Origin of the sequence: Paenalcaligenes hominis (assembly GCF_041359055.1) — a bacterium.
GTDB classification, from domain to species: Bacteria; Pseudomonadota; Gammaproteobacteria; order Burkholderiales; family Burkholderiaceae_B; genus Paenalcaligenes; species Paenalcaligenes hominis_A.
Genome location: NZ_JBGJKZ010000001.1, coordinates 286,856 through 402,198, shown reverse-complemented (window position 1 = coordinate 402,198; position 115,343 = coordinate 286,856). Strand labels below are relative to the sequence as shown.

104 protein-coding genes (2 of these 104 running past the window's edge) are annotated in these 115,343 nt (G+C 48.0%); 64 read left to right on the top strand and 40 right to left on the bottom strand.

The genetic code is table 11. From position 1 onward, the window contains the following. The 12 genes from putP to xsc form a co-directional block, all read right to left on the bottom strand. Nucleotides 1-204, bottom strand: partial view of a sodium/proline symporter PutP gene (gene putP / locus ACBP46_RS01830; protein WP_209279760.1) — the 5' end (the start) only. The gene continues 1,284 nt to the left of window position 1, outside the view; only the first 204 of its 1,488 coding nucleotides appear in the window; the start codon lies at nucleotides 202-204; its stop codon lies beyond the left edge, outside the window. 85 nt (nucleotides 205-289) lie between these two features. Continuing rightward, nucleotides 290-4,234, bottom strand: coding sequence for a trifunctional transcriptional regulator/proline dehydrogenase/L-glutamate gamma-semialdehyde dehydrogenase (gene putA / locus ACBP46_RS01825; protein ID WP_371015031.1), 3,945 nt, complete (start codon nucleotides 4,232-4,234; stop codon nucleotides 290-292). A 113-nt stretch (nucleotides 4,235-4,347) separates the two neighbouring features. Further along, nucleotides 4,348-5,217: an EamA family transporter gene (locus tag ACBP46_RS01820; protein ID WP_371015030.1), complete on the bottom strand. Its 870-nt coding sequence runs from the start codon at nucleotides 5,215-5,217 to the stop codon at nucleotides 4,348-4,350. Nucleotides 5,218-5,295: 78 nt separating this feature from the next. Then, a complete protein-coding gene (locus ACBP46_RS01815; protein ID WP_371015029.1) occupies nucleotides 5,296-6,192 on the bottom strand; it encodes a cache domain-containing protein in 897 nt (298 codons plus the stop codon). A 10-nt stretch (nucleotides 6,193-6,202) separates the two neighbouring features. Continuing rightward, entirely contained in the window at nucleotides 6,203-7,543 is a 1,341-nt protein-coding gene (locus ACBP46_RS01810) for a TRAP transporter large permease (protein ID WP_371015028.1), read from the bottom strand. Continuing rightward, nucleotides 7,543-8,127, bottom strand: coding sequence for a TRAP transporter small permease (locus ACBP46_RS01805; protein WP_371015027.1), 585 nt, complete (start codon nucleotides 8,125-8,127; stop codon nucleotides 7,543-7,545). Before ACBP46_RS01805 ends, ACBP46_RS01810 begins: the two co-directional genes overlap by 1 nt. A gap of 82 nt (nucleotides 8,128-8,209) precedes the next feature. After that, on the bottom strand, nucleotides 8,210-9,208 hold the full coding sequence (locus ACBP46_RS01800) for a TRAP transporter substrate-binding protein (RefSeq protein ID WP_371015026.1): 999 nt from the start codon (nucleotides 9,206-9,208) through the stop codon (nucleotides 8,210-8,212). A gap of 84 nt (nucleotides 9,209-9,292) precedes the next feature. After that, nucleotides 9,293-10,726: an NAD(P)/FAD-dependent oxidoreductase gene (locus tag ACBP46_RS01795; RefSeq protein ID WP_371015025.1), complete on the bottom strand. Its 1,434-nt coding sequence runs from the start codon at nucleotides 10,724-10,726 to the stop codon at nucleotides 9,293-9,295. Between the two features lie 5 nt (nucleotides 10,727-10,731). Then, nucleotides 10,732-11,118 (bottom strand): nuclear transport factor 2 family protein, encoded by a 387-nt coding sequence (locus tag ACBP46_RS01790; RefSeq protein WP_371015024.1) that lies wholly within the window; start codon nucleotides 11,116-11,118, stop codon nucleotides 10,732-10,734. 100 nt (nucleotides 11,119-11,218) lie between these two features. Beyond that, on the bottom strand, nucleotides 11,219-12,748 hold the full coding sequence (locus ACBP46_RS01785; protein ID WP_371015023.1) for an aminotransferase-like domain-containing protein: 1,530 nt from the start codon (nucleotides 12,746-12,748) through the stop codon (nucleotides 11,219-11,221). Between the two features lie 239 nt (nucleotides 12,749-12,987). Continuing rightward, on the bottom strand, nucleotides 12,988-13,797 hold the full coding sequence (locus tag ACBP46_RS01780; protein WP_371015022.1) for a thiazole synthase: 810 nt from the start codon (nucleotides 13,795-13,797) through the stop codon (nucleotides 12,988-12,990). An 84-nt stretch (nucleotides 13,798-13,881) separates the two neighbouring features. Further along, nucleotides 13,882-15,696, bottom strand: a complete 1,815-nt coding sequence (xsc, locus tag ACBP46_RS01775; RefSeq protein WP_371015021.1) for a sulfoacetaldehyde acetyltransferase — start codon at nucleotides 15,694-15,696, stop codon at nucleotides 13,882-13,884. A gap of 225 nt (nucleotides 15,697-15,921) precedes the next feature. Between xsc and ACBP46_RS01770 the strand changes: the two genes are divergently transcribed. Next, nucleotides 15,922-16,872, top strand: coding sequence for an AAA family ATPase (locus ACBP46_RS01770; RefSeq protein ID WP_371015020.1), 951 nt, complete (start codon nucleotides 15,922-15,924; stop codon nucleotides 16,870-16,872). Between the two features lie 28 nt (nucleotides 16,873-16,900). Continuing rightward, entirely contained in the window at nucleotides 16,901-18,616 is a 1,716-nt protein-coding gene (locus ACBP46_RS01765; protein WP_371015019.1) for a cobaltochelatase CobT-related protein, read from the top strand. A gap of 1 nt (nucleotide 18,617) precedes the next feature. On the opposite strand, the gene ACBP46_RS01760 is transcribed toward ACBP46_RS01765, so the two are convergent. After that, nucleotides 18,618-19,427, bottom strand: coding sequence for an IclR family transcriptional regulator (locus ACBP46_RS01760; RefSeq protein ID WP_371015018.1), 810 nt, complete (start codon nucleotides 19,425-19,427; stop codon nucleotides 18,618-18,620). 140 nt (nucleotides 19,428-19,567) lie between these two features. Between ACBP46_RS01760 and pta the strand changes: the two genes are divergently transcribed. From pta to ACBP46_RS01745, 3 genes are read left to right on the top strand one after another with little or no spacing between them, the layout of a single operon-like run. Continuing rightward, nucleotides 19,568-20,578, top strand: a complete 1,011-nt coding sequence (gene pta / locus ACBP46_RS01755; protein WP_371015017.1) for a phosphate acetyltransferase — start codon at nucleotides 19,568-19,570, stop codon at nucleotides 20,576-20,578. Then, nucleotides 20,575-21,342, top strand: coding sequence for a sulfite exporter TauE/SafE family protein (locus ACBP46_RS01750; RefSeq protein WP_371015016.1), 768 nt, complete (start codon nucleotides 20,575-20,577; stop codon nucleotides 21,340-21,342). Before pta ends, ACBP46_RS01750 begins: the two co-directional genes overlap by 4 nt. 41 nt (nucleotides 21,343-21,383) lie before the next feature. Next, the gene (locus ACBP46_RS01745) at nucleotides 21,384-21,833 is read left to right on the top strand and encodes a GlcG/HbpS family heme-binding protein (protein WP_371015015.1); all 450 of its coding nucleotides are present in this window, start codon (nucleotides 21,384-21,386) and stop codon (nucleotides 21,831-21,833) included. Nucleotides 21,834-21,897: 64 nt separating this feature from the next. Here ACBP46_RS01745 and ACBP46_RS01740 read toward each other — a convergent pair whose 3' ends face one another. The 5 genes from ACBP46_RS01740 to ACBP46_RS01720 form a co-directional block, all read right to left on the bottom strand. Next, nucleotides 21,898-22,968, bottom strand: coding sequence for a YeiH family protein (locus ACBP46_RS01740; RefSeq protein WP_371015014.1), 1,071 nt, complete (start codon nucleotides 22,966-22,968; stop codon nucleotides 21,898-21,900). 171 nt (nucleotides 22,969-23,139) lie between these two features. After that, nucleotides 23,140-23,739 carry a nucleotidyltransferase family protein gene (locus ACBP46_RS01735; RefSeq protein ID WP_371015013.1) on the bottom strand — a complete coding sequence of 200 codons (600 nt, stop codon included), beginning with the start codon at nucleotides 23,737-23,739 and terminating at the stop codon, nucleotides 23,140-23,142. Further along, nucleotides 23,724-24,752 (bottom strand): XdhC family protein, encoded by a 1,029-nt coding sequence (locus ACBP46_RS01730; protein ID WP_371015012.1) that lies wholly within the window; start codon nucleotides 24,750-24,752, stop codon nucleotides 23,724-23,726. Before ACBP46_RS01730 ends, ACBP46_RS01735 begins: the two co-directional genes overlap by 16 nt. A 13-nt stretch (nucleotides 24,753-24,765) precedes the next feature. Then, entirely contained in the window at nucleotides 24,766-27,573 is a 2,808-nt protein-coding gene (locus ACBP46_RS01725) for a c-type cytochrome (protein ID WP_371015011.1), read from the bottom strand. 9 nt (nucleotides 27,574-27,582) lie between these two features. Then, the gene (locus ACBP46_RS01720; RefSeq protein ID WP_371015010.1) at nucleotides 27,583-28,053 is read right to left on the bottom strand and encodes a (2Fe-2S)-binding protein; all 471 of its coding nucleotides are present in this window, start codon (nucleotides 28,051-28,053) and stop codon (nucleotides 27,583-27,585) included. 224 nt (nucleotides 28,054-28,277) lie between these two features. Between ACBP46_RS01720 and ACBP46_RS01715 the strand changes: the two genes are divergently transcribed. From ACBP46_RS01715 to ACBP46_RS01700, 4 genes are read left to right on the top strand one after another with little or no spacing between them, the layout of a single operon-like run. Further along, on the top strand, nucleotides 28,278-30,545 hold the full coding sequence (locus tag ACBP46_RS01715; protein ID WP_371015009.1) for a xanthine dehydrogenase family protein molybdopterin-binding subunit: 2,268 nt from the start codon (nucleotides 28,278-28,280) through the stop codon (nucleotides 30,543-30,545). After that, on the top strand, nucleotides 30,542-31,372 hold the full coding sequence (locus ACBP46_RS01710) for an alpha/beta fold hydrolase (protein ID WP_371015008.1): 831 nt from the start codon (nucleotides 30,542-30,544) through the stop codon (nucleotides 31,370-31,372). The genes ACBP46_RS01715 and ACBP46_RS01710 overlap by 4 nt, the downstream gene beginning before the upstream one ends. Nucleotides 31,373-31,392: 20 nt before the next feature. Continuing rightward, a complete protein-coding gene (locus ACBP46_RS01705) occupies nucleotides 31,393-32,439 on the top strand; it encodes a 2,5-dihydroxypyridine 5,6-dioxygenase (protein WP_371015007.1) in 1,047 nt (348 codons plus the stop codon). Further along, nucleotides 32,432-33,046 carry an N-carbamoylsarcosine amidohydrolase gene (locus tag ACBP46_RS01700; RefSeq protein ID WP_371015006.1) on the top strand — a complete coding sequence of 205 codons (615 nt, stop codon included), beginning with the start codon at nucleotides 32,432-32,434 and terminating at the stop codon, nucleotides 33,044-33,046. The genes ACBP46_RS01705 and ACBP46_RS01700 overlap by 8 nt, the downstream gene beginning before the upstream one ends. A gap of 93 nt (nucleotides 33,047-33,139) precedes the next feature. Here the strand turns inward: ACBP46_RS01700 and ACBP46_RS01695 are convergent, their stop codons facing one another. Both ACBP46_RS01695 and ACBP46_RS01690 read right to left on the bottom strand, forming a co-directional pair. Beyond that, nucleotides 33,140-34,453 carry an MFS transporter gene (locus ACBP46_RS01695; protein WP_371015405.1) on the bottom strand — a complete coding sequence of 438 codons (1,314 nt, stop codon included), beginning with the start codon at nucleotides 34,451-34,453 and terminating at the stop codon, nucleotides 33,140-33,142. An 82-nt stretch (nucleotides 34,454-34,535) separates the two neighbouring features. After that, nucleotides 34,536-35,678 (bottom strand): FAD-dependent monooxygenase, encoded by a 1,143-nt coding sequence (locus ACBP46_RS01690; RefSeq protein ID WP_371015005.1) that lies wholly within the window; start codon nucleotides 35,676-35,678, stop codon nucleotides 34,536-34,538. A gap of 215 nt (nucleotides 35,679-35,893) precedes the next feature. Here ACBP46_RS01690 and ACBP46_RS01685 point away from each other — a divergent pair, with 215 nt between their 5' ends. After that, nucleotides 35,894-36,361, top strand: a complete 468-nt coding sequence (locus ACBP46_RS01685; protein WP_371015004.1) for a MarR family winged helix-turn-helix transcriptional regulator — start codon at nucleotides 35,894-35,896, stop codon at nucleotides 36,359-36,361. A gap of 59 nt (nucleotides 36,362-36,420) precedes the next feature. Here the strand turns inward: ACBP46_RS01685 and ACBP46_RS01680 are convergent, their stop codons facing one another. Then, nucleotides 36,421-37,212 (bottom strand): aspartate dehydrogenase, encoded by a 792-nt coding sequence (locus ACBP46_RS01680; protein ID WP_371015003.1) that lies wholly within the window; start codon nucleotides 37,210-37,212, stop codon nucleotides 36,421-36,423. A gap of 428 nt (nucleotides 37,213-37,640) precedes the next feature. Between ACBP46_RS01680 and ACBP46_RS01675 the strand changes: the two genes are divergently transcribed. Then, nucleotides 37,641-39,722 carry a BCCT family transporter gene (locus ACBP46_RS01675; RefSeq protein WP_371015002.1) on the top strand — a complete coding sequence of 694 codons (2,082 nt, stop codon included), beginning with the start codon at nucleotides 37,641-37,643 and terminating at the stop codon, nucleotides 39,720-39,722. A 28-nt stretch (nucleotides 39,723-39,750) separates the two neighbouring features. Here ACBP46_RS01675 and ACBP46_RS01670 read toward each other — a convergent pair whose 3' ends face one another. Continuing rightward, entirely contained in the window at nucleotides 39,751-40,704 is a 954-nt protein-coding gene (locus ACBP46_RS01670) for an AraC family transcriptional regulator (protein ID WP_371015001.1), read from the bottom strand. A gap of 191 nt (nucleotides 40,705-40,895) precedes the next feature. Here ACBP46_RS01670 and ACBP46_RS01665 point away from each other — a divergent pair, with 191 nt between their 5' ends. After that, nucleotides 40,896-41,426, top strand: coding sequence for a 2,4'-dihydroxyacetophenone dioxygenase family protein (locus ACBP46_RS01665; RefSeq protein ID WP_371015000.1), 531 nt, complete (start codon nucleotides 40,896-40,898; stop codon nucleotides 41,424-41,426). 10 nt (nucleotides 41,427-41,436) lie between these two features. Here ACBP46_RS01665 and ACBP46_RS01660 read toward each other — a convergent pair whose 3' ends face one another. After that, nucleotides 41,437-42,072: a TetR/AcrR family transcriptional regulator gene (locus ACBP46_RS01660; protein WP_371014999.1), complete on the bottom strand. Its 636-nt coding sequence runs from the start codon at nucleotides 42,070-42,072 to the stop codon at nucleotides 41,437-41,439. 447 nt (nucleotides 42,073-42,519) lie between these two features. Here ACBP46_RS01660 and ACBP46_RS01655 point away from each other — a divergent pair, with 447 nt between their 5' ends. After that, entirely contained in the window at nucleotides 42,520-43,221 is a 702-nt protein-coding gene (locus tag ACBP46_RS01655; protein WP_371014998.1) for a TerC family protein, read from the top strand. A 62-nt stretch (nucleotides 43,222-43,283) separates the two neighbouring features. Further along, nucleotides 43,284-44,054: a transporter substrate-binding domain-containing protein gene (locus ACBP46_RS01650; RefSeq protein ID WP_371014997.1), complete on the top strand. Its 771-nt coding sequence runs from the start codon at nucleotides 43,284-43,286 to the stop codon at nucleotides 44,052-44,054. Here ACBP46_RS01650 and ACBP46_RS01645 read toward each other — a convergent pair whose 3' ends face one another. Both ACBP46_RS01645 and ACBP46_RS01640 read right to left on the bottom strand, forming a co-directional pair. After that, complete coding sequence (locus ACBP46_RS01645; RefSeq protein ID WP_371014996.1) at nucleotides 44,055-46,205, bottom strand: 3'-5' exonuclease; 2,151 nt, start codon at nucleotides 46,203-46,205, stop codon at nucleotides 44,055-44,057. Nucleotides 46,206-46,207: 2 nt separating this feature from the next. After that, nucleotides 46,208-46,927, bottom strand: coding sequence for a SapC family protein (locus ACBP46_RS01640; RefSeq protein ID WP_371014995.1), 720 nt, complete (start codon nucleotides 46,925-46,927; stop codon nucleotides 46,208-46,210). A gap of 93 nt (nucleotides 46,928-47,020) precedes the next feature. Between ACBP46_RS01640 and ACBP46_RS01635 the strand changes: the two genes are divergently transcribed. The 13 genes from ACBP46_RS01635 to dhbA are packed head-to-tail and all read left to right on the top strand — an operon-like array spanning nucleotide 47,021 to nucleotide 62,554. After that, the gene (locus ACBP46_RS01635) at nucleotides 47,021-48,064 is read left to right on the top strand and encodes a FecCD family ABC transporter permease (RefSeq protein ID WP_371014994.1); all 1,044 of its coding nucleotides are present in this window, start codon (nucleotides 47,021-47,023) and stop codon (nucleotides 48,062-48,064) included. Between the two features lie 12 nt (nucleotides 48,065-48,076). Next, nucleotides 48,077-48,871, top strand: a complete 795-nt coding sequence (locus tag ACBP46_RS01630; RefSeq protein WP_371014993.1) for an ABC transporter ATP-binding protein — start codon at nucleotides 48,077-48,079, stop codon at nucleotides 48,869-48,871. Further along, on the top strand, nucleotides 48,868-50,001 hold the full coding sequence (locus ACBP46_RS01625) for an ABC transporter substrate-binding protein (protein ID WP_371014992.1): 1,134 nt from the start codon (nucleotides 48,868-48,870) through the stop codon (nucleotides 49,999-50,001). Before ACBP46_RS01630 ends, ACBP46_RS01625 begins: the two co-directional genes overlap by 4 nt. After that, nucleotides 50,001-50,783: an alpha/beta hydrolase gene (locus tag ACBP46_RS01620; protein ID WP_371014991.1), complete on the top strand. Its 783-nt coding sequence runs from the start codon at nucleotides 50,001-50,003 to the stop codon at nucleotides 50,781-50,783. The genes ACBP46_RS01625 and ACBP46_RS01620 overlap by 1 nt, the downstream gene beginning before the upstream one ends. Nucleotides 50,784-50,785: 2 nt before the next feature. Continuing rightward, the gene (locus tag ACBP46_RS01615) at nucleotides 50,786-51,418 is read left to right on the top strand and encodes a 4'-phosphopantetheinyl transferase family protein (protein ID WP_371014990.1); all 633 of its coding nucleotides are present in this window, start codon (nucleotides 50,786-50,788) and stop codon (nucleotides 51,416-51,418) included. Nucleotides 51,419-51,461: 43 nt separating this feature from the next. Continuing rightward, nucleotides 51,462-53,108, top strand: coding sequence for a (2,3-dihydroxybenzoyl)adenylate synthase (locus ACBP46_RS01610; RefSeq protein ID WP_371014989.1), 1,647 nt, complete (start codon nucleotides 51,462-51,464; stop codon nucleotides 53,106-53,108). Next, complete coding sequence (locus ACBP46_RS01605) at nucleotides 53,098-53,349, top strand: phosphopantetheine-binding protein (RefSeq protein WP_371014988.1); 252 nt, start codon at nucleotides 53,098-53,100, stop codon at nucleotides 53,347-53,349. Before ACBP46_RS01610 ends, ACBP46_RS01605 begins: the two co-directional genes overlap by 11 nt. Nucleotides 53,350-53,371: 22 nt before the next feature. Then, a complete protein-coding gene (locus ACBP46_RS01600) occupies nucleotides 53,372-57,277 on the top strand; it encodes an amino acid adenylation domain-containing protein (protein ID WP_371014987.1) in 3,906 nt (1,301 codons plus the stop codon). Further along, nucleotides 57,274-58,506: an enterobactin transporter EntS gene (entS, locus tag ACBP46_RS01595; protein WP_371014986.1), complete on the top strand. Its 1,233-nt coding sequence runs from the start codon at nucleotides 57,274-57,276 to the stop codon at nucleotides 58,504-58,506. The genes ACBP46_RS01600 and entS overlap by 4 nt, the downstream gene beginning before the upstream one ends. 52 nt (nucleotides 58,507-58,558) lie before the next feature. Continuing rightward, the gene (locus ACBP46_RS01590; protein ID WP_371014985.1) at nucleotides 58,559-59,941 is read left to right on the top strand and encodes a YncE family protein; all 1,383 of its coding nucleotides are present in this window, start codon (nucleotides 58,559-58,561) and stop codon (nucleotides 59,939-59,941) included. A gap of 44 nt (nucleotides 59,942-59,985) precedes the next feature. Then, entirely contained in the window at nucleotides 59,986-61,143 is a 1,158-nt protein-coding gene (locus ACBP46_RS01585) for an isochorismate synthase (protein ID WP_371014984.1), read from the top strand. Next, entirely contained in the window at nucleotides 61,140-61,799 is a 660-nt protein-coding gene (locus tag ACBP46_RS01580; protein ID WP_371014983.1) for an isochorismatase family protein, read from the top strand. Before ACBP46_RS01585 ends, ACBP46_RS01580 begins: the two co-directional genes overlap by 4 nt. Then, nucleotides 61,799-62,554 (top strand): 2,3-dihydro-2,3-dihydroxybenzoate dehydrogenase, encoded by a 756-nt coding sequence (dhbA, locus tag ACBP46_RS01575; protein ID WP_371014982.1) that lies wholly within the window; start codon nucleotides 61,799-61,801, stop codon nucleotides 62,552-62,554. The genes ACBP46_RS01580 and dhbA overlap by 1 nt, the downstream gene beginning before the upstream one ends. A 5-nt stretch (nucleotides 62,555-62,559) precedes the next feature. Here dhbA and ACBP46_RS01570 read toward each other — a convergent pair whose 3' ends face one another. From ACBP46_RS01570 to apaG, 5 genes are all read right to left on the bottom strand, one after another. Beyond that, complete coding sequence (locus tag ACBP46_RS01570) at nucleotides 62,560-64,128, bottom strand: EAL domain-containing protein (protein WP_371014981.1); 1,569 nt, start codon at nucleotides 64,126-64,128, stop codon at nucleotides 62,560-62,562. A 114-nt stretch (nucleotides 64,129-64,242) separates the two neighbouring features. Continuing rightward, nucleotides 64,243-64,983 carry a DsbC family protein gene (locus ACBP46_RS01565; RefSeq protein ID WP_371014980.1) on the bottom strand — a complete coding sequence of 247 codons (741 nt, stop codon included), beginning with the start codon at nucleotides 64,981-64,983 and terminating at the stop codon, nucleotides 64,243-64,245. Nucleotides 64,984-65,051: 68 nt separating this feature from the next. After that, a complete protein-coding gene (locus tag ACBP46_RS01560) occupies nucleotides 65,052-66,227 on the bottom strand; it encodes an FAD-dependent monooxygenase (RefSeq protein ID WP_371014979.1) in 1,176 nt (391 codons plus the stop codon). Further along, entirely contained in the window at nucleotides 66,224-67,528 is a 1,305-nt protein-coding gene (mltA, locus tag ACBP46_RS01555; protein WP_371014978.1) for a murein transglycosylase A, read from the bottom strand. The genes ACBP46_RS01560 and mltA overlap by 4 nt, the downstream gene beginning before the upstream one ends. A gap of 13 nt (nucleotides 67,529-67,541) precedes the next feature. Beyond that, nucleotides 67,542-67,916, bottom strand: a complete 375-nt coding sequence (apaG, locus tag ACBP46_RS01550; RefSeq protein WP_371014977.1) for a Co2+/Mg2+ efflux protein ApaG — start codon at nucleotides 67,914-67,916, stop codon at nucleotides 67,542-67,544. A 119-nt stretch (nucleotides 67,917-68,035) separates the two neighbouring features. Between apaG and rpe the strand changes: the two genes are divergently transcribed. Beyond that, on the top strand, nucleotides 68,036-68,737 hold the full coding sequence (gene rpe, locus ACBP46_RS01545; protein ID WP_371014976.1) for a ribulose-phosphate 3-epimerase: 702 nt from the start codon (nucleotides 68,036-68,038) through the stop codon (nucleotides 68,735-68,737). On the opposite strand, the gene ACBP46_RS01540 is transcribed toward rpe, so the two are convergent. Then, on the bottom strand, nucleotides 68,734-69,480 hold the full coding sequence (locus ACBP46_RS01540; protein ID WP_371014975.1) for an EAL domain-containing protein: 747 nt from the start codon (nucleotides 69,478-69,480) through the stop codon (nucleotides 68,734-68,736). The two genes, rpe and ACBP46_RS01540, sit on opposite strands and share 4 nt — an antisense overlap. 174 nt (nucleotides 69,481-69,654) lie before the next feature. Here ACBP46_RS01540 and ACBP46_RS01535 point away from each other — a divergent pair, with 174 nt between their 5' ends. The 6 genes from ACBP46_RS01535 to ACBP46_RS01510 all read left to right on the top strand — a co-directional run bounded on the left by ACBP46_RS01535 (nucleotide 69,655) and on the right by ACBP46_RS01510 (nucleotide 75,336). Beyond that, nucleotides 69,655-70,341 (top strand): phosphoglycolate phosphatase, encoded by a 687-nt coding sequence (locus tag ACBP46_RS01535; protein ID WP_371014974.1) that lies wholly within the window; start codon nucleotides 69,655-69,657, stop codon nucleotides 70,339-70,341. Between the two features lie 235 nt (nucleotides 70,342-70,576). Beyond that, nucleotides 70,577-72,094, top strand: coding sequence for an anthranilate synthase component I (trpE, locus tag ACBP46_RS01530; protein WP_371014973.1), 1,518 nt, complete (start codon nucleotides 70,577-70,579; stop codon nucleotides 72,092-72,094). 51 nt (nucleotides 72,095-72,145) lie between these two features. After that, on the top strand, nucleotides 72,146-72,709 hold the full coding sequence (locus ACBP46_RS01525; RefSeq protein WP_371014972.1) for an anthranilate synthase component II: 564 nt from the start codon (nucleotides 72,146-72,148) through the stop codon (nucleotides 72,707-72,709). Nucleotides 72,710-72,733: 24 nt separating this feature from the next. Continuing rightward, entirely contained in the window at nucleotides 72,734-73,765 is a 1,032-nt protein-coding gene (gene trpD / locus ACBP46_RS01520; RefSeq protein WP_371015404.1) for an anthranilate phosphoribosyltransferase, read from the top strand. Then, nucleotides 73,762-74,553, top strand: coding sequence for an indole-3-glycerol phosphate synthase TrpC (trpC, locus tag ACBP46_RS01515; protein ID WP_371014971.1), 792 nt, complete (start codon nucleotides 73,762-73,764; stop codon nucleotides 74,551-74,553). The genes trpD and trpC overlap by 4 nt, the downstream gene beginning before the upstream one ends. A gap of 15 nt (nucleotides 74,554-74,568) precedes the next feature. Then, nucleotides 74,569-75,336: a uracil-DNA glycosylase gene (locus ACBP46_RS01510; RefSeq protein WP_371014970.1), complete on the top strand. Its 768-nt coding sequence runs from the start codon at nucleotides 74,569-74,571 to the stop codon at nucleotides 75,334-75,336. Between the two features lie 61 nt (nucleotides 75,337-75,397). Here the strand turns inward: ACBP46_RS01510 and lipA are convergent, their stop codons facing one another. The 6 genes from lipA to ACBP46_RS01480 all read right to left on the bottom strand — a co-directional run bounded on the left by lipA (nucleotide 75,398) and on the right by ACBP46_RS01480 (nucleotide 80,230). After that, nucleotides 75,398-76,372 (bottom strand): lipoyl synthase, encoded by a 975-nt coding sequence (gene lipA / locus ACBP46_RS01505; protein ID WP_371014969.1) that lies wholly within the window; start codon nucleotides 76,370-76,372, stop codon nucleotides 75,398-75,400. A 1-nt stretch (nucleotide 76,373) separates the two neighbouring features. Beyond that, entirely contained in the window at nucleotides 76,374-77,045 is a 672-nt protein-coding gene (gene lipB, locus ACBP46_RS01500; RefSeq protein WP_371014968.1) for a lipoyl(octanoyl) transferase LipB, read from the bottom strand. Nucleotides 77,046-77,061: 16 nt separating this feature from the next. Beyond that, on the bottom strand, nucleotides 77,062-77,334 hold the full coding sequence (locus ACBP46_RS01495; protein WP_371014967.1) for a DUF493 family protein: 273 nt from the start codon (nucleotides 77,332-77,334) through the stop codon (nucleotides 77,062-77,064). A gap of 1 nt (nucleotide 77,335) precedes the next feature. Next, a complete protein-coding gene (locus ACBP46_RS01490; RefSeq protein ID WP_371014966.1) occupies nucleotides 77,336-78,208 on the bottom strand; it encodes a D-amino acid aminotransferase in 873 nt (290 codons plus the stop codon). A gap of 47 nt (nucleotides 78,209-78,255) precedes the next feature. Continuing rightward, a complete protein-coding gene (locus tag ACBP46_RS01485; RefSeq protein WP_371014965.1) occupies nucleotides 78,256-79,449 on the bottom strand; it encodes a D-alanyl-D-alanine carboxypeptidase family protein in 1,194 nt (397 codons plus the stop codon). Nucleotides 79,450-79,561: 112 nt separating this feature from the next. Continuing rightward, complete coding sequence (locus ACBP46_RS01480) at nucleotides 79,562-80,230, bottom strand: alpha/beta hydrolase (RefSeq protein WP_371014964.1); 669 nt, start codon at nucleotides 80,228-80,230, stop codon at nucleotides 79,562-79,564. 61 nt (nucleotides 80,231-80,291) lie between these two features. On the opposite strand from ACBP46_RS01480, the gene ACBP46_RS01475 reads away from it, so the two are divergent. Genes ACBP46_RS01475 through galU form a run of 4 tightly spaced genes read left to right on the top strand, consistent with a single transcriptional unit; the run spans nucleotide 80,292 to nucleotide 83,016 of the window. Beyond that, nucleotides 80,292-81,194, top strand: coding sequence for a biotin--[acetyl-CoA-carboxylase] ligase (locus ACBP46_RS01475; RefSeq protein WP_371014963.1), 903 nt, complete (start codon nucleotides 80,292-80,294; stop codon nucleotides 81,192-81,194). After that, nucleotides 81,191-81,994 (top strand): type III pantothenate kinase, encoded by an 804-nt coding sequence (locus ACBP46_RS01470; protein WP_371014962.1) that lies wholly within the window; start codon nucleotides 81,191-81,193, stop codon nucleotides 81,992-81,994. The genes ACBP46_RS01475 and ACBP46_RS01470 overlap by 4 nt, the downstream gene beginning before the upstream one ends. 12 nt (nucleotides 81,995-82,006) lie before the next feature. After that, the gene (locus tag ACBP46_RS01465) at nucleotides 82,007-82,165 is read left to right on the top strand and encodes a hypothetical protein (RefSeq protein WP_371014961.1); all 159 of its coding nucleotides are present in this window, start codon (nucleotides 82,007-82,009) and stop codon (nucleotides 82,163-82,165) included. Nucleotides 82,166-82,179: 14 nt separating this feature from the next. Next, nucleotides 82,180-83,016, top strand: coding sequence for a UTP--glucose-1-phosphate uridylyltransferase GalU (gene galU, locus ACBP46_RS01460; protein ID WP_371014960.1), 837 nt, complete (start codon nucleotides 82,180-82,182; stop codon nucleotides 83,014-83,016). On the opposite strand, the gene ACBP46_RS01455 is transcribed toward galU, so the two are convergent. Further along, nucleotides 83,017-83,460, bottom strand: a complete 444-nt coding sequence (locus ACBP46_RS01455) for a MarR family winged helix-turn-helix transcriptional regulator (RefSeq protein WP_371014959.1) — start codon at nucleotides 83,458-83,460, stop codon at nucleotides 83,017-83,019. Between the two features lie 198 nt (nucleotides 83,461-83,658). Here ACBP46_RS01455 and ACBP46_RS01450 point away from each other — a divergent pair, with 198 nt between their 5' ends. From ACBP46_RS01450 to ACBP46_RS01335, 24 genes are all read left to right on the top strand, one after another. Continuing rightward, nucleotides 83,659-85,875, top strand: coding sequence for a thiamine pyrophosphate-dependent enzyme (locus ACBP46_RS01450; protein ID WP_371014958.1), 2,217 nt, complete (start codon nucleotides 83,659-83,661; stop codon nucleotides 85,873-85,875). Nucleotides 85,876-85,893: 18 nt separating this feature from the next. Continuing rightward, nucleotides 85,894-87,402, top strand: coding sequence for an indolepyruvate oxidoreductase subunit beta family protein (locus tag ACBP46_RS01445; protein WP_371014957.1), 1,509 nt, complete (start codon nucleotides 85,894-85,896; stop codon nucleotides 87,400-87,402). Between the two features lie 177 nt (nucleotides 87,403-87,579). Beyond that, complete coding sequence (locus ACBP46_RS01440; RefSeq protein WP_371014956.1) at nucleotides 87,580-88,098, top strand: MarR family winged helix-turn-helix transcriptional regulator; 519 nt, start codon at nucleotides 87,580-87,582, stop codon at nucleotides 88,096-88,098. A 115-nt stretch (nucleotides 88,099-88,213) separates the two neighbouring features. Then, entirely contained in the window at nucleotides 88,214-88,669 is a 456-nt protein-coding gene (locus ACBP46_RS01435) for an acyl-CoA thioesterase (protein ID WP_371014955.1), read from the top strand. A gap of 125 nt (nucleotides 88,670-88,794) precedes the next feature. Continuing rightward, on the top strand, nucleotides 88,795-91,110 hold the full coding sequence (locus ACBP46_RS01430) for a bifunctional salicylyl-CoA 5-hydroxylase/oxidoreductase (protein ID WP_371014954.1): 2,316 nt from the start codon (nucleotides 88,795-88,797) through the stop codon (nucleotides 91,108-91,110). Nucleotides 91,111-91,121: 11 nt separating this feature from the next. Next, nucleotides 91,122-92,249 (top strand): cupin domain-containing protein, encoded by a 1,128-nt coding sequence (locus ACBP46_RS01425; RefSeq protein ID WP_371014953.1) that lies wholly within the window; start codon nucleotides 91,122-91,124, stop codon nucleotides 92,247-92,249. Nucleotides 92,250-92,304: 55 nt separating this feature from the next. Continuing rightward, the gene (locus tag ACBP46_RS01420) at nucleotides 92,305-93,228 is read left to right on the top strand and encodes a fumarylacetoacetate hydrolase family protein (RefSeq protein ID WP_371014952.1); all 924 of its coding nucleotides are present in this window, start codon (nucleotides 92,305-92,307) and stop codon (nucleotides 93,226-93,228) included. 10 nt (nucleotides 93,229-93,238) lie between these two features. After that, complete coding sequence (locus ACBP46_RS01415) at nucleotides 93,239-94,270, top strand: carbon-nitrogen hydrolase family protein (RefSeq protein WP_371014951.1); 1,032 nt, start codon at nucleotides 93,239-93,241, stop codon at nucleotides 94,268-94,270. 70 nt (nucleotides 94,271-94,340) lie between these two features. Then, nucleotides 94,341-95,126: a cyclase family protein gene (locus ACBP46_RS01410; RefSeq protein WP_371014950.1), complete on the top strand. Its 786-nt coding sequence runs from the start codon at nucleotides 94,341-94,343 to the stop codon at nucleotides 95,124-95,126. A gap of 345 nt (nucleotides 95,127-95,471) precedes the next feature. Next, nucleotides 95,472-96,443 (top strand): PDR/VanB family oxidoreductase, encoded by a 972-nt coding sequence (locus ACBP46_RS01405; protein WP_371014949.1) that lies wholly within the window; start codon nucleotides 95,472-95,474, stop codon nucleotides 96,441-96,443. A 14-nt stretch (nucleotides 96,444-96,457) separates the two neighbouring features. Continuing rightward, a complete protein-coding gene (locus ACBP46_RS01400; protein ID WP_371014948.1) occupies nucleotides 96,458-97,771 on the top strand; it encodes an aromatic ring-hydroxylating dioxygenase subunit alpha in 1,314 nt (437 codons plus the stop codon). Between the two features lie 27 nt (nucleotides 97,772-97,798). After that, nucleotides 97,799-98,281, top strand: a complete 483-nt coding sequence (locus ACBP46_RS01395; RefSeq protein ID WP_371014947.1) for an aromatic-ring-hydroxylating dioxygenase subunit beta — start codon at nucleotides 97,799-97,801, stop codon at nucleotides 98,279-98,281. Nucleotides 98,282-98,290: 9 nt separating this feature from the next. After that, complete coding sequence (locus ACBP46_RS01390; protein WP_371014946.1) at nucleotides 98,291-99,922, top strand: AMP-binding protein; 1,632 nt, start codon at nucleotides 98,291-98,293, stop codon at nucleotides 99,920-99,922. After that, on the top strand, nucleotides 99,919-101,088 hold the full coding sequence (locus ACBP46_RS01385) for a thiolase family protein (protein WP_371014945.1): 1,170 nt from the start codon (nucleotides 99,919-99,921) through the stop codon (nucleotides 101,086-101,088). Before ACBP46_RS01390 ends, ACBP46_RS01385 begins: the two co-directional genes overlap by 4 nt. Continuing rightward, entirely contained in the window at nucleotides 101,085-101,492 is a 408-nt protein-coding gene (locus tag ACBP46_RS01380) for a Zn-ribbon domain-containing OB-fold protein (RefSeq protein WP_371014944.1), read from the top strand. Before ACBP46_RS01385 ends, ACBP46_RS01380 begins: the two co-directional genes overlap by 4 nt. A gap of 2 nt (nucleotides 101,493-101,494) precedes the next feature. After that, complete coding sequence (locus ACBP46_RS01375; RefSeq protein ID WP_371014943.1) at nucleotides 101,495-102,223, top strand: SDR family NAD(P)-dependent oxidoreductase; 729 nt, start codon at nucleotides 101,495-101,497, stop codon at nucleotides 102,221-102,223. Between the two features lie 140 nt (nucleotides 102,224-102,363). Continuing rightward, a complete protein-coding gene (locus ACBP46_RS01370; RefSeq protein WP_371014942.1) occupies nucleotides 102,364-102,876 on the top strand; it encodes a TRAP transporter small permease in 513 nt (170 codons plus the stop codon). Nucleotides 102,877-102,896: 20 nt separating this feature from the next. After that, nucleotides 102,897-104,186: a TRAP transporter large permease gene (locus ACBP46_RS01365; protein WP_371014941.1), complete on the top strand. Its 1,290-nt coding sequence runs from the start codon at nucleotides 102,897-102,899 to the stop codon at nucleotides 104,184-104,186. A gap of 79 nt (nucleotides 104,187-104,265) precedes the next feature. Then, nucleotides 104,266-105,297 carry a TRAP transporter substrate-binding protein gene (locus tag ACBP46_RS01360; RefSeq protein ID WP_371014940.1) on the top strand — a complete coding sequence of 344 codons (1,032 nt, stop codon included), beginning with the start codon at nucleotides 104,266-104,268 and terminating at the stop codon, nucleotides 105,295-105,297. A 382-nt stretch (nucleotides 105,298-105,679) separates the two neighbouring features. Then, nucleotides 105,680-106,468 (top strand): SDR family oxidoreductase, encoded by a 789-nt coding sequence (locus ACBP46_RS01355; RefSeq protein WP_371014939.1) that lies wholly within the window; start codon nucleotides 105,680-105,682, stop codon nucleotides 106,466-106,468. A gap of 30 nt (nucleotides 106,469-106,498) precedes the next feature. Continuing rightward, a complete protein-coding gene (locus ACBP46_RS01350) occupies nucleotides 106,499-107,743 on the top strand; it encodes a styrene monooxygenase/indole monooxygenase family protein (RefSeq protein WP_371014938.1) in 1,245 nt (414 codons plus the stop codon). 24 nt (nucleotides 107,744-107,767) lie between these two features. Further along, nucleotides 107,768-108,289 carry a flavin reductase family protein gene (locus tag ACBP46_RS01345; RefSeq protein ID WP_371014937.1) on the top strand — a complete coding sequence of 174 codons (522 nt, stop codon included), beginning with the start codon at nucleotides 107,768-107,770 and terminating at the stop codon, nucleotides 108,287-108,289. A 17-nt stretch (nucleotides 108,290-108,306) separates the two neighbouring features. Continuing rightward, on the top strand, nucleotides 108,307-109,893 hold the full coding sequence (locus ACBP46_RS01340) for a phytoene desaturase family protein (protein ID WP_371014936.1): 1,587 nt from the start codon (nucleotides 108,307-108,309) through the stop codon (nucleotides 109,891-109,893). Between the two features lie 131 nt (nucleotides 109,894-110,024). Beyond that, nucleotides 110,025-111,863 (top strand): SLC13 family permease, encoded by a 1,839-nt coding sequence (locus ACBP46_RS01335; RefSeq protein WP_371014935.1) that lies wholly within the window; start codon nucleotides 110,025-110,027, stop codon nucleotides 111,861-111,863. Here the strand turns inward: ACBP46_RS01335 and ACBP46_RS01330 are convergent. Beyond that, nucleotides 111,858-112,826: an AraC family transcriptional regulator gene (locus ACBP46_RS01330; protein WP_371014934.1), complete on the bottom strand. Its 969-nt coding sequence runs from the start codon at nucleotides 112,824-112,826 to the stop codon at nucleotides 111,858-111,860. The two genes, ACBP46_RS01335 and ACBP46_RS01330, sit on opposite strands and share 6 nt — an antisense overlap. A gap of 139 nt (nucleotides 112,827-112,965) precedes the next feature. On the opposite strand from ACBP46_RS01330, the gene ACBP46_RS01325 reads away from it, so the two are divergent. Next, nucleotides 112,966-113,580, top strand: coding sequence for a flavin reductase family protein (locus ACBP46_RS01325; RefSeq protein WP_371014933.1), 615 nt, complete (start codon nucleotides 112,966-112,968; stop codon nucleotides 113,578-113,580). A 35-nt stretch (nucleotides 113,581-113,615) separates the two neighbouring features. On the opposite strand, the gene ACBP46_RS01320 is transcribed toward ACBP46_RS01325, so the two are convergent. Beyond that, nucleotides 113,616-114,704 (bottom strand): tartrate dehydrogenase, encoded by a 1,089-nt coding sequence (locus tag ACBP46_RS01320; protein ID WP_371014932.1) that lies wholly within the window; start codon nucleotides 114,702-114,704, stop codon nucleotides 113,616-113,618. Between the two features lie 204 nt (nucleotides 114,705-114,908). On the opposite strand from ACBP46_RS01320, the gene pgi reads away from it, so the two are divergent. Next, on the top strand, nucleotides 114,909-115,343 hold the 5' end (the start) of the coding sequence (pgi, locus tag ACBP46_RS01315; protein WP_371014931.1) for a glucose-6-phosphate isomerase. 1,122 nt of this gene lie beyond the right edge of the window; the window shows 435 of its 1,557 coding nt (coding positions 1-435); its start codon is at nucleotides 114,909-114,911; its stop codon lies beyond the right edge, outside the window.

The following is a 115,343-nucleotide window of genomic DNA, read 5'->3' as shown; positions in this document are numbered from 1 at the left end:
CTCCCCAGGTAGGCCCATCAGTAACCAGCCGCTCATGTCTGAAGCACCCGCAGCTAAAGCCACTACAAATGGGCCTAACTTTCGGCCCCCTAAGATGTAGTCGGATAAGTCTTCGGTGGATCGATAACCTAGCCAGCCAATAAGCAGCATGGCCGCGATATAAATCACGAACATGACAATGACTGGAGTACTAATTACGTCCATTTTTTCACCCCTTTGTTTTATACGTAATAGTGCATTACGTTTGATGGACTAGGCGTAAGCCGCCTGCATAAAAATGTAATAACGCTTAAATCATAGCCATTAGCGTTGCGTTTCCTCCGGCAGCTGCCGTATTCACACTTAACGATCGCTCGACCAATAGCCGCTCTAATCGGTAGCTTTTCCCCTCCTCGAGTTCTGCCACGGTGCGTCCTTGTGGTTGAATAATAACTGCAGAATGTTCAGCTAATTGCTGGGCGACCACCAATAACTCGTCGCCGTCCCCTTCAAATAACGCCGCCCCTGGCGTCTGCTGTTTTACGGCCTGCTCTACGCTAGAGGCTTGAATTACAAAGGCTGCCACATCCTTAGGTAGCTGCTGCAACCAATGGCTCAGTCTTTGTTTATTATGGTCAAGTACAACAATGGGTTGGTTAGCTGTAGCCAAGCAACAAGCTAATTGAATTGTCGCCCCCCACTCGGTTTGCGGCATGCACAGCACTTGACCCCGTTGCTGCAAATGGTAGCTATTGTTTTCTCCGGTAGGCCCAGACAGCGCCATCTGTAGGCCATATAAGCTCAAATCAATAATTTTTTGAATTTGAGCAGACTGGTCTGCGCTGTAGTGTGTTTTCACCCAATTAACAAATGTGTGTTGTAAAGCTTGTATAGGACCCTCGGAGGGGGTAGCCCCCATCACTAGCTGCTCTGGGCTTGAGGCCAATAAGCGCGGCACATATAAAGGCCCACCTGCTTTAGGGCCGGTGCCTGATAAACCCTGACCACCAAACGGTTGAACGCCTACAATCGCCCCAACAATGTTGCGGTTCACGTATATATTGCCAGCGCGCACTTGCTGTACAAGCTTGTCAATACTTTCATCAATGCGGGAATGCACGCCAAACGTTAAGCCATACCCACTGGTATTAATCTGCTCAATCAATTTGCTGACTTCTGAGCGTTTGTAACGTAGTACATGCAGTACTGGACCAAACACTTCGCGCTCCACATCGGCAATTTCATTGACCTCAATAATAGTAGGGGCAACAAAGGTGCCCTGAGCACAACTTTGGGCTAACTCAAGCTGCTCAACCACAAAACCTTTTTGTCGCATGTGCGCAATATGACGCTGGATATTTTGCTGAGCTTCTGCATCAATAACAGGCCCCACATCTGTAGATAAACGATCTGGATTCGCTACCTGTAACTCTTGCATGGCACCGCGTAACATCGTCAACATAGTGTCTGCGACCTCATCCTGTAAACACAAGATGCGCAATGCTGAACAACGCTGCCCCGCTGAATCAAATGCAGAAGTAATCACATCTGCAATCACCTGCTCTGCCAAGGCAGAGGAATCCACCACCATGGCATTTAACCCACCGGTCTCCGCCACTAAAGGTATAGGTTGACCTGCTTTATTTAGACGTGTGGACAATTGCTTAGCAATCAGCTGCGCAACCTCGGTAGAGCCCGTGAACATAACACCCTGCACGCGTGCGTCCTGCACTAATGCAGCACCCACATCGCCAGCCCCAGGAATTAACTGCAACACGTCTTGGGGTACACCGGCCTCGTGTAAATAACGCACCCCTTGCTGGGCAATTAAATTGGTTTGCTCTGCAGGTTTGGCTAAGACCACATTCCCTGCGGCCAGAGCGGCTGAAACTTGGCCCAAGAAAATAGCCAGAGGAAAGTTCCATGGACTAATACAAACCACTGGCCCTAATGGACGGTGGGTATCCGCCTCGAACTGCTGTGCTATCTGGCGACCGTAGTAGCGCAAGAAATCCACAGCCTCACGAATTTCAGCTACAGCATTGCTATAGCTTTTACCTGCCTCGCGTACCGCCAAAGCAATAAGCTCGGGAGTATGGGATTCCAATAAGTCCGCAGCACGCAATAAACACTGCGCGCGTTCTAGTGCGGGTGTAGCTGCCCATATGGGTGCAGCGCTCTCTGCTCGCTCTAAAGCCCGCTGTACCTCTGCTGGCTCGCTGAATACCACCTGCCCGACCACATCACGGTGATCCGCAGGGTTCAGTACATCTCTGTAGCGACTAGCGACCTCTTCGGTCTCATCAAGGGTGGCAGGCACCGCTAACCAGTCTCGAGCCGTACTTGCTAATAAACCCGCAGACAAAGAAGCCAAACGGTGTTCATTTGATAAATCTAACCCTTGTGAGTTTTGACGCTCTTCGCCCTGATGACGGTATAAATCCACAGGCAGAGGAATAAGCGGATGCGGTGCCCCGACGGGGTGCACAGCTAAACTTTGCTCTACTGGGTCTGCTATTAACTCGTCAACAGGAACACTTTCATCGGCGATACGATTTACAAAAGAAGAGTTCGCCCCATTTTCTAATAAACGGCGCACCAAATAGGCTAATAAAGTTTCATGCGAGCCCACTGGCGCATAAATACGGCATGGACGTGCTAGCTTGCCAGCGCTTACTGCGCCCACCACTTCTTCATATAACGGTTCGCCCATGCCATGCAAGCACTGAAACTCGTACTGACCGGCATAATAATTTGTTCCGGCCATGTGGTAAATGGCAGCCACTGTATGTGCATTATGCGTAGCAAACTGCGGGAAAATCGCATCCGGTGCGGCAAGCAGTTTGCGTGCACATGCCAAATACGACACATCTGTATGAATTTTTCGGGTGAACACAGGGTAGCCTTCTAGACCATCAACCTGAGCGCGTTTAATTTCTGTATCCCAATAGGCCCCTTTTACCAAGCGCACCATCAAACGGTGATTGGTACGACGGCCTAAATCAATGAGGTAGTCCAACACATACGGAGCACGCTTTTGATACGCTTGCACTACAAAGCCAATCCCATTCCAGCCTGCCAACTGTGGCTCTAAGCAAAGTTTCTCTAGTAGCTCTAATGAGATTTCTAGACGATCGGCTTCCTCGGCATCAATATTAATACCTATATCGTACCCACGTGCCAACACCGTTAGCTGTAATAAACGAGGATACAGCTCGTGCATCACTCGTTCGTGTTGGGCACGGGAATAGCGCGCATGCAAGGCTGACAGCTTAATGGAAATGCCTGGGCCTTGATAAATACCTAAACCGGCAGAGTTTTTGCCAATGGCGTGGATAGCCTGCTCATACGCGGCATAATACGCCAACGCATCGGCATCCGTCATAGCAGCCTCGCCCAGCATATCGTAGGAATACGTAAACCCCTTGTTCACCCAGCTACGACTATTTGCCAAGGCTCCAGCAATGGTTTCCCCACACACAAAATGCTCGCCCATTAAGCGCATGGCTCGGTCTACACCCTTTCGAATCAGCGGCTCGCCCCCTTTACTAATCATACGTGTTAGTGCTGAAGACATGCCACGTTCGCTATTGGTGGACACCAGCTTGCCCGTAATCATTAGCCCCCATGTCGCGGCGTTTACAAATAACGAGCCAGAGCTCATGTGAGATTGCCAATCACCTTTGCTGATTTTGTCGCGAATTAGGGCATCACGAGTGGCTTTATCTGGAATACGCAGCAAGGCTTCCGCCAAACACATTAAGGCAATGCCTTCTTGGCTAGATAAAGAGTATTCGTGAATTAAGCCATCGACGCCGCTGCCTAGACGCTTGCTGCGTAAAGCTTCGACTAATTTGCGCGCTAAGGCTTCAACCTGTGTTTTTTGTGGGCCTTGATCGGCCAAAGCAATAAGTAACGGCATGCATTCGGACTCTGCACGACGATAAGCACTGGTAATAGCGGACTGCAATACCGACTGAGGCGCTACTGATTGGGCAAAATCCAAAAACGGTTGGACTTTTTCAGTTGTAGCCAAACTAAGTCCGGCCTCTTCGAGGCTTTTAATATCACCCTGATCGGCTTCGACTAAATGCGCTAATGATGGCGGCAATCGTCCTGCCTCGATATCCTCAAGAAAGGAATAAATCGCTTGCTTAATAAACCAATGCTGAGTGCGTCCAATGCGCTCTGCTGCTGCTCGAATACGCGCCCGCAGGGCGGCATCCACTTTGACACCTAAGGTAGTAGAACTCATAACACTCATCCTTTTAGCTTTGGTTGCACTAAAAATAATAAAAGGTGCAACCCACATAAACCACGGGTTGAATTTTAGTACCCGAACGGGTTGCACCCCATCAGTACATACCCTTAATGGCTCAGCCCAAGTAAGACGACCCCACCAATCAAAATCACACAGCCCAAAAGGCGTCCCCAGCTAGCCCGCTCTTTGAGCCAAATAAAGCCAAGCAAGGTACCAATCATCATAGATAGCTCGCGTGCTGGAGCCACTACACTTAACGGTGCGCCTAAACCCAATGCATACAGTATTAAAATATAGGAAAGCGGTGATAGCACACCAACCAATACAGCCAAGCCCCAGTACCCCTGCATTTTTTTTAAGGTGTTAGCCTTTAACGCGTAGGGTGTGAGTAACACCGTGCGCAGCAAATTGCTGCCAAAATCCAAGACGAGCGGACTAATTAATAATACCTTGATACTGTAAGCATCAAAAACAGTATATATAGCAATGCACAAGCCGGTTTGAAACCCCCACCGTAAGCCTGAACGCGCTTTAGGGTGCAGCAAATACGCCAAGCGCCCATTAGAGGCAATCAACAAAATACCACTTACCACTAAAACCAACCCCACTACGCCTACCACTGATATGGGCTCGTGAAGAAAAACCACTGCACCTAGGGTCGCAAGCAAAGGGCCAGTACCTCTGGCAATAGGATAAACCACTGACAAGTCCGCTTGTTGGTAGCCTCGCTGCAGGCTCAAGCTGTAGGCCAAATGAATCAACGCACTTAGGCAAATAGCGCCTAGCATCCATCCCGTCCAGTGCGCTGCATTTGACCACAGCACCCAGATGGCAAGCGGAGCATACACCAACGTTGCTGCCAAGGCATAAGCAAACACAAAGATTGCACCAACTGCTGCCGCTTTTTTAGCGAGTAAATTCCAGAGTGCATGCAATAACGCCGCAGCAACAATAAGAATCAAATTGGAAAAAGTCACCCTTTTGTACCTTTAACGCAAATAAAAAAACCCTCTGTGCTCAAACAAACACAGAGGGCTAAAGAGAAAAAAACGCAGTTATAGTTCTGTGTTTTCTTTGATCTCTGCTTGCACACCAATTACATGAGAGCCAATGCGTTTGAAAAAAATACGCTGTACTGCCACACGCTTGGTTTTCAAGTTTAAGATAAGCGCATCTAACTGCTGGGTAAACTCGGTTTGAGCTAAATCTGCCATTTCTAATAAAAATGGCCGCCCTGTCACATCCACCACATCAGCCAAACTCACGCCTTTCAGGTAACGTTCAGCAGCATCAAACTGCACATTCTGCTGCTCTAGATCTAATACGAGCACACGTAAACCTCTGAACTGAAACTCGCCAGTACGGTTTGCAAATTTACGCAATGCGCCCTCTGGATCGACCTCAAAACTATGCACCGCCTCGTCTAGCACGTTTTGTACCTGTTCTAAGGTGGGCGCTACTGGGAAATACCCCACTGCCACAACAATACCATCAACCAACTCAAACGAAGTTAGCTTGGCGTCCATGCCGCCATCTGCAGGGTTATACCACTGATACTGCACCGTCCCCTGCTTTTGGCTTTTAACGCTTTCGATTATTTCTTTAAAAAATGGTCGTTGGTTTGTATCGGTTTGATCTAGTACGTTTTCACCTATCAGCGTGGCTGACCAACCCCCACTAGAAAGCAAAATGCCCTCTGTATTGAGGCTAAACACATAGAGGTCTCTGTCCACAAAACGCGCGTCGCGGTTGAAGTCATTGACCCCCACCACTCCTTTGTTTTTTATATGCTGCACAGCACGCTGCAATAGCTGATGGACACGTTGCTCTACCGTCGGTTTAGTCTGCATGGTCGCTTCGGCCAATAAGAGCTCTTGAGCAGCGGCTGGCGGGGTAACTGAGCCTAACGCCGCCGCAACCATAGCGCCAGTGACTTGCTTGATATAAGACATTTTTTTCACATTAATACCCCATTAATCTGGGTAACCAGAGAGAAAGCGAGGGCACAAAAGCAATAATGAAAATAGCAACCACATAAGCCCCAACAAAGGGCAATGCGCGCGCCACAATTTTTTCTACTGTAGCCCCGCCAATACCGGAAGCCACAAAGAGGTTTTCACCTAAAGGTGGAGTCACAAAGCCCACTGACAAGGCGCAAATCACCACAATACCTACATGAGTCGGATCTATGCCAAACATATAGGTAACGGGCAAGAGCACAGGCACCAAAATCATGATGGCTGCTAGAGTTTCCATAAACATGCCGACAAACAGCAGAAAAGCGATGAGTAGAGTCCAAATCACATACATGTTGTCGGTCCAGCTTAATAACGACTCTGCAATCACTGCAGGAATACGTTGCTCTACCAATAAGCGCCCAAATACCGTGGCGGCAAACAAAATCAGCAATACACGCCCGGTAATCCATGTGGTGGTGCGTAACGCATGAAACGTTTTACTCAAATTGAGCTCACGGTGAATAAAAATCCCTACGAACACGGTATAAAATACCGCGACTACAGCAGATTCTGTCGGCGTAAAAAAGCCGGCATAAATACCACCTAAAATAATTAAGGGGGCTAATACAGACCAAACACCACGACGTAAAGCCCGCAGAACCTCTATAGCAGACCAGCCTTCTTTGGTGCCGGCATAGCCTTCTTTACGAGAGATAATATAATTTAAAATCAGCAAGCTGCAGCTCATTACTAGCCCTGGTACTACACCAGCAATAAACAGCTTTGAGATGGATACCGAGCTAAATTGACCATATTGCGCAACGGCTTCGGGCGGTGGCTGTAAACCCAAGGCCGAAATACCAAAAATCACCATGGGGATAGAAGGTGGAATAATAATACCCAAGCCCCCTGAGGAAGCGGTTAAAGCAGAGGCATAGTCCAACGAATAATTGCGTTTGGTCATGGCGGGGATCATCAACATGCCCACCGCAGCGGTGGTGGCAGGCCCCGAACCGGAAATAGCGCCAAAAAACAAACAAGCTAAAACGGTGGCTACCCCTAACCCCCCTGTAATGGGCCCAGCTAAGGTTTCCGCAATATCAACCAAACGCCGCGAAATGCCTGCGGCCTCCATCAGGGCTCCTGCCAGCACAAACGCTGGCAAAGCCATCAGCGGAAAGCTACCCACCGAGGTAAACGCAATTTGTACAAACGAAATGGGGTTTTTACCTAACGTTAAAAACGCCACAAGGGCCGCACCAGCTAACGATACCGTTATGGGGGCCCCGATTAATAGCAGCACCACAAAGCTGCCAAACAACAACGCCACAATATACTGTTCCATTATGCGACTCCCTTTAACTGCGAAGGAGCACTAGTGGGGTTTTGAGCTGCTTGGGCAGTTTCTGTGATCTCTTGAAGCTCTTGAGTCTCTGGATCCACAATTTCCACAGATTTAAAAAACAATAAGTAGTTATTCCAAAGAATTCGAATGGACATCAGTAAAAAAGCGGCTGGTAGCACCATAAAGAAATACTTCATTGGGATGCCCATGGTTTGCGACTTCCAAAACAAATTCATGCGATTAAAGACAAAGTCATAGCTTAGCCAAGTGAAGTACAAGTTAAATGCAACCCAAATAAGGTCGGCAATGCCCTCACTGATTTTTTTTACAATGGGCGGAAACCAACGAAACTGAAACGTAACTCGGTTATGGGCCGACATTTTGGCAGCCACCACGGCCCCCAAGTACGCAAACCACACAAACATATAAGTAGCGAGCTCTTCTCCCCAAGGAATGGAGTAGCCCCAAAACTGCCTTAATATAATCTGTACAAATAATAAGGTGACAAATACGGCGAGCAATAAGCCACACACATATTCCTCAACATGATCCAGCACATGCAGTAATTTCGCTTTTACCGACATGACTACCTCCAGTTGCAGCGAATCAATAGAACCAATAAACACCAAAGCGTGAGCTACTAGGGGTAGCTCACGCTAAGTACAGTTAGGAACGATTTAGACTATTAATGACTTCATCTAGGCGTTCTTTGCCGCCGACCACATCATAAAACTTAGGCCAAACCTGACTGGTTGCTGCATCGATCCACTCTTTTTCGTCATTGGCAGGATCAACAATTTCCATACCAGCGGCAGTCAACTGCTCTTTAATTTCTTTTTCGGTTTCGTTTAAGTAAGTAAAGCTGTGCTCAGTGGCTTCTAGACCAGCCTCTAGGATAATTTTCTGCATCTCAGGTGTTTGTGATTGGAACACCTGTTCGCTGACGACAAGCGGCTCTAGCGAGAACAAGTAACGAATATTGGTAATGTATTTTTGTACCTCATCAAACTTCATTGCCGCTACTGTAATGTAGGGGTTGTCTTGCCCATCAACAACGCGCTGTTGTAATGCCGTAAAGGTTTCTGTCCAAGCCAATGGGTTAGGGTTTAAACCCCAAGCATTGTAAGTAGAGACCATGATTTCATTTTTAGGGACGCGGATCACAAGACCTTTCAGGTCCTCTAGTGTTTTCACTGGACGCTTGGAGTTCGTCAATACTCTAAAGCCCGAGTATGACCAACCAATAATCCGTACCCCGGCATCACGAATCGTATTTTCTGTGAGCTCTTGACCCACTGGCCCTAAGGTGAGCTCTTTGGCTTCGTCTGCACTTTGAATTAAGTACGGCAACGTCAAAATAGCGACTGAGGGAGAAAAAGGTGTGACGTTATTGATAGCAAGCACCGAAAAATCCAATAACCCCATCGCGGCATCGTTTACGGTGTCTTGTTCATCACCAAGCTGACTATTTGGGAATAAATCGGCTTTGGCTTTGCCGTCAGTTTTTTCGTTCAGCTTTTCTGCAAAAGCCTTGGCTAGTTCATACTGTGTGCCGCCTTGGGCATCACCAATAGCTACCTTGAAGGTTTGAGCCGAGACCATGCTCGACATTAACAAGCCCATGCTTAGAGCAAATGGCATTAACAGTTTTTTCTTCAGTTTCATGTTTGTCTCCTTCCTCTTTGTGTATTTTTTAAGAGGTATTGGTATGTAGGGGGCTACTGTAGTAACCCTTTGTGAAACTACGACTTACAACACTTCATCTTTTAAGTGGTACCAGCGATACAAGAAGCGTTGTCCTATGCGTCTAAATGGCGCAAAGGCTTCGGACACCACCATTTCACGCACATTAGGAAATGGCAATCGATCTTGGAAAATGGGTAAATCCAGCTCAGCACCATGCCCCGCAATACGTTGTGCCATGCGACGTCCTGCTTGGGATGAGTACATCACCCCATTACCGCCATACCCCATCGCATAAAAAATACGTTCTTTGGCATCTGGCTGTACGATGCGAGGCATCATGTCATGGCTGACATCTACCCAACCCCACCAAGAATAATCCAACTCAATACCGGCTAAAGCTGGAAACTTACGGGCAATGGCATCGCGTAGATTCTTTTCGTACTTGTCCTCGGGGGCTTGACGACCAGAGATCGCGCTACGACTGCCTATTTGCAAGCGATTGTCGGGCAATAAGCGATAATAATTACGTAAAACACGCGTATCAGTAAGCACTTGATGCGTATGGAAATGACATGCTTCTATTTCTTGAGGTGTCAAAGGACGTGTGACCACCGAGTTGGACAACACTGGCATCAAGCGGTTTTTAAATTCTTTGTGTAGGTGATTAGAGGTATACCCACCCGTCGCTACCGCTACGGTTTTGGCACGGACTACACCCCCAGGGGTACGCAAATAATGATAACCATTACGCGTTTCCCACCCTGCTACAGGGCTAGCCGGATGCACTTTTACGCCTAAGGCGCGTGCTTTTTTTATGTAGCCAAAAGCTAATTTAGCGGCATGCACACCAATGCCCTCAGGCTCGTGCATAGCGCCCTGGGCTTCTTGGTCGCCCACCCATTGCTCTTTAACTGTTTGCGCATCAAGGATTTGAGCGTTATAGCCAAAGGTTTCACGCAATAATTTGGCTTCAGCCTCTAGAGTGGGCATCACTTTGGCGCGGTGCGCAATGTACAAATGACCACCAGGCTGAGGATCACAATCGATATCCTTGATCAGCTCTTTGAAGTTTTCCATGCCCTCTACACACTCACGGTGCATTTTCAGTGCGGTGTCCAAACCCCAACGCTTAATCCACTGCGAGCGCTTCAGACGGCCAGAAGCGCATTGTGCTTGACCACCATTGCGGGTGCTGCAACCCCAGGCGGTACGGTTTGCCTCGAGAACAATGGACTGAATACCGTACTCTTGGGCCAGAAAAATAGACGTGGTTAAACCAGTAAAACCAGCTCCAATGATGGCGACCTCAACCTCGGTATCGTGTTGAATAGGGCCATCATCAGCGGGCGGTTCGCCTGCGGTGCCGATCCAGTAGGTTGGCGCATAATCTACTCCTGCCCCTGGTGTGGCATCGAGCATTGGGTCATAACCTGGCTCATAGGCAGATCGGGCCGAAGTGGCCTGATTACGCAATAGCTCCATGTTTGATGCGTTCATGGCCCTTACTCACTTTTAAATGCAGGACGATTTTTTCTGTAAGCGTCTTTGATTGCAATTTTTCCGTCGCGGAATGTAATCAAATCCACCATGCGAGCTTCAGTGCGCATCCCATCTGCCGTTGTGCCAGAATAAGTGGTGCTATAGAAACCAAAATCATCCACAACTTGGGCAATAAAATCTGTCCACTGTGCATCTGGGCAAGTTAACCAAGCCTGCTCAAAGGCTTTAGCCACAGCAGCTTGACCGGTGTGAGTAGTTCCGCGTAGCCCATCTCCGGCCACCGTGTGAAACACACAGTCCTCGGTCATCATGCTCATTAGTGCATCAAGGTCATGACGGTTCCAAGCGGCGGCGAATTCTTTCAAAAGGGCTAAGTTTTTTTCTGACATGATTGTCTCCGTGTGTAGCTCAAATTTTATGCTTCTATCCAACATACTGAATGTGCTGCAGAGCTCGTAGAACCAACTGGAGACAATCGATTGGTCCAGATTAAATGGCCTTGGCATGCCGTCTTTCACCAAACCCATAAAGCATGCGGATTACAGACGCTAACTGCCGAATTCCAGGCTCAATTTTGTGGTGAGGTATAGAGGCAAACCCTAAGCGGAAAAAGTGCTGATTTTCCGTACTTTTAGTAAAAAAAACATCCCCTACCTCGATCAGTACTCCTTGCTGTTCAGCTGCTTGAGCTAATTCATGAGAATTCATGACCGGAGGGCACTCAACCCAACACGCAGCTCCGCCACTAATGTATTGATAATGCAGAAAAGGTAAGTGCTCATCGAGAGCACGCATTAACACCTCGGCTTTATCGCTGAGCAGAGCAGCACGCTTGCGTAACACCGCGTCGTAATGGCCTAGCGATAAAAACTGCGCAAAAACGCGTTGCATATAAGCCGTAGGATGCCGAATATTTAAACGACGAATAGCGCGTAAACGCTGACTTAAAATTGGATCAGCTGCCACATAACCCATTCGGATGCCCGGAGCTAGTACTTTGGATACACTGCTGATGTAAATAACGCGTCCGGTTTGATCTAAGCTTTTTAAACTAGGGGACGCTTCATTCGTTAAGCAGTTTTCACTCTCGTAGTCGTCTTCAATAACAATGAAGTCGTGCTTTTGTGCCAACCGTAAAAGCTCCTGTTTACGCTCCAGGCTCATGCGCACAGTAGTCGGGCTTTGATGGCTAGGAGTAACATACACATAGTCACAGCGGGCTAACGCATCCTCATTAATAATTAGCCCCTCTGCATCAATGGGCAAAGGCTGAACCTGTTGAGTGCGACTTAAAAAAATATTGCGTGCATCGGGATAACCAGGGTCCTCGATACCAACAACTTTGTCTGGCCCAACCAGTAAATCGGCTAGCAAATACAGGGCATGCTGCGCCCCCACAGTGATAACAAGCTCATTATCATTCACCCAGACCCCACGGCGCGGCAAGACGCGCAGACGTAGCTGTTTAATTAGACCCTCGTCGTCACGCATGAACATGTCTTGGGCCCACTCTGAGACCTCAAGCGCACTGAGAGTCGCCATACAACATGCACGCCACGCGGCACTTGGGAAAGTTTCACTATCGAACTGACCGTAGATAAATGGATAAGGGTATTGACGCCAATTGGCTTTTTTTGTGATGTTGCGCTGGGCCTCAGGATCAAATCGAAAACGATGACTCCAGTTAGGACGTTGCTCGGGGTCAATGTCCTTAGCTTGACGCGGTGCATGTTTGATTTGTTGCATGAGTGCCGGGTTGGCAAAATAACCGCGACGTTCGTAAGCAATTAAATAGCCCTCGTCCACCAAGTTTTGATAGGCAATGACTACGGTATTACGCGCTAGACCGAGTATTTCAGCCATTTCCCGACTTGAGGGAATAGCCATGGTTGTGGGCCACTGACCCTCGAGCACCACACCCACTACCATCTGGCGCACCTGAGCTTGTAGGCTGAGACCAAGGTTCGCATGACGTAAAAACTGCTGCCGCCACATCACGCCACTTGACTCTTTATTCATCGTCCCTCTCCATTTATATGAGCCAAATTGAAAAGTAACCGATCGCCAACCTTTTTTCTATTCGGTTTTTCCTTAACTTGTCAATTTTTTAGTGCGCTGACTTTTGGCTTTAGTGCTATTCATCTCCGCCCTGAACGGCGGGGTTTTCCGCGCGATTTAATAAAAAAAGACCACAAGCCCTTTCAGAGCCTGTGGTCTAGACCGTGTTCTATGTCGTAAAGACGTATTCGGGTAGGACTTTATTGAGCCACAGGTTGTGACTGAGTATGAATTAACCCTGTTGTAGGTGAAGAAGGCTCAGCCAAATAATGCTTTTTAGGCATCCGGCCCGCCAAATACGCATCACGCCCTGCTTGTACTGCGCGACGCATCGCACGAGCCATGCGTATAGGGTCTTGGGCATAGGCCAAAGCCGAATTCATCAACACCGCATCACAGCCTAACTCCATCCCTATAGTGGCATCTGATGCCGTTCCCACCCCTGCATCTAACAACACAGGCACGGATATTTGTTCACGTATGAGTTGTACATTCCACGGGTTCAGAATCCCCATGCCAGAACCAATAATCGACGCTAAGGGCATAACCGCCACACAACCTAAATCTTCTAACATCTTGGCTTGTACAGGATCGTCTGAGCAGTACACCATGACATTAAAACCATCACGCACTAGCTCTTTGGTAGCCGCTAGGGTTTCAGGCATATTAGGGTAAAGGTTGGACGGGCTGCCAAAAATTTCTAGCTTAACCAAATTATGCCCATCTAAAAGCTCACGAGCTAAGCGGCAGGTGCGAATGGCGTCTTGGGCACTATAACACCCTGCCGTATTGGGTAAATACGTGAATTCGCTTGGCGACACATAATCAAGCAAACTCGGCTCATTGGCGGTTTGACCTATATTGGTGCGGCGTATAGCAACAGTCACAATTTCGGCACCGCTTTCTAGGATGGCAGCACGCGTTTCCTCAAAATCCTTGTACTTACCTGTACCAACAAGTAAGCGGGATTGATACGATTTTCCGGCTAAAACAAAAGGGTCTGTGGCCATGAAATTTACTACCTCTACATCTATTCAAAAAACGCTGTAGAAGCTAAAGCCTCTACAGCGTAACCAGTGGTCGTCTATGCAGACTTAGACATAATCTTTGTATTTGTCTAGCATACGTACAGGCTTACGTAGGGCATCACGACGGAACGGATCGCCTAGCTCACGTGTACACATGATTTCAATAACGCAGGTTTTGCCTTCGTTCATTTGCATGTCAATAGCACGTTTTAGTGCTGGACCGACATCCTCAAGACGATCCACCACAATGCCTTCGGCACCCATGGACTCGGCAATGCCTGCAAACGATGGGCTTTCAAGTTCACCCGCTACAAAGCGACGGTCATAGAACTCAACTTGGTTTTTCTTCTCTGCACCCCACTGACGGTTGTGGAATACTATCGCAGTCACTGGAATGTCATGACGTACAGCTGTCAGAATTTCCATCATGCTCATAGCCCATGCCCCGTCACCTGCGTAAGCAATAGCAGGACGATCAGGCGCGGCTGCTTTGGCACCAATAATAGTAGGCAAAGCATAACCACAATTACCAAAACTCATTGGTGCAAAGAAACTACGTGGCTTTTCAAAGCGCAAATAGCTGTGAGCAACGGAGTTGATATTACCAATATCGGTAGAGACCATTACGTTCTCTGGCATGGCTTTTTCTAGCTCACGCAATACTTGACGTGGGTGCAAGTAGTCACCGCCATTAAAGGTTTTCTCTTTGGCGTTTTCTGCAATCATGTCCAAGCTGTACGGGTCTTTTTCATGAGTCCAACCGTCTAACTCGGCTTCCCACTCGGCTTTTTCAGCCGCTATTTTCTGAGCGCGCTCTTCTTTGGTTGCGTCACACGCTAATGTTTCATTGGCTAAACGCTTAGTCAATTCGGTAGCTACGGCTTTGGCATCACCACAAATACCTACGGAAATTTTCTTCACTAAGCCCAATACTTTGTGATCAGCATCAATTTGGATGATTTTGGCATCTTTAGGCCAGTAATCCATACCATACTGAGGCAAGGTACCAAATGGTCCTAAGCGTGAACCTAAAGCAATAACCACGTCAGCTTGAGAGATCAACTTCATGCCTGCTTTGGAACCTTGGTAACCCAATGGTCCGCACCATTGTGGATGGCTGGCAGGGAATGAGTCGTTATGCTGATAGCTATTCACTACAGGAGCACCCAAGCGCTCGGCTAAAGCAATACATTCTTCAACTGCATCACCCATAACCACGCCACCGCCGGAAATAAGGACGGGGAATTTTGCATTGCGCAATAGCTCAATCGCCTCATTTAACGACTGTTCGCCGCCATGACCACGATCTACTACCTGAGGCTGAGGAATTTCACATGTGATTTCGCCGTAGAAGTAATCACGTGGAATATTGAGCTGAGTAGGACCCATCTCGCTTTTAGCGCGGTCAAAACAACGCGCTGTGTACTCAGCCATTCGTGCAGGGTTGGTCACATGGCCTTGGTACTTAGTAAACTCTTGGAACATAGGGAGTTGGTTACACTCTTGGAAACCACCTAGACCCATAGTATTGGTACCTGCCTCGGGGGTAATAATAACCACAGGGCTGTGTGACCAGTAAGCGGCCGCAATACCGGTAACGCAGTTACTAATACCAGGACCGTTTTGTCCAATCACTACACCATGACGACCAGATACACGCGCATAACCATCAGCCATATGCGCAGCGCCTTGTTCGTGTACAACAGGAATTAAACGAATACCAGCGGGAGCAAAAATATCCATTGCGTCCATGAACGCAGAACCCATAATTCCGAAAATATCGGTGGTGCCATTGGCAACCAAAGTCTCCACAAAGGCTTCGGAGGGGGTCATCTTGGTAACGCCGCTGACCACTTTACGGTTATCAACTACTTGGCTCATGTTATGAAGTCTCCAATTTTGACGAGTTAAGCGTACCCGCCACACAAATTACAAATTCCAAGACCAAAAATACTTTTATTCGAGATTTTCAGCCATTTAGGGTTAAGCTAACACAAAAATACAAATAAATGAAATGATTTGTGTCGTTTTTTCTAATAATATATGATTAACCCTAGGTACAAGCCCTAAAAATCACTGCCTATATGGGCTTTTTTGGAGACAAAAATGCAAACCTTGCTTGAACAACCTACGCGTCAAGTTGCCGTAAAAGATCTATTTAATTTTGACAGCACCATGAAGGTAATGGCTTTTGAAGAGCCCACTGAATATGTGCCCAAGATTGATGAAGCATATTTATTTGATCCTGAAGTCACTTTGTCGCTTTTAGCAGGTTTTAACAATAACCGACGCGTGCTTGTGCAAGGACGCCACGGCACAGGTAAATCTACCCACATAGAACAAGTCGCCGCCCGCTTAAACTGGCCCTGCATACGGGTTAATCTCGATGGGCATATCAGCCGTTTAGATTTAGTGGGTAAAGACACCATTCGCATTGAAGACGGATTACAAGTCACCTCTTTCCAAGAGGGAGTTATCCCCTGGGCCTTACAACGACCTGTTGCTTTGATTTTTGATGAGTACGATGCGGGACGCCCTGATGTGATGTTTGTGATTCAGCAAATTCTTGAACAAGAAGGCCGTTTCACCATGCTCGACCAAAATAAGGTCTTAACGCCGCATCCGTATTTTCGCATTTTTGCTACAGCTAACACCGTAGGACTTGGCGATAGCACTGGTCTCTACCACGGTACACATCAACTAAATCACGCTCAAATGGATCGTTGGAATATTGTGGCAAACCTGAATTACATGGACCCCGAGCAAGAGGTGGCTATTGTTTTAGGACGCGTCCCCATTAAAAACACTACTCAAGGTGCACAAGATATCCAAGCCATGGTGACTTTAGCAAACTTAACGCGTCAAGCTTTTGCTGCCGGCGACTTATCCACCTTGATGTCTCCTCGTACTGTGATTACGTGGGCGGAAAACTGTACCATTTTTAAAGATAAGCAGCGTGCGTTTGCCGTGTCGTATCTTAATAAATGTGATGAAGCAGAAAAAGCCATGGTGGCCGAGCTCTATCAGCGTTGCTTTAATGAAGAGCTAGTGTGGTAATGCTCTTGATCTCTGGAGGCTACTTATTATGACCGCATCCACTGACGCCTTGAGGCACCAACGCCGGGTCCGCGAGCTAAGTGCAGCCGTGACTCGCGCTTTAGCTGCTGATCCAAGCATCCATTTACGGCAACAACATTTTTTCAAAGGAAACCAAAGTCTGGCCTCTTACGCGCCGCACCTGCGCTTACAACCCGAGGAGCAGCTAGAGTTTTTACGTGGGGTCGCAGACAGTTTAGCTATACGATTGCAATACAGTGATCAGACTTTGCACCAATCTCATTTACCCGACGAGCCATTGGCTCGTATGGTTTTTGACTGGTTAGAAAGCTTGCGCACTGAGTCCTTAACCCCCGACACCTTGCCCGGAGTTAAAGCCAATTTAGAAAAACGGTTTTATTACTGGTCCGCTGGCTTTCATCATGCTGGTCATACCCAAACGGCCTTAGGTATTTTGCTATATACCGTAGCGCAAATGTGCTGGAGCCGCTTAATGGGCCGACCGGTCTACGAAGAAACTGAAGATCTTATTGAGGCTACCCGTGCTTCAATTAATGCTGAGCTCGGAACAGCTTTAGCTGGTTTGCGGCGCGCCCGACACAATCAAGCCGACTATATTCCTCATGCCTTAGCCATTGCCCATTTAGTAGCACGTAGTGTGGAGCAGGCCTTAGCTCATCAGAAAAAGCAAAACCCAGAAGACGAAGAGGACGATTCAAGCCAAGACGCGTTTGCCTTATTACTAGACCTAGATGCAGGCCAAGAAGGAGCTATCCATACGGCAGAGTCCGCACAAAGTGACGTGTTCACAGCATTAAAAGAACGCTATGTCATTTTTGACGCGCAATTTGATCGGGTCACCCACCCTGCAGAAAGCGTGCGAACCGAGCTATTAGAGGAATACCGCGAACGCATCAACCAACGCATTGCAGCCCAACACATCCCTTTTCCTTTGCTGGTACAACGTATACGGCGTGCCTTAGAGCGCCCTTTAGGTGAGCGTTGGGAATGGGACCAAGAAGAGGGACTCATTGATGGACGCCGCCTCACTCAGTTAATTAGTTCGCCCATGGAGCGTCGTTTATTTAAACGCCCCCAACCGCTTATCCAGCACCAAACCAGCGTCAGCTTTTTAATTGACTGTTCGGGCTCAATGAAAATGCATGCAGAAACTCTGACCATGATGGTGGACTTACTCTGCAAAGCCCTAGAACGAGCGGGGGCTCAAACTGAAGTGCTTGGGTTTTCCACTCAAGCCTGGAATGGCGGTCGCCCCTATAGACGCTGGCGCGCTACAGGCCGTAAGCCACACCCAGGCCGACTTAATGAGGTAGAGCACCGCATTTTCAAAGAGGCTGAGACCTCATGGCAACACGCGAACCGCGCCATTATGGCTTTGTTGAAATTGGACTTGTACAGAGAGGGCATAGACGGGGAAGCCGTGCAATGGGCTTGCGATCGGCTTTTAGCCCAGTCCACCACCAGAAAAATACTGTACGTTTTGTCCGATGGCTCGCCCATGGATAGTGCTACTAATTTGGCTAATGACGATTTTTATATTGATAACCATCTCCAACAAGTGCTTGCTCAGTATCAAGCACTTGGTGTGGAGGTGTGTGGTATTGGTATAGGCCTAGATTTAGGTCAACTCTATCAAAACTATCTTATTGCTGACTTGCATAAAGGATTAGACAACCATTTTATTGATGACTTTGTTCAAAGCTTACGTGGATTCCGACGTTAGATTAAGACTCACCCAGTTGCGCTTCTATTTGGGTCAATGCCTGTGCTGCACGTTGCAGTGCAGGTAGAGTTTCTAAAGCTTTGTCAGGTGTCATGCGCATGATGGGGGCTTGGGTAGCAACGGCCATGTTAGAACGACTTCCATCAGGACGTGGTACTAGCACTGCCACACAGAACAAACCAGGCAAAAACTCCTCATTATCAAACGCATAGCCTTGTTGCTTCACTTTCTCTAGCTCGGCCTCGAACTCCTCTAAGCTCTGGAGCGTGTTTTTTGTGTACACATCAAAAGGCGCATTAGCTAATAAACGACGGCGTTGTGCGGGTGGCATCTGAGCGAGCAAGACCTTGCCACTGGCCGAGCAATGCACAGGTACACGCGAACCAGGCCGTAAATAAAACCGCAAAGGCGCTTCAGTTTCCACACGATCTAAATACAAGACTTCATTGCCTGCTAATGCCGTCAAGTTACAGCTTTCCCCCAGCTCATTACCCAATGACTTCAAGACCGCATGACGCGCTCCGTATCGAGTGTCATTAAACAACAAGTCTTCGGCTAAGCGACGTAACCGTCCGCCCACACAATAATGACGTCCATCAGTATCACGCATCAACATGTCTGCATTTTCTAACTGTTGCAGCATTCTGTGTACTGTAGGTTTTGGTAAATCCGTGTTATCGACTAAATCCTGCAAAGCAAACTGACGCTCTTGGGCAGCAATCAGCTCTAGCAAACTAAACAAGCGCATAGCAGGTGTATCCCCTGCAATTTTCACGGACTCCAGATCCGCTGGGTTCACTTTATTGTTCATTCTGAGCACCTAAATTCTATTATTCAATACAAAATATACCAAAAAAAGCACAAAATCTTGACCTTAGCCTAATTTCTCGCTAAATTCTATAAAACAATAAACGATACCTACTGTACCAAAAAACGAGACCGAGGCGATACATGCAATTATTAAACCACCTTATCCACGCTGCTAAAAAGAACCCCGCACGAATTGTGGTGTGTGAAGCCGAGGACCCTCGAATCTTAACTGCTGCATGCCGAGCACACCAACATGGGCTGGCTTATATGACACTAGTAGGCAACAGCGAGGCTATTAAGCAACGAGCTGCTGAGCATTATCTTGATATTCAAGACCTTATTATTGAGGACCCTAGCACCTCAAAAAAACGGCCTGAGCTGGAACAAGCCTTGGTTGCACGTCGAGGCCATAAAGGGATGACTGCGGAAAAAGCGCACCAAGCTTTGAACGACCCATTGTGTTTTGGCACCATGCTTGCTCACTGTGATTATGCGGATGGTGCAGTCGCTGGCGCTATTTATAGTACCGCAGATGTGGTGCGCAGTGCTTTACAACTTATTGGCAAAGCCCCAGAAGCCAGTCTAGTTTCTAGCTTTTTTCTTATGTTTTTGGATAAAGACCATCACCCTACCCGCAACGGTGTGATTTTTACTGATTGTGGTTTAGTGATTGAGCCCAACGAAGAAGAACTCGCGGCTATAGCTATTGCTGCAGCTGAAAACGCACGCTATTTATTACAAGTTGAGCCCCGTATTGCTATGTTAAGCTTTTCCTCTGCGGGTAGCGCCCAACACCCTGCCGTAACCAAAGTGATTAACGCAGCTCAACGCGTTAAAGCCGCTCTACCCGGTGTTGCAATTGATGAAGACGTGCAATTTGATGCTGCTATTATTCCAGAAATCGCAGCAAAAAAACTTAAAAACTCTCAAGTCAAAGGGCAAGCTAATGTTTTTGTGTTCCCTAACCTAGAGGCCGGCAACATTGGCTATAAAATTGCAGAGCGCTTAGGGGGTGCCACCGCTATCGGACCGTTACTTCAAGGTCTTGCTAAACCCATCAATGACCTCTCACGTGGCTGCAGTACAGAAGATGTGTACTGTGTTATTGCCATCACATCTCTTCAAGCCCATATGAGAAAAAATACAACATGAGCTTTTTAACCTTATCTGTGCTGCTTTTAGTCATCGCTATTGGTACTTACTTTCAAACGGTGACGGGCTTTGGCCTTGCCATGATTGTAATTGGTCTGAGCAGCGGTCTAGAGCTAACTAGTGTGCCTTTTATTGCGACGGTGGTTAGTTTAATTAGCTTGGTAAACAGTGCCATTGCCTTGCCCAGACACCTTCACCATATCGATTGGCGCATTGCAAATACCACCTTGTTAGGAATCGTGCCCTCTAGTGTGATTGGGGTGGTGTTACTCAATTTCCTGAATGCCCAAGCTGCAAGCATTCTAGAGTTTTTATTGGGTGTAATTATTGTCTATAGCGGCATCAGCTTTGCCTTACGTCCTAAACAACGCACCAAAGAATCTAGCCTAAAGTCTTTTTTTGGTATTGGGTTTATTTCTGGCTTGTGTGGCGGCCTGTTCGGCATGCCGGGTCCTCCCGTTATTTTTCATATGTATCGCCAACCCATGGAAATGGCAGTCATCCGCAACATGCTGTTGCTAATGTTTGCCTGTACCGCATTTACGCGAACATTTTATGAGGTGATTACAGAGGGCTTACCTACCGAGACCTTAGTAACTTCGGCCATCGCAATTCCCTGTGTGGCTATTTTTACTTTATTGGCTCAGCGCTTCCCCCCACCCGTCAGCCCCACTACGATGCGTCGCATTACGTTTATCAGCTTAGTCATCATTGGCTTAGGGCTCATGTACGGCAGCATTAACTCCATGAAATTTATGTTTTAACTGTTATTTTCTTTATATCTTTTTAAGCGATAAGTCTGTGCATGGCTTATCGCTTTTTTATACGTGAAAAAATACTTATGCCTTTACTTACCGACTCCCTCTCTCAATCGCTTGGGCACTGGCTGGTTCAGCAAGCCCAAGCAGATGGCTTAGCCCCTGTGTGTATTGCGTTAAGCAATCCAGACGGGGCACTGCAGTATTTTCTACGCATGGACGCCGCCCCAGTACGTACTATTTCTATTGCGCAGGCCAAAGCATACAGTGCAGCACGATTTGGTAGTAGCACTTTAGCTTTGCAGGAGCGTTTGCAACGTGAGTCCTTATCACTTAGTGATTTTATGGACCCAGCCTTGTGCGCTTTACCTGGCGGCGTACCTCTAGAAATAAACGCCACTCAGATCGGGGCTGTAGGAATAAGCGGACGCAGTTTGGCCGATGATCACGCATTAGCCATGCTAGCCAATGAGTTCTTACAGCAATACGCTAGATAAAAAAAAGCTCTTCCCTAGGGAAGAGCCAATGAGAACCACCTAGTTATTATTTTTGGAGAGCGTTTTACCAAGCACCACTATAAAGCTGTACTGCTAAACTAGTTACCGCTACAGCCACCCAAACCCCAAGACCCAATACCACTGGACGCCAACCAGTACGCGCCATTAAGCGCATATTGCTGGATAAACCAATGGCTGCTAGTGCAAGCACCATTAAAAACTGGGCTATAGTTTGCAGCACGCTTAATACTTCGGCAGGCAATACGCCGGTAGAGCGCACCATAGAAGCCACTACAAACCACACAATAAACCAAGGAATAAGACGCTGAATACTAAAGCCCCCACCTTGTTGTTGCTGACGCCGTACTTCTAAAAACACATAAAACAAACAGATAGGAATAATAAACGTAGCACGTGTCAGTTTTACTACGGTGGCATAGTCACCCGCCTCGGTACTGTAACTATACGCCGCGGCTACCACCGACGAGGTATCGTTGATCGCTGTGCCAGCCCATAAGCCAAAGCCAATGTCTGTCATATTTAAGGCATGCCCAAAAAAAGGAAACACCAGCACTGCCACTACGTTAAAAAGAAAAATAGTGGAAATCGCAAAAGCGGTTTCATGTTCTTCGGGTTTAATAATAGGAGCAACAGCTGCGATGGCAGAGCCGCCACAGATGGCGGTACCAGCCCCAATTAGAGTGCGTAATTTATCTGGTATACCTAGCGCTCGCCCCAATACAGCTGCCACAATAAAAGCGGCTGCCATGGTGATTAAAGTCACCCACAGCGACTCAAAACCGGTTTGTACTACTTGAGTAAAACTCAAACCAAATCCCAATGCAATAATCGACCACTGCAGTACCTTTTTCGAGGCAAAGGCTAGACCGGGTTGAAAAACAGGCAACATACCTAAACTGTTGCGAATGACTAAACCCAACACAATGGCAAACACTGGTCCACCTACAGTGGGTAGCCATTTACCTAATGCCGTAGCAACGATGGCTAGGCCTGCTGCTAAAGCAATGCCCTGCCAAATAGATGGCTTACGTGGTGTATCAGTCTGTTTTACTTGAGGTCGAGCCGACTTTTGCTGTGGCTCTGCCGTAGAAACGTGTGCAGTGGTTGCTCCCATAACTCATCCTAATAATTAATCGGCATAGGCTTATTCTACGCTCAAAATAACAATAATCAAAATAAAATGTCTCAATTAATGAGAAATAGGCAGAAAGCACCACAAATAAAAAAAACCATCATATCTCGGAGCAACGAGCTGTGATGGTAAAAGGACTTTAACCGCTAAAAACTAGTACGGGCAGCGATAACGATGGCGAGGATAATCAATGTCAGCGCAAACGCCTGCGTCGCTAACAGCTAGGACTCGGCTCTGATCCGCGTATTTTTTAAAAATATGTTTAGGACCATCAGCATACCGTACCTGTGCTAACTCGTCGGCTAAAGAGGCAGAAAACACAACAGGATGCCCAATCTGTTGCTGATAGCTAGGACGCACAATGCCACCATAGGTAGCGTGATTAGCCAATAAGATAGAATAAGTAGTGCTCTGCACAAAGGGTAAATCACCCAAACTAACTACCCAAGCTTGTTGAGGGTGTGTGTGTTGAATACCGCAAGCCAAGCTATACCCTAAACCTTGATCCGCTTGTTCACAATACACATAGCGTAGCTGCAATGTCCTAAGCTCAGCCTCAATACGAGGACACGGTTCTCGTAACACCACCACTAGCTCATCAACATGAGACATCAAAGCCAAACAACTACTACGTAATACGCTATTACCATGCACTAAAGTGATTAATAATTTGTTATGTTGACCTGACGGATCAAATCGTGTGCCTCTACCTGCTGCCAACACGATCCCGGTGCGTACTATGTCTGTTCCCACTCGTACACTCTATCAGCGTGATCTTTTGCTAGCTGCACATTTAACTGACTTGGCAACACTACTTTATTTTTATAAGCAATCACTTCAGCCATAATACTGACAGCAATTTCTGCAGGGGTTTTACTACCTATATAAATACCAATGGGGCCTTTTAATTTAGCAAGACTCTGTTCCGTTTGCTCTAAGTGCTCAATCATACGGGCACGACGCAACGCGTGATTTTTTCTAGAACCGATAGCGCCCACATAGAAGGCTGGCGAAGCTAAAGCCTCGAGCAAGGCCAGATCATCCAATTTTGGGTCGTGAGTTAAAGCAATAATGCACGAACGTGGGTCAGGCCCAAAGGTGACCACCTCATCGTCAGGCATACCCGTTACCAGTTGAACCTTGTCCACCGCCCACCCTTGATGGTATTGGTGTCGAGGATCACAGACCGTAACCTCAAAGCCATTAAAAAGTGCCATCGTAGCAAGATACTCGCTTAATTGTCCCGCACCAATTAACAACATACGGAACCGCGGCCCAAAACCCACATGTAACCACTCGTCGTCAAAGTAAAGTGCCTCTGACTGTATGCTTTGCTGCAAGCGCACTGTACCTGTTGTCAGATGCAAAGAGCGGGTCATTAACATACCTTGATCTAGCTGATCTAATAGCTGCCTTAGTTGAGAGGCTTTTGGGTTGTACTCTAATAAGAGTTCAATGGTGCCACCACAGGGCAAACCAAAGCGGTGCGCCTCCTCGGCACTAACACCATACTGACGCCGTTGTGGTAGTTGCAAAGCCTGAGCCGCTAATGCACCGGTCTGACTAAACTGACGGATTAAATCATCCTCTATACAGCCCCCAGACACAGAACCCACTACACGCCCGTCTTCACGAATAGCCATCATGGCACCCACTGGGCGTGGGGACGACCCCCACGTCTGTAACACCGTCACTAATACCGCATGCTGAGATGCTTGACGCCAAGCGTTTAACTGTCTGAGCACTAAGAGATCGATGCTTTCCATGATGTGAATGCTATTAGAGATGACCGGGTTGTTGACGAATTTGTTGAACTTTCTCTAAGAGATTAGCCCACGCTGGGGCTTCAGGTGCATACTGTTTGCGCAAATACTTTAACAAATCAACCAGTTGTGAATCATTAAGGCTATGTTTAAAAGCAGGCATATTGCCTAAACCTGAGGCTGAAGGCCGCGTAATGCCGTGCATAATGACCTGAATTAAATTATCGGGTTTGTCACTATGCACATTGGTATTTAATGCCAAAGACGGTCTATAGCCAAATAACGCTGGACCCGACTGGCTATCATGACACACGGCACAAGCCCCCTCGTAAATCGTTTTACCAGGCATTAACCATACATCAACGTCACCTGTTTGTGCTGTTTGCTCAACTTGCGCCACACTGGCACTGCCCGAGGCTACCGTCGCGGGCACTGCTGCTTTTTGCCCATCTATGTTCATTAAATAATGCGACATGGCACGTACATCGTACTCAGGCAGCTCTGCTAATCCAGCAATAATAGGTCCCATAGGACCTGCTGCTACACCATGCTGCGTCGACTGCCCGGTGCGCAAATACTGATAAAGCTCATTTTCGGTCCATGCTACGGGCGCTTTAGATAATGCATTCAAAGCAGGTGCCTCCCAGCCATCGGCCTCACCCCCCGCTAAGAAATATTGCCCGCGTTTTTCACCGCCAAGCGCATTACGTGGCGAATGACACGCAGCACAGTGACCACTACTATTTACAAGGTACGCCCCACGATTCCATAGCTGTGATTGATCGTCTTGGTATTGATAGGCTTGGCGCTCTTTATGAAACAAGGTGTTCCATCCTGCTAAGGCAGGCCTAAAGCTAAACGGAAAAGGCAGCTCGTTTGTTTTGTTGGGTGCGTATACAGGCTCTTGCACCATTAAATACGCATACAAAGACTGCAGATCCTCATCACTCAGCTGTGCATAAGAAGTATAAGGAAAAGCAGGATATAAATGGGACCCATCACGGTGGATGCCATCGCGCATAGCGCGTTCAAAGGCTTTATACGACCACGCACCAATGCCGGTTTCTTTATCAGGCGTGATATTCGTGGTGTAAATGGTACCAAAGGGCGTGTCTAAGCCTAAGCCACCTGCATTGGTTTTACCGTCTTCCGTAGTGTGACACACCATACAGTCGCCTGCGAGCGCCACCAAACGCCCACGCTCAATGGCTTGGTTCGAAAAAATACTGGTGTCTACTTGATTCACAGGTGGAATGGCTGGACGCCAAGGTGCCGCTACTAATAATGCTCCAGTCAGGGCACTCATCATGCCACCGGCCCAAGCCCACCGTTTTTTTGCTTTGTTTAAACGGGCTTGGCGACCTGTTAAGCGCTGCGTTGCTAGTGTTAAATCCAGAGGCGCATGATAGAGCCGAACCTGCGTTGCGTCCTTGACCGCATTGGCAATAGCCGCTGCTGCCGGTAGCTCAACGGTTTTGCTCCACGCTAACGACTGCCCCACCACTGGGCTTTGATTAAATACCTGAATATGGGCTAGATCCGTTGCTGCACTCGTCGGCTCGGTGGACGAGGTTTCTGTAGAAACGGGTTTGGTACCCGCCAAACCCAACAACTGCTGGGTCCATTGTGAAATTCGGTGCTTGATCTGTGTTTGGGCCGAATCAATCGGCGCACTGTGCTGATCCGTATCAAAAGCAACCGTCACTTTATTCAAATTTAACTGCTGTTCGGTTGCATCGTATTTGAGCTCAACGGCCCATGCCGACCACACTTCTTGGGCGGGCTGCTGTTCGTAATCAAAGGCTTTAACATAGGCAAAACCATAGCCATGGTCTGGCTTTTGTGGGGTATAGACTTCACCGGTTGCATTGACCCAGCCGGCTTGAGTAGCCGCGCGCTGAATCAGATTTTTACCACGCTCATCATGCATTTGCGTTAAGCGTGCCTGCAAAGGGTCTTGTCCTTGGGCCCGTTGGAGCTCATCAAACTCGGACTCTGCCGCAAAGCTTAGAGCAGCGGCATAATCGGCCTGTTGTCCGGTTGGGGCTACCCACTCTATGTGATTAGCAACCGTTGTTTTCACGTAATCAGTACGAACTTCAACGCCAGCAGGCTGAGGCGCATTCCAACCTAGCAAACGCGCAGCCACCGAGGTACCTAAACCTGGGTGCACATTGGCTTGCCAAGTAGTATCAGCAGTGTCACTTAGCGCCAGTCGAATCACCTGTAACTGCGATTGCGCCTGTCTATATATAGGCTGGTCTACTTCTAAAGCAATCAACGCCGCCTCTACGGCAACGTCATAGGATTCGGTTAAAGGTGTTGTACTTTGATAGAGAAGAATCTGATCTGGACTTAACCCAGTTACTACCGCTAGCTCAGACTGCAATTGACGCGGATAAGCTGTGCTTAACCACAAATGAAGTTGTTGATCAACAAAATGGGCCACAGCCCAGGCTGCGGTATTATCTACACTACTGTCCCAGCTATAGGCGTCGTTATGAGACCAAGAAGCTGTGTTCGATGCACGCCCCCAATCGACCTCTACTCTGTCTCGCGCTTGATACGCAGCATGCTGTTGAGCAGCCACAATAGCCAAAAAATGATGGTGTTGTATGCATTTCACCACCCCCGGCACCTGTTGTGCCGCTGTCCAATCAACCGATGGACTTTGATCTGGATCTGTTTCGGTTAAAGCAGCCAATACATCGGCCGCTGGGTAAATCACAGCACCATATAAAAAATAGGCCGTCGCCGGTAACTGGGGGGCTGCGGTTAGTTGTTGGTTATTAAAACGAAGCGTAGCCAAGGAACGTGGACTCATTGCTCTCTCCTAAGCCGGGTAGGCTGCAGCGTGCGCCGCGGCGAGAATTTCTATGTGAGTCCCACATCGACATAGATTATGGCGTAATTCGTTACGAATCTCCTCTTGGGAAGGGTGCGGATTGCGTAACAATAAGGCTTGTACCGTCATAATCATGCCATTTAAACAATAACCACATTGCGCGGCCTGATGGTCGATAAAGGCTTGTTGAACGGGATTAGGTTGCCCGTCTACAGCCAGTCCTTCTAGGGTGGTAATACTGTAGTCTTGAACAGCGCCACAGGTGGTAACACAGGAACGAGCTGCTACACCGTCGACCAATACCGTACAGGCACCGCACTCTCCAAGACCACACCCAAATTTTGCACTCGTTAAACCGAGGTCATTGCGCAACACATATAACAATGGCGTATCAGGGCTTACCGTTACGGTTTTCTCCTGACCATTTACACTCAGTTTCATGGAAATAAGACTAGACATCAACCCACCAATTAAAAGCCTACACACTCTATTAAATCAGAACCTACAATGGTTCTCTTTAAATATAAACAATCTAAAAAGAAAAAAATATCACTATCCACTAGGGGTTTATACTTAAAAAATGGCTGACTTATATCAATAAAAAAATATTTCATATAACCTATATACAGCGCACACACTATTTAAAGCATTTTAAAAAGCGCTCAGCTCGTTAAGGAATTACCATGTTTGATCGCGCGCCACGCTCAACACAAAAACGTCTTTTGTCTCACCCTCACAGCCTGCTTATTGTGCGCGAGCCTAGCTTGCCGCCCACACCCGCTCCTGGTCAGCCTGGAGTCAACTCCACGTACCTTCAAGCCCACGACGATATTTTTGTTGCCATTACCGACGAAGGCATCTTTGCATTTAATGGTCATGTGGATTTGGGTACAGGAATTCAGACGGCATTGGGGCAAATTGTGGCCGACGAGCTCGATATACGCCCAGATCAACTACAGATGGTACTGGGCCACACAGACGCTTCGCCCAATCAAGGGCCTACTATTGCTAGCGCTTCTATACAAATCTCAGCCGTGCCGCTGCGCAAAGCCGCTGCGCAAGCCAAGCAAATTTTACTGCAACACCAAAGCCAAACGTGGCAAGTGAATGTAAAAGATCTGCATACCGCCCAAGGCATTATCTATGGTCCTAATGGATTAACTATTCGTTATGAGGACGCCGTACACGCTGTTCAACTACGTGCCTACTTAGACCTGAACATCATTACAAAAACCAAAGAGCAGCTTAATCTTGTGGGTAAATCCTCGCCTCGCGTCGATATACCTAAAAAAGCCGTGGGCGCTTTTACTTATGTGCACGATGTACAGGTGCCCGGTATGTGGCATGCGCGCGTAGTGCGCCCACCCTATTTAGGTCGTGATAGTGGCGACTTTATTGGCAAAAGCTTAATTTCAGTGGATGCCAATTCAGTCCAGCACATTAGTCCCGACATAGAGGTCGTACAACAAGGCGATTTTGTTGCAGTGGTGGCGCAACGCGAAGAGCATGCCGCTCAAGCCGCACGCGAGCTAATCGTAACGTGGCACACGCCACCAGAGCTAGTAGACTTGTCGTGTCTACGTGATGCGGTAGACAACCATTTCTCTACACCTCGCCTTTTGAAAGACACATCTGCAGAAAGCGCTGCACCTGACAACTGCATAGAGTTGGCAAATGAATACGTTTGGCCCTTTCAGTTGCACGCTTCAATTGGCCCTTCCTGTGCTGTAGCTATTTATGATAGTAGTTTGGTGCAAGTTTGGTCGGGTAGCCAAAACCCGCATATGCTGCGCACCCAACTGAGTGAGCTTTTTGACATAGACGAAGGCACTATAGAAATTATTCGCCACGAAGCATCAGGCTGTTATGGTCGCAATTGTGCCGATGATGTGTGTGCGGATGCATTACTGATTTCCAAGCTCACACAACGACCTATACGCCTTCAATTAACGCGAGAGCAAGAGCACGCATGGGAGCCTAAAGGCGCCGCGCAGCTTATGAAAAACAAAGCCAGCGTGACTCCCGATGGCGAACTTGTGCGCTATGAATTTCAAACGCATTATCCGTCTAATGATGCGCCGCTATTGGCCGCTCTGTTAACTGGGCACACCTCGGCCCAACCACGCACCTTACAAATGGGTGACCGTACCGCGGTACCTCCCTATACCTACCCCAGTCAACATATTGTGTGTAATGACATGGCACCTATTGTGCGTGCTTCATGGTTACGGGGGGTTTCCGCTTTACCGAACTCATTTGCCCATGAGTGCATGATTGATGAGTTAGCCCATGCTATTGGCTATGACCAAGTGGCTTTTCGCGTCAAACACCTTCATGAAGATCCCCGCGCTCAAGACTTGATTTTGGCCGTTGCTGAGCGGGCGCAATGGAAGCCGCACCATGAAGGCTCACGCGGGGTCAGTGACGCCAATGGCTGGATGTACGGCCGCGGTATTGGTTATGCCCGTTATATACACAGCAAATTCCCCGGTTTTGGATCAGCTTGGTCGGCGTGGATTGTTGACTTAAAAGTACATGAGCAGACAGGCCAAGTGGTGATTGAACACATCACGGTAGGCCAAGACACGGGCCAGATGATCAACCCCGCTGGTGTACGCCATCAAATTCATGGCAATGTGATTCAGTCACTTAGCCGCACTTTATATGAAACGGTGCGCTTTGATAAGCAAGGTGTTACCAGCTTGGAATGGGGTGCTTATCCCATTCTTAAATTTACAGACTTACCCCCTATTGATGTGGTGCTGATAGAACGCCCTGGTGATGACCCGCTCGGGTCAGGCGAATCGGCCTCGTTACCTTGCGCTCCTGCTGTAGCCAATGCCTTGTTTGATGCAACGGCACGACGGTTTTATGAAGCGCCTTTTAGCCCCACTCATATTCAACACATTTTAACTACTCACCCCCCCGTTACTAGGAGACAAAGAGAATGAGTACCTTCTTATATGGCGGCAACGTAAATGCCAATGGTATCCGTCAACATTACTTACGTTACGGCAAGCCTAACGATACGGCTCAACAGCAGCGTGATGCCATTATTCTGGTACCTGGTATTACCAGCCCCGCTGTAACATGGGGGTTCGTGGCAGAACGTTTAGGTCAGTACTTTGATACCTATGTGCTTGATGTACGTGGACGCGGTCTTAGCTCTGCCGAAGATGGCCTCGATTACGGCCTGACCGCTCAAGCGCATGACGTCATTGAGTTTGCTAAAGCATTAGGTTTAACGCGCTATGCTGTGGTGGGCCATTCTATGGGTGGTCGTATTGGCGCACGAGCTGCCGCCATGCACCCCGAGGGTTTAACCCGTCTTGTGATGGTGGATCCTCCGGTTTCTGGGCCAGACCGCCGTCCCTACCCGGCCCAACTGCCGTGGTATGTAGATTCCATGGCAATGGCACGTGAAGGCTGCACCGCAGAGCAAATGCGTGCTTTTTGCCCAACGTGGACTGAAGAGCAGTTGCAACTGCGTGCTCAGTGGCTACACACCTGCAATGAGTCCGCTATTGTCCAAAGTTTCAACGATTTCCAAAACGACGATGTGCACCAAGACTTCGCCAAGATCACGGTGCCTACCTTACTTATGATTGCCGAACGGGGCGATGTGATCCGTCCCGAAGAAGCCGAAGAAATTCAATCCCTTATTCCCAAGCTCAGCATTTCCCATGTTGCCGATGCCGGTCACATGATCCCATGGGACAACGAAGAAGGCTTTTACCAAGCCTTTGGCGAGTTCCTCGGCGCTGCGTTAAATCCTTAAAGTTAAATCGGAGTTGTTTTATGGCCGTCAGTGACTACCAATTAATCAATGCTTGGCTCGAGGTGCTTACTCTTTCCAAGCTAGAAAAAAATCAAACCGTTACGATTCTGACCGGAGCTTCCACGCATCCTCAAACCTTACGTTGCGCTTTAACTGCTGTGCAAATGAAAGGGGCTATAGTGAATCGTTTGGATTTACCCCCTGTGAATGCAGAAAAATCGTTAAGCCGTGACTCGTTATCGTATTTAGGCACTACGCCTATTACCAATAACCCAGCAGCCATAGCGGCCTTAAAAGCCAGCGATCTGGTGTTGGACTTAATGACACTACTGTTCTCACCTGAGCAAGGTGAAATTTTGGCTAGCGGCACTAAAATTTTATTGGCAGTTGAGCCACCCGAGATCCTTGTACGCGCACTTCCTAGCCAGGCCGACCGCACTCGGGTATTAAATGCCGCTAAAAAAATTGAAAACGCCTCTGCAATGCGTGTCACCTCTGCCGCTGGTACCAATCTGTACTGCCCCATTGGTGACTTCCCTGCGATCAGCGAATACGGCTTTGTGGACGAACCCGGCCGTTGGGATCACTGGCCAAGCGGCTTTGTGCTGACCTGGCCTAATGAGGGTGGCGCGACAGGAACCATTGTGATCGACAAAGGCGATATTTTATTGCCTCAGAAAAAATACGTCTCTGAGCCTATTACCCTGACCGTAGAAAATGGCTACGCCACCAAAATCGAAGGTGGGATTGATGCCGAGCTTTTAGACGAGTACATGCAAACCTTTAATGACCCTGAAGGCTATGCGATTTCCCATATTGGTTGGGGCCTACAGCCACGCACGCACTGGTCTACCTTAGACCATTACGATAAAGAGCAAACCATTGGCATGGATGCCCGTGCTTTTGAAGGCAATTTTCTCTTTTCCTTAGGGCCAAATAACGAAGCAGGGGGCGATCGTACCACTGCCTGCCATATTGATATCCCTTTACGCCGTTGCGACGTGTTTTTAGATGATCTCTGCGTTGTTAAAGCAGGACGTGTTTTAGATGGAGCAAACAATGAGTGAAACCGCGGTTTATGCTAAACAAGGTTTTGGTGCACAGTTGGAGCCTAAAGCCCCCTATGGTCTATTAATTATTGACTTGGTTAACGGCTTTGCTGACCCAGACGTATTTGGCGGCGGAAATATTCCCCAAGCCATTGCCAATACCCAAGAGCTGCTTGCTCTGGCCCGTGAAAAAAATTGGCCTGTGGCCCACACGCGCATTGTGTTTGCCGATGATCAGTCCGACAACAACATCTTTAGTATTAAAGTCCCAAGCATGTTGACCTTGCTCGAAGACAGTCATAACAGTCAAATCGTGCCCGAGTTAGCACCCGCCGACGGAGAGCTCGTCGTGCGCAAAACCGTGCCTTCTGCCTTTTTTGGTACCTCTTTAGCGGCTTGGTTAACACAACGTGGCGTGCAAACACTGGTTGTGGCCGGTGCTGTTACTAGCGGTTGTATACGGGCTTCTGTGGTCGATGCTATGCAGCTAGGTTTCCGCCCTCTAGTGGTATCCGACTGCGTGGGCGACCGTGCTATTGCTCCACACGATGCAAATTTATTCGATATGGAGCAAAAATACGCTTACGTCGCTACACTAGAACAAACCAAAGCTCTATTAGACTAAGTGCACAAAGCCTCTCTTGCCCCTAGTTCTTTAGGGGCAAAAAAAGCCTGAGCAAAAATGCTCAGGCTTTTTTGTGTAAGTACGCGAGAGGAATTAACGGTTTACTAATTTAGCAGGGAACGCTAACGCTAAGAATCCATTAAAAACCAAACACGCTGCAAAGAACCACAAGGCGGCATGACTGGTACCTGTTAAGTCAGTAGCAATCCCCATCAACGAATTACTGACCAAGCCTGCAATATTTGCCAGTGAACATGCCAAGGCAAAACCTGTTGCTGCTGCAGTTCCTTTTAAGAACGTGGCTGGCACACTAAAGAACACAGGTACTGCACCAAGTAAGGCACACGACGCCACGGTAAAACACACCACTGTCATGATCAAGTTATCGCCAAAGAATGTACTCGCCGTTAATGCCGCTGCGCCGATAAGCAAAGGAATGCACAGGTGCCAACGACGCTCTCGATGTCGATCCGAACTCGCCCCTAGAAACAACATACCAAATACCCCAGCAATGCTTGGAATAGCAGTTAACAATCCAATATGGAAAGTGTCCATAACGCCTGCATTACGGATGAATGTTGGCATCCAGAACCCAATCGCATATGCTCCAAGCAAAATAGAGAAGTCGATACTACCAAGCATCCAAACTTTTAAGTTAAAGAAGCCATCTTTAAAACTGCTCTTGCTGTGTTTGCCCTCTTTATCGTCGGCATCCAAGTCTTGTTTTAATAAGGCTTTTTCTTCTGCGGTTAACCATTTGGCATTTTCATAGCGGTCAGGCAAGGCCCAGAAAGTCAAAACACCCAACAAAATACTAGGAATAGCCTCAAGGAAAAATAACCATTGCCACCCCTGCCAACCATTCAAACCATGGAAGTGCCCCATGATCCAACCAGAAATAGGACCACCAATAACGCTAGATAAGGGTAGACCTAGCATAAATAAGGCAATAATCTTGCCGCGGCGGTAAGTGGGAAACCAAGTCGTTAGGTAGTACAGCACGCCAGGTAAGAAACCCGCCTCGGCTGCCCCCAATAAAAAACGTACTATGTAAAACTGTGTGGGCGTAGTCACGAGCATGGTCAACCCAGACAAAATACCCCACGAAATCATAATACGGGCAATCCAAATTCGTGCCCCTACTTTTTCTAGCGCCAAATTACTGGGCACTTCAAATAAAATATAACCCACAAAAAACAACCCAGCACCTAGACCATATACGGTCTCGCTGAACTGCAAGTGCTGAAGCATTTGTAACTTGGCAAAGCCTACATTAATACGATCTAAATACGCTGCCAAATAACAAAAGCATAAAAATGGAATTAACTTCCATATGATTTTCTTGTAAAGCTCTTGATTGTGCTCAGAAGAATGTGGCACGGTTCCTAGAGCTGCCTGTGTTTGCATCATTGTCTCCTACTACCATAAACGCGTTAACGCATTTATAAAAATGCGTTAACGATAAACCAACTATGTATGTATCTATGTTTTAATTCGCGGCAGCAAGAGGTTCGGCGTACACATCATACCCATACACCCAAGCTGGATCTTCTTGTTTTAACAAGAAGGTGTTGCCATTAGAAACGTCTTGAACCTTGGTCGCGCGCGCTTTACGCGTGCCTTCATAAAGAGAGAAAGCCGTTTCGTAATCTTGAGCTCCGGTTTCTTCTAAACAACGTGCTAAAACGGCCGCGTCTTCGATTGCCATGCATGCGCCTTGAGCCATATGTGGTCTCATGGGGTGACATGCATCACCTAACATCACCAAACGTCCGCGGCTCCATAAAGGTAATGGGTTACGGTTTAACAACGGCCATTTAGTAATGTTTTCAGTAGAACGAATTAAGTTTTCTACAGTGGAGTGATAACCATCAAATGCCTCAAGCATTTCTTCTTGGCTGCTATCGACAAAAGGACCTTGGAAATCCCACGCATCGTGCGGAACCCCAGTCACAAAATAATATTCGTCGCGTTTGCCTGTGGTGTAATACACCATCATGTGGCTATCTGGACGCCACCATTTCACACACGGCTCAAACTCATCCGCGAATTTTCTGAGGTTTTCACCGCGGATCAATGCACGGTGAGCTACCCAACCACTGTAAGTAGGGACTTCTACACCCAGCAAGGTTTCACGTACTTTAGAGTGAATACCGTCTGCACCAATCACTAAGTCTGCATGCACCTCTGTGCCGTCCTTGAACAGCAAACGCACATAGCCGTCTTCTTCCTGAAGCGCTTCTAAGCGTTTACCGTAGTGAACGGTACCTTCTTTTAGGCTGTTGATTTGAAGCTCGTGCATATCACCACGGTGAATGGTGATGTAGGCTGCGCCATACTCTTTACGAGCAAAATCACCTAGAGGTATACGCGACAGGTAATCTCCGGTCTCACCTTCACGGCTAAACCAAAAATCAGGATGCGAGCCCATTTGCTCTAGTTTTTCCTCTAAACCCATCTGACGGAAAACGCGCATTGCATTCGGACCCACATGAATACCAGCGCCGAGTCGAGAAAAAGCATTCGCCTGCTCAAATAGCTCTACATCAAAACCGGCTTTCTGTAACAGAGCCGCGGCAGCTGCCCCACCAATTCCAGCACCCACAATTGCTATACCGACTTTCTTAACCATTCGATCATACCCCCTGAATCAATCTAAGCTTAAAACGTAATAGATTAAAGTGTACACACTGTTAACGATCTAAGAAACCAGAATATATTAGGGGTTTACGCTAATGATTATTATTTTTTTACAGCGCATAGACTTTAAACGGTGGATGTACACACTGTACTTTCACTAAAGGCTATACTGTATCTATTGTCTTAAAACAGCTATAAGGAAAATGGATGCAAACGACAGAGAAGCCCAGCATCACGTTGCCCGAGTACGATGTCACAGAACAAATTGGACATTTATTACGTCGTGCTACTCAGCGTCATACCGCGATTTTTCAGCAGCATATAGGCGACCCCCAACTAACTGCTATTCAATTTGTGACCTTATGTGCGTTGTACGATAAAGGTCCAAGCTCACAAATCGAGTTAGTGGCGGCCACGGCTGTAGATCAAGCCACCATTCGTGGCATTATTAATAGACTTAAAGCGCGTGGCTTAGTGTTGCTTTCCACTAGCATCGAAGACAAACGTAAAGTCATTATTAGTCTCAGCCCCGAGGGCAAAACATTAATTGAGCAAACCATCCCGCGTGCTCATCACATCAGTCAGCTCACGCTTGGAAATCTCAATTCAGCAGAACAAATCGCCATTGTGTATTTATTGAAAAAAATGAGTAATGACAACGGCGTAGATAACTAACACATAAAAAAACCCCCTTCGTGCTAGCCAAAGGGGGTCAATTTGTATCAGCGCTATGTTTAGCGCAATTGCAGCACAGCGAACTCTCGTTTCACTACACTGGCAATACTTTGTGCCACAATCCATGAACTTTTAGGATTAGTGGGTGAAGGAAAATTGCGAATTTCCATGCTCATTTTTCCAAACTGGCTTTGCACATGAATACGGTGCGTATTACGCTCTAATTGTGGGTCCACAATGACACGAACTGTAGTGCGCTCTAGGCCGGGCCCAGCTAAAGCCAATGTAGCCGCCACATTTAAGTTTTTAGGGTATAAACGAGCCGCTTCTGCCGCATTGCCCTCAAACATTACATAAGGCTCAGTAATTGTGCTTGGATCTATACCAGCTGCTACCAACTCGTTGGACCAGGCTTTAACTGGCTTTAAGGAGTCATAGATCAGCTCTAAATCGGGCGCGTCGCGCAATGACTGAATATAATCTAACCCCCCTATTGCCCCAGAAGGCAAAATAATGCGGCTTCCGTGCTGCTGGCACAACTGTTGCGCAGTTTCTAATAAGTCAGCTTGTGTAAAAGCCCCTACTGAAGACACCACGACCGTTGCCCCGCTGGCTAAGCAGGCAGGTAAGTACTGTACTACCGCCTCTTGAGCTGCGGCCTCGATAATAAGTTGAGGTTTAAACGCCAATAAGTCTTCTATTTGCGTACACACCTGAAGCCCTGCTACGGCCTCAGCACGTTGCCGCAAGACCATGACCTCGGCCCCTAACTGCTCAATCAACGGCTGCAACGAGCGCAGCACGTCTTGATTAATTGCACCAAACCCAATCAAACCAATACGATACGTCATTTTTATTCCTAAAAAACAATCCCTGCTTTCTACTTTATCCACTAATTAACACACGCAATTCTTCTTTGCGCTATTAGTGTAACGGGTTGGCTCACTTTGCGTTGCCAAACCCTCAAACCTTTGTCCCAAAGGACACATTTGGTTACCAAGACTGGTTAATTTTTGTTAAAGGCTCCTATATTTTTCATTCCTAATATGTTTATATTTTAGAGTTTAGAAAAAACGATTATCTTTACTTGTTTTTATAAAATGAAAAAATCCATCATAAAAACTAATCAGTATTCAAAAACTGAATTTAAATAGATTACGGCCTACTAAATTTATAGAAAATACATATTAAAAAATAAAATTAATATCTATTTTTTATATTTTTTAGGCGTAATCGAACCTCACTTATTTTTAATTTACGAGTTCGCAGAGGACGACTTATGACCTCAAAAAAATCCCTTTCGCCTACGATTCTGGTGCCCGTATTTGCACCAGCCGTGGTCATCATTATTTTGATGGTGATTGGCACGATGAGTAATCCTGTTTTAGCAGGAAATATATTCTCTAGTGCTTTGGCATATCTCACCACCAATTTTGGTTGGTTTTATATGCTTTCGGTGGCCTTTTTTCTTATATTTTTGGTTTCCATCACATTTACAAAATGGGGCAACATTAAATTAGGCCCAGACCACGCCGATCCGGAGTACAGCTTTATTTCGTGGTTTGCCATGTTATTTTCAGCTGGTTACGGTATTGCTTTACTTTTTTTTGGTGTAGCCGAGCCCGTCTTACATTACGCTTCGCCTCCGGCAGGTCCCGCCTTAACCGTAGACGCGGCTAAACAAGCTATGCAAATCGCCTTCTTTCATTGGGGTTTTCATATCTGGGCGATTTATGGCTTAGTAGGCCTTACTTTGGCGTATTTTACCTTTAGGCACGGTCTACCGCTTTCTATGCGCTCCGCTTTATATCCCATTATTGGCGACCGCATTTATGGGCCTATCGGTCACATCGTCGATATTTTTGCTATTTTGGGCACTTTATTTGGTATTGCGACCACATTGGGTCTATCAGTGACCCAGATTAATGTGGGACTAAATTATCTCTGGCCCAGCATTCCTGTGACCCATGCAGTCCAAATTACTACCATTATTTTGGTGACTGCCTTAACAGCGCTTTCCGTTGGTGCCGGTTTAGATAAAGGGGTGAAACGTCTTTCATTACTTAATATTTTTCTTGCCGTTGCCTTGATGCTGTTTGTTTTTGTAACAGGCCCCACCATCTTTATCTTAAATACTTTTATGCAAAACACAGGTAGCTATCTCAGCAACATTGTAGAGCGCACCTTTAACTTGCAGGCGTATACCACCAGCGACTGGATTGGTAACTGGACCCTATTTATTTTTGGTTGGACTATTGCGTGGGCACCCTTCGTGGGGCTGTTTATCGCCAAAATTAGCCGTGGTCGTACTATCCGTCAATTTATTGTGGGCGTAATGGTTGTACCTACCGTCTTCACCTTTTTATGGTTTTCCGTCTTTGGCGATACCGCTTTGCATATGATTATGGTCGAAGGCTACACTGCCCTCATTGAGGAGGTACAGGCCGACCACGCTATTGCATTATTTAAGCTATTCGAACGCTTACCTTTAGCCAGTATTGTGTCGTTCGTAACAGTGATGCTGATTGCGCTGTTTTTTGTGACCTCATCTGACTCTGGCTCGCTAGTGATTGATTCACTTGCTTCGGGCGGCGCGGCTTATACCCCTGTATGGCAACGCGTTTTCTGGGCGTCCATGTCTGGTATTATTGCCATTGCTTTACTGCTTGCGGGCGGCCTAAGCGCTCTTCAAGCCGCCTCGGTAATCAGCGCCTTACCCTTTGCTATCATTATGATTATTGCTGCTATTGGTATGTGGCGCGCATTAATTATTGAAGAACATCACGAGGCCAGCCTTCAAGGTTCGCTACAAAACCGCCCTGTGGGCGCACGTAACAACCTCAATTACTGGAAAAAACGTTTGGCTAATTTAGTGGATTTTCCTTCTCGTATCGATGTAGAAAACTTTATTCGCCATACTGTTATGTCCAGCATGCAGCGGGTGGAGCAAGAGCTAGAAGAGCAAGGTTGGAATGCCCACGTGATTTTTGATGAACAAAATCACCGTGCACACTTTGAGGTCATTCAAGAAGGCAAGTTGGAATTTATTTATGAGGTACGCTTACGCGGCTATGATATGCCCGATTTTGATCTGCCAGAAGACTCTAAAAATGGCGCTAGCACCGACGACAAATATTACCGTGCTGAAGTCTTTTTACGCCGTGGCGGTCAAGCGTATGACGTTTACGGCTACGAACCCTCAGATATTATTTCCGATATTTTGGATCAGTTTGAAAAATACATGCATTTCTTGCATGTATCTCCAGGCATCTTGCCGTGGAACATGGAAGACCATGACGAGGACTTAATTCACGACGAGGAGCCGAGCGCCGACGAGCCACAAGCTCGCCCTCAGTCTTAAACACATACAGGTCGCTACGGCGACCTTTTTACTGCCTAGCATTAAGCTGAGAAGGGCTTACGCCATAGCGCTGTTTAAAGCGGCGTGAGAAATGCGCGGTGCTGATGAAGCCGACCTCGGCCCCTAAACCCTCTATAGAAAGCACGGAGTCTTTCTCTTGCATGAGTCGCCAATAGGCGCGTTGCAAACGCTGGTCAATTACATAGTTCTGTATGCTACTTTCTGTACATTGACTAAATATACGCTGTAAATGGCGCTCAGAAACCCCGACCGCCGCTGCTATGCGTGCATTGTTCAAGCTTGGCTCGTCAAGATGGTCGGCAATAAACTGTTGAGCAGCTAATAAATACACCAGACTTAGGCTACTTTGGCTTAGGGAAGGACGATCGGGGCAAAGCAAAGCCGTCATCAGCCTTACGATCTGCTCTTGTAAGACCGGTAACCGCTGGGTGCAAGGTTGGGCCATAAATTGACGGCAACATTGCGCTAAGGTGCGTTGCAATAAGCGTTGTTGTGCAGTGGTGGCCCGTAACAACAACGGCTGATCTAATGCTATTCGGTTTATGTGCTGCATCGTTTCTGAGGGCAAATCAATAATAATTTGACGCATGTTGCTTTTGAAACCGAATAGATACGGATTATCCGTTCGATAAATCACCATATCGTGCGGTTGAACGGCATGACACTGCTTGCCCTGATAAAAAAACGCAGCGCTAATAAAATCAAACGAAATAAATATGCTGTCTTTGGGAGTACGCTTTATATGCAAAGGCGTGCGCTCAATAATGTGCGAATTGCCACGAATTATGCTTAACCCTAAATGTTGGCTCCACATATTGTCTTGGGCAGCCATTAAGCCACGCGGATCGTAAGGTGTGCACTTTAAATCGACAAGCCGATTCGAGCTATAAGACTCCCAGTACGCGCAACGTTGTGTTAACGGTAACGAGGCCGTGGAAGCAGAAGTAATACGCAAACTCATAGCTACACCCAATAATCAATTCGCTCTTTAGCTTAGCGGCTACCTGTTATCTGTACAGCAAGGGTTTACACTCAATTAAGCTCTGCTGGCGCTGGATACATCCCTTTTTCATGTCCTTCACAGTCAAAACCGCTCTCCATGCTCTTTTTATACTACTTAGTATATGTATTGACTTTATTTAGGAGAAGCTCATGACATCCTCAGGAAATGAATTTTGGCGCTCAATTGCCCCTATTGAAAAAGTATTTCAACCCGACGCGTTACCTGAAGTGTATATTGCGAATGCACCAACTGATGACACATCGCTGTATGTACCCTTTACGGAAACGGTATCATCGCGCCCACTGTGGATTTCTCCAAATGAAAACCGCTGGTGCGATATTTTAATGGCAACTGGCCCTGGTTTGGTTAATCGTCACTACCACCCCCACGAGGTTTTTGCCTACACCATTTCAGGCAAATGGGGCTATTTAGAGCACGATTGGATTGCCACCGCAGGCGACTTTGTGTATGAAACCCCAGGCGAGGGCCACACCCTTGTAGCCTATGAGCACGAAGACCCCATGAAAGTCTTTTTTAATGTCAAAGGCCCACTTATTTGGCTAGACGAAAAAGGAGAATCCTGTGGGTATTTTGATGTGCATGACTACATTGCGTTATGCCGCGCTCATTATGAAAAAATTGGTTTAGGTGCCGATTACGTGGACACCTTGTTCCGCTAAGAGCTAGTTTTTACACCCCATAACCTGTCATAAACACCACTACAGCCTCATCAATAAAAACATTGAGCTCGTCTTGAGTGAGTGGGATTTCTATCATGGCTTTATGGGTAGGATAAAAGCTAATCATGTCGTGAAACAATGTAGCAGCTAAGAGCGGATCAGCCTCTCTTAGCTGTTTTTTTTGCTGCAGCTCGTGAATAAATTTAGCCAATACACGACGTGACTGTTGGGGCCGACTTTCAAGCCAAACTTTGCCTAAGTCCTCGAAGCGTCGAGCCTCTGCAATAATAAGACGCTGAAACGCCAAATGACGTTCATCTAAGAGCTGATTGAGTAAATTGTGGGCTATTTGGCGCAACCCCTCTTCAGGCGTTTTGTTGGTAATTTCCGTGGTGCGCAAATGCTCTAGAAATTCGGCAGCTAAACTGCGTACCACCTCGATAAAAAGACCCTTTTTACCACCAAAATGTCGATATACATTGGTTTTAGAGCCGCCTACTTTTTTAATAATTTCATCAACACTAACAGCCGCATAGCCTCTTTCTAAAAATCGATCGGTGGCCTCTGTAATGATGAGTTCGCGTCGATCTATGCCGCGATAGGTGCGCGCAGGGGGAGCTACTTCAAAACCAAAGTTATATTCCATCGTGTTTTTGCCTATTAGGTCTATCGCTGTAAGCTAGCGCATTAAGATACATCAATGAATCTTACCACTGGTTTCTCATTTTTTTCTAGTTTTTCCTAAGCCAAGCACCACTACAAACTCACAACTCTGGTGCACTGCTCAAGCCAACACTTGGCTATAAAAACAACTACTGTGATAATAAAAAGCACCATCAGAAAGCACTGGTACACGGTTTTTCCGCTATACTTAGGGCTGACAAAGGGGAGTAGCTTATTTCCGTCGCATCGTCATCACGGCCAGACTCTATAGTCTCCCGGTGCACGGGTAACAAACGCTCGCGTTATATGTGGCCTCAACCCACAACGTTACAAGCAAGACCTTGCCAATCAAAGGGCAAGGTGCGTGTACTCCATACAAAAAGCCTGCTCTTTTATTGGAATCAGGCTTTTTTTTATTTCTGGAGTGACTATGTTGGAATTTTTCCAAACTCTTAGTTGGGCTGCGGTTTTTCAAATTATTTTAATTGATATTCTTTTAGGCGGTGATAATGCAGTAGTTATTGCCTTAGCCTGTAGAAACCTTCCTAAAGAACAACGCTTAAAAGGGGTGCTATGGGGAACAGCCGGTGCCATTGTATTGCGTGTGCTGTTAATTGCTTTTGCCTTAACACTATTAGCGGTACCCTACCTTAAACTGGTTGGAGCTTTGCTGTTGGCTTGGGTCGCATTAAAGCTTTTGGTGCCCGAACATGATGAGCACGCAAATATCCAAGCCAGTGCCAGCGTATGGACAGCAGTAAAAACCATTATTATTGCTGACTTTGTCATGAGCCTAGACAATGTAATTGCCATTGCTGGGGCGGCCCAATTAGCCGACCCTGATCACCAAATGGGGCTGGTTATTTTTGGTTTATTGGTTAGCATTCCAATTATTGTCTGGGGCAGCACCTTAATTTTAAAACTCATTGACCGCTTCCCTTCCATTGTGACTTTTGGTGCGGGTTTACTGGGCTGGATTGCCGGCGGTTTGTTAGTGACCGATGTGGTTGTAATTAAGCATTTTGGTGAACCTACTGCGTTAGTGCATTACAGCGCAGCTGCTATAGGGGCTATTACCATCGTCTTAGTTGGTAAGTTTTTAGCTCATCGTAAAAATAAAAAACAGGCGTAATTCTGCGCCCCCAGTCCCCCTATTAATAGGGGGATTTTTCTATCTATTCCTAGGAGACAACTATGAAAAAATGGAGCCAATTACTTGGTGCTGTATTACTTGGAGCGGTGGCTTTTAGCGCACAAGCGGGTCCGCGTCTTGATCGTATCCAAGAGTCCAAAACTTTGCGTGTAGGCACGCCTGGCGACTACCGCCCTTTTGCCATTAAAACCGAACAAGGTTATGAAGGCCATGACATTGATGTGATTGAGGCCATGGCCGCTGAGCTAGGCTTAGCCATAGAATACGTGCCCACCACATGGCCCAATCTTATGCCAGACCTACAAGCTGACAAATTTGATATTGCGGTCGGAGGCATTACACGTACACCGGCTCGCATTGCAAAAATGGAAATGCTGCCCGGCTACGCGCCCTTTGGTAAAGTGGCTTTAGCGCGCAGTACCGATAAAAGCAAATACAAAACAGTGGCTGATTTAAATCAGCCTTCTGTGCATGTGATTAAAAACCCAGGCGGTACCAATGAACTGTTTGTATTAGAGCATCTCAAAGAGGCTCAAGTCAGTACGCATGATAAAAATGCAGAGATCCCTGCCCTCATTGCGGAAGGCAAAGGCGACATCATGATTACAGAAACCTATGAAGCCCTACATTACAGCAACGCCGACTCTCGCCTAAGTGCTCTATTTATTGATCAGCCTCTGACCCCCGTTAATTATCTCGGATTTATGTTGGCAGCTGATGATACGGACTACGTACGTATGATGCAGTTTGTGTGGGATTTAATGGACGAGCGTGATGTGTTGGATGCCGCAGAGGATAAATGGCTAAAGTAATTACGTTTTGGCTTGTATCCAACGCGTAAAAGGCGCTGGGCTGAGGCCTGGCGGTACAAACCACACACGCTGCACGGGGTCCCAACGGGCCCCGAGCTCTTTAGCCTGATCTTTTTCAGCAAAAGGCACAACCAAATTAACGCGCTGAGCAGCTGTGTGACTTGAGACTGCACTAACCTGATGCCCAACGGTGCTTTGCTGTAACTGCTGTAAACGCTGTTGCGTAACTGCCTGAATATGTTTCAACCGCAATTCGCGTACGTATTCACTGACCTGATGATCGGCCTGAGGTACAAATAAGCTCAACCGTTTTTGCGCACGCGTAATAGCCACATAAAACAGATTACGCTCCATCTCAGCGTCATGTTGCAAAGACGGGAATTCGCCCATTTCCAAATAGGGCAGCAGCACATGTTCGTACTCTTTACCTTTGGCCTGTGCAACACAACTAAGTGTGATGGCCTGTGATGCCGGCTGAGCACTCGGGTCGTGCTGGGCACACCATTGGTAAAAAGACGCTATGCCTAATTCCAGCTGCTGCGCCATCGCCAAAAATGCCGCCATCGACTTATGTATTACTTGGGCAGCATGGTCAAATACATAAATACGCTTTGCTACGTTGGCTACATCCAGTGTTTGCATTAAATGGGTTAATACCTCTGCCGCAGAGCTGGTAGCTGAAACCTGTTCTAAATAGCCCAGAGTTTCTTTAAAACGCCACTGGTCGTGCTCTGAGGCACGACGCATCATCTGCCCTTCGTAAAAAAAGCGTAATAAGGCAGGCGTTTCTGCAATCTCTGCCGCTGCCGCCGCAATGTCTGTTTCGCTAAAAGGCAGTTCACTAAACAAAGCTAAGGCACGCACCATACGTTCCCGCAATGCACTGTGTTGAATAGCTGCCAAATCACCCAAAGCCAAAGCTAGCCAAGCACGTAAAAACAAAATCTCGTCGCGCTGTAAATAGCTTTGCATGCCTTGTAGGGTATAGGGTATGCCCTGTGTAAGCAGCTGATTTTCTAAATGGATGGATTGGTGTACGTCTCGTAACAACACGGCGCACTGGGCAAGCTGCCCACCTTGGCGCTGCCATTGCATTATGGCCTGAACCACGGGCGTTACGGCTTGGTCCGCCTCGTAACGATGCACATGAATTTGGGTGGCTAAGGGCAATAAACTATCGACTTTTTTCTGCTTGAATTGTGCTGTGGCATAAGCCAAATACGGGCCATGCCTATAGGTATAGCTCAGAGGCAAGCGTTTTATCTGCTCAAAATACGCCTCAAACCGCGCATGCAAATAGCTGGCGTCTGCTGCTAAATGTTTTTGAATAACCTGATCCTTATCACCCGCCGCTACCATATAGGTCTGCTCGCGTTGGGCCAATAAGCGCAAAACTTGGAAGGCGGCCTCGTTCGCATCGTGCAGTTCATCAACCACAATCAAGCGGTAATCGGGCAACAGCTCCATAAGATCGGGTTGCTCAAGTAAGGTGGTCGCCAGATCATAGGTTGCGTCTTGGGGCCCACGAAACAGCACGCCCTCATAGGGGCTTTGGCGCAAGATTTCATAGTGCTGAGTCCATAAAAAGTCGCTGAGTGTTACCCCCATTTGCAGTGCTTTTTCAGCGGCGGTTTCCTCCTCGTTTAAAAACACAGCCAAACTGGCTTTTAAACGTAATTGACTTTGAAAAAACTGACTTAAAGCCACATGGTGTGTGCGGAAATCCAGCTCTTCCCCGTATGCATTGGGTTGTTGACTTAAATGCTCGAGCGCTTCCAAGGCCATTGGTTTTAAATCGTACAAGGAGCTCAAGCGGGGCGGGTCTTCTTCTTCCCAAAATTTTAAAACATGGTGCGCAAAGTCTTCGACTGTGTAAAGCGCCATTTTATTGATAATAAAAGGTGCCACCCCTAGCTCTCTAAGGCGCTGACGTAACACCTCTTTGGCTTCTACTGTAAATACCAAAGCCAGAATATGTTCTGGCACTAGCCCCCGCGCCAATGCCTCGCCTATTCGCAACGCTAAGGTCGTGGTTTTGGCAGCGCCCGCATTGGCTTCAATTAGCGTAATACGGTGCTGTGAACATTGAATGGCCACTTGCTCTGCAGTGGGCACAATTCGATTCGGAATAAAGCGCGGTGTAGGGCTCATGCTTAGACGCCTACGCGCTGGGCCAACACATCTAAGTTGCTAAGTGAGATGCGATGCTGCTCAAGCAACGACAAAGTTCCATTGTGATACATCTGGACTAGCTCCCTATCATCCAGTTGATCTACCTGTGCAAAATCGACCACCCATACCCCAGCAACGCTTTGGGTTTGCCCATCCATAGTTAAGTTAATACTTTGTTCGGTCAGAAGCCCTTTTTCTTTAAGGCGCATTACCCATTGTTGGGTTTGCTCTAATTCACGCTCTAGCGTATGCAGTGCATGACTGAGCTGCTGTAAATAAGCGCTAGGCGTACCCGCCTCATAAAATGCCATTCCTTCGTCGTGGCTTAGACCTGGGTAGTTAGCATCTACGTGCACCACAGGCTGTTGTGTTGCTGCATGCCACTGTAGCTGAAAAGGATGGCGTTGGGCATAAGCTGGCACATAAGAGGATGCCTCCCAGCTACCATCGGGGTTAACAAACAAATTTTGTTCGGCTTCAAACCCAAATAACACCACGGATTGTAACTGCGTAGCCGCTGCATCTGCCGCAATAAACACAATAGGATAATACTTGCAAGCTTGTTCGTACTCACTCTGGGCCAAAGGCATGGCATTCATCGTTCGAGCAAAGCCATAATGATGACTGTGTAGCTTAATTTTTAGCTCTGGATCACTGCCATCTAAAGCCACCCACTGTGTATCTATCGTTTGATTTGACATAATCCCCCCAGTTAAATGTCCATTATAAGCATAGCCAAGCCAACAGAAAATCCACTATACTAGACTGAGTAATAACTATTCTCATTTGTATTTATGATGGCAACTACCGCTACGCTTACAGCCTACAAACAGGTTCTAAGTCAGCGCCTCTTTATTCTTGCTGGCCTCTTTCTTGCCATTGCTCTCAGTCTTATCGCCGATTTCATGTTAGGCCCGTCTGGGCTGGCTTGGTCTGAGCTGTCTGCGGCCTTGTTTAGCCCAAGTCAGGTCGACGCCACTACGCGTGTCATCGTCTGGGATATTCGTCTGCCTTATGCACTGATGGCTATTGCCATAGGCATGGGCTTAGGTTTATCGGGCGCTGAAATGCAAACCATTTTAAATAACCCCTTAGCCAGCCCTTTTACCTTGGGTATTTCATCAGCCGCGGCATTTGGGGCTTCGTTGGCTTTGGTACTTAATTTATCCATTCCTGGTGTACCTGCGGCATGGATGATTGCTATTAATGCTTTTTTATTCGCCATGATTTCCGCTCTATTATTAGATGCGGTCGCACGTTGGGGCGCGCTCAGCACCTCATCCATTGTGTTGTTTGGTATTGCGTTGGTTTTTTCCTTTAATGCCTTAGTCTCTCTGATGCAATTTGTAGCCAGCGCCGAAGCCTTACAGGGCTTAGTGTTTTGGACCTTAGGCAGTTTGTCTCGCGCTACTTGGGGCACAGTCGGCCTCATGTTTTTAACAGTTCTGGTGCTATTTCCTCTTTCTATGCGCGATGCATGGAAAATGACAGCATTACGTTTAGGCGAAGAGCGCGCACTCAGTTTTGGTATTAATGTGCAACGCTTGCGTCTGACCTCACTATTGCGCATTAGTTTTTTGGCAGCCATGGCGGTGTCTTTTGCCGGCACCATTGGCTTTATTGGCCTCATCGCACCGCATATAGCACGCCGCTTATTTGGTGAAGACCACCGCTTTTATTTACCTGGCAGTGCGCTGGTCGGGGCATTAATTCTTTCCTTAGCCTCTATTGCCTCCAAAAACATCGTATCAGGTGTCATTGTGCCAGTAGGTATTGTCACCTCTTTAGTTGGTGTGCCTTTTTTCTTATCTATAGTGCTTCGACGCCAAGCGCATTAAACCCTATTTGTCATGCTAGAAATTCAAGACCTCCAAGTTGGCTACGGCAAGAAAACCATTCTCAGCCAAATTGATATTGAACCCTTGGCAACCGGGCAAGTGGTGTCATTATTGGGCGCGAACGGCTGTGGTAAATCCACCTTATTAAAAAGCTTAGCGGGCTTAATATCGCCTAAAGCAGGCCGTATTTTGTTAGATGAGATGGACTTACGCCAACAAAATTTTGAGCAACGTGCACAGCATGTAGTGTATTTACCTCAATCCCTGCCCGCAGCCGTTCATTTACGAGTGTTTGAGTCGGTGCTGGTAGCAGCAAATGCTACTTTAACGCCCACCCAGCACAGCAGTGCAAATGCTCAACAAATTATGGAGCTACTTGAACGATTAAGTATTGATCATTTAGCCATGCGTTTTTTAGATGAGCTCTCTGGGGGACAAAAGCAATTGGTGGGCTTGGCCCAAGCCCTTATCCGTCGCCCCAAACTCTTGTTGCTGGATGAGCCGCTCTCTGCGTTGGACTTAAATTATCAGTACCACGTCATGGAGCTACTCAAAGAGCAAACGCAACGCCATCAGATGCTTAGTGTAATTGTGCTGCATGATCTTAACGTAGCCTTACAACACAGTGATCAATGCCTTTTGCTCAACCAAGGCAAGGTACTTGCCCAAGGGCCAGTGGCCGAGGTCATCACAGCGCCTCATTTAGCACAGGCCTATGGGGTGGCTACCCGTATTGAAGCCTGTAGTCATCATCAACTTCATGTATTTATTGATGGGTTAACCACTCAATCCAAAGGCCTAGTATGAAACGCTTTTTCTTCAGTTTGATGAGCTTGTTCTTGGCTAGCCATGTTGCTGCCGCCCCCATTGTGGTTACCGATGTAATGGGACGCGAAATAACGCTAGATCAGCCCGCCCACCGCATTATTTTGACGCAAGCTCGTCATATGCCCGTCTTAGCCTTATTACACCCCGATCCAGTCAGTCTGATTGCAGGGTGGTCTGACGAGTTTAAAACCTCATTTGCTAACGAGTACGAGGAATACAAAGCCGTCTTTCCGGCCATTAGTGACATCCCCGTGGTGGGCCGCCATACAGCGGATAGCTTTTCCGTAGAACAAAGCTTGGCACTGCGTCCTGATTTAGTGGTGTTAACCTCCCGCTTTGCTGGGCTCTTGCCCGGCCAAGACCCGAATGATTCGGAACTTATCCGTCGTTTTGATCGCGCAGGGGTACCAGTTTTAATTGTGGATTTCTTCATGGACCCACTTAATAACACAGTGCCTAGCCTGCAAGCGCTTGGTAGCGCCATAGGTGCCGACGCGCGTGCACAAGAGTTCATTGAGTTTTACCAAAGCCAAATGGCCCAAGTCCAAGAGCGTCTTCAAGACCTTGAACCCGAGTCTTTCCCTCCTGTATTTGTACACGCTCATGCAGGCAGTACTGATTGTTGCAACTCGCCGGGCACAGGCACATTTAACGATATGATTCGTTTCGCTGGGGGGCACAATATAGGGGCCGATGTGCTTAAAACGCCTACAGGCAATGTGAATTACGAATACATTAACTCACGTAATCCTAACGTATACATTGCCACAGGCACAGGGGCACAACGACGTAATCAAGCCGGAGGGCTTGCCATTGGCACAGGCATAGAGGCCACTGAAGCGCGTCAAAGCCTAGCACACATTGTGCAGGCTAATCGGCTTCAACATATCAACGCGGTGCAACACCATAATGCCCATGGTATTTGGCATGCGTTTAATGATTCCCCTTTGCACATGATTTTTATTCAAGCCTTAGCCGGTTGGATTCACCCTGAGCGTATGCAGGGTATTTCTGCCCAACACACCTTAGAAGAAGTCAATCAACGCTTTCTAACTGTTCCCATGCGGGGCACTTATTTAATTGATTTAGATGGTAGCAAGGAGCCTTAATGCAACCTTGGCAATCCATCTTAACGTCTGCAAATCAACGCACGTATTTGTGTAGGCTGTGGGTACCTGAAACACCCCCTCCTGCACAGGGCTTTCCTTTGCTCCTTATGCTTGATGGAGACTGGATCCACCACCACATAGAAAGCTTTCTAGAACGCCAAGCGCGTCCTATTAATTTTGCTATTGCTAGCATTGGTTTTAATCTAGAGCGTCAGGCAGCACGACAACGTCGTTCGTATGATTACTCTCCTGTACCGCCCGCACCGCATGCCGCCGTTGATCCACGCATGCCAAGTTGGCCCGCAGGGGGTGCCGATGCACTACTGCATTTCATTAGTGATCAGCTTCTGCCTCGACTCCAGCAGCTTGCCCCCCTTAATTTAGAACGCTTAGGGCTTTTCGGGCATTCGTATGGTGGCTTGTTCACTCTTTATACATTATTAACACAGCCCCATCTGTTTAAGCATTACATCGCAGCCAGCCCATCGCTATGGTGGTATCACCCCTATATGCAAACACGTGCCTTGCAACTTCCAGCCCTCCAGCGCAGCACACAATTAAATGTACTGATTGGCGGCCAAGAACAATGGCGACCAAAGCCTGCCGACCCTAATGCACCTCGTCCCGAAGGCATTCCTACACTGCGTTTTTTAGATGAGTTTATGGATCAACTGCCCACTTCTAGCCAGTTGAAAAGCCAACGTCATGTGTTTCCAGACGCTGACCACGGAGCCATGTTGGGTCTGGCTACAGAGTTTGCTTTACGAGAGTTTGCCGCCTAACTATGGTAGAGCTGTATGTGCTTGATAGGCGTTACGCCCCGGACTTAGCGCAACTGCGTAACGCAGTCACTAAAACGGAATGGATGCACGCGCAACGCTTTCATACTGTATTTTTACAAACACGGTATATAGCTAGCCGTGCTTTTTTGCGCCAACAAATGGCCCAGCGACTGCATATAGAGCCCCTAGCGGTGGAAATCACCACAGGGCCATACCAGAAACCTCTGTTAGCCCACGCGCCGTGGCAGTTTTCTTTAAGCCATAGCCGTCATTACACCGTATTGGCGCTTGCGCCTCATGTTGTTGGCATTGATATTGAGCATACAGATGTTCCTTTTGACCCCCACCTTGCATCCCTGTTACTGCATCCACAAGAGCACCACATAATGGACAGTTCAGCCGAGCTTTATCGGCACTGGTGTTGCAAGGAAGCCATTATTAAAGCCTATGGCACAGGTCTATATACGGATCCGCGTCAAATCCTGCTTAGGCAGGAGCAAGCCACGTTATTTGATCAAACCTACTATTTACATACTGAATTTTTGGAACCTAGTCTGTTCTGCGCCCTAGCACAGACCCAACCCATCACGCTAATAAAACGACATGATGGGTGTGCTATTCAACCCCGTTCATGATAAAGTGATACACTAAAACAAATTAATAATCATTCTCATTATCATGCCTAATCCAATACCATTACAACAAGTCTGGCCTGCAGAGTTCGTCGAAAAATACACCCAAGCTGGGTATTGGGAGGGCCAAAGTTTTGGTGAATTACTAGCCGAGCGTGCGCAACAGTATGCGCAACGCCTAGCAGTAATTGGAAGCCATCAACAATGGACCTACACCGAGCTAGATCAAAAAGCATCTGCACTAGCCGCTGGGCTGCAATCGCTAGGCCTCAAAAAAGGGGCACGTGTTTTGGTGCAACTGCCCAATATTCCTGAGTTTATCAGTGTGGTCTTTGCCCTATTCCGAGCAGGCATGATTCCTATTTATGCGTTGCCTGCTCACCGCATTACCGAACTAGAGCATTTTGCTACCCACGCTCCAGCAGATGCGTATATTTGCGCAGATCAGTTCGAAGGGTTTGATTACGTAGCTTTAGCCCGAGAGCTACAGCAACGTTGCCCTCAGGTACAACATGTGGTTATTGTGGGCGAAGCCCAAGAATTCCATGCCCTCCATACACTAGAGCTCCACGAGCAAGCACACACCGTTCCTTCTAGTGTGTCCACAGCGGACGAGGTCGCTTTTTTGCAAATCTCTGGGGGCAGTACCGGCTTGTCTAAACTGATCCCGCGTACTCACAACGATTATATTTACACCTTGCGTGAAAGCAGCAAGATCTGTGGGGTAACGGCAGATTCCGTATTTTTGGCTGCTTTACCCATGGCACATAACTTCCCTATGAGCTCACCGGGTTTTCTGGGTACCTTGTATGCCGGCGGCTGCGTAGTGCTTAGTCCTAGTGCCGAGCCAGAGCGCTGTTTTGCACTCATTGCCCAACATCAGGTCACTTTTACTAGCCTAGTTCCCCCTCTATTATTAATGTGGCTAGAGTTTGCGCCCCACAGTCAGCATGACATTTCCACGTTAAAAACCATTCAAGTGGGTGGTGCCAAACTCATCCCCGAGGTAGCACGTCGCGTTCGTCCCGTACTAGGTATACAGCTGCAACAGGTCTTTGGCATGGCAGAAGGGCTAGTCAACTACACACGCTTAGACGACCCTGATGAAACCATCATTAATACCCAAGGCCGACCTATCAGCCCAGATGACGAAATTTTAATTGTGGACGATAACGATCAACCGGTTGCCCCAGGGGCTATTGGTCATTTATTAACACGTGGTCCTTATACCATTCGTGCCTATCACAACAACCCAGCTGCTAACGCGCGCTCTTTTACTCAAGACGGTTTTTATCGCACTGGCGATATCGTACAGCGCAACGCAGCAGGGAACTTAGTGGTCCAAGGCCGTGCAAATGATCATATCAACCGAGCTGGCGAAAAAATCTCAGCCGAAGAAATCGAAGACCATTTACTGGCTCATCCTGCTGTGTTTGATGCGGCAGTGGTATCCGTACCCGACGACTACTTAGGCGAACGCAGCTGCGCTTTTATTATTATTAAAAAAGAGCACAGCAAACCTCGTGCTATTGAGTTCAAACGCTGGATTCGCCAGCGTGGTCTAGCCGACTTCAAAGTGCCTGATCAAATTATTTTTGTAGATAATTTTGATATTACTGCTGCAGGTAAAATCAGCCGCAAACAATTACGTCTTCAACTTAGTCAATCTTTAAACGCTTCTCATGACGACTAACCCTACTACTCTAAATTTAACCTTAGACACCTTACGCGCCGATGTGGCTCGTTTATTGCACGAAGACCCCAGTGCCATTCAGGATGACGATAACCTAATGGAATGGGGATTGGACTCCATGCGTGCCATGAACCTTGCTGCACGTTGGCGTCAAGCTGGTGCTGTGATTGAGTTTGCCGATATGGCAGTTGAGCCCACCTTAGCGCACTGGTGGGCAGTCATTCAACGCCACGCTGCTTAACCCGTTTTTTGTTTGTTGTTGTATGTCTAAACACGCTGCTCTCTATGACCTCAGCTCTGCACAGCAGGGCTTATGGTTCGCACAAGACGTTGATCCCGCGAATCCTATCTTTAATACAGCCCACTATACCGAGCTGCATCACACCTTAGATGCCAAGCTCTTTATAGATGCTGTAGAAACCGTGCTTGCTCAAGCTACCGTGCTAAAACTGCGCCTAGAAGAGCACGAAGGACACACCAAACAACGTTTTGATGCCCCCTCTCCTCAGGTCGAGTGGGTTAAACACTTACGCAGCCGTGCAGAGGTCTTACAACATCTTCATAACGACCAACAAACACCCGTAGATTTGTACCAGCAACCGTGCGCACGTTTTGTGTTGTACGAGCTGAACCCTCAGCACTTCATTTTTTATAGTCGTGTGCATCATCTTGCAGCAGATGGCTATGCCATGAACCTGCTTGAGGCCCGCTGCATACAGCATTATTTAGCACGACTGCATGGGCATACTCCGCCTCAGGAATTAGGCCCCATCGAAGCCACATTGGCAGACGATGCCGCGTATTTACACAGTCCTAAATACAGCAAAGACCGCAGTTTTTGGTTAGAAAAACTGGGCTCCTATGACGAAGTGCTTAGCCTTAGCCCAACCACGGCCTTAACTGATCACCGTTTTTTATACGCACAGCACCATATAGAGCCCAAGCTCAGTGCTGCCCTACTTCAGTTTTCCGAACATCATGAATGCAGTTGGGCAGATGCGTTAACCTTGCTCACAGCCGCCTATATTGCGCGCCATACGGGTCAATATGACTCCGTTTTTGGGGTACCGTATATGGGGCGTCTGGGTAACAGCAGTGCTTTGACCATTGCCACGGTCATGAATGTGGCCCCCTTGGCTTTAAGTATTGATGAACACCTGCCCATGCCTGTATTTATGCAGCAAGGGGCAAAAGCCTTGATGCTAACACGGCGTCATGGCCGTTATCGTAGCGAACAGCTGCGCCGCGATTTGGGTTTATTAAACGGCATGCGTCGTTTACACGGGCCTTTAATCAATATCTTACCGTTTGACACCCCCTATGTGGGCACCGGCCTAGACGCAACCTCTCATGTGGTGTGCGCAGGGCCTGTGGAAGACATCAACTTTACATTTCGTTCAGATACCCAAGCACAGGGCATGCGCTTGGAAATAGAAGCCAACCCCAAGCTGTATGACTTGGACCAAATTCAAGCCCATATTCCACGATTAATTCAATTTATTAGCCACGCGCTACAAGCCGATTGTTTAGCAGACGTTCCTACTGTTACCGTTGCTGAATACCAACGCGTCATACAAGAGTTTAATCACACGGCCCACCCGCTGCCTGAGACCACATTAAGCCATTTGTGCGCTTTGACGGCGCAGCATTATGCCGAAACGACTGCCCTAAGTGACGATACGCAGTGCTTAAACTATGCCGACTATCAAAATCGTGTTGAAACGATGGCATTACAGCTGCACGCAGCAGGCGTAAGACGTGGTGATTGTGTTGCGGTTGCCTTAGAGCGCCGAGTTGATATGGTCTTGGCATTACATGCCATTTTACGGGCCGGTGCGGCTTATTTACCCATGGATGGTACTCAGCCTACTGCTCGTTTACTGCGTGTGGTGCAACAAGCCCAACCCCGTTTGATACTGAGTGATTCGCATTTCAGTTCGGTACAAGCGCTTCCCGCGCCTATTTATGACTTAACACAGCTACCGGCTCCCATACTAAACCCTAGTGATTTGGCCTACCCCAGTCCCACAGACCGCGCGTATATTTTATTTACCTCTGGCTCTACAGGAGACCCTAAAGGGGTAGTAATTACGCACCAAGCCATTGTGAATCGCTTGTTATGGATGCGTGATTTTTATGCTATTACCCCATTAACACGCTTTATACAAAAAACGCCATACACTTTTGATGTATCGGTGTGGGAACTCTTTTTACCCTTTATCAGTGGCGCTCATTTGTATGTCGCCCCCCCAGAGGCCCATAAAGACCCCCAATGGCTTGCGCAGCTCATACAACAGCAGCGTATAGAGGTCATCCATTTTGTGCCTTCCATGCTCGAGGCTTTTTTGGCGGACACCTCTAGTCATGGGCTTACTATTCCTTTGGTGTTTTGTAGTGGCGAGGCCCTAAGCGCGACCTTGCGTGATCGCTTTTACACCCGACTTAATGGCGAATTACACAATCTTTATGGTCCCACTGAAGCGGCTGTTGATGTCAGTTACTGGCATGCGGCCCGTAATGACTACAGCAATCCTGTCCCCATTGGTTTTCCTGTTTGGAATACCGCCTTATATATTTTAGATACACAGTTACGTCCTGTACCGGTGGGTGTAGCCGGCGACTTATACCTAGGCGGGGTACAGCTAGCAGAGGGTTACCTCAATCGACCCGATCTGACCGAGGCCAGTTTTTTTGCTAATCCTTTTGCCCCAGGTCGCATTTACAAAACGGGTGATAAAGCGCGTTGGCGTGCAGACGGTGCTGTTGAGTACCTAGGGCGCGCTGACTTCCAAGTGAAATTACGAGGTCTACGTATTGAGCTTGGGGAAATTGAACATGCCTTGACGTTGCATCCCGAGGTACAACAAGCCGTTGCGTTGGTCCGTGAAGATCAGGTCGGTCAACAGCAACTCGTGGCCTATGTACTCAGTAGTAATGCCAGCCTTGCCACCGATGATTTGCTAGCTGTGTGCCGTCAGCATTTACCTGATTACATGGTACCCAATGCGATTATGGTGCTTTCCGAGTTTCCACTAAATCCCAGTGGCAAGCTAGATAGAAAAGCCTTGCCCGCGCCACAACGCAGCCGCAGCATGGGTACACCGCCACAGACTGATTTAGAACAACAGTTAGCCACCCTGTTTAGTCAGACATTGCAATTAAGCACTCCTGTTTATAAAGAAGACAACTTTTTTAGCCTAGGAGGGCATTCACTGTTGGCTGCGCAAATCGTAGCTCAATTACGTGACAAGGGGTATGAACTCAATCTAGGGGCACTCTTTGCTTACCCTACCATTGGTCAATTGGCGCATTATCTGGAAAATCAGTTAGCACTCACTTCGGATACCAGTGCAGGTTTTGAACGTTTACTGGTGTTACACCAAGGCCAATCACAAAAACCCGCCTTGTTTTGTGTGCATCCTGCAGGCGGGCTCAGTTGGTGTTATGGCGCTTTAGCGCGCTCAAACCTAGATCAACGCTCGGTGTACGGCTTACAAGCATCCACCTTTCACAACGAAGCGCTTGAACCTACAAGCGTAGAGGCGATGGCTTATAGTTATGCTGATGCCATTCAAGCGGCTCAGCCACAAGGCCCTTATCACTTATTAGGTTGGTCAGTAGGGGGCATTTTGGCACATGCTATTGCCGTCGAGCTGCAACACCGACATGCTGAGGTCGGGGTGGTGTGCTTACTGGATGCTTACCCCAGCGCAGCATGGCGCGCTCAACCCAAACCCGCTGCAAATGCCATTTATAAAGCCTTATTGCATATTGCGGGCTATGACCCCAACGAGCTGCCTCAGGTTGAGCTAGAACGTCAAAGTGTTATTGATTTTTTACGTCAGCAAAACCACCCGCTAGGCGCATTGGCAGACGCCCAGCTAAATGGCGTATTTAACGCCGTCGCCACCAATAACCAAGCCGTAAGAGATCATACTGAATCCGTTTTTAATGGCACTATGTTGTATTTTCAAGCAGGGCTGGACCATAAAGACACGGATCTTAGCCCAGAAATGTGGTTACCATGGGCGCTAGCCTTAGATATACACAGCCTTCCTTTTTTACACGCACATTTAACCAGTAATGAAGCAACTGCGTTGTGGGCACCCGTATTACGTACCGCCCTTACTGCAGTAGAACAGCAACCCGCCATAACGGTAGATCTATGAGTCGTTTGTTTTTAGATATTAGTCCTTTACGGCAAAGCCGTGCTTTCCGTTATGCATACGCTGCGCGTACCGCCACCGTTTTGGTGACGGGTATGCTTATGGTGGCAGCCAGTATCCAACTCTTTCAAATCACACAATCGAGCTTGGCAGTGGCAGGCTTAAATGCCACCTTAGCCATTCCAATGGTGCTGGCCTTGATGATAGGGGGTGTGCTGTCGGACCGTATGGATAGACGCAAACTCATGCTCTATTCACGCACTGTGTATGTATTTAGTGTAGGGCTATTTTTAATTAACGCCTTATTGCCTAATCCATCTATTTGGCTAATTTATCTTGCAGCAGGTATAGGTGGGGCCGCTGGGGGCATCAGTGTACCGGCCATGATGTCTGCCACGCCCGCTTTAGTGGGACGAGAGCATTTGGCCGCAGCCGCCGCATTATCGGGACTCTCTATGCAAATTGGGGGGGTAATTGGCCCCTCTTTAGCCGGTCTAATTATTGCAGGCCCAGGTTTAATTTTTTGCTATGTGATTGTTCTATTAGCTGTTATCACTACGCCTTTTTTCTTAAAACAATTGCCTGCGCTGCCCCCAAAAGGAGGCTCAACGCAACAAACTGCAATGTTTCAGTCCTTTGTGGATGGGTTTGTCTATATGGCAAAACATCCTTTACTGCGTTCATTGCTACTCATTGATTTAACGGCTGTGGTGTTAGCTACTCCATTAGCTCTTCTTCCCGAATGGGGGGAACATATACTAAACCAAGGCGCGGAAACTACAGGTCTTTTGTATTCAGCGCCCGCTTTTGGAGCCACTTTAATGGCGCTAAGCTCAGGGTGGACTAAGCATATTCGCTACCCTGGACGCGTTATTATTGGTGCCGTTATGGTATGGGGGGTTGCCGTTTGGGCCTTATCGCAATGGATATGGCTACCCTGGTCTTTGCTCTGTTTGGCTTTGATGGGGGCTGCCGATACCCTATCTAAAATTCTTCGTATGGCCTTGGTCCAAAAACACACTCCCGATCATTTGCTTGGGCGTATGTCCAGTTTATGGATGACACAATCATCCCTAGGAACAGCGCTAGGCAATATGCAAATGGGTGTAGTATCGCGTTGGTACTCACCTACTACCGCTTTCTTTCTTGGGGGCGGTCTGTGTTTTATGCTGAGCTCTTTATTTGCCCTTGGCAATCGTAGCTTACGTGATTTAACGCAATCCAAAGACTAATCGTATATGGTTTTTCATTCCTGTTTATTTTTCCTTTTTCCTAAGGTATGTAATGCAAATCAATCTCAGTATTAAAAACAAATCATGGCAACGTCTAGGCTTAGGTCTTACTGCTCTGGCGCTAAGTGCAGCGACGTGGGCCAACCCCGTTTTCGATCAACCTGACCCAAATTTCACGGCAACACTGGGTGTATCGGGGGTGGTTTATCCCGGCGAGTTGGCGGAAATTTGGGGGCGTGGTTTTACGCCTGGACAAGAGGTGCAACTCTTACGCAGTGGCAAAGTGCTCAGTGGCAGCAAACCCTTAATTGCTAATGACCAAGGTGAGATCCGCATTCAGCTCAGTATTCCAGCTGATGCTGCCATTGGTTTACATCCTATTGTGGCTCAGGTTGCCAAGCCTTCAGCAGCGACAGTATTTGATCTAAAGGTATCCCCTGTGGTGCCTGCTAAGGGCGCTGATTTATATGTGCTGGATCAGGCTCCAGTGACAAATGGTTTGTATCAAGTGGCCTATAGCGCAAAAAACAACGCGCTCTATGTGACCTCCTCCGTGGGTCGTCCACCCGTGAAGCAGTCTCAACTTAGCCAACTGGATCCAGCCACCTTAAAAACCATTAATGCTGTCACGCCCGCTGCTGACACAGAACGCAAAGATCAGTTAATGGCGGTATACGGCGTGGCCGTTGATGATGAGGCCAATACCGTTTGGGTTACCAACACACGTGCTGGCACAGTATCGGTATACGATCAAAACGACCTCAAACTGGTCAAGCAATTTCCCCATGGTAGCGCTGCTCATGCCCGCGACGTGGTCGTAGACGGAGCCCATCAACGTGCTTTTGCTTCTTCACCTACCTCTAATCAGCTGTATGTGTTTGACACCAAAACCCTAACAGCACTTGATCCCATCACCCTACCCTCTAAGACACGACAAGACTTCACTTCGATGAGTCTGTCCTTAGACGCTAAGCAGCACAAACTCTACACCGTCAGTTTACGTACCAATGAGTTAGCCATCATCGACACCAAAACCCTAAACGTAGATCAAATTATTGCTTTACCTGGCATCAAAGGCGCAGCAGGGGTTTCCGTGGCTGCGGATAAAAACCGAGTTTTTGTAACAGGTCAAGGCTCTGATAGCGTCGGTATTGTGGACTTAGACAAAGGTGAACTAATCAAGGTGGTCCAAGTAGGTGCGGGTTCACTTAATGTTTTGTGGGATGAGACCACCCAAGCCGCTTATGTGGCTAACCGTGGCTCTGACACCCTGAGCGTGCTCGACATTGATGGTAATTTGGTGGCGAACCTTGAGGTGGGTAGCTTTCCTAATCACATAGCCACTGACCACAAGGGACATGTGTTTTTTGTGAACAAAGCCCGAGGTCAAAACGATGAAAGCGCCGATTACATTACTCGTCTTCAACTGAAATAAGCTTTTGTGCGGGTGCTTTTTCTGGGCACCCGCCTGCTCCCACTATGAACGTACTTCAGCATTACCAGCCCAGCAGTCATCTTTTTGCTAGCCCTAATGGCACTGTGATGGGACATGGCTGCTTAGAGCGAGTCCATTGCTCGAACCAACATCAGCAGCTAGGAGCAAAGGCTCAAGAACTTTTACAGCAGTACCCGCAAACCCCTTTGTTATTTGGGGTGATCCCTTTTCATACTGATCAGCCCGCACAGCTTATTGTGCCGCAGCAGGTCACACAGTATGCAGCGGCTTGCCCACCACTTGACTCACGTCCTGATGCTAACCCTCTGCTCTCTTTGCAGGCCCAGCCCAGTGCAGCCGAGTTTGAAAAATGGGTTCAAGAAGCACTTCAGCGTTTAGCACAGCCTACTGATTTAAAGAAGTTGGTCATGGCACGCCATTTAACCGCTCAGCTCAAATATGACTTAGACCGCCGCGCATTACTGAACGAATTGTGGGCAAAAAACCCGCATGGTTATACCTATAGCTTTGCCTTAGACGACGAGCCAGATCCGGCTACTTTTTTAGGTGCGAGTCCCGAATTGTTGCTACGCAAGCAAGGCACAAAGGTGTATTTGAACCCCTTGGCAGGTACCGCGCTGCGACAACCAGAAGACAGCAGCGCTGATCAAGCCATAGCACAACAACTTTTGGCCTCCGCCAAAGACCAACGTGAGCATGCTTTTGTCATAGAAAATATTCTAACGGCGTTACGCCCTTTTTGTGACTCATTAGAAGCGGCTCCAACCCCTAGTTTGGTTGCTACGGCTACTCTTTGGCATCTTTCTACAGAAATCCAAGGCCAACTTAAAGCGCCCTATGCCGATGCATTGCAATTAGCGTTGGCAATTCACCCCACACCTGCTGTATGCGGTCATCCTACGCTTGCAGCACGAACAGAAATTGGCCGCATTGAAAACATAGATCGTGGCTTTTTTGCAGGTGCGGTAGGTTGGATGAATCAAGCCGGTGACGGCGAATGGGCGGTAGCTATACGTTGCGCTCATTATCAACAACAGCAACTTAGGCTATCGGCAGGAGCTGGCGTAGTACTTGGCTCTGACCCACAAGCAGAACGCATTGAAACAGGCAATAAACTACGTACCTTATTAAACGCCTTACATACTGACCCCTCTATGATCCAGAAAGGGATTACCGCATGACGACTTCTGAACGAACCATTGCTGCTTTAGCTAGCTACCCCATGCCTTCCACTGATATTGTGAACCGAGTGAACTGGCAAGTGGAGCCTCAGCGTGCTGCGCTGCTTATCCATGACATGCAATATTATTTTCTAAAAAAATATGACATGACGGCAGCACCTATCCCCGAACTAGTCCAGCACACCCAAGCCATTTACGCCGCCTGCAAAGCAGCGGGTATTCCTGTGTATTACACCGCACAACCTAAAGTACAAAGCGCCGCAGACCGTGCCTTACTCAATGACTTTTGGGGCTCAGGCGTCACAGCACCCAACTTTCAGGCTGAACAACCCATTATCGAAGAGTTACAACCCGCAGAAGACGATACTGTCTTAACCAAGTGGCGCTATAGTGCTTTTGTGCGCTCTTCGCTAGCTGAACAATTACGTGCAGCACAGCGCGACCAACTCATTATTACTGGCATTTATGCTCATATTGGTTGCATGACAACGGCTCTGGATGCCTTTATGCAAGACATACAGCCTTTTTTTATTACCGATGCTACCGCCGACTTTAGTGCTGAAGAGCACCAAATGGCCATCCGGCATGTATCGCAACGGTGCGGAGTCTGTTTAACCACTCAGCAACTTTTAAGCGCACTGTCCAAGGTGGATTAATGCAAAAAAATACAATTATTACCGGTGCTGCCGGAGGTATAGGTCTTGCGGTATGTGAGGCGCTTTTAGCTCAGCAGCATCAAGTTTGGGCCGTAGACTTAGATATTAGCCCTTTAAAAGAGCTAGCCACTCAATACCCTCAGCAGCTGCATTGCGTGGCCTTAGATGTCAGTGATTTTGACGCCGTTAACACATGGCTTCGCCCTGTACTGGAAACCCACCTTATTCATGAATTAGTGTGTGCAGCCGGTGTGTTGCAAATGGGCTATGCGCATGAGCTTAGCCCAAAAGATTGGCAACGCACCTTTGCGATTAATACAGAAGGGGTATTTAACCTGTGCCAACCGCTTGCTGCTCACATGCGTCAACACCGTCAGGGAGCCATCGTTATCATCAGCTCTAATGCCGCCAGCACACCACGCACCAACATGAGTGCGTATGCGGCCTCTAAGGCTGCAACCACGCAATTTGCCCGGTGCTTAGCCTTAGAGCTGGCCCCGCTTGGAATACGTGTTAATAGTGTGTCGCCAGGCTCCACCGATACGCCAATGCAACAAGCCATGTGGCAATTAGGAAGCAGTAAAGAGACCGTAATTCACGGCTCCGCTGCTGATTTTCGTTTAGGTATCCCTTTACAGAAAATTGCCACTCCCCTCGAGATTGCCCAAGGGGTGTTATTTTTACTTAGTGATGCTGCATCACATATTTGTATGCATGACCTGCGTATTGATGGTGGCGCTACGCTAGATGCGTAAAGCGCTTAGGACTTCACTTGGTGGCTAGCCCAAGCTAATAGCAAACCATCCCTAGAGAGCTCCATAGAGATCATGTTTCCAGCCACATAACGTATCTCTAAAAACTGACTTAGGCGACGTTGTTCTGCATCATCCACATCCACCACAAGCGTAGGCCAATGCTGCTGTTTAGCGTAATCCAAAGCACGGCCTATGCTTTGGCTAGTGTAACCTCGGAGCACACCATCGGTTAGACGCCAAAAGCTCACACCCTCAAAACCCATCTGCGTTTTTAACACGGGCAGCACGCTTTCATCCTCGTAGCGTGCCCAAACAGCTATTCCATTTTGTTTGAACTTTTTAATGGTCGCTTTTAGAGCAGATACATCCGTTGTGTGGTCAATATTTTGTATGATTATCGTGAGCTGCTTTGCCGTTAAGAAATGGGCATCGTTCTCTGGTTTTGTATTTTTTTGAAGCAGCATGGCTGCGGGCATACCTACATAAATAGGAATAGTCACTGCGTAGTCAATCTCCCACGCGGCGAGTTCCCGATTTAATTTTACTACTGCCCAGCTTCCTAATGCCTCAAGTACACCCAGAGCCTCAAGATGTGGCACCAAATGCTCAACTCGAATTGGTCTGCCTTGGGAGTCTTTCCAAATTAAAACAGCCAACGCTCCTACAATACGGTCTTCTACCGTATCGCAAATAGGCTGATACACAAACTCAAACTGTTCATTCTGCAGCTGCTCTTCAAATTGAGCACGGTTACTTAACTCAGTGAGGTAGCTCGCCTCGATTGGATCATTTGCTCCTTTTTCTAGCGCTTGCGTTACGCTGCTGTCTTCATCTAGTAGTAGTCCAGTAAAACTATAGCCCCAACCATGTACCGATTTAATAGGTAAATGCAGATTTTTTTGCATGACCTTGCGGCGTAAACGACTAATGAGCGAGTCAATAGCTCGACTATTCTGTGTTAAGGCTGCATTTTTTTCTAGCAGCTCCTCGCGGCTCAAGCGCTTATCTACTTGACCCACAAAATGCTCAAGAAAAAAACGCTCACTAGAGGTCAGATTAATGCCCTCTCCAGAAGGACTGATTAGACGCCAGCCGCCATCGGCTAAGCGCCAAATCACCTGAAGCTCACTCACCGCTTCATGAATCGACTGATCGAGCTCCTCTTTACTATCAGAGCGCACTTCTTGAAGACGTAAAAAACCCTCTGCGCGACGCAGTAATACGGATTTCCACGCCAAGAGCTCCGTGTGCGTTACCGTCGCACCTGAAACCACGCTATCAGCCCCTGCAAGCAGTAGATCCGTCGCTTGCTCTGGCTGATTCAAGGTGGCAGCTACTATTAGCCCCCCTAAACCAACCAGAGTACGCAAGTTCACTACCGTTAAGTTAAGCGGTAACTGAGGCGCATTCACAAAAATCAACGGTACATTGCCCTGTTCTAGTAACGCTTGTAAGTCATTAAGCGACTCAACCAGCTCATAGTACTGGACGTGGTGTTGCTTCAGCTCATCACAAACACGTGCGCTGTCTGTAGCGCTCTGAAACAAAACGATAGTTTGCTTGACATATTTCATAGACAATAAGTATTCACCCTAGTTGCAGCATTATGGCAACAAATCTGCTACTTATTGTCACTGAAATAGAAGTCTTTTAATAGCCAAGCTTTGTAATTATTAACGTTCTTAACATTATTTTTTGGAAGCTTCTTGTAGGCGCTGCTCGAGTTGCTCGGGAGGTAACCACCCATTTGCTCTTGAGCCATCTTCAAAAAACAGAGCGGGTGTGCCTTGTACCCCTAAAGACAAGCCTAACTGCAACAATTCATCAATAGGGTTATCGCAGGTTTTAACTTCTGGTGTCTTGTTGTCTACCATCCAGGCGCTCCAAACAGCAGCAGGGTCATCAGCACACAACACATGTTCCGACTTAGATTTTGAGTCGGGGGTCAGTATAGGGTATAGCAATGAATACACCGTCACGTTATCGATTTCGGCAAAGCTTTGGTGCAGTCTTTTACAATAAATACAGTTTGGGTCCTCGAACACCACCAATTGACGTGAGCCGTCGCCTTTTACGGTTTTAATGGCTTTGTCTAGCGGTAAGCTTGAAAAATCAACCCGATTTAATTGTTCTAAACGCTGAGCGGTTAAATCAGTACGGCTGGCTACATCTACCAAAGAGCCTTGCAAAATAAAATCCACAGTGGGATTGGTATACAGTACGTCTTTACCTAAGCGTAGCTCTAAAATACCCTCGAAAGGGGTAGCAGATACTTCGTCAATGGCAATGCCTTCAAACTGAGACTCAAAGCGCTCTTTGGCTTGGCTAAGTACCTCGGGGGCTACTGAGACGGGGGTTTCTGTCGCAGTGGCTACACCACCGCACAATAAGGTAAATGCGGTCAGACTGGCCGCAATGCGCAATTTCATTCTATCTCCTAGGGTGACGCTAAGCCGTCACAACCACCTATAAAAAATAAAAGGCTAGAGTTAAAGACCTATTTTCCTGCAGCGCGGTGGATCAGTTGACGCTTGATAAAAGGAAGTTTATCGACTAGGTTCATCCCCACATTGCGAGCAAAGGCAATGGGTGCCGCCTGACTGACAAAAAGCTGATGCAAGCCATGTGTCATTAACCGCATCGCCAAAATAGGCTCAAGCCTGGCGCGGCGATAACGTTCCAGTACACGTCGCTCGCCTACGCCTTGATAACTGGGTTTGTCCGTTAACACACGTATAAGTTCCTGAATATCGCCTAAACCCAAATTTAACCCCTGCCCTGCCAAAGGATGCACACGGTGTGCAGCATCGCCCACTAAGGCAACGCGCGGAGCAATCATGGCACTACGCTCTAAAGTCAGTGGAAAAGAAAAAGGTTGACTACGCAACTGTAGTTGACCCAAACGGTGCTGCGTCAATGCACCCAACACACGCTGTATGTGCTGATTTTGCTGAGTCGAGTCTAGTGCCATGAAGTCTTGTGCTTGCTGCTCTTGGACGGACCACACCATGGATACCTGTGGGCCTTGATCCGTGTCGGGCATAGGTAATAATGCAAGCACAGAATCACCAGTAAACCATTGATACGCTCGGTTTTGATGCGGCAGCTCAGTATCTAAATGAGCCACCACCCCATTGTGATGATAGGGGGTTTGATGGTGTTCGATATGGGCCTTAGCCCGCACCAAAGAGCGGGCCCCATCTGCGCCCACGATTAAATCTGCAGCCAGTACGTCCCCCCGCTGGGTTTTTAAGCCAGTGGCGGTGAGCTCGGCAAACAAATCATCTTGCCACGGTACATTAAACACCTGTAGAGCCTGATAAAGCGCGCGCTCCATCTCGCCGGACTCCACGATCCAAGTTAGGTTAGATTGGGCGTTGTGCCAAGCATCTAGCTGCACAAACCCATCCCCATCCCCAAAGAGCTCCATACCTGTCACCGGCGTAATGCGCTCTGAGCGCATCAATCGCCAAACACCTAACTGTTCGAGAAATGCTTGACTGGCCTCGGAAAGCGCATAAACACGAGGATGATAATGATGAGGAGCCAAGTCCAAAGCTTTATAGGCAGGAGCTAACAAGCGCACAGCAAAACCGGCTTTTTTTAGCCCTAGGGCGGTAGCCATGCCTGCCAACCCGCCGCCGCAAACCACAATAGATTCGTTTGTACTCATCGTGCTGTAGGTGCTCCAGCGTCTTTAGGCCATAACAGCCACATTTCACCATTTTGTTTCATGCGTCCAGCATGATTACCGGCCTGATCGCCCGTACCCCAGTAAAAGTCTGTGCGCGCTGCGCCTTTTATGGCTGCACCGGTGTCTTGGGCAAACACCAATTTACGCAAAGGAGACGGTGAAGCTGGAAAAGTGGTAGCAAGATAAACGGGTGTGCCTAGTGGCACAAAAGTAGGATCAATCGCAACAGCGCGTTCGGCAATTAAGGGAATCCCATAGGCCCCTTTAGGGCCAAGCAATGGGTCAACAATGGTTTCCTCGTTAAAGAACACCATGGCCTTGTTCACGTTCAGCATCTCGTGAACACGATGTGGATTGTCTTTGGCCCATTTTTTAATATTTTGCATAGAGGTTTGCGCCAAAGGTAGCTCACCCTTATCGGCTAACCATTTACCTATAGAACTATAGGGGTGCCCATTGTGATCGCCATAAGCAAGACGCACGGCTTTACCGTTATCTAATACAGCACGACCTGAGCCTTGGATTTGCAGAAAAAAAGCCTCGACCGGATCGGCAGCCCATACCAAAACCTTGGGTTGACGCTGGGGATTGCTAGTAATCTCACCGCGTGTGTCGTAAGGCACAATACGGTTGTCTGCGGTTAGCTTGCCGCGAATGCGTTTACCGGCCAGCTCGGGATACAGCCCTCCTAAATCAACCGTTAATAAGTCATTAGGCACCGCGTACAAAGGCCATTGGTACACACCGTGTTGACGTTTAGAGGCTTGTAATAACGGCTCGTAGTAGCCCGTTACGGTGTTTTTTGCGGCTCGCCCTTTCTCGTCTAACAAGCGCCAAGGTTGCAGATGGGTTTCCAAAAACTGGCGTATGGCTACCGTATCAGTGCTTTCAGTACCCAAACCACTGTTTTGAGCGGCTAAGCACACAGGTTGCCAAGCGCGAGGAGCGGCTCGGGCGGGCATAGCTAAAGACCCGCTTACAGGGCGCATAAGCCCCTTGCAGTTATTAACAAAAGCCTTCCAAACATGTTCTAAGTTATCGTCTTTCCAGCCGGGTAAAGCCCCCCACTGCACCGCTTGATATTTAGCAGCTAAGGAACGAGCAGGCGTCTCAGGCAATTGGTCTAAATTGGGTACCTGTAGCGGCTTTAGCGCCACGTCTTCTTTTTTAGCGGGTAGGCTGTCTGTGGAGGTGGGAGTGGCTATCTGAGTTCCAGGCGTAGTGCACGCAGCAAAGAGTGCGGCAATTACCCCTAATCCTAAATATCGTAGTGCAGTCATTACTACCCTCAAACTAGTGTAAGGTTCGCGGCATAGACAAAACAAACTCATCAATGCTTACGTCAAAAGGTACGCCATTTTCGCCCACAAAGTGAAAAGAGCCTTTCATCGTACCGAATGGCGTCGGTAGCGGACAGCCACTGCTGTACTCAAAGACCTCGCCTGGTCCAATTAAAGGTTGTTTACCTACTACACCGAGTCCTTTTACCTCTTGGACGTTTTGCTCGGCATCAGTAATCACCCAGTGACGACTAATGAGTTGTGCCGCTTGAGCACTATTATTACGCACTTGAACGTGATAGGAGAATAAATATCGGTGTTGATTTGGTTCCGACTGTTCGGGAAGGTAATTAGGTGTAACAACCACCACCATATCGTTAGACTGCATAGAAATAAGTTCGCTCCAGATCTAATAGCTGATTACAATGCATTATGTATTACACCACAGCACTAAGAATTACTCACTTGTTGTGCGCATTGTAACCCTCATTACCAGCTCTTATTGTTATGTCTCACAAACAACCTGCTCTTATTGCCCCTAGTATTTTGGCTGCTGATTTTGCTCGCCTAGGCGAAGAGGTACGCGACGTCATCGCGGCCGGCGCAGACTGGATTCATTTTGATGTAATGGACAACCATTACGTCCCCAACCTTAGTTTTGGCCCCATGGTCTGTGCGGCCTTGCGCCCCCATACTCAAGCTCCTATCGATGTGCACTTGATGGTAGAGCCTGTAGACAGCTTAATCGAGCCCTTCGCTAAAGCGGGTGCTAACTTCATTAGCTTTCACCCCGAGGCCTCACGTCATATTGATCGCACCTTAGCACTTATTAAAGAACACGGTTGCAAAGCCGGATTGGTGTTTAATCCCGGCACATCGCTTAGCTATTTAGATTACGTGATGGACAAAATCGACCTCATTTTACTCATGTCGGTTAACCCCGGCTTTGGTGGTCAAAAATTCATCCCTGGTACTCTTGATAAACTGCGCCATGCTCGTGCTCGCATTGACCGCTGGATAGACCAAGGCGGTCACCCTATTCATCTTCAAGTCGATGGGGGGGTAACAGCACAAAATATTCAAAGCATTCGTGCTGCTGGGGCCGATGCTTTTGTAGCTGGCTCGGCTATTTTTGGTAAAAGCGACTACGCCACTGAAATTCAGGCAATGCGTGCCGAAATAGCAACTGCCGACAGTTTATCGGCCTAAGCCGACCAGCATTCGCCAAAATCGCGTTTGGGAATGGCCTGAGGGTGACCAAAATAATACCCTTGTGCATGGCTAACCCCAAGCGCTTGCAGTACCTCTAACTGACACTTTTGCTCTACCCCTTCTGCTATCACACACGTGCGATGCGCTTGAGCGACAGAGCTAATGGCTTCGATTAACTTTTGTTTAAACGGATGCCTATGTAAGTGCTGGGTGAAATACCGATCTAATTTGACGAACTCCGGTTGCAACTCAGACCAAAGACGCAACGAGGCATAGCCTTCGCCTAAATCATCAATAGCAAAGCGCACATTTTGACGGCGGCAACGCTCGGCAGCAATACGCAACTGTACATAATCCCGGCTCAGCTCTTGCTCACTAAGCTCTATCACTACATGAGGCTGCTGGGTTGTCGTAGTACACCATGGTTTTTGATGCTCTTCTAAACGCGATAGCTCAATAAAAAGCTGAGGGCTTAGATTTAAAAATAACCAACCCTCTAAGCCTTGGCGACAAAACTCCGCAATTTGCAAACGACAGCACAACTGCTCTAGCTCACGTTCTCTATGTAATTTTCGCGCCACTTTGAACAACACCAAAGGTGTAGAAAAATGGCTTTCCTGAGGACCTCGAATCAGCGCCTCATACCCCACTAATTTTTGGTTTTGTATGTCTACTATAGGTTGAAACAAAGGTGTTAACCGCTGGTGGCGCAGTACATCTTCAAAAGCAGCCTTCATCATTATTTTACTTAGTGGAGCAGCAGGTTTTGTGAAAGGAGAAAGAGTTGCCTACATTTATATAGGATTGCGACAATTTAAACAACTATTGTCATAAAAGTATCAATATAAATAGCACAGGCGTTGTGCATTTCTCACGCTACACTTAGGTTTATTTGCTTATGCGGAGCACGTACCATGCGTTATAAAGCGGTTTTGTTTGATTTAGATGGCACCTTAGTCGATTCCATTCCTGATATTGCACAAGGTGCCAATCTAATGCTGCACGACTTAGGTTTTCCTAGCCTATCGGTGGATCTGATCAGCACCTTTGTAGGACAAGGCACGCACCACCTTATCGATTTATGCCTTAAACAAGTCACTGAGCAATCCACCATCGACCCTGATCTGCAACAGCAGGCTCGTATTTTATTTGCTCAACATTACGACCATCAAACTAAAAACAGTATTTCACAGGTTTTTCCTGATGTGATTGCCGGTATCGAAAAATTTCAAAAAGCTGGTTGTCTTTTAGCTGTGGTTACGAACAAACCCATGCAATTTGTGCCCGACTTATTGCGACTAATGCACTTAGATCATTATTTTGATTTGCTGGTAGGCGGCGATACGTGTGCAGAAAAAAAACCACATCCCATGCCCTTTTTATATGCTTGTGAAAAATTGGGTGTGCTCCCTGCGCAAGCCTTAGTTATTGGTGATTCAGGTAATGACAGCGTTGCGGCACGACGGGCCGGAATTGATGTACTGCTAGTGCCATATGGCTACAATGAAGGGAAAGATGTGCAGGATCTGGATTGTGATGGTATAGTTTCCAGTATTGTCGCTGCGGCCCAGTGGGCTGCCCAATCCAATACGACTTCTTAATACATAAAAATTCATGCAAACGAACCGCAACTCTTATTCCATCTATGGCGCCTATTGGCGCTGGTGGCGTTTGGGTTCCGGGTCGTCTGTAACAAAGGCCGCCGTGTAACTGTATTTATAGTTTTTGTTTACACGACGAGCACAAAAAGCCCGGAACTCTTCACAGAGCCGGGCTTTTTTGTTCCCAACTCAGTCCGGCTCCTTGATCGCTTTATGAAATCAAAGGCCTCATATCATGACTGAAATTGAATTTAAAGCTCTTGCAGCACAAGGATTTAACCGCATTCCTCTGATTGTAGAAACCTATGCGGATTTAGACACCCCGCTTTCTATCTACTTGAAGCTGGCTCATACCAGTACTGAACATGGTGCCAATAGCTGCCTGATGGAATCAGTCATTGGTGGCGAACAGTTTGGACGATATTCCTTTATTGGCTTGCCCGCTAAAACCATTATTCGCGCAACCGGTACCACCACTGAACTGGTTCACGAGGGCAAAGTCATTGAAACCCACGAAGGCAATCCCCTTGATTTTGTAGAAAGCTATCAAAAACGTTTTACTGTGGCTCTTCGTCCTGGCATGCCCCGTTTTTGTGGTGGTTTAGCTGGCTACTTTGGTTACGACACCGTACGCCACATTGAAACCAGTCTAGGACCTACAGTGAAACCTTTTCCTGAAGGGCAAACTGGCACACCGGATTTAATGCTTTTGCATATTGATGAGCTAGTTATTGTGGACAATTTGGCGGGTCGCACCTACTTAATTGTGTACGCTGATCCCAATGTAGCTGAAAGCTTTACCAAAGCACGTCGTCGTTTACGCGAGCTGCGCGAAAAACTGCGCCATCCGGTGACCATCCCTTATGCCTATGCCAGCATGGAAACCTTTGAGCAGCGTACTTTTGCTAAGACTGACTACTTAGAAGCCGTAGCTCAAGCCAAACAATACATCACCGATGGCGAAATCATGCAGGTACAAATCGGTCAGGTCATCACAAAGCCTTTCCGTGACTCACCACTCTCGCTGTACCGCGCTCTACGTTCACTGAACCCTTCCCCCTACATGTACTACTGGAATTTTGATAATTTCCAAGTGGTCGGCTCCTCGCCAGAAATTTTAGTGCGCCAAGAACGACAGAGCGTCCAAGGTGAGGACAAACAATTTGTCACCATACGTCCGCTAGCTGGAACGCGCCGTCGGGGTGCTACACCTGAAGAGGACGCGCTACTCGCCGCTGAACTTAAAACGGACCCCAAAGAGTGCGCCGAACACCTCATGCTGATTGATTTAGCTCGCAACGATTTAGGTCGTATTACCAAAGCCGGCACAGTCGAAGTCACTGACACCATGAGCATTGAGCGCTACTCTCATGTGCAACACCTCGTGTCGAATGTACGCGGGGAGCTGCAAGAGCACATGAGCAGCATGGATGTATTAAAAGCCAGCTTTCCTGCGGGCACCCTAACGGGTGCTCCTAAAGTACGAGCAATGGAAATTATTGATGAGTTAGAGCCCGTACGACGTGGTATTTACGGCGGCGCAGCGGGCTACCTCAGCTACAGCGGCGAAATGGATTTAGCTATTGCGATCCGCACCGGTGTCATTCAAGACGGTCAACTGTACGTTCAAGCTGCGGCTGGCATCGTGGCAGACTCAGTTCCAGAGCTAGAGTGGCAAGAAACAGAAGCCAAAGCACGTGCTTTATTACGCGCTGCAGAACAAGTCCAATTTGGTTTGGACGACCCCATTTAATCGGTTTCTATTTTTCAACGTGTTCGCTCTCTGTTTCTTAAAGGACTCATCATGCTATTTATGCTCGACAATTACGACTCATTTACTTATAACTTGGTGCATTATTTTCAAGAGCTTGGTCAACCGGTTGAAGTCCAGCGTAACGATCAGTGTACGATCGCGGATATTGAAGCACTTAATCCGTCCTACATTTGTATTTCTCCAGGCCCTAGCAACCCAGACCATGCAGGCATCAGTTTAGAGGTGATAAAACACTTTGCAGGCAAAGTGCCTTTACTCGGAGTGTGTTTAGGGCACCAAGCCATCGCGCAGGCTTTCGGAGGCAAAATAGTGCATGCCAAACAAATTATGCATGGCAAAGTGTCAGCTATCCGTCATGACGGATCAGATGTATTTAAAGGTCTACCCAGTCCAATGAACGTCACGCGCTATCACTCCTTAGCCGTAGAAGCAGAGAGCCTTCCTGACTGCTTAATCATTACAGCGCAAACGGAGGATGGGGAAATCATGGGGCTGCGTCATAAAACATTGCCAATTAGTGCAGTACAGTTTCATCCCGAATCCATTCTGAGCGAACACGGCCACCAACTATTAAAAAATTTTTTAGAAGCCTAAGAGACAACGATGAAAAAAGAACGCATAACCATTACGCCTAGTGAGGCACTTGTACGCTGTATTGAGCACCGTGAAATTTTCCATGACGAAATGCTGCATTTAATGCGTATGTTAATGCGAGGCGAAATGTCGCCGGTTATGGCAAGCGCTTTGCTCATGGGGTTACGTGTTAAAAAAGAAACCATAGGGGAAATCGCTGCCGCGGCAGAGGTCATGCGTGAATTTGCTACTCCTGTAATTACCCATAACCCAGACGAACTACTGGACATGTGTGGCACCGGCGGCGATGGCAGCAATACCTTTAATATTTCTACCGCAGCCATGTTTGTGGTGGCAGCGGCTGGCGTAAAAGTCGCTAAACACGGGGGCCGCAGTGCGTCCTCCTCGTCCGGTAGCGCAGATGTACTAGAAGCTTTAGGAGCAAACTTAGACCTACACCCTGAACAAGTTGCCCAAAGCATTGAGGACATCAATATTGGCTTTATGTTTGCACCAGCACACCATAGTGCGATGAAAAACATTGCCGCAGTACGTAAAGAGTTGGGTGTACGCACACTATTTAATATACTAGGCCCATTAACTAACCCGGCCGGTGCAGCCAATCAGCTCATGGGCGTGTTTCATGCTGACCTAGTCGGTATCCAAGTACGGGCAATGCAACGGCTTGGAGCAAAACATGTTTTAATTGTGCACGGCAAGGACGGTATGGACGAGGCCTCTACCGGGGCGTCAACATTAGTTGGCGAACTTAAAAACGATCAAGTGTTTGAGTACGAAATCCATCCCGAAGACTTTGGTATGACCATGAGCTCTAATCGCTCAATTCGGGTCGACTCCAAAGAAGAGTCTGCACTCATGATCAAAGACGCCCTCAACAATGTCGATGGCACCGCTCGCGACATTGTGGCTTTTAATGCCGGCTTAGCCATTTATGCCGGTAATGGTGCCGATTCGATTGAGAGCGGTTTACGCATTGCATTTGATATGATTGCATCGGGCGCTGCACGCGCGAAGCTTGATGAATTTTGTACGTACACTCGGAAACTAACAGCATGAACGATATTCTCGCTAAAATTCTCCAAACTAAAAAAGAAGAAGTCGCGGCAGCGCGTCAATTACGCAGCGAAGCCGACTTATTACGCGAAGCTAAAAGTCGTAAAGATGTGCGTGGTTTTGTCCGTGCATTGAACTATAAAATTAGCCAAAATCAACCTGCGGTAATTGCCGAGGTGAAAAAAGCCTCGCCCTCTAAAGGTGTGATTCGCGAAAACTTTAACCCCGCTGAAATTGCTACTAGCTATGCGGCTCATGGGGCTGCTTGTTTATCGGTATTGACCGACATGCAGTATTTCCAAGGGGCTTACGACCATTTACGCCAAGCCCGTGCTGCCTGCGCGCTGCCGGTTTTGCGCAAAGACTTTATGGTGGACCCTTATCAGGTCATCCATGCGCGCGCCATCGGTGCCGATTGTATTTTGCTCATTGTGGCCGCTCTTAATCTCAATCAATTACTTGAGCTCGAGGCCCTAGCCCACGAATTAGGCATGGATGTGCTGGTCGAGGTTCACGACAAAGACGAGCTCGATACGGCTTTGCAGCTAAAAAGCCCATTGCTTGGCATTAACAATCGCAATTTACGCACCTTCGAGACCAGTTTGCAAAATACTCTTGATTTGCTTGGTCTGATACCCGAAGACAAGCTGATCATCACAGAAAGTGGTATTCTTAATGTTGATGATGTCAAAACAATGCGCGATCATCAGGTAAACGCATTTTTAGTGGGCGAAGCGTTTATGCGTCAGCCCGATCCTGGGGTGGCGTTAGAGCAATTGTTTTTTAACTAAACACACCTATTTTTTATGCACATGCAACAACTAGGGCTGTTAGATCAGCCAGAAACGCTTAATCAATTAACCGGCTCTCTCCAGCCTTTGGTTGCGGCATTGTCTCCCGAATGGCAGTCTGTACTTCAACAAGAACCTCTACAAACCAAACTACAACTGCTTGATTACTGGTTAAAACAACGCCTCTCGGCTGGGGCCGTTATTTATCCATCTAATCCTTTTTATGCTTTAACCCTGTGTCAGCCTGCCGACATCAAGGTCATTATCCTAGGCCAAGACCCCTATCACGGCCCAGGCCAAGCCCAAGGCTTAGCGTTTTCTGTACCAGACTACGTGCCGTGCCCACCTAGCTTGCGTAATATCTACGAAGAACTGCATTTGGAATACCCCGAATACGCCAACTACCCGCCACGTCACGATCTTACGCCCTGGGTAGAGCAAGGGGTGCTGCTTTTAAATACCTCGCTTACAGTCGAAGACGGTAAAGCAGCCTCGCATGCCAACAAAGGGTGGGAATACATCAGCGATGGTATTTTGCAGCATTTGCTCACGCTAGACACTCCAAAAGTATTTATGCTGTGGGGCAATCACGCCCAGGCCAAAATCGAGCTTATCAACGCACATAAAACGGGCCCAATTGAAATTTTACGCTCAAACCACCCGTCACCTTTGGCGGCGAAACGAAAGCCCACGCCCTTTATAGGCAGCGGCCAATTCAAACAATGCAATGCGTGGCTAGAGGCCCATGGTCAAACCCCTATCCAGTGGATTGCTGCGTCGTAATAGTTTTAATACATAATAAAAAAGGGCTTAAAAGCCCTTTTTTATTTTAGCTTGGCATACTCTAGGCCACGCCAGCAGCTTCGGCCTGCTGATCAGCATGATAAGACGAACGCACCATAGCCCCAATAGCGGCATGGGTGAAACCCATTTCATATGCTTTTTGCTCTAGCTCTTTAAACTCATCAGGAGTGACATAGCGCAAAACAGGTAAATGGTGCTCGGAGGGCTGCAAATACTGACCAATAGTAAGCATATCCACGTTATGAGCACGTAGATCGCGCATTACCTCGAGAATTTCCTCGTTGGTTTCACCTAGACCAACCATTAAACCTGATTTGGTAGGTACCGTTGGGCAGCGCTCTTTGAACTGGGACAGCAGCTTGAGCGAATGCTCGTAGTCGGCCCCCGGACGAGCCTGTTTATACAAGCGAGGAATGGTTTCTAGGTTGTGATTCATCACGTCGGGCGGACTTTGCTCAAAAATATCCAAGGCGCGATCCAGACGGCCACGGAAATCGGGCACCAATACCTCGATTGTGGTGTGAGGTGAGTGCTCGCGCACTTTTTCAATGCACTCAGCAAAGTGAGCGGCACCGCCATCGCGCAAGTCGTCACGGTCTACAGAGGTAACCACTACGTAAGACAAACGCATCGCGCCAATGGCTTTAGCCAAGTTAATGGGCTCGTCGGTGTCTAACGGATCGGGACGACCATGACCCACATCGCAGAAAGGACAGCGACGAGTACATTTGTCGCCCATGATCATAAATGTAGCGGTACCCTTGCCAAAACATTCGCCAATATTAGGACAGGAGGCTTCCTCGCAAACGGTATAAAGATTGCGTTCGCGCAGGATGGTTTTGATGTCATAAAAACGCGAGCTAGGCGCAGCCGCTTTAACGCGAATCCAATCCGGTTTTTTCAAACGCTCGGTTTGAACGATTTTTATAGGTAAGCGCGAGGTTTTGTCTTCCGCTTTCTGCTTTTGCGTTGGGTCGTATTCACGAGGACGCACTGTAGGTTTGGGAGTATTCACGTTATTCATAAGCTTTTTCAGTAGTAGCGCTAAATTGGTGTTTTAGCTGTAAAGACAAGACCTGACCTACCTGTTCCAGACTGACTGCCTGACCACATGAGCGCATGTCGGTGGTGCCCAGCCCAGCATAGCCACACGGGTTAATACCATCGAAAGGGCGTAAATCCATATCGACATTTAAAGACAAACCGTGGTAACTACGGCCATTTCGTATTTTAACACCGAGGGCAGCGATCTTAACGAATTCATCAGAAGCGTAATGGGTATTTTGTACGATATGACCACGTACATATACCCCCGGCGCATTTTCCTTGCGTTCGCTAGCAATTCCAAAATGCGCCAAGGTTTGGATAATTGCAGTTTCCAGTTTGGCTACATACTCGCGTACATATAAGCCTTGGCGACGTAAATCAATTAAACAATAAGCAATAAGCTGACCTGGCCCGTGGTAGGTTACCTGCCCACCACGGTCTGTTTTCACAACAGGAATGGCCTGAGCATTTAGAATATGCTCGGGTTTGCCTGCTTGGCCCAAGGTATACACTGCGGGGTGCTCTAACAGCCAAATTTCATCGGAACTATCGGCATGCCGTGTGTTGGTGTAATCCTGCATGGCTTGCCAAATAAGAGTGTAATCGGGCTGGCCGTTTAACCACCGCAACTGCATAGTCATCTACCACTTACCTGATTTACAACACAATAGAAACAAGGGGGTGACCATGCAAAGCTTTATAAAGTGCGTCAAGCTGCTCGCGTGACACCGCATTAACATGAAATGTCAGGCCTGTGTAATTACCTTTTTCGCTGGGGCGACTAACCAAGGTGCCACGGTCGTAGTCGGGATCGTGCTCTAGAACCACCTCGATTAATACGTCCTCGAACTCGGGGACGGCTTTACCCATGACCTTGATGGGAAAGACACAAGGGTATTCAATTAGGGAATCTTCGGGTTTGATTTCCATTTTACTGTCCTTCTAGTTGCGCAATAAGTTCATCGTACCTTGCTCTGAGCGCCTGGTAAATAGGGCCAGGCTGTCCCCGGCCAACTGCTTTGCCGTTATATTGCAAGATAGGTAGCACTTCTTTGGTAGCAGAAGTAATTAATAACTCATCGGCCTCAGCCACTTCGGCCTCGGCAATAGGACGCGCTTCAAATGGAATATTAGCACTAGCCGCGAGCTCCTCGAGCAATCTATACCGGATGCCTTCGAGAATTAAATTATTACGTGGGGGTGCAAGCAATACACCGTCTTTGACTACCCATATATTGGTTGACGAACCTTCGGTTAAAAAACCATCTCGGAATTGAATGACCTCATCAACCCCCGCTTCGACGGCTTGCTGACGCGCAAGCACATTCCCTAGCAATGAAATGGATTTAATATGGCACATTAACCACCGTACATCTTGAGTTGCTACAGCTATTAAGCCTTTTTCACGTGTCTCGGTCGGACGCTCGAACGGGGTTACCATGCAAAAAATGGTAGGTGTGCTGTCGGCGGGGAACGCATGATCCCGCTTGGCTGCGCCACGGGTAACCTGCAAATACACCATACAGTCGCGACCACGCCCTACGCGTGCCAGCATATCTAAGACTAATTGCTCCCAGTCCTGACGCGTAAAAGAAGTTTCAAGCTGAATCAACTTTAGGCTGCGCTCTAGACGGGCTAAGTGTTCATCAATGCGGAAAGGTTTGCCCTGATAGGCGGGTACCACATCGTAAATACCATCACCAAAAATAAAACCGCGATCCAGCACAGAGATTTTGGCGTCAGCAATACGAACATAATCGCCATTTAAATAGACGATAGTGTCAGGATCTACGTTTGGAATCATGTTTGCCTCGTTTACAACAATGATAAAGAAGAAAAAAGAGCCATGACTTAGTTAAACCACATGCGAACTTTATCAATCATACGCCCAACAAAGCCGGCCTGAGGCACATTTTCCAATGCCAACAAGGGCACATTAGCAAGAGTATGGTCCTCTAGACTAAAGGTGACGTTACCCACCTGTTGTTCTTGGGCGACGGGTGCCATCAAGGGCTGAGTGTAGTGTGCTGTTGGTTTGATATCGTTAGCACGACCGCGTGGTACGGTTACCCATACTGAACGCTTTAACCCCAAGCCTACATTCTCGCTTTCCCCTTCCCAAATACGTGCATTGACTATGGGCTCATTAGGCTTATAAAGCTCTACCGTATCAAAGTTTTGATAGCTCCAATTTAAAAGCTTCAGACTGTCTTCTGTGCGCGCGGCGTCATTAGCCGTGCCAGTGACAACGGTAATAATGCGACGCCCATCACGTAAAGCCGTGGTCACCAAGCCATAACCTGCTGACTTAGTATGACCCGTTTTCAGTCCATCCACGGTAGTATCTAGCCATAACAAACGATTACGGTTGGGTTGATTGATTTTGTTGTAGAGGTATTCTTTTTGACTGTAATAATGCACGTGTTGTGGAAAACGGGTCACTAAGTTTTTGGCTAAAATACCTAAATCACGTACTGAGGTCAGGTGATCTGGGTGCGGTAAGCCACTGCCATTCTCAAAATGCGTGTTGCTTAACCCTTGGCGCTTGGCCTCTTCGTTCATCAGAGCAGCAAAGGCTTCCTCGCTACCCGAAATAGTCTCTGCTAATACTACCGTCGCATCGTTACCCGACTGCACAATCATGCCTTGCAGTAATTCATTAACAGTCACTTGCGAGTTAGGGTTTAAAAACATACGCGAGCCTTCGGTACGCCACGCATTTTCAGAGACTGTGACTTCTTGGTCTAGGCTTAATCGACCGTCTTCAATCGCATCAAACACTAAATACGCAGTCATGAGCTTGGTTAATGAAGCAGGCTCAATACGTTCATCAATGTTGTGGGCAGCAATAATTTGGTCGCTATTTACGTCTAAGCTCAACCATGCCTTAGCACCTAAGGTAGGGGCAGGAATAGTAGATAATTCACTGACCAAAGTGGAGTCTGGACTTGAAGCTAGCTGTTGAGCCACAGAAAGCAAAGGCATAAAAGCCAGACTTAGCGCCGCCACATAGCGGCGTAAAGAAATTCGACCGTTGTTAAACATAATTCGACGTCATTAATAAGGGGCAAAAGAAAGTGTGTACCATTATAGGCACGTCATTCGGTGCTAAGAACGGCTAAAGGCCAATTGGCACGCTACGATGTGTAACAAAAACCTACGAATCACCACGCAACAAGCCTAACTGCCACTGGGCTGCCACTAGCTCACGTAACAGAATCAGTTTGCCATGAAAAAAATGACCGGCTTCGGGTATGACTGTTACCGCTAAATCGTGAGCTTGCGCAAATGTCATGGCTTCGTCTATAGGAACCACCTCGTCATCAGCACCGTGCACCAAATACGTATACTCAGGCACTTCTACGGTATCCAAAAACATAAACCGCTTTACCGCACAGCCAGCTAACACCAAATGCTGTGGCGGTGTTTGGCCTGCTTGCTTTAGCAAGCTGTAAAGCTGAGCCGCCACCGATGTGCCAAACGAAAACCCGCCCAATAAAAATGCGTGCTGTGCAATATCGGGAAACTGTGCTTGAAACTGCAACACAAGCTCGTACATGTCTAGGGTTTCACCATGCCCCTGATCAAAGCTGCCCGCCGAGACGCCTACGCCCCTGAAGTCAGGACGCACCACAACTAAACCCTGTGCCGTTGCGGCACGACTCATGGTGGTAATGACTTTGTTATTACGTGCGCCCCCGTGCAAAGGATGGGGGTGCAACAACAACACCCAACCTCGAATCGTCTGATGGGCTTCGGGCCAATCCATAGCGCAATCAATACGCCCTGCTTTGCCCTCGAACTGAATAGTCTGCATACGTTCCATGTCTAAAATGCCATAATAGGAGTAATGTGTTTTATTTTAACTAAATCTACGTATCGTGCCTGTGAACACCCGTTTACCCTTGAAGCCTTGTCCCGCCGCTTTAGGTCTAGATGATCCCAGTGTGATCATCCAACAACTTAAAAGCATGCTTCCTTTTTTTCCTACTCTACGCTGGGTCGAGCGTACTGACTCAACCAATGCGGATTTACTAGAGCTCGCACGTGCTGGCTCTGGACAACTCATTCGTCCTTGGCTGCTTGGTGCCCATCTTCAAGACCGCGGTCGCGGTCGTGCCGGACGCACTTGGGAAAACCGTCGTGGTGGTCACCTTATGTTTTCTTGTGCTTTTGATATTTTCTTGCCTGCACGCCAGTTGGCTACCATATCCCCATTGGCTGGGGTCGCCGCTACAGAAGCGCTACGTGCTTTGCTGCCCATCCAAGACGCGCACAAACTCACAATGAAATGGCCTAACGATATTTTGTGGCGCGGCGGCAAACTGGCTGGTATTTTGACCGAAGTCACACGGGCCAGCACTTCTCCTCTTAGTGCTGACCACCATGTGGTTATCATCGGCATTGGTGTCAACCTTAACGATGCCAAAGCATTAAGTCATGCTTTAAACCGTCATGTGGCCGATTGGGCGGACGTAGTAGACGAGTCTCCTACCCTAAAGCATATCAGTGCTGCCGAGCTTGCAGCCCATATTGCCAAAAGTTGGTATCAAGCTCTTAATGATGTGACTGCGTATGGTTTTAAAGACTTGCCCGCACGCTACAAAAAAGTAGATGGTTTAGTAGATAGAGCGTTGGCGATTATTGATAACAATCAAACGCTGCTTGAGGGCATAGGGGCTGGCATCAACGAGCACGGTCAGTTACTGTTGCGGCGTGCAGGCCAAACCCATGCCATTTCGGTAGGCGAGGTCTCGGTACGCCCATCTAAGCCAGAGCCTATCGCATGAATTTACTCATAGACATAGGCAACACCCGTATTAAGTTTGGCTATGCACTAGCTAGCGGAGAGCGTTGTCACGCGCATACAGTAGCCTTAACCCCAGACGAACTAGACCAATTTATCCCTTGGCTAAACCAGCATCACTTACAGCCAAAGCGGGCATTGCTTATCTCGGTAGCCAAAGCCGAAGTCGAACAGCGCATTCTACAGCTACTACAAGACATAGCATGCCCTGTAATCTGGCTCAACTCGGCTCAACCTTGTGCTATTTTACGCAATGGTTATGATCAACCTAATCAGCTTGGAACTGATCGCTGGTTGGCATTAATCGGTGTGCTTATGCAACATCAGGCCCTAGCACGCCCTATTGTGCATGCTAGTTTTGGTACTGCTACTACTGTAGACACCTTATGCTCGGCCACATCGACGGAAACTGCTTTATTCAAAGGGGGGCTGATCTTGCCTGGTCCTCAACTCATGTATGAGGCCCTCGCTACCAAAACAGCTAAACTGGGCCAAGGCCCTGGAGCACTTTTGGATTTTCCTACCCATACCCGAGCAGCAATCAGTACAGGAATTGCTGCCGCCCAAGCTGGTGCCGTATTACGACAATGGCAACTCGCCTTAGAGTTAGACCTTGGTGTACCGTTACTGGTATGCAGTGGGGGCGGTTGGGAGCTCGTTCACACTGAAATAGAACAGGCTTATTTGCAGCGGCAGCAGCAATTACAATTACGACCAGAAAAGTTGTTGTACCAACCCACTCCGGTTTTAGATGGTTTAGCCTATATGGCAACGCAATACTAAAAAAGGATCCCTATGCGTACCTTTGCTTTATTTTTAGTCATAATTAATCTTTTTTTATTGGCTTATGGTCAGGGCTTTTTTGGCATTGCACCAAGTGAATTAGGACGCAGTCCCTCCCCTAAACCTTTTTTTAATCATGCCCACATTCATGTTGGCCCTTCTCAACCTTAACTCGGTCTTTTCGTATGAAACCTATTCGCAAAGCTGTTTTCCCGGTTGCTGGTTTAGGCACCCGTTTTCTTCCAGCTACCAAAGCCATGCCCAAGGAAATGCTGCCTATAGTGGACAAGCCCTTGATTCAATACGCGGTCGAAGAGGCCATTGCGGCAGGCGTCACTGAACTCATTTTTGTGACTGGCCGCAATAAACGCGCTATCGAGGATCACTTTGACCGTATGCCCGAGCTAGAGTCAGAACTGGCTGCCAAAGAAAAGCATGAGCTACTGGACATTGTGCGCAATGTGCTGCCCCCACACATAAGCTGTATTTATACCCGTCAAGCCACGCCAAAAGGTTTGGGTCATGCTGTGTTGTGTGCAGCTCCCATAGTTGGCAATGAGCCCTTTCTCGTGTTGTTAGCCGATGACCTGATTGATGCCGAGCCTAGTGTTTCTTTACAAATGGTAGAAGCCGCTCATCAAAACAATGGCAGTGTTATTGCAGTACAACAAGTGGCGCTCGAACACACCGACAAATATGGCATCGTGTCAGGCCAGCCAGTCGATGGGCAAACGATGCGTTTGGATGGCATTGTAGAAAAACCCGCCCCTGATGTGGCCCCAAGCCGCTCGGCAGTAGTAGGCCGTTATGTGCTAGAGCCAGAGATATTCGAGCATTTACGCCAAACCACCCCCGGCGTGGGCGGTGAAATTCAACTAACCGACGCCATTGCTAGCTTACTCAAAGAACAACCTGTATTTGGCTATAGCTATCAGGGCACCCGTTTCGACTGCGGCAGCAAAGAAGGCTTTTTCCAAGCCACCGTCGAGTTTGGGCGTAAATACCACCAACTTAACGTCTAATTACTCGTCCACGCGGTTTTCTAAAATTAAGCGACGCAACGTCGCTTTTAGCGCTTCCACATCCAATGGCTGGAGGCGCTCAATAACCTCTGACTCGTGCTTTTTGGCTTGTTCAATCAAACCAGAAATTAATACTTTCCCTGGCTCTGTAATTTCCACTAACGACACCCGTCTGTCCCCATTGTGGGCCACACGATGCACATAACCTGCGTTAACCATTTTATCCACCACTCGAGTCACGGTAGGCTGCTTGCTCGTTGCAATACGCGCTAATTGCCCTACGCTGACCACGCCTGCTCCAGACAAAATGGATAACACACGCCATTCAGTAATAGACAAACCATTTTTCTGTACTACTTGGTGAAACTCAGTCGAAATAATCTGACTGGCTTGGGCCAATAACGCCGGCAAATAATTATCTACAAAAATTGTTTCGGTATTCACACGTACCCTAACTATTTAAAAAATTGCTCACGCATAACTATAAATTGGCTTCACTATACCTAAGCTACGCCTATTTAGGTTTTTTTTGAACAAAACAACACGCCTAGGGAAAACCATTACTATTCATATGTTGAGAACTAAACATATTCATATGAAAATAATAGTTAATCAAATTAGATGCATTACGAGGAGGGCAACATGGCAGAAAGATCATTTGTCGAGGAAGTCAAAAAACTGCGCCTAGGCGATGGCGAAGTCTTTAGCGGTGAAGGCATTTTGGCAGTAACCAAAGCCTTATTAGAGTCTGGGGTATCGTATGTAGCCGGTTACCAAGGCGCGCCTATTTCCCATCTAATGGATGTATTGGCCGATGCCCAAGACATTTTGACCGAGCACGGTATACGTTTCGAAAACAGTGCATCCGAAGCCACCGCAGCCGCCTCGTTAGCGGCATCGGTTAACTACCCACTGCGCGGTGCTGTTACCTTTAAAGCCACCGTAGGCACTAACGTGGCCTCTGATGCCTTAGCTAACTTGGCTTCGGGCGGGGTCAAAGGCGGCGCTCTGGTTATCGTAGGCGAGGACTACGGCGAAGGCTCATCTATTATGCAAGAGCGTAGTCATGCTTTTGCAATGAAATCCCAAATGTGGATGCTAGACCCACGCCCTAACTTGCCCTGTATTGTTCAGGCAGTTAAAGATGGCTTTGATTTATCCGAAGCCAGCAATACACCTGTTATGTTGCAGCTTCGCATTCGTGCCTGTCACGTCCACGGACAATTTGTGGCCTCTGATAACAAAGCGGCCAAGTTCTCTCTCAAAGACGCCATGGAGCAGCCCGAGCGCGATGTGGATCGCATCGTATTGCCCCCAGCAAGCTTCTTGCATGAAAAAGAAAAGGTCGAGCAACGTTGGCCTGCCGCCATTAAATTTATTGAAGAACGCCAAATCAACGAGTTTTTTGGTGATGAAAACGATGATGTAGGCTTGATTATCCAAGGCGGTGGCTACAACAGCGCAATTCGTGCACTAGAACACCTAGACCTAGCCGATGTGTTTGGCGAATCCAAAATTCCTCTCTATGTCATGAATGTGGCTTATCCGCTGATTGACTCCGAATTAATTCGGTTCTGCCAAGGCAAGCGCGCGGTATTGGTTCTAGAAGAAGGTCAGCCCAACTTTGTAGAGCAAAATATTGCCGCTATTTTAAATCGTACTGATTTAGATGTAGCGCTTCACGGCAAAGACTTTTTACCCATGGCTGGCGAATACAACACCCAAACCATGTTGAAAGGTATTCGTGCTTTCTTAGAGCACTACGGTCGAATTGAACCAGTGCCCGCAGCAAAACCGCGTGTGGTGCCTCGCACCGAAGACACAAGTAGCCCAGTTAAAGTAGAGGTGGCTCAACTCAATGACGTGGTTGAGGCCGCTGAAGTCAAACCTATGGGTTCGCTAGATGAAAATGTACATGCGCGCCCGCCTGGTTTTTGTACTGGCTGCCCCGAGCGCCCTATCTTTACCGCCATGAAACTCGTAGAGCGCGAGCTAGGCGAGCACCACGTCAGTGCAGATATTGGCTGTCATCTATTTTCTATTTTGCCGCCATTTAATCTGGGCAACACCACCATGGGTTATGGCCTAGGCGGGGCTGCTGCGTCGGCGCTCAACACTAACGCCAGCAAAAAGCGTGCTATTTCAGTCATGGGAGATGGCGGCTTTTGGCACAACGGTTTAACCAGTGGCATTGCTAACTCAGTCTTTAACCAAAGCGACAACTTGACGATTGTGGTGGACAACAGCTACACCGCAGCCACAGGTGGACAAGACATCCTATCTTCCAAAGCAAAAAATGAAACTCGCAGCACAGGTCACCTAATTGAAAAAGCGGCTCGTGGGGTTGGGGTAAATTGGTTGCACACCGTAAAACGCACCTATGACCTTAAAGCCATGACCAACACACTCAAAGAAGCCCTAACCACCTCGGTCAAAGGCCCCAAAGTGGTGATTGCGCAAAGTGAATGTATGTTGAACCGTCAGCGACGCGAACGAGGTCAAGTACGCAAAGCCGTAGCCGCCGGTGAGCGGGTGGTGCGTGAGCGTTTTGGTGTAGACCCAGATACCTGTACTGGCGATCACTCTTGCATACGCTTATCAGGTTGCCCTTCTTTGTCTATTCGCCCTAATCCGGACCCCTTACGTACAGACCCAGTCGCCACGGTGATGAACAGCTGTGTGGGCTGCGGACTATGCGGCGAGGTGTCGCATGCAGCTATCTTATGTCCGTCTTTTTACAGAGCGCAGATTATCAGCAACCCCAACTCCATGGATACATTCCGAGAGAAATGGCGTCGCCGTATTATCAGTTGGTTCCAACGTCGTAGCGCCGCTAAACGCGACCAATACGCTTTCTAAATCGCTAAAGGATGCACCATGCAAGTTAAACCAATCAAAATTGCTATTCTCGCCATGGGTGGCGAAGGCGGGGGCGTGCTCGCCAACTGGATCGTTAGCCTAGGGGAAAACAATGGCTACATTGCACAAACCACTTCAGTTCCTGGGGTAGCACAACGCACAGGCGCTACTATTTATTACGTGGAGCTTTTCCCCAAAAGCTTAGTCGCTGGGCAAAAAGCTCCAGTACTCGCTCTGATGCCTATGCCAGGCGATGTAGACGTGGTCTTAGCCTCAGAGCTTATGGAGGCCGGTCGTGCTGTCCAACGTGGTTTGGTCACTTCTGATCGCACGACGCTTATTACCTCTACCCACCGTGTCTACTCCATTGCTGAAAAAATGGCGATGGGCGATGGCCGCGTCGATAGTGATAGCCTCATCCATCACACACGTGCAGCCGCAAAGCAATTTATCCATTTTGATATGGCCCAAGTAGCAGAAGACTCTGGTAGTGTAATTAGCGCTGTCTTGTTTGGCTCACTTTCGGCCTCAGGCGTTTTGCCTTTTAGCCGCGAACAGTTTGAACAAACCATTGAACGAGGTGGAGTGGGGGTAAAACCCAGCCTACGTGCTTTTGGCAATGCGTATGCCCATGTAGGGAATCGTGACCAAGCAGATAACATCGAAGAAAGTGCACTGCCCGATATGGCTACCATCCAGCCCAAACACCCAAAAGTAGCTGCGCTCATTGATCAGGTACGCCAGCATTTTGCACCGGAAGTTCAGCCTTTTGTGGCTGAAGGAGTACGACGTTTAATTGATTTCCAAGACATCGCTTATGCGGAGCTCTATGTAGATCGTCTACGTAAAGTTCAGCAGCAAGCTCATGCTGATGACCACAAGCTTATACAGGAAACAGCGCGCTATTTGGCACTGTGGATGTCCTTTGAAGATGCGGTGCGTGTGGCTGAACTAAAAACCCGAGCCAGTCGTTTTGAGCGTGTGCAAAAAGAAGTCCGACTCAATGAGGGTCAAATTTTAACCATCAACGAATACATGCACCCCCGGGTCGAAGAAATTAGCGAAATTATTCCTCATGTGGGCATAGGTCGCTGGCTGCTTAACCCTAAATCGTGGGGTCATAAACTCTTGCGCAAATTCACCAAAGAAGGACGTGTGGTACAGACTAGCTCCTTACGTGGTTTTCTGCTTTTAAATACCTTGGGCGGCCTACGACGCTGGCGTCGTAAATCTCTGCGTTACCAAGTAGAGCAAGAACGCATCAGTCAGTGGCTTAACCGTATTGAAAGTCATGCAAGCAGCCATCCCGCTTTAGCCTTAGAAATTGCGCGTACTCAGCGTTTAGTTAAAGGCTATGGTGATACCCACTTGCGTGGTTTAAAAAACTTCCACACTGTAATGACAGCCTTAGATCAACATCACAGTCGGGTTTCACCTCAAATCTTAGAGATTTTGCGTGATGCCGCTCTGGCTGATGAGCACGGTAAAGCATTAGAAAAAAAGCTAAACGCCTATGCATTAGTCTAAGTAAAACGCGATGTCTTATGGTTAACGATAGGAGTTTAATTGCTTCACTACTAAACTATTTATAGTAGAATACTTTTAAACTATCAGCATTGATCAGCGAAACGGAATGACTCCGTCACTACAGTTAACCATCACAGATCGCCCTTACGAACTGTTGATGCAGAGGAACACTTAACCATGAAGCAAAATGCAGCGCACTACGATGAGGTCTTAGAACAAAACCACGACAGTGGCTACGAAGGCCGTTTAGGCCCCAAAGATCCAGCCAGTCTACGTTTGTGGCTACGTCTGATGACATGCACCAAACAAATAGAGGATGAGATTCGTCGTCGCTTACGTGTCAACTTCGACATCTCTTTAGCGCGCTTTGACTACATGGCTCAACTCTATCGCTACCCCGATGGCTTAAAAATGGGCGAATTATCCCGCTATTTGATGGTGACAGGTGGCAATGTCACCGGCCTGACCGATGAGCTCGCTCGCGAGGGGTTGGTTTCCCGTGAAAGCAGCCCTACTGACAGACGCGCTTGGTTATTGCGACTTACCCCTAAAGGTAAAAGCACATTTGAACAAATGGCTAAACAGCACAATCAATGGGTCACCGAGCTTTTCGAAGGGCTGGATCACGATGCCGTTGAAGACGTTCATCAACAGCTAGGGCAATTACGTGTGCATTTATTGTCTTTAATCAAATAAAGCACCCTCTGATTCATGATAAAGCTTTGGTTTGGGTTTGCGCATCCCGTCTGCTTAACCCAAACCTTGATTAACTCACAGTGCGAAACGCACATCTTGTTACGAAGGGACAAGCATGGGATCAAAGCTGTATACCAAAGAACATCGCATTCGATTTTCTGAATGCGATCCAGCAGGCATTGTGTTCTATCCTCAGTATTTTGTTATGTTTAACAACCTAATGGAACAGTGGGTAGACACGATGATTCCTGATGGGTTTAATGGCCTAATTGCTAAACACAAAGTCGGCATGCCTACTGTACACCTAGAAGCCAACTTTCGTTCTATTAGCCAAATGGGCGACGATGTCACCCTAAGCCTAGGCGTTAAGAAAATCGGCAGTCGTTCATTGCATTTGCACTTGCAGTGTGTTGGTCATGACGGTGTATTGCGCATGGAGGTAAACCAAGTCATTGTGACAACCTCTCTTATCACCCACCAAGCCGCCCCTGTGCCCGAGTTTTTACGCGAGCCTATGCAAGCTTTTTTAGTACCTCAGGTCGCCACAACCGCGGACTCATGTCAGGCTTAACTCAGGAGAACAGGTATATTTTTTGTGGTTTTTATTTACGCAATTAGTTTACCTGTATACTATTTATTAATAAATATACTTAGCTGAATCTGATTAGCTAAGTGTCATAACCATACGGAACAGCTATGAAAATCGTATGTATAGGTGGAGGCCCAGCAGGTCTGTATTTTGGCTTGCTGATGAAATTACAAAACCCTGATAACCACATTGTGGTGGTGGAACGCAATCGCCCCTACGACACCTTTGGTTGGGGTGTGGTGTTCTCTGATGCCACTATGGAAAACCTGCGTGAAGCAGACCCTGTCTCAGCACAAACCATTGGCGATGCCTTCAATCATTGGGACGATATCGAAACCCATTTCAAAGGGCGTGCTATTCGCAGCAAAGGTCATGGCTTTATTGGCATTGGGCGTAAAAAACTACTAAATATTTTGCAGGCACGCTGCGAGGAAGTGGGCGTTGAGTTGGTGTTTGAAACCAACGTTGAGGACGAACAAGAAATAGCTCGGCGCTATGAAGCCGACCTCGTTATTGCCTCCGATGGTATTAACAGCCGCATCCGTAATAAACACCCCGAAAGCTTTAAACCCGATATTGACGAGCGTCATTGTCGCTTTGTGTGGCTAGGCACCAAAAAAGTATTTGATGCGTTTAATTTCATTTTTGTAGAAAATGAACATGGCTGGTTTCAAGCACATGCTTATCGCTTTGAAGAAGGCATGTCGACCTTTATTGTTGAAACCCCGCATGAAACCTGGGCCAAGACAGGCATTGAAAACATGAGCCAAGAGGAAGGCATTAAATACTGCGAAGACCTCTTTGCGCCCTATTTAGATGGCAATGCCTTAGTCAGCAATGCAACGCACTTGCGTGGCTCGGCGATTTGGATTCGTTTCCCCCGTGTAATCTGCAATAACTGGGTGCATTGGGAAAATATCGATGGCAAAAATGTTCCCTTTGTTTTAATGGGCGATGCGGCTCATACCGCGCACTTTTCCATTGGCTCTGGCACCAAACTTGCTCTTGAAGACGCGATCACCTTAGCAAATCACCTAAAGCAAGACGATTCTTTAGAACAGGCGCTGGAACAGTACAGCGCAGAGCGCAGCATTGACGTATTACGCATTCAAAATGCCGCTCGCAACTCCACTGAGTGGTTTGAAAACGTGGCCCGTTATGCCAATATGGCTCCCGAGCAATTCACCTACTCCATGCTGACCCGCTCACAACGTATTTCTCATGAAAACTTGCGTTTGCGTGACCCTGCGGGTATTGCCGCATTTGAGCGTTGGTTTGCTACCCAAGCGGGTATGCAGCTCGACACGGATCAAAATCCACCGCCCCCTATGTTCACGCCTTTTAAACTGCGTGAGCTCACACTTAAAAACCGCATTATCTTCTCACCCACGTTAACTTATAGCGCAGAGGACGGGGTGGTTACCGATTTTCATCGTGTGCACTATGGCGCTCGCGCCTTAGGTGGGGCAGCACTGGTCATGGCAGAAATGACCGCTGTTACCCCTCAAGGGCGCGTCACCCCAGGTTGTGCAGGCTTATGGAACGACGAACAAGCGACAGCTTGGGCAAAGGTAGTGAACGCTATCCATGCGGGTCAAGCTCTTGCAGGGATTCAATTGGGCCATGCCGGTCGTAGAGGTTCCACTCAAGTAGGTTGGGAACAAGCCAATCAGCCCTTGCCTAGTGGCAATTGGGATGTGGTTTCTGCCTCTGCCCTACCTTATGATGCCAATAGTGCCTGCCCCGCAGAAATCACTCGTGCGCAAATGGATGAAGTCCGTGATGCCTTTGTACTTGCTACACAGCGCGCTGACGCCGCCGGTTTTGACTGCTTAGAGCTTCAGGCCGCACACGGCTATTTGCTATCGAGTTTTATTTCCCCATTACTGAATCAACGTAGTGATGAATACGGTGGCAGCTTAACCAATCGTTTGGCATACCCCCTAGAGGTCTTTAATGCCATGCGTGCGGTATGGCCTGCCCACAAACCTCTATTTGTGCGTATTTCCGCTACGGATTGGGCGGAAGGCGGTACCAGCGTAGACGAAGCCGTAGAAATTGCACGCTGCTTTAAAGCGGCTGGCGCTGATGTAGTGGACGTCTCTAGTGGTGAAGTTGTCAGCGACCAAAAACCCATTTATGGTCGTATGTATCAAACCCCATTTGCAGACCGAATTCGCAACGAAGTGGGTATTGCTAGCATCGCTGTAGGCGCTATCTTAGAGGCGGATCATGCCAACAGCATTATTGCTGCAGGGCGTGCCGATCTATGTGCACTATCACGCGCTTTCTTGGCGAACCCCAATTGGCCTTTACATGAAGCAGCCAAACTGGGCTACCACGATGTGCAATGGCCTGTTCAGTACCAATGGGGCCAAGACTGGCTAGAAAGACAAGAAAATCGCCCTGTATTACAAGGCTAAGGAGACAAGTAATGACACAAGATCGTTATGACATCTATAAAGAAGACGTGATCGGCCGCGCTAACGTTACCGATACGCCAGAATTAGTTCAATACTACAAAGACTTAGAGCAATTTGAAGCCGGCGCGTTATGGAACGTAGCCAACAAAATTGAACCTTGGGAACCAAAATCCCAGTCCGTGCCTGTGCTTTGGCGCTACCGAGACCTACGTGATTATGTATTACGCTCTGTGGATTTGGTCACACCTGAACAAGCCGGACGTCGCGTCATTTATTTAAACAACCCAGGCCGTCAAGACGTTTCTGCCGCAGTGGGTTGGTTGTACTCAGGCCTACAAGTTATGCACCCTGGCGAGGCCGCTTCTGCCCACTCTCACTCCTCTTCCGCATTGCGCTTTATTATGGAGGGGTCGGGTGCGTACACCGTAGTGGACGGCCATAAAATGACATTGGGTGCGAATGACTTTGTACTGACCCCTAATGGGGCATGGCATGAGCACGGCGTCAGCGCCGAAGGCTCAACCTGCATTTGGCAAGACGGTTTGGATATCCCCTTGGTTAACGCCATGGAGGCCGGTTTTTATGCCGTGCACCCAGACCTGTCTCAAGCGGTGACCTACCCTGTGAATGACGCCTCCTATATCTGGGGCGGCCCCGGTTTAAAACCCACCTTACACGACTGGCAAAAACCCTATTCACCTCTATTGAAGTACGAGTGGGAGCCTACCTACGAGGCCTTGCTACGTTATTCTAAAGTCACTGATGGCAGCCCGTTTGACGGCATCATCATGGACTACACCAATCCCTTAACGGGCGGGCCTGTTATGGCAACCATTGGCGCTAGCATGCAAATGCTACGTCCTGGTGAGCACACCAAAGCCCACCGTCACACAGGGAGCATTATGTATCAGGTTGCCAAAGGCGAAGGCTACTCCATCATCAATGGCAAACGCTTTGACTGGCGCGAACGTGATATTTTCTGCGTGCCTTCTTGGATGTTCCACGAACACGTAAATGGTTCTAGCAGCGAAGACGCTTGCTTGTTCTCATTCCATGACCTACCTGTGATGCGCGCGCTTAATTTGTACTTTGAAGAAGCGCTGGTCGATAACAACGGTCATCAAATCATTACTGAATAACTACTGAATCTAACGCGCTGCCGCAACAGCGCGCCATGTACTAACGGAGATAAAAATGCGTCTTGTTACTTTCCGCAGCGATGTGTCTGCTCCAGCTCGTTTAGGTGCTCTTGTCAACGATCTCGTCGTTGATCTCTTTGAGTTTGGTCTTGCTATTGGTCAGCCTCTGCCCGATAACATGTTGGACTTTATTGACATGGGTCCAGGTGCCGTTGCGACCACAAGCCAACTTCTAAACGAGTACGCCGACGAGCTACCTTTAGGTGTAGCCGTACCGGTAGCGAACGTGAAGCTACTAGCACCTATTCCCCGTCCGCGCAAAAACATCTTCGGTATTGGTTTGAACTATGTAGAGCACGTAGCCGAATCCAGCCGTACATTGGACACCTCTAAAGAGCTACCTAAAGAGCCCATTATTTTCTCTAAGCCTCCTACCACAGTAGTAGGTCCAGATGATGCTATTGAGCACAACAAAAACATCACTCAGCAAATGGACTGGGAAGTCGAGCTAGCAGTCATTATGGGCACCCGCGCTAAACGCGTGCAAAAAGAGGACGCCCTCAAGTACGTCTTCGGCTACAGCGTGATGCTAGACGTGAGCGCCCGTGACTGCCGCCGCGCTGGTCAGTGGATTTACTCCAAAGGCCAAGACACCTACGCACCCTTTGGTCCAGTTATTGTGACGGCTGACGAATTAGTAGACCCGCACAACCTCAATCTTAGCCTCACCCTAAATGGCGTCACCAAACAAAGCTCTAACACTAAACACATGCTGTTTAACGTGAACGAGTTAGTGGCTGATATCAGTGCAGGTATTACCCTAGAACCCGGTGACATTATTGCTACAGGTACCCCCGAAGGCGTAGGCGCAGGTCGTGAACCACAAGAGTGGATGTGGCCAGGCGATGTGGTTGAGGCCACCGTCGAAGGAATCGGTACGCTGCGCAACCCCATCGTGGACGTTACCCCTGCTAAATAAGGAGCAATGCATGCTTGAATTACCTAAATTCAAAGCTGCAGCTGTTCAAACCGCGCCGGTGTTTTTAGACACCGACGCTACCATTGAAAAAGCCTGCCGCTATATTCATGAAGCCGCCGATAATGGCGCTCAGCTTGTTGCTTTTCCTGAAGTGTTTGTGTCGGCCTACCCCTACTGGAGCTGGGTCATGAACCCGGTAGAGGCTAGTCCTTGGTTTGAAAAGCTCGTGCTTTCTGCTATAGAAGTGCCTGGACCAGAAATACAAAAAGTCGCACAAACAGCACGCCAGCGTGGTGTAAACGTAGTGATTGGCGTTAACGAGCGCAACCCCAATAGCTTTGCCACCATCTACAACACGCTGGTTACCATTAACCACGAAGGCCGTATTATTGGTCGCCATCGCAAACTGGTACCTACCTGGGCAGAAAAGCTGACCTGGGCACCGGGCGATGCCTCCTCTATGCGCGTTCACAAAACCAATATTGGCCCCTTGGGTTCCTTAGCTTGTGGCGAAAACACCAACACCTTGGCGCGTTTTAGCCTATTAGCTCAGGGTGAAATGATTCACACCGCCAACTACATTGCACTGCCAGTGGCACCTAAAGATTACGATATGGCAGAAGCCATTCGCTTACGTGCTGCAGCGCATTGCTTTGAAGGTAAAGTCTTTACCGTGGTGTCGTGCTCTACCATTTCCGAGGAAATAATAGAGCTCATGAGCGCTACGCACCCCGAGGCACGCGAACTATTGGCCCGTAAAAACAGCGCGTTTTCTGGCACCATTGGCCCAGACGGTCGCACTGTAGGCGAAGCATTAATTGACGAAGAAGGTATTGCTTATGCCGACATCGACTTAAACCGTTGTATTCAACCTCGTCAAATGCATGACATTACCGGTCACTACAATCGATTTGATGTGTTCGACCTAAAAGTGAATCGCCGTGCCCTGAGCGCAGCCACTTTTACTAACGACCAGTTTTGTTCCGACGAACTCAATCCAGAGGACTCAGACCTCGCCCTTGGGCGTGACGCTGACCTTTAATTAAAAATATGGGGCGTGCGATGTACGCGCCCCTCCTCTTTCCCAGCATCTAGTATAACGAGGAGACTCCATGAGCAACGTTTTACACCTAATGACCCAAGCGTTAGACAATCAAGAAGTCAAAGTGATTGATCTAACCCACACCCTCAACGAATCGTTCCCTGCTTTGCAACTGCCCGAGCAGTTTGGTCAAACCGTTGGTTTTTCTAAGCAGCGCATTAGTCATTATGATGAGCAAGGCCCAGGTTGGTACTGGAACAACTTTACCTGTGGTGAGCACACCGGCACGCACTTTGATGCGCCAGCCCACTGGATTTCTGGGCGTGAACATGCAGAAAATACGGTTGACACCATTCCTACCGAACACTTTATCCGCCCTGCTGTGGTCATTGATGCTAGTGCCGAGGTGGCCCAAGACGACAACTGGGTGCTAACGCCAGAGTTTCTCCAAGCGTGGGAAGCCAAGCATGGCAAGATCCCTGCACGTTCATGGGTACTTTTACGCACCGACTGGTCTAAACGTTTAGAACAAAGTGCAGAGGCGTATGTGAACATGAAAGAAAATGGCCCCAACACCCCTGGCCCTTCCCAGGAAGCAGTCGAGTGGCTTATTCATGAAAGAGATGTACACGGTTTTGGCGTAGAAACCATTAACACGGATGCAGGTCAATCCTATGCGTGGCCTTTGCCTTATCCCTGCCACTCACTAATGCACGGTGCCAACCGCTATGGTTTGCAGTGCTTAAAAAATCTAGATCAGTTACCAGCCACCGGAGCTCTTATTCTTTCCGCACCCTTAAAAATCGAAGAAGGTTCAGGTAGCCCATTACGTGTATTGGCATTAGTCACTGCATAAACACAGTGTAAACGCCTAACAGAGTCCCTTTAGGGGCTCTTTTTTTTGGGCAGCAGTAAAGCGAACTAAGAGTGCACCAATGTTGGTTCGGTGTCTATGGCCTGTTAATTCGCCCTAATGGTTTTCCATTATATTCCTGAGAATATATTGATTACTAAACTATTCATCAATAGAATAACTCACATATTAAGAATTATTTTGTGATGACCAAGCTGACCGAGCTCACTCTCATCCTAAGGCGGAGACCTCCTATTGCTTTAGCTTCATGACTAGTCATGGGGCTAAGTATTTTGACTCTGTTTGCGGATCAGCCAGTGTTCATTACATGCATACACGAGGCAAACTATGCAACCTTTTGAACTCATCGTCCGTGAAACAAAGCCCGTTTCCCCATTGATTCGTGAGCTAATCCTAGAGGCCCCCAAGGCCACTGCATTGCCCGCTTTTACGGCAGGTTCGCACCTAAAGATCCATATCCCCGAGCTAAACGATCACCGTTGTTACTCTTTAATCGTTACGGACCCTCACTACGACTGGGCTCAGACTCCCACTCAGTACCGCTTAGGCATTCGTCTAGAGGAAGACGGCCAGGGTGGCTCACGTTTTATGCATCAGCTTCAAGCAGGTGATGTGCTGCAGGTAGAAGGCCCAGTTAATGATTTTCCCTTACATGAGGCGCAAACCAATGAGCCTGAGCTGGTTCTGATTGCAGGCGGGATTGGCATTACCCCTATTGCCAGCATGGCACAGCAGCTTCAACAACAAGGCCGTGCGTTTAGTCTGCATTACAGCGCCCGCACCAAAGATCAATTGGCTTTTGCGGACGAACTATCTGCATCGCTTAATTCACAATTAGTTTGCTATACCAACGATCAAAATAACTTTGATTTGGCACAGCTCTTTCAAAGCCTTAGCCCTAATCAGCCCCTGTATGTGTGTGGCCCCCAAGGCATGATTGATGCCGTTATTGCTCTAGCCAAAGAAAAGGGGTGGGATCGCGAGCATATTCACTTTGAACTGTTTATTACTGCAGCTCCTTTGGAAGGCGACCAACCGTTTGAAGTAGAACTACGTCAATCCGGACTCAGCTTTACTGTGCCTGCCGATAAAACCATTGTTCAAGTTCTAGAAGAAGCCGGCGAAGATCCCATGTACGACTGTTTACGCGGCGAATGTGGTGTTTGTACTGTTGATGTGCTCGAAGGCACTCCAGACCACCGCGACTACTTTTTGACCGACAAAGAAAAGCAAAGCGGCAAAGTCATTCAAATTTGTATCTCTCGCTCTCACTCCCCCAAACTCGTGCTTGATATGTAATAAGGGATGCCATCATGACGCAATACCGTGATAACCCAACTGCTCTGCGCCAACTCGTGCGTGACACCGAAGTCCATAAAGATCTATATATTGATGAAGACGTGTTCCAACTAGAAATGGAACACCTGTTTGCCAACACGTGGGTGTATGTAGGACACGCCAGCCAAATTCCCAATAAAGGCGATTACTACACCACAACCGTAGGCACCGAAGCTGTAGTTATGGTGCGTCATACCGACAACAGCATTAAAGTACTCTATAACCGCTGCCCCCATAAAGGCGTCAAAGTCGCGGGCGAAACCTGTGGTAATACCGGCAAATTTTTTCGCTGCCCCTATCATGCATGGACTTTTCGTACCGATGGCCGCCTTTTAGCTATTCCACTGAAAAAAGGCTATGAGGACACCGGTTTTGAATGTTCCGAAGCCACTCAAGGCATGGCAGCAGTCGAAAATGTTGAAATCTACCGAGATTTTGTTTTTTGTCGTCTCAGCCCTGAAGGAGAAAGCTTTGCCGACTTTTTTGGCGAGTCATTAAGCACCATCGATAACATGGTGGATCGCTCCCCCCAAGGCAAACTCGAGGTAGCAGGTGGGGTTATGCGCTATATGCATAACTGCAACTGGAAAATGTTAGTCGATAACCAAACCGACACCTGTCACCCCATGGTGGCCCACGAGTCATCCGCTGGCACAGCAATCAAAGTGTGGGAAGATGCCCCTGAAGGCACGCCTAAACCCATGGCTGTCGAGCTTTTCGCGCCCTTTATGTCGCCTTACGAATTTTTTGAAAACATGGGAATCCGTGTTTGGGAAAATGGTCATGGCCACACTGGTGTCTCGGATTCAATTCATGCTGAATACTCAGATATTGATGGCTATTGGGATCAAATGGTCGCAACCTATGGCGAAGAGCGCACCAAAGAAATTTTAGGTGATGTACGTCACAACACCGTCTACTTTCCTAACATCATGATCAAGGGCCCTATTCAAACACTACGTTTGTTTAAACCCATCGCTGCCAATAAAACCCTCGTCGAGTCCTGGACATTCCGTTTAGTTGGTGCACCAGACAAACTCTTAGAACGCACCTTGATGTACAACCGTCTGATTAACGCCCCCACCTCTGTAGTAGGACACGACGATTTAGAAATGTACGAGCGCGCTCAAGAAGCCCTGCATAGTCGCGGTCGCGATTGGATGAACGTCGGCCGTCTGTATGATCCTGCCGAAAAAGACCAAAAAAATGTAGTGGTAAATGGCACCAGTGAAATGCAAATGCGCGCTCAATTCCGTGCGTGGTTGAAATACATGGGTATCGAGGCTTAGTGCCCGTTCTGACATAAAGGATTCATTATGACTGCCATTACTGCACAAGACCTCGTTGACTTTGTTTACCACGAGGCACGTCTTCTTGATGAGCTGAAATTTGATCAGTGGTTAACACTTTTTACTGAAGACGGCTATTACTGGATGCCGCTGACACATAATCAAACGGACCCCATCCTTGAGGCCTCGCTAATGTACGAGGACAAACTGTTACTGCAAGTACGTATCGAGCGCTTAGCAGGTCAACGTACTTTTTCTCAACAACCCAAAAGTCGTTGCCATCACCTATTGCAACAGCCGCATGTCGTCGATTTTGATGCTAGCGCCTCGGAGCACCGTGTGCGTACCGCCTTTCACTACACAGAGACGCGGGGAGATACTCAAACCATGTACGTTGGTTGGACCACGCACCACTTAGTTGTAGAAAACGGGCAATTACGTCAACGCTTAAAGCGCGTGGATCTGCTTAATTGCGATGCGCCTTTAGGCAATATTCAGCTGTTTATGTAGGAGATTTAGATGGGTTCAACGATTTACAGTGCATTCAAACAGACCGCGACACGCTGGCCTACCCATGATTTTATGATGGTGTTGCCAGAAACAGCTGCCGTTTATGGTATTGAAGCCACCACCCTTAGCTACGCTGATGCTCTGCTTGAAATAGACCGTTTATCTACCATATATGAACAAGCAGGTTATGGGCATGGTCATCGTGTAGGTATGTTATTAGAAAATCGCCCAGCCTTTTTCTTGCATTGGCTCGCACTGAACCGTTTAGGCGTATCCATTGTTCCCATCAATCCCGACCTACGAGCGGCCGAGCTTGAATACCTCATTGGGCATTCTGAAATGCTATTGGCCGTGGCTACACCAAACCGTCATGCGGATTTGGCCGCAGCTGCCGCCCAAGCACAACAACCATTAGCTCTTATCACGCCCGATCAAACCCCACCACCAGCAAGCCAAGCACCGCGTTGTATTAATCAAGCGCTTAGTTTGGCGACCGAGTGCGCGTTAATGTATACCTCGGGCACCACAGGACGCCCTAAAGGCTGCATGCTGCCTAATGAATACTTTCATGATGCGGGCGACTGGTACGCCACCATTGGGGGTCTAGCCACTTTGCGCGAAGGCACCGAGCGCATGCTGACCCCTCTGCCCTTGTTCCATATGAACGCCTTAGCTTTTTCTGCCATGGCTATGATTAAAACAGGTGGCTGTTTAATTGTGCTAGACCGCTTTCACCCTCGCACGTGGTGGGACTCTGTACGTCGTGCCCAAGCAACTGTGGTGCATTATCTAGGCGTGATGCCAGCGATTTTAATGAAGCTCGAAGCCAGCCCTGCCGACCTAGAGCATAGCGTGCGCTTTGGTTTTGGCGCAGGGGTAGATGGCAGCCTGCATCAGCCTTTCGAGCAACGCTTTGGCTTCCCACTACTTGAGGCATGGGCCATGACCGAGACCGGCTCGGGCGCTTGTGTTATTGCCAATACAGAGCCTCGTTTTATTGGGACCAACTGTTTTGGTAAAGAAAGCCCTGACGTAGCTATTCGTTTGGTAGACGATGCTGGCCAAGACGTAGGGCCAGGGGAAAACGGCGAGTTATTAGTACGCCACGCCGGCCCTAATCCACGCCGTGGTTTTTTTGCAGGCTACTGGAAAGACCAGCCCGCTACCGACGAAGCCTGGGCCGATGGTTGGTTCCATACCGGTGATATTGTGCAACGCGACGCTAACGGTTACTTGCATTTTATTGACCGCAAACGCAATGTCATTCGTCGTAGCGGTGAAAACATTGCCGCGGTTGAGGTCGAAAATGTGATGCAACAGCACCCTGCAATTCGCTCTATTGCGGTAGCTGCCGTACCGGATGCCATCCGTGGGGATGAAGTCATGGCTCTTATTGTGCCGCATCAAACACCTGTTAGCTTTGAACAAAAACAAGAGCTTGCTCAGGATATTGTCACCTGGGGTCTAACTCAGCTGGCGTATTTTAAAGTGCCAGGCTACGTCATGTTTATTGAGAACCTGCCTTTAACCTCTACCAATAAAATTCAACGGGGTGAGCTTAAAACCCTAGCCTTAGATTTAGTCGAACACCCTGAGTGCATCAACACCAATGCATTAAAGAAAAGACAGGAAATCGCATGAAGCGCTCTCCCTACACCGATGTAGTACTTGTGTGCCCCGTTACTGTTGCCTATGAACGTTTCTCTGAAAAAAGTGCACATCAATGGCTAGGCACCGCATTAAAAAACCTCTTGCAACAAAGCGGCCTCCAAAAACAAGATATCGATGGCGTCTGTGTGTCTAGCTTTACCCTAGGCTCAGACACTGCCGTAGGCTTGATGCAGCACTTTCAAATGAGCCCACGGTTTTTAGAGCATATCCCCATGGGAGGTGCCAGCGGTATTATTGCTTTACGTCGTGCCGCACGAGCTGTGCAATGTGGTGATGCCAATGTGGTTGCCTGCCTAGCAGGTGACACCAATCACCGCGACTCGTTTAAAAATACCGTTAGTGGCTTCTCACGGTTTTCCCAAGATGCCGTCTACCCGTATGGCGCTGCAGGCCCTAATGGTAGTTTTGCGTTGCTCACCGATTATTATATGCAGCACTACGGGGCAACCCGTGCCGATTTTGGCAAGTTGTGTGTGGCTCAGCGCGATAATGCATTGCGTAACCCTCACGCACTCATGAAAAAGCCCTTAACTCTAGAGCAATACCTTGAAGCACGCCCTATTGCTGAGCCCATTCATCTGTTTGACTGCGTAATGCCATGTGCCGGCGCAGAAGGCTATTTAGTGATGCGCCGTGAACAAGCCCAAGCTCTGCACCTGCCTTATGTGGAAGTGCTGTCTACCATTGAGCGACACAACGCATTTACTGAGGATCCTGTGCAATATCGTGGCGGTTGGGCGTTGGACGTAGACGAACTCTATGAAATGGCACACGTACAACCCGAACACATCGACTTTTTAGAAACCTATGATGACTATCCGGTCATTAATGTGCTGCAGTTTGAGGATTTAGGTTTTTGTAAAAAAGGCGAAGGCCCACAGTTTATCCGCAACCACAGCTTTACCATTGATGGCAGTTTCCCCTTTAATACATCGGGAGGACAGCTTTCTGTGGGCCAAGCCGGCGCAGCAGGTGGTTATTTGGGTCTAGTTCAAGCCCTGCGCCAACTCACGCTCAGTGCTGCCGCAACACAAATTCCAAATGCCACAGTAGGCATGGTGTCCGGCTTTGGCATGATCAATTATGATCGCGGCATCTGTACAGCAGCCACTATTTTAAAACGGGGTCAAGCATGAGCTCTGCACTACCTCCACGAACACGCAGTGCCGCAGCTGAGGGCCTAACCCAAGCGGCGCAAGCCGGGCATTTTGCTTTGCAAGTCTGCACCGACTGCCATAGTGTGCAATACCCACCACGCGATGTTTGTGGTCAATGCTTACACGATGAGCTGCAATGGCAAGTCGTTGATAATCGAGGGCTGGTTGTGGCTTCTACTACCTTGCACCACAGCAACGAAGCGTATTTTCAAGACCATTTGCCGTGGCGTATTGGCACAGTACAGCTAGCGTGTGGCCCCGTTGTCATTGCCCATTTAAAAGACAATTTGCAAACCGGCGACCCCACTGAGCTGCGCTTAGAACTGGATGCAGCCAATGTCGGGGTGTTGGTGGCGCATGCCCCTACTATTCAACAAGGATAATTATGCAAACTGACTATACCGTTGTTATTACTGGCGGCAGCACGGGCATTGGTGCTGATCTGTGTCGGCATTATATCGACGCGGGTTACACCGTTATTTCTCTTGCCCGTAAAACCCTAGATTGGGAGCACGAGCGTTTGGTGCAAATGCAGGTGGACTTATTAGACGAGACCGCTACCGCTGCTGCCGCAACCACAATTGCTGCTAATCATCACGTAACCCATTTTATTCATAATGCTGGGGTAATTTGGCCTAATTTGCTCGAAGACGTCAGTCTTAGCGAGCTCCAAGGACTCACGCAAATTCACTTGGGCGCTGCCATCCAACTGATGCAGGCGTTTGTACCACATATGCGTAGTCGTCAATTTGGGCGCGTGGTGTTTATGTCCTCACGCGGCGCATTGGGACTAGAGACCCGCAGCGCTTACTCAGCCACTAAGGCCGGCATGATTGGCATGGCACGCACCTGGGCTTTGGAGTTAGCCGACCAAGGTATTACTGTAAACGTGGTCGCACCTGGTCCTATACAAACCCCCATGTTTCATGACGTCGTGGATGCTGGTAGTGAGCGGGAACAACAACTTGCTCAAGCTATCCCTGTGAAACGCCTAGGTCGAGTCGATGATATCCGGCGTGCAGTCAACTTTTTTGCTGACCCAGACAATAGCTTTGTTACCGGTCAAACCCTGTATGTATGCGGTGGTGCCAGCATTGGCACATTAAAAATCTAAGCAATTTAAGGGTTTTTTTCTATTCACTTGAATTTATTAAGTCTTAAACTATTTAAAACAAAACATCTTAATGACAAGGCGTGTATTCACACGCCTTCTTCATCATAAAAACACTTCTGATGTCCTCGTACGGAGACCACATGGACAACGACTTAATCGGTATGCAGTTAAAGCGCTCCCAAGGTGGTCTTGTCCGCCTTGTAGAGACCTTGCTTGATGCACTCTGTGCCACGATTCTTGTATTAATGACTGCTATCACCACAGTGGACGTGGTGGGTCGTTACCTGTTACATGCGCCTGTACACGGTGCCTATGAAAGTAACGAACTGCTATTGGGCATTTTAGTTTTTGCTGCTCTGCCCCGTGTAACTTGGCATCAACAGCATTTAGCCGTTACCGCCTTAGGCAGTACGCTTAGCCCCACACTTAAACGCCTTCAGGAAAAAATGCTTTCCTTAGTTTCAGCCGTCTGTTTGGCTGTACTCAGCTATTTTTTATGGCAGCATGGCGCTCAGCTCGCAAGCTATGGCGATATGAGTAACGCCTTAAATTTACCCTTGGCCCCCTTTGCTTACGCTATTGCTATTTTTACCGCTATTTCGGCATTAGCAGCATTAGTACACGTGTTTTTACCCGCCTCGGCTCACCCCTAACCCGTTACGGTTTACGCATTATGTTTGTTTCTTTACTTGGCTTAATCGCATTATTAGCCTGTCTTTTTGTGGGTTTACCTATTGCTTGGGGCATGCTGCTAATTGGCGTTGTTGGTTTTAGTTTTTACACCGGTCTTGAAGCTGCATTGACGATGGCAGCTCAAACTGCTTATGACACGGGCATGAGTTACAGTTTTACCGTGCTGCCCTTGTTTATTTTAATGGGAAATCTAGTCAACGCTTCGGGATTGTCACGCGATCTCTATACAGCCGCTAACGCATTCATTGGGCATTTACGTGGCGGCTTAGCCATGGCAACCATTTTAGCCTGTGGTTCCTTTAGTGCTCTGTCAGGCTCTAGCATGGCTACCACCGCAGCCATGAGCCGCGTTGCCATGCCTTCAATGCGCAAATACAACTACGACGACCGCTTAGCTACCGGCAGCATAGCGGCTGGGGGCACCTTGGGCATTTTGATTCCACCTAGCGTCATTATGGTGGTTTACGGTATTTTGACCGAGACTGATATTGGCAAGCTCTTTGCCGCCGGTTTTTTACCAGGTTTTTTGGCTATTGTGATGTACTTAATCACCGTGCTTATCTTAACCACCCTTAATCCTAAGCTCGGTCAACCCGGCACCAAAAGCTCATGGGCACAACGTCTGCATGCTACCAAAGGGGTATTTGCTATCACGGTGCTATTTATCGTGATTATGGGCGGTATTTACGGCGGCGTTTTTACCCCTACCGAAGCAGCTGGTATTGGTGCATTTTGTACTTTTCTTATTACTTTTAAACGACGCGGCTGGCAGCCTAAAGTGTATCTCACTGTGTTGGTCGAAGCCGCCCAAACCACGGCTGTTATGTTTGCTTTGGTGATTGGCGCTCTTATCTTCACCAACTTTTTAACCGTAGCCGGCTTACCTAATCAGTTATTGGATTTTATTAACACCCTTGATATGTCACCCCTGATGGTGATTTTCATGATCTGCCTTATTTACTTGGTATTGGGGTGCTTTTTAGAAACCATGTCTATGGTAATGCTAACCGTACCTATTTTTTATCCCATTGTGGCCTCGATGGGCTTCGACCTAGTGTGGTTTGGCATTATTGTGGTGGTCGCAGCAGAAATTAGCTTAATCACGCCTCCTCTGGGCTTGAATATTTTCATGATTAAAAACGTCATGCCCGATATTCCTTTACGTACGGTTATTTATGGTGTGACCCCATTTGTTCTGACTGACATCATCCGCCTAGCAGTATTGGTGTTAGTGCCATGGATTGTCATGGTTATACCTAACAGCATGTAGCTCATCATTGCGCTTGTTCTGTTTTAGCTTGTTCTAACTATAAAAAACAATATTACCCACTTCATCCTGGAGACATTTTATGAAAATTGTAAAGCGTTTAAGTGCCTGTTTAGGTCTGAGTCTGGCCGCGGTGCTTCCCTTTGGCAGCGCTCAAGCGGAAACGCAAACCATTCGTTTTTCGAATTGGCTGCCCCCTGCGCACTACATTGTGAAAGAAATGCTAGAACCTTGGGCGGCCCAAGTTAACGACGTGACCGAGGGCCGTGTCAAAGTCGAATTCATTAACCCTTTAGGTAAACCTCAAGCTCACCTTGATTTGGTTCGAAATGGGGTTGCCGACATGGGTATGTCAGTACACAGCTATACCGCGAGCCGTTTTCCATTGATTGAGTTTGCAGAGCTGCCCTTTACCACAGAAGACGGGGGGATAAACTCTGTGGCGTACTGGCGCACCTACGAAAAATTCATGATGGATGCCGACGAGCACCGTGGTGTGAAACTAATGGGGGTTTGGACTAGTCCTGCTACGGTAATCTTTACCAACAAAGAGGAAATTACCAGCTTAGATCAACTCGATGGTCTTAAACTGCGCTCCCCTAGTCCTCTGTTTGACAATATTGGCAAAGCCATGGGTATTGTGACGGTTAACGCCCCAGCCTCTGAAAGTTATGAAATGCTTTCTCGCGGTGTGATTGACGGCCTGTACTTCCAATATGACCAAATTGAAAACTTCAAATTGGATAAACTCATTAAAAGTGCAGTGGCCGTTCCCGGCGGTTTTGGTAAAAGTAGCCAGTTCTTATTCATGAATGAGCGTAAATGGAATGCCATTAGCGAAGCCGACCGCGCTGCTATCAGCAAGATCTCGGGCGAGCACATTGCACGCATGTTTGGTGAAAAATGGAACGAAGGCGAACAAAAAGCCATCACTAGCCTAACCGACGCTGGCCTAAAAACCTATCACGTAGAAGGCGCTGAGCTCGAAAAACTCAAAGCCGACCTCGTCTTTATTGAACAAGACTGGATTAAAGCAGCGGAAAAGAAAAACATCGATGGTCAAGCTGCTCTTGATTACTATAGAGCTCAAATTAAAGAACTAAGTCAGCCTTAACTTCATTACGTTTATGGCTCTGCAGGCGTTTTGTTAACCTCCTTTCAAAACGCCTGCTTTTTTTTACGCTCATTGCCATCTCGGCTCTTCTTAGATGAGTGTTTTCCCTATAAATATCAATTCCTTGCGCTAAATGGATACCTCTAGCTAAAGCTGGATAGCTGCAGCTCTGACGCCCCTCTACTATTCAAATCATTGACAACTAAACAATAAATCAATGGGTGGAGACTCAGGCACAGTAGCGTAATACCCACTTAGTTGCCACCTAGACTCTGCCTATTGATCGCCATCTGCTTCACACCGCGTATTGACTCTATTTGAGCCTAGTCAACCAAGGCCCAACGCGGTAATGAAACAGACGTCATCGTCTATGGAGCTATCTATGAAAGGTTTAGAAAACAACGTCATCATTGTGACAGGGGGAGCCACTCATATTGGTGCAGGGGTGGTTGCAGTATTACGCAGCTATGGCGCGCGCGTTGCAGTTTTTGATATTGATGTGGTCGGCGGCCAAGCTGCGGTTGGAACACAAGCAGAACACGCGCGCTTTTGGGAAGTGGATATCACCGATGATGCCGCCATCACAGCAGCCACTGCAGCTGTCCATGCTCATTTTGGGCGTATTGATGGTTTAGTGAACTTGGCCTGTTCGTATGTGGATGAAGGCATGGCTTCCCATCGCGAAGACTGGTTAACAGCGTTGAATGTAAATGTGGTGAGTACCGTGCAGATGAGTAAAGCAGTACATCCTTATTTACAACAACAAAAAGGCGGTGCCATTGTCAACTTCACATCTATTTCTTCTGCAGTAGCCCAAACTGGACGCTGGCTTTACCCCGCCTCCAAAGCAGCCTTAGTGCAAATTACACGTAGCTTAGCCATGGATTGGGCTGCAGACCATATTCGTGTTAATTCCGTATCCCCTGGTTGGACCTGGTCCAAAGTCATGGACGAGCTGACTGGGGGCAATCGCGCTAAAACCGATCAGGTCGCTGCTCCGTTTCACCTTTTAAAACGGGTAGGCAACCCCTCTGAAGTCGGTGAAGTCGTTGCTTTCTTACTGTCTGATGCGGCCAGCTTTGTCACAGGTGCCGACTATGCCGTTGACGGCGGCTATTCCGCCATGGGCCCCGAACAAGCCATTCCAGCCATTCCCCAACTAGCCGAATAAACACACTTTTATCACCTAAGGAGACCGACTATGCGTACTATTGCAATTATTGGTGGGGGCCAAGCCGGCATGCCAGTTGCCTTTGGCCTATTAGCCCAAGGGTATGAAGTGACTCTTTATACCAATCGCACTCCTGAGCAAATTCGTGCTGGGCGCGTAATGTCCAGTCAGTGTATGTTTGCCAACGCACTAGATGTAGAGCGCCGTTTGGACATTAATTTTTGGGAGGACGAGTGTCCACCAGTAGAAGGCATTGGTTTTGCTTTGCCTCATCCCGAGCAACCCGACACCAAAGCCATAGACTGGAGCGGACGTCTAGACCGCGTAGCCCAAGCCACGGATCAACGTATTAAAATGCCAGTGTGGATCGAGGAGTTTGCCGAACGCGGCGGTCGCGTTGTATTTGAGGATGTGGGCGTGGCCGAACTCGAACGCATTAGCAGTGAACATGAACTCACTATTCTTGCTGCAGGTAAAGGCGAAGTGGTGCGCTTATTTGAGCGCGATGCCTCTCGCTCTCCTTTCGATAAGCCACAGCGTGCGCTGGCTTTGACCTATGTTCATGGCCTAGAACCCACTCCCGATTACTCACGCGTTTCCTTTAACTTTATACCTGGCGTAGGCGAGTATTTTGTCTTCCCCTCATTAACCTTATCGGGCCCATGCGATATCATGGTGTTTGAAGGCGTTCCGAATGGACCACTAGATCGCTTCAAAGACGCTCAAAGCCCCCAAGATCACTTTGACCGTAGTCTTCGTTTTCTTGACGAGTTCTTACCTTGGGAGGCCGACCGCGCCCGCAACTGCGAGCTCACCGATGCACAAGGCTATTTAGCGGGCAGTTTCCCTCCTACAGTACGTAAACCCGTACTTACCTTGCCCTCAGGCAATCTGGTCTTAGGCATGGGGGACGCTGTGGTAGTCAACGATCCTATTACCGGTCAGGGTTCTAACAACGCGGCCAAATGCGCTCAAGTGTATTTAGATCAAATCCTCGCACGAGGTACGCTTAGCTTTGATCGCGAGTGGATGGAAGCCACATTTGAAACGTATTGGAATTATGCCCATCGCGTCGTCTCATGGACTAACTCTATGCTGTTGCCGCCTACTCCCCAAGCCTTTGCTTTATTATCAGGGGCGCACCAACAGCCTAAACTGGCTCATTTCCTTGCGAATGCATTTGATAACCCACCTGTGCTTTATCCTGCATGGGACAACCTAGCAGAGGCTGAAAAGCTGATTCAGACCACTGCAGATCTGCCCGTCACAGCTTAATTTGTAATACCTAGGAGTTTTTTCATGTCTACACAGGCCACAACGGAAACCGAAAATGCGCTGAATTTGTTCGATAGTCGAGCATTTAGACACGCCTTAGGCCATTTCCCCACAGGTGTGGCAATTGTCACAACACGCACACCAGAAGGACGGCCTGTGGGCTTGACCATCAACTCATTCTCATCGTTATCACTAGAGCCTCCTCTTATTATGTGGAGCCTAGTCAATCATTCGCCCAGTCTCGCTATTTTTGAGCAGTGTAATTATTTTGCGATTAATGTGATCAGCCAACAACAGATAGAGGCCGCCTTAGGCTTTGCGAACTCCCAAATAGAGGATAAGTTTGCCTTGGTTTCTCACGTCGATGGCGAAGAAGGTGTGCCGTTACTTGATGATTGTGTGGCTACCTTTGTATGTGAAAACTATAAACAGCACGAAGGTGGTGACCACACATTATTTATTGGGCGTGTGGTGCGCCACAGCACCATCACTGAGCATGAGCCAGCTGTGTTCCATCGCGGTAAATTTACACGACTGGGCGACTAATTCTCTCAGGAGACATCATGCAGCATCGCAGCGATGTAGTTATTATAGGCAGTGGCATTAACTCATTAAGTTGCGCCGCTTTGCTTGCCAACCGCGGTTTAAGCGTGACGGTATTAGAACGAAACCCTATTGCAGGCGGGTGCATACGCACTGAAACCCTTTTCCCCGGTTTCACGCACGACCTTTTCTCAAGCTGGTATCCCCTCTTTGTAGGGGGTGCAGCCTATGCCGAGCTCAAAGACCCACTCGCCAAGGCCGGTGTGCAGTTTGTAAATAGTTCTTATAGTACCGGTTTAGCTATTCCGCATGGCACAGGCTTGGCATTACGCCAAGACATGAGCGACACGATACAACGCTTAAACCAAGTGGCACCTAAAGACGGCGATGCCATCGGTGCTGCTGCCACACAACTGTTTGGGGCTGATGCCGCCTTGGTCTTTGGTTTAATGGGCGGTGCCCCCTATAGCTGGAAGACCACAAAATTACTGCTTAATTCGTGGCGTCAACGTGGTGTAGACGGCATGATGGCCTTTGCCAGTCACGCCTTAGAAAATTTCAGACGTTGGTCCGAACGCGAATTGAGTCACGACCTAACACGGGCCCTGATTGCCCCCTGGGTATTGCATAGCGGCCTAGGCCCTGACGAAGCCAGTTCCGCCCTAATCGGTAAGCTCACCTTTTGTGCCGTTACAGCAGGGGGTATGCCAGTAGTCCAAGGCGGAGGCTACGAACTGGTTAAGGCTTTTATATCAATTATCGAGCAAGCGGGTGGTCAAGTTATTACCAACAAACACGTGGATCAGATCTTGGTTGAGGGCAACACAGCTAAGGGGGTACGTGTAGGTGATGAATACTACTATGCTCAACGCGCAGTGGTCGCTAACGTCACCCCAAACCAATTGTACGAGCAGTTATTACCCAACATTGATACTGCCTATCAAGATCAGGCCAAAGCGTATCGTTATGGCCGAGGTGGTATGCAAATTCATTTTGCCCTTAATGCCAAACCAACATGGTTACACCAAGAGCTCATCCATGTGCCCTTGGTGCACGTAACGGAAAGCATGGAGCAAGTCTGTGCATCCGTAGTCGAAGCCAATAACGGTTGGTTACCAGCTAAGCCTACCTTAGCCGTAGGGCAGCCTGTGGTCGTAGACCCTACACGTGCCCCAGATGGCAGTTGGATCCTCTGGGTACAAATGCAAGAGCTACCGACTCATTTGCGGGCTGATAGCGCCGGTGAAATTCCCATACCTACCGATGGCCGTTGGAATGAAGCCGTTAAACAAGCCATGGTAGAGCGGGTCAAACAGCGTTTAGAAACCGTTATGCCTAACTTTAGTCAGTTAATCGTGGGGGAAAAAGCCTACAGCCCCGCCGATTTAGAACAAGCAAATATTAATCTAGTGGGAGGTGACCCCTATTCTGGCGTTTGTTCACCTGATCAATTTTTCTTCATGCGCCCATTTGCTGGTTCAGCCAAAACGCGCACAGGCCAAACTCCAATTGCCCGTTTACATCATATCGGGGCCTCCGTGCACCCTGGTCCAGGCTTAGGAGGACAGTCGGGCTATTTAGCAGCACAACGCATTAAAAAATCGTAACTATTTCTTTTAGCTCACTTACCCTAAAACCACTATGCTACATTTTCCCTCATAGTGGTTTTTCCATTTTTAGTCTATAACCACTTAGTCGCTATCTACCGCACTCCAATAATAACCACAAGGAGAAGACTATGAGCCCTGCCCTGTTAGCTATTGGTGTTTTACTCCTAACGCTAGGTCTATTTATTTATGGTCGTTGGCGTCACGATGTGGTGGCTGTGATCGCACTTCTACTCAGTAGCGTGCTTGGCCTCATTCCCAGCGATGCTATATTCAGTGGTTTTAGTCACCCAGCCGTGGTCACGGTGGCTTGTGTATTAATTCTTAGTTATGCTTTGCAGCAAACCGGTGCCATTGATGTATTAGCTGAACGCGTATTACCTAAAAAAAGCAATATAACGGTCTCGCTGTTAACCTTAACAGCTTTAGCAGCTTTTCTATCCGGCTTTATGAATAATGTAGGTGCATTGGCGCTACTGATGCCCGTATCGTTACAAGTGGCGCAACGACACAATATACCGGCCGGAAAAATCCTCATGCCGGTCTCTTACGCGACCATTTTAGGCGGCATGACCACACTAATTGGTACCCCCTCTAACTTAATTGTGTCGGAATACCGTGCCGAAGCCACAGGCAAAGCTTTTAGCATGTTTGATTTCACCCCGCTTGGGGTTAGCTTAGCGGTTGCAGGCGTGCTGTTTATCTCTTTAATCGGATGGCGCTTAATCCCTATGCGTCAACGGGCCCATGCCGACGCTTTTGAAACCGGTTCGTATCTGACCGAAGCCCGCGTCGCCGAGGACAGCAAGGCCATTGGTATGCGTTTAAGCGAAGTCCAAGACATACTGGCGGCTACCGATAGCCAAGTGCTAGCCCTAATTCGTGAAAAAGTCACCATTCACAGCCCCAGCCCTATTTTGCAATTACAGCAAAGTGACATTTTGTTAATTGAGTCCGACCCAGAGGTGTTAGCTAAAAACCTAGATGTACTCAATTTAGTTTTTCATGAAGATCGCGAATTAGTACCACCTACCGACGAGTCTGATACAGTCCCAGCACCTTCTTCTGACTCGGCAAATGACACTAAAAACTCCGATAAAAAACAACCACCTACTCATACCGAGCTTTCTGAGTTGGTTATTCTGCCCGGCTCCTCATTAATTGGACGCAGCGCCTCCAATCTACGCCTGCGGGCTTTATACCATGTCAATTTATTGGCTATTTCACGTCAAGGCACGCGCTCTAGAACCCGATTGCGCAACACACCCCTGCGCACTGGTGATGTGTTGCTGCTCCAAGGCCCCCAAGACCGCATCAGTAACTTTGCCTCAAACGGTGGCTGCGCTATTTTAGCGGCACGAGCCCTACGCGTACCCGACCGCCGCAAGATGCTGTTAGCAAACGGCATTATGGTACTTTCTGTGGCCCTTGCCGCCTCTGGCTTATTTTCAGCCGCTCTGAGTTTTATGCTAGGCGTGCTATTGCTTTTACTTTTTAATGTGATTGCTTTACGCCAAATTTATAATGCTGTGGACTGGTCTGTAATTGTATTGCTAGCAGCATTAATACCGGTTGCCCAAGCCCTAGAAAGCACTCAGGCTGCAGCACAAATTGCCAAGCTTTTACTCGACTACGGAGCCCAAGGTCATGCGGTCTGGGCTTTAGGTCTGATTATGGTCACCACTATGTTGCTATCCGATTTGATGAACAATGCCGCTACTGCTACCGTTATGAGCCCAGTGGCATTGGGTACGGCTCATCAGCTTGGCGTCAACCCCGATACGTTCTTAATGGCTATTGTTATTGGGGCTTCGTGTGCTTTTTTAACCCCTATAGGTCATCAGAACAACACCTTAATTTTAGGGCCCGGAGGCTTTAGATTTAATGATTATTGGCGTATGGGGCTGCCATTAGACATATTAATTGTTGCGTTAACACTGCCCTTGATTTTGTATTTGTGGCCCCTATGAAGCAGAGCGCATGCGTTGTTGTGTTTGGCTAGGGCTTTCACCAAAACGTCGCTTGTATTCAGCACTAAAACGGCCTAAATGCATAAACCCCCAACGCAGTGCCACCTGAGTTACCGAGTCTGGACTAGGTTGGCACAGCTCGTGCCGTACCCGATCTAGACGAATCTGACGTAAATACTGCATGGGACTAATGCCGCAATACTGCTGAAAACCAGCGTGCAAACTACGTACACTTATTTGGGCTAAGGCCGCGAGCTCCTCGAGACGAATAGGTTGATCCGCATGCTCGTGTAAGTACTGTTCAACCAAGCGGATTGAACGCGGCAAAACTTGATCGGTGCGCCGTGGTGTAGGGCTATCTATAGGTGGGTGTAAATCTAAAAAGGTAGTCACCACCAATTGCTCAAGTTGAGCTACTACTAATGGGGAGCTTAATACGGACTCAGAATGACGGGCACAATCAATAACATAACGCATCATCAAGCGCCAGCTCATCTGTTGATGAGCTTGAAACCGCAATGGAAACATAAATGAAGGCGACCAGTTTCCTTGCTCAAAATGTGGGGCGATTTGTTCTACCAAGGCCCGATCAATTTTAAGCATGAGTTGCTCATTGTTGGCTCGCCACACCATATCAATGTCTACATTAGGGTTTAATACAGTGGCAACATGGGGAGATGAATCAACTTGTTCATTACCACTGCGCACCGTGGCCTGCCCATACTGAGGAAGCTGAATAAGGTAAAAACCGGCTAACTGTTCGGGCTGAATACGAACATCCGCCCCATAACCGAGTCGCATCACACCCACCTGCCCTAATTGCACAAAACGCAAACGAGTTTGCAAAGGCTGTGTGGTGTTGTTAAGAGTGAGACGATGTGGCTTGATTAAGGTACTGACAGACGACTGCACGAGGTCTAAGTCAGTAGAAACGAACTGTTGCCATGGGCTTAGGGATGTCATAACAAACCCTCTGGATAACTGCAAAATAAATGCAGCGACTGATTCAGTGAATTGCCGATCTATTATTTTAGTTGTAAAGTATGTGGTTTATTATCGGGACATTCCCGAACACCTCGCTATCGTTTTTTGGGAAAAAACAGTGCAAGATCATTATCATACTTACGAGCCCAAGAACGGACATGGTTTACGCCATGATCCCATTAGCTCTATTGTTGGCCCCCGCGTTATTGGTTGGATAGGTACACAAGACACAGCAGGGCAGCCAAACCTCGCCCCCTACAGTTTCTGCAATATTTTCAACTACAAGCCCGCATTAATTGCCTTTTCTAGCGTTGGATATAAAGATAGCGTGCGTAATGCTATTGAGACAGGGGTCTTTACGTGGAATTTGGCAACGCGCTCGTTAGCAGAAGCTGTTAACCAAAGCAGTCTAGAGCAGCCTGTCAACGAATTCGACCTTACCCAACTTACGCCATTAGCAGGACAACTGATTGCAGCACCGCGCGTGGCTCAAAGCCCTGTTTCCATTGAATGTAAAGTGACTCAGCACTTTCAAATGACTGACCAAAACCAAGACGCACTCAATACGTGGATGGTAATTGGTGAAGTTGTTGCGGTTCACATTGACCCCGCCTTAATTAAGGATGGCATTTATCATTGTGCTGCAGCCCAGCCCATATTACGCGGGGGCGGTCCGGCCGATTATTATGAGATTAGCGACCAGACCTTATTCCATATGTACAGACCCAAATAACGCATAGGCCTATATAACCCTAGTGGCCTAAAGGCTTAGGCTGCTTTTTCAATTAGTGCAGCAATTGCTTTGCCCACGTCGGTTGTATTGGCTTGACCGCCTAGATCCGCCGTGCGTGGCCCATGCTCTAAGCTTTGTTCTACCGCTTGCATCATGGCCTCGTACGCTGCCTGATGCGTAGCGTCGCCTGCGCCTAGAAACTCTACCATCAGCGCGGCTGACCAGATCATTGCAACAGGGTTAGCAATGTTTTTACCGGCAATATCTGGAGCAGAACCATGTACAGGCTCAAACAAGGATGGAAAATGACGCTCAGGGTTTAAATTCGCCGAAGGCGCAATGCCCACGGTACCAGTACACGCTGGCCCTAGATCAGACAAGATATCGCCAAATAAATTAGATGCCACCACCACATCAAATTGCTCGGGCTGCAAGACAAAGCGTGCGGTCATAATATCAATGTGATGCTTATCCCAACGAACCTCAGGATAGTGCTGTGCCATTTGCTCTAAACGCTCATCCCAATACGGCATGCTAATTGCTAAGCCATTAGACTTAGTAGCCGAGCTAAGGTGTTTTTTAGGACGACTTTGTGCCACATCAAATGCATATTTCAAGACACGATCCACACCTATACGCGTAAACACAGACTCTTGAATCACCACCTCACGATCAGTGCCTTCAAAAATTTTGCCCCCAAGATTGGTGTATTCACCCTCCGTGTTTTCACGAACGACTACAAAATCAATATCACCAGGCTGTTTATTTGCTAAAGGCCCAGGCACCCCAGGCATCAAACGCACAGGACGCATATTAATATATTGATCAAACTCGCGACGGAATTTAAGTAATGACCCCCATAAGGAAACATGATCAGGCACGATTTCAGGCCAACCCACAGCACCAAATAAAATCGCATCGAAATCTTTAATGGTTTCAAACCAATCATCAGGCATCATTTGACCATGTTTTTGATAAAATTCAGCACTAGACCAATCAAAATGTTTAAAATCAAACTGAATACCAAATACCTTGCTGACTGCCTCTAGCGCTCTAAGCCCTTCTGGCATAACCTCTGTACCAATTCCATCCCCAGCAATTACTGCAATACGGTGTGTTTTCACTTAAAACTCCTTTAACTTCTTTCACAATCTGTATTTAATTTACAGAGTTTTTTAAACTAAAGTACAGAATAAATAAATGGTATTATTTTGATTTAAAAATTATTGTTTTTTAAATTAAAACATCTTTTTTTGTATTTATTTCAACCCGTGGGCTAATCTGTACATCTGGCCTACCTGTTAATTTTTTCGCTCGTATATTCTACCTTGAAGCCATCGTCTATTACCTCTTTACCCGCCTGGTCTACTTTTAGTGCGGCCGCCAAACAGGCGAATCCTTTGCACAATGAGCTGCGTTTAATTGATGCGGCAGGCCTAACGTTAGATTTAAGTGGGCAACGCTACAGTCCCCAGCTTGCCCAAGCCGGCCTAGACTTACTAGAGCAACGGCAGTTTAGCCAACAACGGGCAACACTATTAGACGGTGGTATTGCCAATATTACTGAAAACAGGGCAGCTTGGCACAGCATGTTACGCCAGCCGGCTGCCATCCCAGAGGTCATGGCAGAACGAGAGCGCCTTAACGCATTTATTCGTGAGTCCGATCTTGCTCGACGTTGGCGTCATATTGTGCATATTGGTATTGGCGGTAGCGACTGGGGCATACGCTTAACGGTGGCTGCTTTTGGTTATACCAAACAA

Excerpts from the sequence above, each read along its gene's own strand:
- ACBP46_RS01770 (WP_371015020.1), top strand. The coding sequence starts at position 15,922 with ATGCAAACCTTGCTTGAACAACCTACGCGTCAAGTTGCCGTAAAAGAT.
- ACBP46_RS01740 (WP_371015014.1), bottom strand. The coding sequence starts at position 22,968 with ATGGGAGCAACCACTGCACACGTTTCTACGGCAGAGCCACAGCAAAAG.
- ACBP46_RS01465 (WP_371014961.1), top strand. The coding sequence starts at position 82,007 with ATGCGTACCTTTGCTTTATTTTTAGTCATAATTAATCTTTTTTTATTG.
- ACBP46_RS01815 (WP_371015029.1), bottom strand. The coding sequence starts at position 6,192 with ATGTCTTATATCAAGCAAGTCACTGGCGCTATGGTTGCGGCGGCGTTA.
- ACBP46_RS01690 (WP_371015005.1), bottom strand. The coding sequence starts at position 35,678 with ATGGTTAAGAAAGTCGGTATAGCAATTGTGGGTGCTGGAATTGGTGGG.
- ACBP46_RS01685 (WP_371015004.1), top strand. The coding sequence starts at position 35,894 with ATGCAAACGACAGAGAAGCCCAGCATCACGTTGCCCGAGTACGATGTC.
- entS (WP_371014986.1), top strand. The coding sequence starts at position 57,274 with ATGAGTCGTTTGTTTTTAGATATTAGTCCTTTACGGCAAAGCCGTGCT.
- ACBP46_RS01640 (WP_371014995.1), bottom strand. The coding sequence starts at position 46,927 with ATGTCAAATCAAACGATAGATACACAGTGGGTGGCTTTAGATGGCAGT.
- ACBP46_RS01490 (WP_371014966.1), bottom strand. The coding sequence starts at position 78,208 with ATGATTCCAAACGTAGATCCTGACACTATCGTCTATTTAAATGGCGAT.
- ACBP46_RS01715 (WP_371015009.1), top strand. The coding sequence starts at position 28,278 with ATGTTTGATCGCGCGCCACGCTCAACACAAAAACGTCTTTTGTCTCAC.
- ACBP46_RS01495 (WP_371014967.1), bottom strand. The coding sequence starts at position 77,334 with ATGGAAATCAAACCCGAAGATTCCCTAATTGAATACCCTTGTGTCTTT.
- ACBP46_RS01485 (WP_371014965.1), bottom strand. The coding sequence starts at position 79,449 with ATGTTTAACAACGGTCGAATTTCTTTACGCCGCTATGTGGCGGCGCTA.
- ACBP46_RS01675 (WP_371015002.1), top strand. The coding sequence starts at position 37,641 with ATGACCTCAAAAAAATCCCTTTCGCCTACGATTCTGGTGCCCGTATTT.
- ACBP46_RS01805 (WP_371015027.1), bottom strand. The coding sequence starts at position 8,127 with ATGTCGGTAAAAGCGAAATTACTGCATGTGCTGGATCATGTTGAGGAA.
- ACBP46_RS01420 (WP_371014952.1), top strand. The coding sequence starts at position 92,305 with ATGCGTCTTGTTACTTTCCGCAGCGATGTGTCTGCTCCAGCTCGTTTA.
- ACBP46_RS01405 (WP_371014949.1), top strand. The coding sequence starts at position 95,472 with ATGCAACCTTTTGAACTCATCGTCCGTGAAACAAAGCCCGTTTCCCCA.
- ACBP46_RS01375 (WP_371014943.1), top strand. The coding sequence starts at position 101,495 with ATGCAAACTGACTATACCGTTGTTATTACTGGCGGCAGCACGGGCATT.
- ACBP46_RS01730 (WP_371015012.1), bottom strand. The coding sequence starts at position 24,752 with ATGGAAAGCATCGATCTCTTAGTGCTCAGACAGTTAAACGCTTGGCGT.
- ACBP46_RS01560 (WP_371014979.1), bottom strand. The coding sequence starts at position 66,227 with ATGAGTACAAACGAATCTATTGTGGTTTGCGGCGGCGGGTTGGCAGGC.
- ACBP46_RS01625 (WP_371014992.1), top strand. The coding sequence starts at position 48,868 with ATGAAACGCTTTTTCTTCAGTTTGATGAGCTTGTTCTTGGCTAGCCAT.
- ACBP46_RS01410 (WP_371014950.1), top strand. The coding sequence starts at position 94,341 with ATGAGCAACGTTTTACACCTAATGACCCAAGCGTTAGACAATCAAGAA.
- ACBP46_RS01400 (WP_371014948.1), top strand. The coding sequence starts at position 96,458 with ATGACGCAATACCGTGATAACCCAACTGCTCTGCGCCAACTCGTGCGT.
- ACBP46_RS01780 (WP_371015022.1), bottom strand. The coding sequence starts at position 13,797 with ATGGCCACAGACCCTTTTGTTTTAGCCGGAAAATCGTATCAATCCCGC.
- ACBP46_RS01535 (WP_371014974.1), top strand. The coding sequence starts at position 69,655 with ATGCGTTATAAAGCGGTTTTGTTTGATTTAGATGGCACCTTAGTCGAT.
- ACBP46_RS01450 (WP_371014958.1), top strand. The coding sequence starts at position 83,659 with ATGGCAGAAAGATCATTTGTCGAGGAAGTCAAAAAACTGCGCCTAGGC.
- ACBP46_RS01340 (WP_371014936.1), top strand. The coding sequence starts at position 108,307 with ATGCAGCATCGCAGCGATGTAGTTATTATAGGCAGTGGCATTAACTCA.
- ACBP46_RS01665 (WP_371015000.1), top strand. The coding sequence starts at position 40,896 with ATGACATCCTCAGGAAATGAATTTTGGCGCTCAATTGCCCCTATTGAA.
- ACBP46_RS01480 (WP_371014964.1), bottom strand. The coding sequence starts at position 80,230 with ATGGAACGTATGCAGACTATTCAGTTCGAGGGCAAAGCAGGGCGTATT.
- ACBP46_RS01695 (WP_371015405.1), bottom strand. The coding sequence starts at position 34,453 with ATGCAAACACAGGCAGCTCTAGGAACCGTGCCACATTCTTCTGAGCAC.
- ACBP46_RS01620 (WP_371014991.1), top strand. The coding sequence starts at position 50,001 with ATGCAACCTTGGCAATCCATCTTAACGTCTGCAAATCAACGCACGTAT.
- ACBP46_RS01750 (WP_371015016.1), top strand. The coding sequence starts at position 20,575 with ATGAGCTTTTTAACCTTATCTGTGCTGCTTTTAGTCATCGCTATTGGT.
- ACBP46_RS01380 (WP_371014944.1), top strand. The coding sequence starts at position 101,085 with ATGAGCTCTGCACTACCTCCACGAACACGCAGTGCCGCAGCTGAGGGC.
- trpC (WP_371014971.1), top strand. The coding sequence starts at position 73,762 with ATGAACGATATTCTCGCTAAAATTCTCCAAACTAAAAAAGAAGAAGTC.
- ACBP46_RS01725 (WP_371015011.1), bottom strand. The coding sequence starts at position 27,573 with ATGAGTCCACGTTCCTTGGCTACGCTTCGTTTTAATAACCAACAACTA.
- ACBP46_RS01580 (WP_371014983.1), top strand. The coding sequence starts at position 61,140 with ATGACGACTTCTGAACGAACCATTGCTGCTTTAGCTAGCTACCCCATG.
- ACBP46_RS01565 (WP_371014980.1), bottom strand. The coding sequence starts at position 64,983 with ATGAAATTGCGCATTGCGGCCAGTCTGACCGCATTTACCTTATTGTGC.
- ACBP46_RS01720 (WP_371015010.1), bottom strand. The coding sequence starts at position 28,053 with ATGTCTAGTCTTATTTCCATGAAACTGAGTGTAAATGGTCAGGAGAAA.
- ACBP46_RS01585 (WP_371014984.1), top strand. The coding sequence starts at position 59,986 with ATGAACGTACTTCAGCATTACCAGCCCAGCAGTCATCTTTTTGCTAGC.
- ACBP46_RS01590 (WP_371014985.1), top strand. The coding sequence starts at position 58,559 with ATGCAAATCAATCTCAGTATTAAAAACAAATCATGGCAACGTCTAGGC.
- ACBP46_RS01470 (WP_371014962.1), top strand. The coding sequence starts at position 81,191 with ATGAATTTACTCATAGACATAGGCAACACCCGTATTAAGTTTGGCTAT.
- ACBP46_RS01335 (WP_371014935.1), top strand. The coding sequence starts at position 110,025 with ATGAGCCCTGCCCTGTTAGCTATTGGTGTTTTACTCCTAACGCTAGGT.
- ACBP46_RS01655 (WP_371014998.1), top strand. The coding sequence starts at position 42,520 with ATGTTGGAATTTTTCCAAACTCTTAGTTGGGCTGCGGTTTTTCAAATT.
- apaG (WP_371014977.1), bottom strand. The coding sequence starts at position 67,916 with ATGCAGTCTAACGATATGGTGGTGGTTGTTACACCTAATTACCTTCCC.
- ACBP46_RS01680 (WP_371015003.1), bottom strand. The coding sequence starts at position 37,212 with ATGACGTATCGTATTGGTTTGATTGGGTTTGGTGCAATTAATCAAGAC.
- ACBP46_RS01605 (WP_371014988.1), top strand. The coding sequence starts at position 53,098 with ATGACGACTAACCCTACTACTCTAAATTTAACCTTAGACACCTTACGC.
- ACBP46_RS01395 (WP_371014947.1), top strand. The coding sequence starts at position 97,799 with ATGACTGCCATTACTGCACAAGACCTCGTTGACTTTGTTTACCACGAG.
- ACBP46_RS01385 (WP_371014945.1), top strand. The coding sequence starts at position 99,919 with ATGAAGCGCTCTCCCTACACCGATGTAGTACTTGTGTGCCCCGTTACT.
- ACBP46_RS01745 (WP_371015015.1), top strand. The coding sequence starts at position 21,384 with ATGGCTTATCGCTTTTTTATACGTGAAAAAATACTTATGCCTTTACTT.
- rpe (WP_371014976.1), top strand. The coding sequence starts at position 68,036 with ATGTCTCACAAACAACCTGCTCTTATTGCCCCTAGTATTTTGGCTGCT.
- ACBP46_RS01510 (WP_371014970.1), top strand. The coding sequence starts at position 74,569 with ATGCACATGCAACAACTAGGGCTGTTAGATCAGCCAGAAACGCTTAAT.
- pta (WP_371015017.1), top strand. The coding sequence starts at position 19,568 with ATGCAATTATTAAACCACCTTATCCACGCTGCTAAAAAGAACCCCGCA.
- ACBP46_RS01795 (WP_371015025.1), bottom strand. The coding sequence starts at position 10,726 with ATGAACGCATCAAACATGGAGCTATTGCGTAATCAGGCCACTTCGGCC.
- ACBP46_RS01670 (WP_371015001.1), bottom strand. The coding sequence starts at position 40,704 with ATGAGTTTGCGTATTACTTCTGCTTCCACGGCCTCGTTACCGTTAACA.
- ACBP46_RS01610 (WP_371014989.1), top strand. The coding sequence starts at position 51,462 with ATGCCTAATCCAATACCATTACAACAAGTCTGGCCTGCAGAGTTCGTC.
- ACBP46_RS01660 (WP_371014999.1), bottom strand. The coding sequence starts at position 42,072 with ATGGAATATAACTTTGGTTTTGAAGTAGCTCCCCCTGCGCGCACCTAT.
- putA (WP_371015031.1), bottom strand. The coding sequence starts at position 4,234 with ATGAGTTCTACTACCTTAGGTGTCAAAGTGGATGCCGCCCTGCGGGCG.
- ACBP46_RS01710 (WP_371015008.1), top strand. The coding sequence starts at position 30,542 with ATGAGTACCTTCTTATATGGCGGCAACGTAAATGCCAATGGTATCCGT.
- ACBP46_RS01445 (WP_371014957.1), top strand. The coding sequence starts at position 85,894 with ATGCAAGTTAAACCAATCAAAATTGCTATTCTCGCCATGGGTGGCGAA.
- ACBP46_RS01760 (WP_371015018.1), bottom strand. The coding sequence starts at position 19,427 with ATGAACAATAAAGTGAACCCAGCGGATCTGGAGTCCGTGAAAATTGCA.
- mltA (WP_371014978.1), bottom strand. The coding sequence starts at position 67,528 with ATGACTGCACTACGATATTTAGGATTAGGGGTAATTGCCGCACTCTTT.
- lipB (WP_371014968.1), bottom strand. The coding sequence starts at position 77,045 with ATGACTATGCAGTTGCGGTGGTTAAACGGCCAGCCCGATTACACTCTT.
- ACBP46_RS01645 (WP_371014996.1), bottom strand. The coding sequence starts at position 46,205 with ATGAGCCCTACACCGCGCTTTATTCCGAATCGAATTGTGCCCACTGCA.
- ACBP46_RS01435 (WP_371014955.1), top strand. The coding sequence starts at position 88,214 with ATGGGATCAAAGCTGTATACCAAAGAACATCGCATTCGATTTTCTGAA.
- ACBP46_RS01440 (WP_371014956.1), top strand. The coding sequence starts at position 87,580 with ATGAAGCAAAATGCAGCGCACTACGATGAGGTCTTAGAACAAAACCAC.
- ACBP46_RS01360 (WP_371014940.1), top strand. The coding sequence starts at position 104,266 with ATGAAAATTGTAAAGCGTTTAAGTGCCTGTTTAGGTCTGAGTCTGGCC.
- galU (WP_371014960.1), top strand. The coding sequence starts at position 82,180 with ATGAAACCTATTCGCAAAGCTGTTTTCCCGGTTGCTGGTTTAGGCACC.
- ACBP46_RS01570 (WP_371014981.1), bottom strand. The coding sequence starts at position 64,128 with ATGAAATATGTCAAGCAAACTATCGTTTTGTTTCAGAGCGCTACAGAC.
- ACBP46_RS01810 (WP_371015028.1), bottom strand. The coding sequence starts at position 7,543 with ATGGAACAGTATATTGTGGCGTTGTTGTTTGGCAGCTTTGTGGTGCTG.
- ACBP46_RS01540 (WP_371014975.1), bottom strand. The coding sequence starts at position 69,480 with ATGATGAAGGCTGCTTTTGAAGATGTACTGCGCCACCAGCGGTTAACA.
- ACBP46_RS01705 (WP_371015007.1), top strand. The coding sequence starts at position 31,393 with ATGGCCGTCAGTGACTACCAATTAATCAATGCTTGGCTCGAGGTGCTT.
- ACBP46_RS01390 (WP_371014946.1), top strand. The coding sequence starts at position 98,291 with ATGGGTTCAACGATTTACAGTGCATTCAAACAGACCGCGACACGCTGG.
- ACBP46_RS01365 (WP_371014941.1), top strand. The coding sequence starts at position 102,897 with ATGTTTGTTTCTTTACTTGGCTTAATCGCATTATTAGCCTGTCTTTTT.
- ACBP46_RS01525 (WP_371014972.1), top strand. The coding sequence starts at position 72,146 with ATGCTATTTATGCTCGACAATTACGACTCATTTACTTATAACTTGGTG.
- ACBP46_RS01785 (WP_371015023.1), bottom strand. The coding sequence starts at position 12,748 with ATGAATAAAGAGTCAAGTGGCGTGATGTGGCGGCAGCAGTTTTTACGT.
- ACBP46_RS01600 (WP_371014987.1), top strand. The coding sequence starts at position 53,372 with ATGTCTAAACACGCTGCTCTCTATGACCTCAGCTCTGCACAGCAGGGC.
- trpE (WP_371014973.1), top strand. The coding sequence starts at position 70,577 with ATGACTGAAATTGAATTTAAAGCTCTTGCAGCACAAGGATTTAACCGC.
- ACBP46_RS01765 (WP_371015019.1), top strand. The coding sequence starts at position 16,901 with ATGACCGCATCCACTGACGCCTTGAGGCACCAACGCCGGGTCCGCGAG.
- xsc (WP_371015021.1), bottom strand. The coding sequence starts at position 15,696 with ATGAGCCAAGTAGTTGATAACCGTAAAGTGGTCAGCGGCGTTACCAAG.
- ACBP46_RS01430 (WP_371014954.1), top strand. The coding sequence starts at position 88,795 with ATGAAAATCGTATGTATAGGTGGAGGCCCAGCAGGTCTGTATTTTGGC.
- ACBP46_RS01650 (WP_371014997.1), top strand. The coding sequence starts at position 43,284 with ATGAAAAAATGGAGCCAATTACTTGGTGCTGTATTACTTGGAGCGGTG.
- ACBP46_RS01635 (WP_371014994.1), top strand. The coding sequence starts at position 47,021 with ATGATGGCAACTACCGCTACGCTTACAGCCTACAAACAGGTTCTAAGT.
- ACBP46_RS01345 (WP_371014937.1), top strand. The coding sequence starts at position 107,768 with ATGTCTACACAGGCCACAACGGAAACCGAAAATGCGCTGAATTTGTTC.
- ACBP46_RS01615 (WP_371014990.1), top strand. The coding sequence starts at position 50,786 with ATGGTAGAGCTGTATGTGCTTGATAGGCGTTACGCCCCGGACTTAGCG.
- ACBP46_RS01350 (WP_371014938.1), top strand. The coding sequence starts at position 106,499 with ATGCGTACTATTGCAATTATTGGTGGGGGCCAAGCCGGCATGCCAGTT.
- ACBP46_RS01790 (WP_371015024.1), bottom strand. The coding sequence starts at position 11,118 with ATGTCAGAAAAAAACTTAGCCCTTTTGAAAGAATTCGCCGCCGCTTGG.
- ACBP46_RS01330 (WP_371014934.1), bottom strand. The coding sequence starts at position 112,826 with ATGACATCCCTAAGCCCATGGCAACAGTTCGTTTCTACTGACTTAGAC.
- dhbA (WP_371014982.1), top strand. The coding sequence starts at position 61,799 with ATGCAAAAAAATACAATTATTACCGGTGCTGCCGGAGGTATAGGTCTT.
- ACBP46_RS01700 (WP_371015006.1), top strand. The coding sequence starts at position 32,432 with ATGAGTGAAACCGCGGTTTATGCTAAACAAGGTTTTGGTGCACAGTTG.
- ACBP46_RS01630 (WP_371014993.1), top strand. The coding sequence starts at position 48,077 with ATGCTAGAAATTCAAGACCTCCAAGTTGGCTACGGCAAGAAAACCATT.
- ACBP46_RS01415 (WP_371014951.1), top strand. The coding sequence starts at position 93,239 with ATGCTTGAATTACCTAAATTCAAAGCTGCAGCTGTTCAAACCGCGCCG.
- ACBP46_RS01355 (WP_371014939.1), top strand. The coding sequence starts at position 105,680 with ATGAAAGGTTTAGAAAACAACGTCATCATTGTGACAGGGGGAGCCACT.
- ACBP46_RS01800 (WP_371015026.1), bottom strand. The coding sequence starts at position 9,208 with ATGAAACTGAAGAAAAAACTGTTAATGCCATTTGCTCTAAGCATGGGC.
- ACBP46_RS01370 (WP_371014942.1), top strand. The coding sequence starts at position 102,364 with ATGGACAACGACTTAATCGGTATGCAGTTAAAGCGCTCCCAAGGTGGT.
- ACBP46_RS01425 (WP_371014953.1), top strand. The coding sequence starts at position 91,122 with ATGACACAAGATCGTTATGACATCTATAAAGAAGACGTGATCGGCCGC.